Consider the following 115,343-nt stretch of genomic DNA (forward strand, 5'->3'; position numbering starts at 1 on the left):
CAGGCTGGCGGAACCTATCAACCTCGCCGATGCGCAAAAACATCCCAGCTTTAAATACATCCCTTCGGTAAAAGAAGAGCGCTTTCGTGCGTTCTTAGGCGTACCGATTATTCAGCGCCGTCAGCTGTTAGGTGTGCTGGTGGTCCAGCAGCGCGAATTGCGCCAGTACGATGAAAGTGAAGAGTCTTTCCTCGTCACGCTCGCCACGCAAATGGCGGCGATTCTTTCGCAGTCGCAGCTTAACGCGCTGTTCGGCCAATACCGGCAAACGCGCATCCGCGCATTGCCCGCCGCCCCTGGTGTGGCAATAGCCGAAGGCTGGCAGGATGCGACGCTGCCGCTGATGGAGCAGGTCTATCAGGCTTCAACGCTGGATCCGGTGCTTGAGCGCGAGCGACTCACCGGTGCGCTGGAAGAGGCGGCGAATGAATTCCGCCGCTACAGCAAACGCTTTACCGCTGGGGCGCAAAAAGAAACGGCGGCGATTTTTGATCTCTACTCACACTTGCTTTCCGATACTCGTCTGCGCCGTGAGCTGTTTGCGGAAGTGGATAACGGTTCGGTGGCCGAGTGGGCCGTTAAAACGATCATTGAAAAGTTTGCCGAACAGTTTGCCGCGCTGAGTGATAACTACCTCAAAGAGCGGGCCGGAGATTTACGCGCGCTGGGCCAGCGTCTACTGTTCCATCTTGACGACTCGATCCAGGGGCCGAATACCTGGCCGGAGCGCTTTGTGCTGGTGGCGGATGAGCTTTCCGCCACCACGCTGGCGGAACTTCCTCAGGACCGCTTAGTCGGTGTGGTTGTCCGGGACGGCGCGGCCAACTCTCATGCGGCTATTATGGTTCGTGCGCTGGGTATCCCTACCGTCATGGGGGCCGATATCCAGCCGTCGGTGTTACATCGCCGTACGCTGGTAGTAGACGGTTATCGCGGTGAACTGCTGGTCGATCCAGAACCGGTATTGATCCAGGAATACCAGCGTCTTATCAGTGAAGAAATTGAGCTGAGCCGCCTGGCGGAAGATGACGTCAACCAGCCAGCACAGTTGAAAAGCGGCGAGCGTGTGAAGGTGATGCTCAATGCGGGCCTCAGCCCGGAGCATGAAGAGAAGCTGGGGAGCCGGATCGATGGCATTGGCCTGTATCGCACCGAAATCCCGTTCATGCTGCAAAGCGGTTTTCCTTCGGAAGAAGAACAGGTTGCGCAGTATCAGGGCATGCTGCAAATGTTTAACGACAAGCCGGTGACCCTACGTACGCTGGATGTCGGCGCCGATAAACAACTGCCCTACATGCCGATCAGTGAAGAGAACCCGTGCCTTGGCTGGCGTGGGATCCGCATAACGCTCGATCAGCCGGAGATCTTTTTGATCCAGGTTCGGGCCATGCTGCGTGCCAACGCGGCAACCGGCAACCTGAGCATTTTGCTGCCGATGGTCACCAGCATTGATGAAGTGGACGAAGCGCGACGTTTGATTGAACGCGCCGGACGCGAAGTGGAAGAGATGATCGGCTACGCGATCCCAAAACCGCGCATTGGTATCATGCTGGAAGTTCCGTCGATGGTGTTTATGCTGCCGCATCTGATAAACCGGATAGACTTTATCTCGGTCGGAACCAACGATCTCACTCAGTACATTCTGGCTGTAGATCGTAACAATACGCGGGTGGCCAGCATTTATGACAGCCTGCATCCGGGTATGTTACGTGTGCTGGCGATGATTGCGCAGGAAGCCGAAAGAAGCGGTATCGATTTGCGATTGTGCGGTGAAATGGCGGGCGACCCGATGTGCGTGGCCATTCTGATCGGCCTGGGTTTTCGCCATTTGTCGATGAACGGTCGTTCCGTGGCTCGCGTTAAATATCTGCTGCGCCATATCGATTTTGATGAGGCGCAAACGCTGGCGCAACGCAGCCTGGAAGCACAGATGGCGACAGAAGTACGCCATCAGGTGGCGGCTTTTATGGAACGCCGTGGCATGGGGGGACTGATTCGCGGGGGATTGTGAATCGGGGGCTGGTAACAGTAGGTATACATATCTTTTAACTGTAATCGGCATCCGCTGCGATCCCCATGTGCTATCATTCGCACCTTTGGAGCGCCTGCATTATGCAGGCGCGCTTATCAATTGCTGTCTGACTTCAGCGAAATAACAAGAACTTGTGGTGACAGATGACCAGTAGCTATCTGCATTTTCCGGATTTCGATCCGGTCATTTTCTCAATCGGACCCGTCGCGCTTCACTGGTACGGCTTAATGTATTTGGTGGGGTTTATTTTTGCGATGTGGCTGGCGACGCGCCGTGCTAATCGTCCGGGCAGTGGCTGGACCAAAAATGAAGTAGAAAACCTACTGTATGCGGGCTTCCTCGGGGTTTTCCTTGGAGGGCGTATTGGTTACGTACTGTTCTATAACTTCCCGTTATTCCTCGATAACCCACTGTATCTGTTCCGCGTCTGGGACGGCGGGATGTCCTTCCACGGTGGGCTTATTGGTGTGATCCTGGTGATGATTATCTTCGCCAAACGCACCAAGCGTTCGTTCTTCCAGGTTTCTGATTTCATTGCCCCGCTGATTCCGTTTGGTCTGGGGGCAGGGCGTCTGGGCAACTTTATCAACGGTGAGCTGTGGGGACGCGTTGATCCGAATTTCAAGTACGCCATGCTGTTCCCGGGCTCCCGTACCGAAGACATTTTACTGCTGCAAACTAACCCGCAATGGCAGTCTATTTTTGATACCTACGGCTCGCTGCCGCGCCATGCCTCACAGCTTTATGAGATGGCGCTGGAAGGCGTTGTGTTGTTTATCATTCTTAATCTGTACATTCGTAAACCGCGCCCGATGGGTTCGGTATCCGGTCTGTTCCTGATTGGTTATGGCGCGTTTCGTATTATCGTTGAATTCTTCCGCCAGCCGGATGCGCAGTTTACCGGCACCTGGGTACAGTACATCAGCATGGGACAGATCCTCTCAATCCCGATGATTGTCGCAGGCATTATTATGATGGTTTGGGCGTACCGCCGCAGCCCACAGCAACACGTTTCCTGAGGAACCATGAAACAGTATTTAGAACTGATGCAAAAAGTGCTGGATGAAGGCACACAGAAAAACGACCGTACCGGAACCGGAACGCTTTCCATTTTTGGTCATCAGATGCGTTTTAATCTGCAGGAAGGGTTCCCGCTGGTTACGACTAAACGCTGCCATTTACGCTCGATCATTCATGAACTGCTATGGTTTTTGCAGGGCGACACCAACGTTGCCTACCTGCATGAAAACAACGTCTCAATCTGGGACGAATGGGCGGATGAAAACGGTAATCTGGGGCCGGTTTATGGCAAACAGTGGCGTGCGTGGCCTACGCCAGATGGTCGCCATATTGACCAGATCACCACGGTGTTAAACCAGCTCAAAAATGACCCGGACTCTCGCCGAATTATCGTTTCTGCATGGAACGTCGGTGAGCTGGATAAAATGGCGCTGGCGCCGTGCCACGCGTTCTTCCAGTTTTACGTGGCGGATGGCAAGCTCTCCTGCCAGCTGTATCAGCGTTCGTGCGATGTGTTCCTCGGTTTGCCGTTTAACATTGCCAGCTACGCCTTGCTGGTACACATGATGGCGCAGCAGTGCGATCTGGAAGTGGGTGATTTTGTCTGGACCGGTGGCGACACGCACCTGTACAGCAATCATATGGATCAAACGCATCTGCAGCTTAGCCGCGAACCGCGCGCGCTGCCGAAGCTGGTCATCAAACGTAAGCCTGAATCTATCTTTGACTATCGCTTCGAAGATTTCGAAATTGAAGGCTACGATCCGCATCCTGGTATTAAAGCGCCAGTGGCTATCTAACCGGCCTCATGCTGTCACAACCGACGCCCGTGTGCGTCGGTTTTTTTTGTCTCAAATCGCGTTCTTCGGCGTGGGTTCCTGAAATATTGCAACGACCTGCAACGCGACAAATATTCCTCGTAGCTCGCCGTAGAAACCGAATTTCCCGCTCGTTATTCATTTTCCTCACGCCATACTGGCGACATGAAAAAACAACACGGCTACACGCTTCTCGAAACCCTGATTGCGATGCTGATCGTCGCGGCGCTTGGCGCCTCGGGGCTGTATGGTTGGCAGCGCTGGCAGCAGCAACAGCGGCTATGGCAAACCGCCATTCAGGTGCGAGATTACCTGCTGCAACTGCGTGAAGATGCTAACTGGCGTAACCGCGATCACGTCATCAGCGTGATTCGGGATGGCACATCCTGGTGTTTTGTCAGCTCTGCTGCTGTGCAAACCACGTGTCTACCCGTTTCGCCCTTGGTTTTTACACCGCCCTGGGACGATGTCGAAATGGCAGAGATAACGCCTTCACTGGCCTTTTTTGGTCTGCGCAATACGGCATGGGCTGGACATATTCGCCTGAAAAATACGACAGGGGAATGGCGCGTGGTGGTGTCTGGCTGGGGGCGAATCAGGCTTTGCGAGAAAGATGAGGCCAGGTTATGTCAGTAAATGAACGGGGCTTTTCACTCCTGGAGGTGCTGATTGCTATGGCGATTAGCAGCGTTTTATTGCTTAGCTCAGCGCGATTTTTACCCGCGCTGCAGCGAGAGATCCTGCGCAACACGCGCCAGTTAGCGCTGGAAGATGAAATATGGCAGCGGGTATACACCGTGGCGAAGCATCTTCAGCGGGCAGGGTATTGCCGCGGAAACTGTGTCGGAGAAGGGCTGGTGATATCGGCTAAGGGTGACTGTGTCATTGCGCGCTGGGATGCCAATAGCAACGGCATTTGGGAGAGCAGTCCCGCGAAAGAGGCCGATACGATTGGATTTCGTTTACAGGACAAGGTACTGGAGACCCTGCGGGGAGCAACGGACTGCAATGGAAAAGGGTGGGAGAAAATGACCGATCCAGCCACGATACAGATTGAGGCATTTCAGGTCGAACGTCTGAATATCAGCGGATATTCCCCGCTCCTTACGCTGCGTTTGCGCGGAGTGAACAATGTCGAACCACAAAAGGTTATTGAAGCAGTCTACAGCGTGACAGGATTCAACCTGTGAACCGTGAGCGGGGCGTTTCATCTTTAGCGATGGTCTTGTTGCTATTAGTGCTCGGTAGCCTTCTGCTGCAAGGCGTTAGCAGGCAGGAGTCCCGTTTTGCTTCGCGAGTGGTCACGCAAAGTCAGGCTCTGCAGCGCCAGGCGGTGGTGCAATCCGCGATGGAATGGGGGCGTATGCAGCCCTGGCGCTTACAACTCGCCGCACAGTGTCGGCGTTATACCACGCAGGATGCCGCGGTTTGTCTGCGACTGCTTACTAATAATTTCGTGCTGCTTATAGTCCATTATGAAGGGGTATCGTTATGGCGGCAGGGGGCGATTATTGATGGCAATATCGAATACTCGGCGCACGGCTGGAGCGATTTTTGTCCGCTAAAGGAGCAGGCACTATGTCAGATTCCCTGAACAGACAGCGTGGCTTTAGCCTGCCGGAAGTGATGCTGGCAATGGTGCTGATGATCATGATTGTGACCGCGCTGTCAGGATACCAGCGGGCGCTGATGAACAGCTTTATCATCAGAAACCAGTATCAGCAACTCTGGCGTCACGCCTGGCTGCAAACCCAGCTGTATCAGTTTTCATCGCCTTTGAACTGGCAGGTTAACCGAATGCAGACAATGAGCGCGGGATGTGTCAGCATCAACGTTAAAATTTCTTCAGCCTTGGGCAGGCAGGGTCAGATGACGCGTCTGCATTGCCCGAATCGTCAGTAGTCAGGAGTCGCTATGTTAAGGGTCTACCACTCCAATCGTCTGGATGTGCTGGAAGCGTTAATGGAATTTATCGTTGAGCGCGAGCGGCTGGACGACCCCTTTGAACCTGAGATGATCCTGGTTCAAAGTACCGGTATGGCGCAGTGGCTACAAATGACCCTTGCACAGAAGTTTAGTATTGCCGCCAACATCGATTTTCCGCTGCCCGCGAGTTTTATCTGGGATATGTTTGTGCGCGTGCTGCCGGATATCCCGAAAGAGAGCGCGTTCAGCAAACAGAGCATGAGCTGGAAGTTGATGACGCTGTTGCCGCAATTGCTGGATGGCGATGACTTCGCATTGCTGCGCCACTATCTGACGGACGACACCGATAAACGTAAGCTGTTTCAGCTTTCCTCGCGCGCGGCTGACCTCTTCGACCAGTATTTAGTCTATCGACCTGAGTGGTTGACCCAGTGGGAAGCCGGGCGACTGGTTGAGGGACTCGGCGAATCTCAGGCCTGGCAGGCGCCGTTGTGGAAAGCGCTGGTGGAACACACCGAGGAATTGGGCCAGCCGCGCTGGCATCGCGCCAATTTATACCAACGATTTATTCAGACTCTGGAAAGTGCGTCCGAGTGCCCGCAGGGACTGCCTTCTCGCGTCTTTATTTGCGGCATTTCAGCGCTGCCGCCGGTTTATTTGCAGGCATTGCAGGCGCTGGGCAAGCACATTGATATTCATCTGCTGTTTACCAACCCTTGTCGCTACTACTGGGGAGATATAAAAGATCCCGCCTGGCTGGCGAAGCTGATGGCGCGTCAGCGTCGGCACAGCTTTGAAGAACGCCATCTGCCGCTGTTTCGCGATAGTCAGAAAGCCGAAGGGGTGTTTAACAGCGATGGTGAACAGGATGTGGGCAACCCGATGCTGGCCTCGTGGGGCAAACTGGGGCGCGATTACATTTATCTGCTTTCAGAACTGGAAAATAGTCAGGAGCTGGATGCGTTTGTCGATATAACACCTGACAATCTTTTGCATAATATTCAATCGGATATTCTGGAACTTGAAAGCCATGCCGTGGCGGGCGTTACGCTGGAAGAGTATTCGCGTAGCGACAATAAACGACGGCTTGAACTGAACGACACCAGCGTGACTTTCCATGTTTGTCATAGCCCACAGCGCGAGGTAGAAATTCTTCATGACCGCCTGCTGGCAATGCTGGAAGCGGATCCCACGCTGACGCCGCGCGATATTATTGTGATGGTGGCGGATATCGACAGCTACAGCCCATTTATTCAGTCGGTCTTTGGCAGCGCGCCAGCTGAGCGTTACTTACCATATGCGATTTCCGACCGTCGGGCGCGCCAGTCTCATCCCGTCTTACAGGCCTTTATTAGCCTGCTGTCGCTGCCGGATAGCCGTTTTGTCTCAGAGGATGTGCTGGCATTACTGGATGTGCCCGTGCTGGCGGCGCGTTTCAATATCAATGAAGAAGGGCTGCGCTATCTTCGTTTATGGGTCAATGAATCCGGGATTCGCTGGGGAATTGACGACGATAACGTGCGTGAACTGGAACTTCCGCCTACTGGTCAGCATACCTGGCAATTTGGTTTAACGCGCATGCTGCTCGGCTACGCGATGGAAAGCGCGCAGGGCGAGTGGCAATCGGTATTGCCATACGATGAGTCCAACGGTTTGATTGCCGAGTTGGTAGGGCATCTGGCCTCGTTGCTGATGCAGCTCAATCTCTGGCGTAGAGGGTTAGCGCAGGAGCGCCCGCTGGAAGAGTGGCTGCCCGTTTGTCGGGACATGCTTAATGATTTCTTCCTGCCGGATGCAGATACCGAAGCGGCGATGACGCTGATTGAACAGCAGTGGCAGGCCATTATCACTGAAGGTCTGGGGGCTGAGTATGGTGATGCCATACCGCTTTCTCTATTGCGTGATGAGCTGGCCCAGCGTCTTGACCAGGAGCGCATTAGCCAGCGCTTCCTGGCGGGGCCAGTTAACATTTGTACGCTGATGCCGATGCGCTCTATTCCTTTCAAGGTGGTGTGCCTGCTGGGTATGAACGATGGCGTTTATCCGCGTCAGCTTGCGCCGTTGGGCTTTGATTTGATGAGTCAAAAACCGATGAGGGGCGATCGCAGCCGTCGCGATGATGACCGCTACCTGTTTCTTGAAGCATTGATTTCAGCACAGCAAACGCTCTACATCAGCTACATTGGCCGCTCCATTCAGGACAACAGCGAGCGCTTCCCGTCGGTACTGGTGCAGGAACTGATGGACTACATCGGGCAAAGCCACTACCTGCCGGGCGATGAATCGTTGACCTGCGATCAAAGCGAAGCCCGGGTAAAAGCACACATTACCCGTTTGCATACCCGTATGCCCTTTGATGCACAAAACTATCTACCGGGCGAACAGCAAAGCTATGCCCGGGAATGGCTGCCTGCGGCGAGCCTGTCAGGAAAAGCGCACACGGATTTTGTCCAGACGCTTCCCTTTGAGATGCCTGAAGCGCTGACGCTGGAAACGCTGCAGCGATTTTGGGCTCATCCGGTAAGGGCTTTTTTCCAGATGCGTCTGAGGGTCAACTTCCGCTCTGAAGAAAGTGAGATCCCGGAAACGGAACCGTTCACTCTTGAAGGATTAACCCGCTATCAGCTTAATCAGCAATTGCTTAACACGCTGGTTGAAGAGAAGGATGCTGAACAACTGTTTCGCCGTTTTCGTGCGGCGGGCACGCTTCCCTATGGGCCATTTGGCGAAATTCTGTGGGATACGCAGCGTCAGGAGATGCAGTCGCTGGCTGAACGCATTATCGCCTGTCGTCAGCCCTGCCAGAGTATGGAAATCGATCTTAACTGTAACGGCGTGCAAATCACCGGTTGGCTGCCACAGGTGCAAGAGGACGGTTTGTTGCGCTGGCGCCCATCTTTGATAAGCATTGCGCAGGGTGTGCAACTTTGGCTGGAACATCTTGTCTATTGTGCCAGTGGCGGTACGGGAGAGAGCCGGTTGTTCCTGCGTAAAGACGGGGAATGGCGTTTTCCTCCACTGGATGCAGAGCAGGCACTGCTGTACCTGTCGCAGCTCATTGACGGGTATCGGGAAGGCATGTCGTCACCATTGCTGGTATTGCCCGAAAGCGGCGGCGCCTGGATAAAAACCTGTTATGACGCCGTAAATGATGCCATGTTAGATGACGATGCAACGTTGCAAAAAGCGCGCAGTAAGTTTCTGCAGGCCTATGAAGGCAACATGATGGTACGGGGTGAAGGTGATGATATCTGGTATCAGCGTCTTTGGCGTCAACTGGATGCGGCTACGCTGGAGACCATTGTTTTACAGTCTCAGCGTTACCTGTTACCGATTTTTCGCTTTAATCAGTCATGATGATTGTATAAAAATTGCGCAGTCCGATGGCTTCCACTATTATGCGCATTCTGTCACGGACTGATTCTTACAAAGAGAGGATGCTGGCTCGTTCAGCACATAGTCTTGCCCTGTTCAGACCACGTATTTATGCGTGCTTTGCTGTGAACAGGTGAATACGTTAATGATGAGGTTTGTGAATGCCCCGCAGCACCTGGTTCAGCGCATTACTGTTGTTCGTCGCCCTTTGGGTTCCCGTAAGTCAGGCAGATACCGGTTGGCAGCCTTTAGCTGAAACCATCCGTAAAAGCGATAAAGACACCCGCCAGTATCAGGCCGTGCGCCTTGATAACGGCATGGTCGTGTTGCTGGTATCCGATCCTCAGGCTGTGAAATCCCTTTCTGCACTGGTGGTTCCCGTGGGCTCGCTGGAAGATCCGGACGAGCATCAGGGGCTGGCGCATTATCTCGAACACATGTGTCTGATGGGCTCGAAAAAATACCCACAGCCGGACAGTCTGGCTGAATTCCTGAAAATGCACGGTGGCAGCCACAATGCCAGCACCGCGCCTTACCGTACGGCCTTCTATCTTGAAGTCGAAAACGACGCGTTGGTGGGGGCGGTGGATCGCCTGGCGGACGCTATTGCCGATCCGTTGCTGGATAAAAAATATGCCGATCGTGAGCGTAACGCGGTTAACTCCGAGCTGACGCTGGCGCGTACCCGAGACGGGATGCGTATGGCGCAGGTGAGTGCTGAGACCATCAACCCGGCGCACCCTGGTTCGCGTTTCTCCGGCGGAAATCTCGAGACATTAAGCGATAAACCGGGAAAACCGGTGGTGCAGGCATTACAAAAATTTCATGAAAAGTACTACTCCGCGAACCTGATGAAGGCGGTGATTTATAGCAATAAGCCGCTGCCAGAGCTGGCGCGGATAGCTGCTGACACCTTTGGACGCGTACCGAACAGAAATATCGCAAAGCCTGAAATTACCGTACCGGTAGTCACCGAGGCGCAAAAGGGCGTCATCATCCACTATGTTCCGGCAATGCCGCGTAAAGTACTGCGCGTCGAGTTTCGTATCGATAACAACAGCGCGCAGTTCCGCAGTAAAACCGATGAGCTGGTGACCTATCTAATTGGTAATCGTAGCCCTGGCACGTTGTCTGACTGGCTGCAAAAGCAGGGACTGGTTGAAGGTATTCGTGCGGATTCCGATCCGGTGGTCAATGGGAACAGCGGCGTGTTAGCCATTTCCGCGACGTTAACCGACAAAGGGCTGGCGAACCGCGAAGAAGTTGTTGCGGCAATTTTCAGTTATCTCAATCTGTTACGCGATAAAGGCGTCGATAAACGCTATTTTGACGAACTGGCGCACGTACTGGATCTCGATTTCCGTTATCCCTCCATCACCCGTGATATGGACTACGTGGAATGGCTGGCTGATACCATGATCCGCGTTCCTGTCGAACATACGCTGGATGCGGTGAATATTGCCGACCAGTACGATGTGAAAGCCGTTGAGCAACGCCTGGCAATGATGACGCCACAGAATGCGCGTATCTGGTATATCAGTGCGAAAGAACCGCATAATAAAACCGCTTATTTTGTCGATGCGCCTTACCAGGTGGATAAAATCAGCGACAAAACCTTTGCCGACTGGCAGCAAAAAGCGCAGGGCATTGCGCTGTCGTTACCGGAGTTGAACCCCTACATTCCGGATGATTTCACGCTGATTAAAACGGATAAAAAATACGCTCACCCGGAACTGATCGTTGATGAGCCGGATCTACGCGTGGTGTATGCGCCGAGCCAGTATTTTGCCAGTGAGCCGAAGGCTGACGTCAGCGTGATCCTGCGTAACCCGAAGGCCATGGACAGCGCTCGCAACCAGGTATTATTCGCACTTAACGATTACCTGGCGGGGATTGCGCTCGATCAGTTAAGCAACCAGGCGTCGGTAGGCGGAATTGGTTTCTCTACCAACGCTAACAACGGGTTGATGCTTAACGCCAACGGCTACACCCAACGTCTGCCGCAGCTTTTTCAGGCGCTGCTGAGCGGCTATTTCAGCTACACCTCAACGGATGAACAGCTGGAACAGGCGAAATCCTGGTATGCCCAGATGATGGATTCTGCAGAGAAGGGTAAAGCCTACGATCAGGCAATTATGCCAGTGCAAATGCTTTCTCAGGTGCCGTACTTCTCACGCGATGAGCGCCGTAAGCTATTGCCTTCCATCTCCCTGAAAGAGGTGATGGCGTACCGCGACGCCTTAAAAACCGGTGCGCGGCCTGAATTCCTGGTAATTGGTAATATGAGCGAAGCTCAGGCGACGACCATGGCGCGGGATATCCAACAACAGCTTGGCGCTAACGGGTCACAGTGGTGTCGCAATAAAGATGTGGTTGTGGACAAGAAGCAGTCCGTCATCTTTGAAAAAGCAGGCAGTAGCACGGACTCCGCGCTGGCGGCGGTATTTGTGCCAACCGGATACGATGAATACGCCAGTTCAGCCTACAGCGCCATGTTAGGGCAGATTGTTCAGCCGTGGTTCTACAATCAACTGCGTACTGAAGAGCAGTTAGGCTACGCTGTATTTGCTTTCCCGATGAGTATCGGCCGTCAGTGGGGAATGGGGTTCCTGCTGCAAAGCAATGATAAGCAGCCGTCTTATCTTTGGGAGCGTTATAAAGCGTTTTTCCCGACGGCGGAAGCGAAGCTGCGGGCGATGAAACCTGAAGAGTTTGCGCAAATTCAGCAGGCGATTATTGCGCAAATGCTGCAGGCGCCGCAAACGCTGGGGGAAGAAGCCTCACAGTTAAGCAAAGATTTTGATCGCGGCAATATGCGCTTCGATTCACGTGATAAAATAGTGGCTCAGATTAAACTGCTGACGCCGCAAAAACTTGCCGACTTCTTCCATCAGGCGGTGGTTGAGCCGCAAGGCATGGCGATACTGTCACAGGTTTCCGGCAGTCAGAACGGGAAAGCAGAATATGTGCACCCGGAAGGCTGGAAAGTGTGGCAGACCGTCAGCGCGTTGCAGCAAACCTTACCCCTGATGAGTGATAAGAATGAATGATGCCGCTGAGTCCCTTGATCCACTGCGCTTGCCCCTGACGGGCGAGCGCCTGATTGAAGCCTCTGCGGGCACCGGTAAAACCTTTACCATCGCCGCCCTGTATTTACGTTTACTGCTTGGACTGGGCGGCTCTGCCGCCTTTCCTCGTCCTCTGACCGTTGAAGAACTGCTCGTGGTCACCTTCACCGAGGCGGCCACCGAAGAGTTGCGTGGTCGAATTCGTAGCAACATTCATGAACTGCGAATTGCCTGCCTGCGTGAAACAACCGACAACCCGCTATATGCCCGTTTGTTAGATGAAATCGCCGATAAAAAACAGGCCGCTCAGTGGCTGCTATTGGCTGAAAGACAGATGGATGAAGCGGCGGTGTTTACCATCCACGGCTTTTGTCAGCGTATGCTCAGTCTCAACGCCTTTGAATCAGGCATGCTGTTCGAACAGCAACTGATAGAAGATGAATCGCTGCTGCGCTATCAGGCCTGTGCGGACTTCTGGCGTCGACACTGCTATCCACTACCCCGCGACATTGCGCAGGTGATTTTTGAAACGTGGAAAGGACCGCAGGCTCTGCTGAGAGACATCGATCGCTATCTGCAGGGGGAAGCGCCGGTCATCAAGGCTCCGCCGTCTGATGACGAAACGCTGGCTTCCCGACACGAACAAATTCTCGCGCGCATTAACCAGATCAAGCAGCAATGGCGTGATTCCGTTGATGAGCTGGATGGCCTGCTGGAAGCCTCCGGGATCGACCGGCGTAAATTTAACCGTGGTAACCAGGGTAAGTGGATCGAAAAGATCAGCGCATGGGCGCAAGAAGAAACCCAAAGTTATCAGCTTCCTGACGCGCTGGAGAAATTCTCACAGCGTTTTCTGGAAGAGCGCACTAAAGCGGGCGGAATAACCCCTCAGCACCCGCTGTTTGTCGCTATTGATGAACTGCTTAGCGAACCGTTAACTCTCCGCGATCTGGTGATCACCCGGGCGCTGGCGGAGATCCGTTCAGCGGTTGCCGAGGAGAAACGACGCCGCGGTGAGCTAGGCTTTGACGATATGCTCAGCCGTCTGGATGGGGCGTTGCGCAGTGAAAGCGGCGATGCGCTGGCGACGGCTATCCGTACCCGTTTTCCGGTCGCGATGATCGATGAATTTCAGGATACCGATCCGCAGCAGTACCGTATTTTTCGCCGGATCTGGCAGCATCAGCCGGATACCGCACTGCTGCTGATTGGCGACCCAAAACAGGCGATTTACGCGTTTCGCGGCGCGGATATCTTCACCTATATGAAGGCGCGCAGCGAGGTCAGCGCACACTATACGCTCGATACCAACTGGCGTTCGGCCCCCGGCATGGTCAATAGCGTAAATACGCTTTTTAGCCAGATGGATGACGCCTTTATGTTCCGCGAAATCCCCTTTAGCCCGGTAAAATTTGCAGAAAAAAACCAGTCGTTTCGGTTTGTTTTACACGGTGAGACACAGCCAGCCATGAGCATGTGGCTGATGGAAGGGGAAAGCTGCGGCGTAGGCGATTATCAGAACTACATGGCCCAGGTGTGCGCCACGCAAATTCGCGACTGGCTTAAGGCCGGGCAGTCTGGCGCTGCGCAACTGGTCAGTGGTAAAACATCCAGTCCGGTACGCGCGTCGGACATCAGCGTACTGGTTCGTAGCCGCCAGGAGGCGGCACTGGTCCGTGATGCGCTGACGCAGCTGGCAATTCCCTCCGTCTACCTTTCCAACCGTGACAGCGTATTTGAAACGCTGGAAGCGCGGGAGTTACTGTGGGTGCTGCAGGCGGTGATGACGCCGGAGCGTGAGAACACGCTGCGTAGCGCGCTGGCGACCTCAATGATGGGGCTGAATGCGCAGGATCTTGAAGCCTTAAATAACGACGAAAATGCCTGGGATGCGGTGGTCGAAGAGTTTGATGGCTATCGTCAGATCTGGCATAAACGCGGCGTGATGCCGATGCTGCGCGCGCTGATGACAACCCGCCAGATTGCGGAAAACCTGCTGGCGACGGCGGGGGGCGAACGCCGCCTGACCGATATTTTACATATCAGCGAACTGTTACAGGAAGCAGGCTCGCAGCTGGAAAGCGAGCATGCGCTGGTGCGCTGGCTGTCCCAGCATATTCTTGAACCCGACAGCAACGCGTCCAGCCAGCAGCTCAGGCTGGAAAGCGACAAGCATCTGGTCAAAATCGTCACTATCCATAAATCTAAAGGGCTGGAGTATCCGCTGGTCTGGCTGCCGTTTATCACGAATTTCCGCGTCCAGGATCAGGCTTTCTACCACGATCGCAGCTCTTTTGAAGCCGTGCTGGATCTCAGCGATGCCGAGGAGAGCGTTGAGCTGGCTGAAGCGGAGCGTCTGGCGGAAGACCTGCGTTTGCTCTATGTCGCGCTAACCCGTTCGGTATGGCACTGCAGCCTTGGCGTTGCGCCGTTGGTGCGACGTCGGGGCGATAAAAAAGGGGATACCGATGTACATCACAGCGCCCTTGGTCGCCTGTTGCAAAAAGGTGAGCCGATGGATGCCGCGGGTCTGCGTAGTGCGATTGAAGCACTGTGTAGCGACGATATTGCCTGCCAGACGCCTGCGCAGCCTGACGGTGAACGCTGGCAAGTTGCGCAGGCTGTTAGCTGCGAACTGAGTGCGAAAATACTGCAGCGTACGCCCGGCGATAGCTGGCGCGTGACCAGTTATTCCGGTCTGCAACAGCGTGGGCATGGAATCGCGCAGGATCTGATCCCGCGACTGGATATTGATGCCGCAGGCGTTGGTGAGGTTATTGAAGAGTCAGGGCTTACACCGCATCAGTTCCCGCGCGGCGCTTCGCCAGGTACATTCTTGCATAGCCTGTTTGAAGATCTCGACTTTACTCAACCGGTAGATCCGAGTTGGGTCGAGGAAAAACTGGCGTTGGGCGGTTATGACGCGCACTGGACGCCGGTTTTGACCGAATGGCTGGATGCCATTTTGCAGGCGCCTCTCAACGAGACGGGCGTAAGTTTGAGCCATCTTTCCGCGGGTGAAAAACAGGTGGAGATGGAGTTTTACCTGCCGATTTCGCAGCCGCTGATGGCCAGCCAACTTGATGCGTTAATTCGCCGATACGATCCGCTCTCCGCGGGGTGCCCTGCGTTGGAATTTATGCAGGTACGCGGCATGCTGAAAGGATTTATTGACCTGGTTTTCCGCCACCAGGGGCGTTATTACCTTCTCGATTACAAATCGAACTGGCTTGGGGAAGACAGCTCAGCGTATACGCAGCAGGCGATGGCCTCTGCCATGCAGGCGCATCGCTACGACCTGCAGTATCAACTTTATACCCTGGCGCTGCATCGCTACTTGCGCCATCGCATTGCTGATTATGATTATGAACGCCATTTTGGCGGTGTTATCTATCTCTTCTTGCGTGGCATTGACAGTGAAAATCCGCAACAGGGAATTTACGCGACCCGACCTGACGGGGAGTTAATCGCCTTGATGGACGAGATGTTTGTCGGTGCGCCACTGGAGGAGATGTCATGACAATCCAGAAACGATTACTGGAGGCTGTGGAGCAAAAACAGCTCCGGCCTCTGGATGCTCAGTTTGCGCTGGCGGTTGCCGGAAATGATAACCCTGCCGTTGCGCTGGCGGCGGCGTTGCTCAGTCGTGAAGCAGGAGAAGGGCACGTCTGCTTACCACTTTCGCGGTTATCCCTGAGCGAGGACGCCCATCCCCTTTTAAGCGCCTGGCTCGCTGAAGTAGGGGAGCCAGAAGACTGGACGGAATGTCTGCTGGCCTCCGGGGCGGTAAGCCGTGGTGAGCAACCCACGCCGCTGGTGCTGCACGGCGATCGCTTGTATCTGAACCGGATGTGGCATAACGAACGGGCGGTGGCTCGCTTTTTCAGTGAAGTTAACCACGCCATTGAGGTGGATGAACAACGGCTTACCCACACGCTGGCGGCGTTGTTTCCACCAGCGGAAGGTGTTAACTGGCAAAAAGTGGCCGCTGCGGTGGCGTTGACCCGTCGTATATCGGTGATCTCCGGCGGGCCGGGGACCGGAAAAACGACAACAGTTGCGAGGCTTCTGGCGGCGTTGATTCAGATGGCGGAGGGAGAACGCTGCCGTATTCGTCTGGCGGCTCCTACTGGAAAGGCGGCAGCGCGCCTGACTGCCTCGCTGGGCGCAGCGCTACGAGAACTGCCGTTAACCGAAGAGCAAAAGAAACGCATTCCCGATGACGCCAGTACGTTGCATCGATTATTAGGCGCTCAGCCAGGCAGTCAGCGCCTGCGCCATCATGCGGGAAACCCGCTGCATCTGGATGTGCTGGTGGTGGATGAAGCCTCGATGATTGATTTGCCGATGATGTCGCGCCTTATCGATGCGCTGCCGCCGCACGGGCGGGTGATTTTTCTTGGCGATCGTGACCAGCTCGCTTCCGTCGAAGCGGGGGCGGTGCTGGGGGATATCTGTGCTTTCGTCGGTGACGGGTTTACCCCGGAACGCGCCCGCCAGCTCAGTCGTCTGACCGGAAGCGCTATTCCGGCAGGTCCGGGAACTCAGGCCGCCGCTTTGCGCGACAGTTTGTGTCTGCTGCAAAAGAGTTACCGTTTCGGTAGCGATTCCGGAATCGGTCAGTTGGCTGCTGCGATTAATCGTGGTGACAAAGCCGCGCTAAAAACGGTCTTCCAGCAGGGGTTTAGCGACATCGAAAAACGCACGCTACATAGCAGCGAAGATTACGCCGCGATGTTGGATGAGGCGCTGGCGGGTTATGGGCACTATCTGGATTTACTGAGAGAGGGCGCTGAGCCGGATGCCGTCATTCAGGCCTTCAATGAGTATCAGCTGTTGTGTGCCCTGCGTGAAGGTCCGTTTGGCGTGGGTGGTTTGAATGAACGCCTTGAGCAAGTGATGGCGCAAAAACGTAAAATTCATCGTTCAACGCATAGCCGCTGGTATGAGGGAAGGCCGGTGATGATCGCGCGCAATGACAGTTCGCTGGGATTATTTAACGGTGATATCGGCATTGCCCTCGATCGTGGACAGGGCCTGAGGGTGTGGTTTGCGCTGCCGGACGGTTCTATCAAATCAGTCCAGCCCAGTCGCTTACCTGAACATGAAACCACCTGGGCGATGACCGTGCACAAATCGCAGGGATCTGAGTTTGACCATGCGGCGTTGATTTTACCCAGCCAGCATTCACCCGTGGTTACCCGCGAGCTGGTCTATACCGCCGTTACCCGCGCGCGCCGGCGTCTGTCACTGTATGCCGATGAGCGGATATTAAGTAACGCCATTGCCACCCGCACCGAACGTCGCAGCGGATTGTCGGCGTTGTTTAATCAATAAAATTCGTTGCCGGATAAGGCATTTATACCGCATCCGGCAACGACCACTACCCCAAATCCGCCATCAGCACCTTTGACCGCCGCTGATAGTTGTACATCTCTTTCTTGCTTTCCGGCAGCAGGTCGATATCCACCGGCGTGAAACCACGTTCCTGGAACCAGTGAATGCTGCGCGTGGTCAGCACGAACAGTTTGCTCAGTCCCATTTGCCGGGCCTGCGCGGCGATCCGCTCCAGCAATACTTCCCCGCGCGATGAGCTACGGTAGTCCGGATGCACCGCCACGCACGCCATTTCGCCAATTCTCTCCTCCGGGAAAGGGTACAGAGCGGCGCAGGCGATGGTCAGGTTATCGCGCTGAATAATCGTGAATTTGTCGATCTCCATTTCCAGTTGTTCGCGGGAGCGACGTACCAGAATGCCTTGCTGCTCCAGCGGGCGGATCAGCTCCAGAATCCCGCCGATATCGTTAATGGTAGCGCGGCGGATCTGCTCGGCGCTTTCCATTACGATCTGCGTACCAATCCCGTCACGGGAGAACAGTTCCTGCAGCAATGCGCCATCTTCCTGATAGCTGATCAGATGGCAGCGCCGTACCCCACTGCGACAGGCTTTCACTGCCCCGCGCAGGAAGCGCACTGTGCCGGAGCTGTAATCGCCTTTCTCTTCCTGCAACTCAACGCGCGCCTGGGCTTCGTTAGGAAACAGCTCGGAAATAATATCGCCATCATCGTTGGTGACGCCCTGAGAGGAGCAAAAGCCGATCATTTTCTCTGCCTTCAGTTTGATAGCCAACTGCGTGGCGACCTCTTCTGAAGTCAGGTTAAAGCTCTCTCCGGTGACGGAAACGGCGACCGGGCCCATCAGCACAATCGCGCCACTGTCTAACTGCCGGTGAATGGCATCTTCATCAATACGACGAATACGTCCGCTATGGCAGTAATCCACGCCGTCATCAACGCCCAGCGGCTGGGAGATAATAAAATTACCGCTGACCACATTGATGTGCGCCCCCTGCAATGGCGTATTATTCAGGCTCATTGACAGGCGGGCGGTAATATCAAGCTGAAGTAACCCTGCCGCCTGTTTGACCAGCTCCAGGGTTTTAGCGTCGGTAACGCGCGTATTCTTGTGGTACACCGGTTCATGATGATGCGCCGCAAGATTGGCATCAATCTGCGGTCGTGCGCCATAGACCACGACAAGGCGGATGCCGAGACTATGAAGAAGGCCAATGTCATTGACGATACTGGAAAAGTTTTCATGCTCGATGGCTTCGCCGCCCAGCATAATGACAAACGTCTTTCCCCGATGGGTATTGATATAGGGAACAGAATGGCGGAATCCCTGTACCAGTTCGGTTCTACGCTCCTTCACCACGGCACACCCTCATTGCATGATTATTCGTAATTTGTGTATTTTTATTCTGTTTTGGCGCTGTGCGCAAGCGTAATTTTTACCCATGCCGAAGATTTTTCTCAGTAATGCCGTGAATATAAAAAGAATGTTTACCCTTTTATAGATGACAGATTATGCGTCATTCGCTAAAGTTTCCGGTCAATTCAGACGTTTTACGTATTACCTCAATAAAGATTTCTTTTTGCTCGGGAGAAGCATGTCGGGATCCAATTCAGCAATCAGTCGCCGCCGTTTACTGAAAGGTGCGGGTGCTATGTGGCTTTTGAGCGTCAGCCAGGTTGGTCTGGCTGCCATGAGTCAGGTCGTTGCCGTACGTGTCTGGCCAGCGTCCAGCTACACCCGCGTCACGGTAGAATCTAACCGTCTGCTGAAATACAAACAGTTTGCCCTGAGTAATCCTGAGCGTGTGGTTGTGGATATTGAAGGCGTTAATTTGAACTCGGTGCTCAAGGGCATGGGTGCGCAGATCCGTCCTGACGATCCGTATATTAAATCGGCGCGCGTCGGGCAGTTTGACCCACAGACCGTGCGGATGGTGTTCGAGCTGAAACAGAATGTGAAGCCGCAACTTTTTGCGCTGGCTCCGGTGGCCGGCTTTAAAGAACGTCTGGTGATGGATCTCTATCCCGCGAATGCCCAGGATGTTCAGGATCCGCTGCTGGCGTTGCTGGAAGAATACAACAAGGGCGATCTGGACAAACAGGTGCCGCCTGCGCAAAGTGGCCCGCAGCCGGGTAAAGCGGGGCGCGATCGTCCCATTGTCATTATGCTCGACCCAGGGCATGGCGGAGAGGACTCCGGTGCGGTGGGGAAATACAAGACGCGTGAAAAAGATGTGGTGCTGCAGATTGCCCGACGCCTGCGAGCCCTCATAGAGAAAGAGGGCAACATGAAGGTCTTTATGACGCGAAATGAAGATATCTTCATTCCGCTTAAAGTCCGCGTGGCGAAAGCGCAGAAGCAGCGTGCAGACCTGTTTGTCTCTATTCACGCCGATGCATTTACCAGTCGACAGCCCAGAGGTTCGTCGGTGTTTGCGCTCTCGACCAAAGGGGCGACCAGCACCGCCGCGAAATATCTGGCGCAAACTCAGAACGCCTCGGATTTGATTGGCGGCGTCAGCAAGAGCGGCGATCGCTACGTCGACCATACCATGTTTGATATGGTGCAATCGCTGACCATTGCCGACAGCCTGAAGTTTGGTAAAGCGGTATTGAATAAGCTCGGTAAAGTCAACAATCTGCATAAGAACCAGGTTGAACAAGCCGGGTTTGCGGTACTAAAAGCGCCGGATATTCCGTCTATTCTGGTGGAAACCGCATTTATCAGTAACGTTGAGGAAGAGCGCAAGCTCAAAACTGCGACCTTCCAGCAGGAAGTGGCAGAGTCGATTCTGGCGGGGATCAAAGCCTACTTTGCCGATGGCGCGACGCTGGCGAGAAGGGGATAACAAAAAAGCGCTGAAAAGCGCTTTTTTTATGGACCGCAGATACAAAAAAACACCCTTTAGGGTGTTTATAATGTTGGTTGCGGGGGCCGGATTTGAACCGACGACCTTCGGGTTATGAGCCCGACGAGCTACCAGGCTGCTCCACCCCGCGTCACCGTACTGCTTTATATTTTATCAAATTTGATTGGTTGCGGGGGCCGGATTTGAACCGACGACCTTCGGGTTATGAGCCCGACGAGCTACCAGGCTGCTCCACCCCGCGTCACCGTACTGCTTTTATTTCATCAAATTTTAATTGGTTGCGGGGGCCAGATTTGAACTGACGACCTTCGGGTTATGAGCCCGACGAGCTACCAAGCTGCTCCACCCCGCGTCCGTGGATGCGCACTATACTCTGCTCGCATTTTCATGCAACCCTTTTTTCACCTTGATCACGTTTTTAAGGTGAAAATGAACAAAAACAACGCATTCTGGATTGTTTTTTGCTCAAAATTTGCGTTCGGGTATGTATACGCATTTCATTAGGTTCGGGGGTTTGTTATCTTCGTCTCGCATTCAGGCAACATAAGACGAGAACAATGAAAGGACGTTGGGCAAAATATCTTCTTGCGGGAGCAGTCGTCGCGATGCTCGCCGCGTGTTCCTCAAAACCCACCGATCGTGGGCAGCAGTATAAAGACGGGAAATTTACCCAGCCTTTCTCACTGGTGAACCAGCCTGATGCGGTTGGCGCACCAATCAATGCCGGTGATTTCGCCGAGCAGGTTAATCAAATTCGCAGCGCTTCGCCACGTTTGTACGGCAACCAGAGCAACGTTTACAACGCTATCCAGCAGTGGTTACGTGCGGGCGGTGATACGCGCAGTATGCGCCAGTTTGGTATTGATGCCTGGCAAATGGAAGGGGCGGACAACTACGGTAACGTCCAGTTTACCGGTTACTACACACCGGTTATTCAGGCGCGCCATACGCGCCAGGGCGAGTTTCAGTATCCTATCTATCGCATGCCGCCAAAACGTGGCCGCTTACCAAGCCGTGCCGAGATTTACGCGGGTGCGCTGAGCGACAACTACATTCTGGCATACAGCAACTCCCTGATGGATAACTTCATTATGGATGTGCAGGGCAGTGGTTACATCGATTTTGGTGATGGCAGTCCGCTTAACTTCTTTAGCTATTCCGGGAAAAACGGCCACGCCTATCGCAGCATCGGTAAAGTGCTTATCGACCGTGGCGAAGTGAAAAAAGAAGATATGTCGATGCAGGCTATTCGCCATTGGGGTGAAACGCACAGCGAAGCCGAAGTGCGCGAGCTGTTGGAGCAGAACCCATCGTTTGTCTTCTTTAAACCGCAATCTTTTGCACCGGTCAAAGGGGCCAGCGCGGTACCGTTGATTGGCCGCGCGTCTGTGGCTTCTGACCGCAGTATCATTCCGGCGGGCACAACATTGCTGGCGGAAGTCCCGTTACTGGACAATAACGGCAAGTTTACCGGCCAGTACGAACTGCGCCTGATGGTGGCGTTAGATGTGGGTGGCGCTATTAAAGGGCAACACTTCGATATCTATCAGGGCATTGGTGCTGACGCCGGACACCGTGCGGGGTGGTATAATCACTACGGTCGCGTGTGGGTACTGAAAACAGCGCCGGGTACGGGTAACGTGTTCAGCGGTTAATAGCCGGATGGCGCTCGATATTAATGAATTTGAGGTGTTATGTCTGTGGTTATCAGTGATGCCTGGCGCCAGCGTTTTGGCGGTACGGCGCGTCTGTATGGCGAAAATGCGCTGCAGTTGTTTGCCCAATCGCACGTTTGCGTGGTCGGGATTGGCGGGGTAGGGTCGTGGGCGGCGGAAGCGCTGGCGCGTACCGGTATTGGCGCCATCACGCTCATCGATATGGATGATGTGTGCGTCACCAATACTAACCGCCAGATCCATGCTCTGCGCGATAACGTCGGCCTGGCAAAAGCTGAAGTGATGGCTGAACGTATCCGTCAGATTAACCCGGAGTGCCGGGTGAACGTGGTCGATGATTTTGTCACGCCGGATAATGTTGCTGAGTATATGAGTGCGGGTTATTCGTATGTCATTGATGCGATTGATAGCGTGCGCCCAAAAGCGGCACTGATCGCCTGGTGTCGGCGTAACAAAATTCCGCTGGTGACCACCGGTGGTGCGGGAGGGCAGATCGACCCGACGCAGATACAGGTCGTTGATTTGGCAAAAACTATCCAGGATCCGCTGGCAGCCAAGCTACGCGAGCGGCTGAAAAGCGATTTTGGCGTGGTGAAAAACAGCAAAGGCAAGCTGGGCGTGGACTGTGTGTTCTCGACCGAAGCGCTGGTTTACCCGCAGGCAGATGGCTCGGTATGTGCGATGAAGGCGACGGCGGAAGGGCCGAAGCGAATGGATTGCGCATCCGGTTTTGGCGCGGCCACTATGGTGACCGCCACCTTTGGCTTTGTTGCCGTCTCACATGCGCTGAAGAAGATGATGGCGAAAGCGGCGCGCCAGAGTTGAGTGTGTTGTGCCGGATAAGGCGCGTTCGCGTCGCCATCCGGCAACCATCAAACCTGTCGGGCAGCCTCAAGAATCGCCTCGTTCAGAGCATGCAGCCCCTGGGTACGCGAGGCGCTGAGCTGCGCGCGTAAACCTAGCTCGTCAAATAATGCCATAGGCGAATGCGCCAGTAACTCGGCTGCAGTTTTACCTTCGACCGCCGTGAGTAATACCGCCAACAGCCCGCGTACAATGCGACCTTCGCTGTCGCCGAAGAAATGCAGAGTACCATTCTCATGAAGGGTATGCCCCAGCCAAACGCGGTTTTCGCAGCCCGCAATCTCTTTGGCCTGTGCCTTTAGCGAATCCGGAAGCGCTGGCAACTGCTTACCCAGCAGAATCAGCTGGCGATATTTATCTTCCCACTGGGTGAGCGGGGTAAAGGTATTGCGTAACGTCTCTTCCGTTACGGTTGTGCCAAACGGGTGTCCGGCGAACAGAGGGCTTGTCATTAATCCACCAATATTTCCAGCGCGCGGTCAACGGCTGCGACCAACGCATCTACATCACTTTGCGTATTATAAGGTGCAAATGAGGCGCGTAGCGTCCCGGATACGCCCAGTTCTGCCAGCAGCGGTTGCGCACAGTGTTGTCCTGCACGCAGTGCAATGCCATATTCGGCCAGCAGTGTCACCATGTCGCTGTGATGAACGCCTGCGAAATCAAAGGCTAACAGACTTGAGTCCTGGCAGCGGAAGGAGCGAAAGCCGGGGCGTTTCGCCAGCGCATCTTCTGCCAACGTCGCCAGACCCCGGCTCCAGTTTTCGGCCTGCACCACGTCAACGTCCGCCAGCCATTCGAGCGCCGCGCTTAGTCCGATAACGCCAGCAACGTTAGGCGTACCGGCCTCCAGCTTCCATGGAGCAGCCTGGGTGGTGAAACCGTCAAAACTGACTTCGCTAATCATTTTACCCCCACCGAGCCAGGGAGACATGGCATCCAGCAGTTCCGGTTTACCGTACAGCACGCCAATGCCGGTGGGGCCATACAGCTTGTGGCCCGAGAACGCATAGAAATCAATGTCTAATTGCTGTACGTCGGCGGGGAAATGGACAATCCCCTGGGCACCATCCACCATCACCACCATTCCAGCCGCATGGGCGAGCGTAATGGCGCGGGCCAAATCCGGGCAACCGCCGGTAACGTTCGACATCTGCCCAAGCGCCAGAATGCGGCTGCGTGGAGTGATGAGTTGCGCGAGGCTTTCAACGTCTGGCAATAAATGGGCGTTAAGCGGCAGCCTGACGACCTTCGCCCCCGTTTGCTCCGCCACCATCAGCCAGGGCACGAGGTTGGCATGGTGTTCTGCTGCGCTAACGATAATCTCATCACCCGGTTGTAAGCGCGGTCGCGCATAGCTTTGGGCAACCATGTTGATCGCTTCCGTCGTACCGCGGGTCCAGACGATTGTTTTATCATCCGGCGCATTAATCAGGCTTGCGACTTTTTCCCGCGCGGCTTCATAGCGTGCGGTCAGGCGCTGTGCTTCGGCAAACTGGCTGCGATGGACGTTCCCGGCGCTCAGGCTATAAAACTGATGGGTGGCCTCAATCACTGCCTGCGGCTTCAGTGCTGTAGCAGCGCTGTCGAGATAGACGCCAGCATCGTTGAGTGCGGGAAATTGCGCGCGAAACTGCGCGGGGTTAAAAGCGTTCATGGTATTCCTCAGTTCAGTAAACCGATCGTGGCGCAAAAAGGGCGCTGATACAAGGGGTGTGCAAACCATCGGAATACTCTGGATATCCTGGCAAAGTCCACGCAGTGTCTTATGCTATATACCGTTAGGCGAGCAATTTAGCCTGTTACGGAGTGTGTTTTTAATAGCATAAATCGCTTTAAGGAGAAAAAGATGAAAAAGACTGCCGCAATTATCTCTGCTTGTATGCTGACTTTTGCCCTGAGCGCCTGTTCTGGTTCGAATTACGTGATGCACACCAATGATGGTCGATCAATCGTATCTGATGGTAAGCCACAGACCGATAATGAAACGGGGATGATTTCGTATAAAGACGCTAACGGCAACAAACAGCAGATTAACCGTACCGATGTGAAAGAGATGGTAGAACTGGATAACTAACCGGTCGTCCATCGACAAAGAGTCGGACAAAAAAAAGCACCGCAATTTGGCGGTGCTACATTAATCACTATGGACAGACAGGGTAAATGTACAGGAAGTGAAAAAGGGTAGCTTTGCTACCATGGTCTGAATCGCAGACCAATTGCAAACACAACAACACAACATCACAACCGTAAGCCAAAAGCCCACCAGAACACGCATTCCGATAAAACTTTTCGTTCCGGCTTCAGGAAGTGCCGCCACTATAGGTATTTGCTGGTAGAACCTCAACGGACAATTTATAATGGCTCAGATAAAAAAAACTAATAGGTTACAACCTGTTGGTTAATTGTTAAATTCATTTAACATCAAAGCCTAAAAGTCATGTCAAAACGATTACCACCCCTAAATGCGTTGCGTGTTTTTGATGCTGCAGCGCGTCATTTGAGCTTTACTCGCGCAGCAGAAGAGCTTTTTGTGACGCAGGCCGCAGTAAGTCATCAAATCAAGTCACTTGAGGATTTCCTGGGGCTGAAGCTGTTTCGTCGACGCAATCGATCTTTGCTGTTAACGGAAGAAGGCCAAAGCTACTTTCTCGACATCAAAGAGATTTTTTCGCAATTAACCGACGCGACGCGTAAACTTCAGGCACGCAGTGCAAAAGGTGCGCTCACCGTGAGTTTATTGCCCAGTTTTGCAATCCAATGGATGGTTCCCAGACTCTCTAGCTTTAACTCAGCTTATCCGGGAATCGATGTCAGGATCCAGGCGGTGGACCGTCAGGAAGACAAACTGGCTGACGATGTTGATGTGGCGATTTTCTATGGACGCGGCAACTGGCCGGGTCTGCGCGTTGAAAAATTGTACGCAGAATATTTATTGCCGGTCTGCTCGCCGCTATTACTCACCGGTGATAAACCGCTAAAGACGCCCGAAGATCTGGCGAAACACACATTATTGCACGATGCGTCGCGCCGTGACTGGCAAGCCTATACGCGCCAGCTTGGCCTGAATCATATCAACGTACAGCAGGGACCCATCTTCAGCCATAGCGCCATGGTGCTCCAGGCTGCTATCCATGGACAGGGAATTGCGTTGGCTAATAACGTCATGGCGCAATCCGAAATAGAAGCCGGACGTCTGGTCTGTCCGTTTAATGATGTTCTGGTCAGCAAAAACGCATTTTATCTGGTTTGTCATGACAGTCAGGCAGAACTGGGTAAAATAGCCGCCTTCCGTCAGTGGATTCTGGCGAAAGCGGCCACGGAACAAGAAAAATTCCGCTTTCGTTATGAACAATAATTTACGTAGGGTATTCACATGACCAGCCGTTTTATGCTGATTTTTGCCGCCGTAAGTGGCTTTATCTTTGTGGCGTTGGGCGCCTTTGGGGCACATGTTCTGAGTAAAACCCTCGGTGTCGTTGAGATGGGGTGGATCCAGACTGGCCTCGAGTATCAGGCGTTCCATACGCTGGCTATATTTGGCCTGGCCGTCGCCATGCAGCGGCGCATTAGCATTTGGTTTTACTGGAGTAGCGTGTTTTTGGCATTAGGAACGGTGCTGTTTAGCGGCAGCCTGTATTGCCTCGCGCTCTCGCATTTACGCCTGTGGGCGTTTGTTACCCCCGTCGGCGGTTTCAGCTTCCTTGTGGGCTGGGCGCTGATGTTAGTGGGCGCTATTCGATTGAAACGTAAGGGCGTTAGCCATGAATAAGGTTGTATTGTTGTGTCGCCCAGGTTTTGAAAAAGAGTGCGCCGCAGAAATTACGGATAAAGCAGGACGCCGGGAAATCTTCGGTTTTGCCCGCGTGAAAGACAATGCGGGTTACGTCATCTTCGAATGCTATCAGCAGGACGATGCCGAAAAGTTAGTGAAAGAGTTGCCGTTTAGCTCGCTGATTTTTGCCCGTCAAATGTTTGTGGTGGGCGAACTGCTGCAATATTTACCGCCGGAAGACCGCATTACGCCGATTGTCGGCATGTTGCAGGGCGTGGTGGAGAAAGGCGGCGATCTGCGCGTTGAAGTTGCTGATACCAATGAAAGCAAAGAGTTGGTTAAATTTTGCCGTAAGTTTACCGTACCGCTGCGCGCGGCGCTGCGGGAAGCGGGTGTGCTGGCAAAGTATGAAACGCCAAAACGTCCGGTGGTTCATGTGTTCTTTATCGCACCAGGCTGTTGCTATACCGGCTATTCCTGGCCTGACAATAACTCCCCGTTCTACATGGGCATTCCGCGTCTGAAGTTCCCGGCCGATGCGCCGAGCCGTTCAACACTGAAGCTGGAAGAAGCGCTGCACGTGTTTATTCCTGCCGATGAGTGGGATGAACGTCTGGCTAACGGAATGTATGCGGTGGATTTAGGGGCATGCCCGGGCGGTTGGACCTATCAACTGGTTAAACGCAACATGTGGGTTTACTCCGTGGATAATGGTCCGATGGCGCAAAGTCTGATGGATACCGGACAAGTTACCTGGCTGCGCGAAGACGGATTTAAGTACCGGCCAAATCGCAATAACATTTCGTGGATGGTTTGCGACATGGTGGAAAAGCCCGCGAAGGTTGCCGCCCTGATGGCGCAATGGCTGGTCAACGGCTGGTGTCGTGAGACTATCTTCAACCTCAAGCTGCCGATGAAAAAACGCTACGAAGAGGTGTCGCAAAACCTGGCTTATATTCAGGCACAGCTTGACGAGCATGGTGTAAATGCCCAGATTCAGGCGCGTCAGCTGTATCATGACCGTGAAGAAGTCACCGTGCACGTCCGTCGCCTGTGGGCTGCTATTGGTGGTCGTCGCGACGAGCGATAAGGTAAAATTGCAGGCCGGATGAAGGCGTAAATGCCTTATCCGGCCTGCATTGTTTCAATCAGCGGCGTATCTGAAATAATATGCGTCACATCATCCAGATGCCCAATCCGGGCCTCTCCCGAACGATTAAATTTACTTTTATCGATCAGCAATAATGACTGCGCTGCGCGCTTAAGCAGAATGGACTTGAAGTCGGCATTGGTCGCGTTAGAGTCCCAGAGTGCGCCGTCGCTGTCGATCCCTACGCAGGAAAAAATAAACAGATCGATCTCGAGTGGTTTGAGCTGCGAGATGAGCGAGGGGTTAACATAGCAACCGTATTTACGCTCAAGGCGACCGCCGGAGCTGATGAGCTGAAGGTGTTCGCGTTTAGCCAATTCCTGGCAAATGGGCTGGCTGTTGGTAAAGACGTGAATGTTGATGTCCGGTAACTGTCGCGCCAGGTACCAGCACGTTGAGCTGGCGTCCAGGGCTATCACCATACCTTCTTCGATCCATGCCAGCGCTTCGCGGGCAATATTCGCTTTGTGGGCATAGTGGCTTTTGAGTCGCATATGAAACGGGTCGCCGCTGTCCTGATTTTGCCGATGAATCACTTTGGCCCGCCCGTGATTGCGCAGCACTTTTCCCTGGGCTTGTAGCTCGCTGAGATCGCGGCGGATGGTCTCTTTGCTGACCTTAAGTTGCAAAGCAAGGGTTTCGGTTGTCAGATTTTTGTGGTTGGTAAGCAGATCTACGATCGCCTGCTGGCGCGCCGCTTTCATGTTCTGATCCTCATCTTATGATGAATGCCCGTAGCTGACGGGCATTCAGACCAGAGATTACGGGGTTACTCCTTTTTTTAATAGAATATTCCCGTACTTTGCCCGCTCTCCTGTGATAACGATCGCAAACGCCTGTTGCGCGCGTTCATAGAAGGCATAGCGGTCAATACGTGTGATGTCCGGGCAGGGGGTTTGCAGTGAAAGCGCCTGACGATAGCGGGCCTCGACGTCAGGATCGAGGGCATCGCCTTCAACAGCCGCCATCATCACCAGCGGTGGGGCATAGCTGTCCAGTTCAAAGAGCGGAATAATCGCCTGTAGCAGGTCGCTGACCAATAGACCGTCGGCGCGGATAACCTGCGGTCCCATGCTGTGGGCCGGGAAGTGGGCATCGGAAAATATAATCTCATCGCCGTGGCCCATTTCAGCCAGTACCTTCAGCAGGTCGGGCGAAATTAAGGGAGATATTGTTTTGAGCATGTTACTCGACTCCTGTTAGTTCGGATTCGGTTTGCGGATAGAAGTAACGGTACTGGTAGCGTACCTGCCCGCGTGCCTGTTCCGGTGAGGCAAATTCCCCAATGCCTGACCACGCAAACATTGCGGCACCTGCCACGGTGGTTTCGGCGTCATCCAGCACTTTGACAGGTATCCCGAGAACATTCGCTTTGATCTGATTCCACAACGCGTTGCGGCTTCCCCCACCAACCAATAGCAGTTCTGTGGCCTGGAAATGACCGATTTTTTCCAGCGTATGGAGGTTTCGCTGCAGCTGTTCTGTCAGTCCTTCCAGCGCGGCGCGATAAAAGTGCCCACGGGTGGTATTGAGCGTAACCCCTTGCCAGCCCGCATTCTGACAGGCCAGCAGGTCGCAGTGCATCTTCACACCTTCGGCGCCTGCCGGGATGGCCCTGGCTTCGTCAATCAGCATCTGCCAGGGGGTGTCGGCAGTCCACAGCAGCTTACGCACCCACTCGAGTACACCGGAAGCCAGCCACTGCATGCCGGGGTTATTCAGTCCAGCCTGGCTATCCAGCTCACAAGTGGAACCCGCATATTGGCTGAGCTGGGAGGTATCCACTTGGGCACTGCGCACCATCAGAATTTCCCATGTGCCGGAAGAGAGCACCGGTTCATCTGGCTGGGCTCCAGCGCCAAATAGCGCAAACTGCGTGTCGTGTCCGGCAGAGATGACCGGAATTCCCGCCGTAAGCCCGAGCAGGCTGGCAGCCTCTGGTTGCAAAGCCCCAATCTGTTCGCCTGCTTCAACCAGGCGCGGGAACAGACGGCGCGGTATGCCCGTAGCTTGCAAAATGTCATGACTAAAATTGCGCTGCCGGATGTCCAGCAGCTGGCTGGTGCCCGCCATGGTGATATCTGTAGTGAACTCGCCGGTTAAACGGTGGTTGATAAGCGACGAGATAAACAACCAGGCGTGCGCCTGCTCCAGAAATTGCGGATGGTTTTCTTTCAGCCACACCAGTTTATACAGCGTGTTGAAGCTAAATGCGCCGACGCCGGAAATTTCCTGCAATTGCTGCGGTGATATGTAGCGGTGAATATTCTCCATCACCGCTGCGGTGCGTGGGCATTTCCAGCTAATCACCGGATACAGCTGCTTGCCGTTCTTATCAACCAGCGCGCCGTCTACGCCAAAAGTGGTGACGGCGATCCCGCGGACATGGCAGGCGGCCAGTTGCGTGCAGAGGCGCTGACAGCAATCGGCGAAGCGTTGCAGAATGGCCTCCAGCGACCATTGATGCCAGGTACTGTTTTCTGTTGCGATGTCACTGGCGTTCGGGGTTGCTGCGCGGGCGACAATCTTTCCCTGTCGGTCAACGGCGATAGCCCGCACGTTGGTCGCGCCACAGTCGAGAACCAGGATAACGTCTTGTTTCATAATAGCTCCCCAAACGTAGCCGGATGGCGCAGCGCTTACCCGGCCTACAAAATTCACCGCGCAGGCCCGGTAATCTTGCGCCACCGGGCCGGAGTCACATTAACGCTTATACAGCGGGCCGTAGTTCTGGCAGGCGCGATAATCCTGGCCTTCCATATCCATACCATGGGCTGCCCAGGCTGAAGGGCGGTAAATTTTTTCGTCTTCCACGTTGTGCATACAAACCGGGATACGCAGCATGGCGGCGAGCGTAATAAAGTCCGCGCCCACGTGACCAATCGTCAGTACGCCGTGGTTTGCGCCCCAGTTAGCCATGACGGAATAGACATCGCTGAACGGGCCTTTACCGGTTAAGCGCGGGGCGAACCAGGTGGTTGGCCAGGTGGAGTTGGTGCGCGCATCAAGCTGGGCGTGCATCTCTTTCGGCAATTCCACGCTCCAGCCTTCCGCGATTTGCAGCACCGGGCCCAAGCCTTTGATGATGTTGATGCGGGTCATGGTGAACGGCACGCCGCCCTCAGTCAGGAAGCGAGAAGAATAGCCGCCGCCGCGGAAGTATTCGTGAATAGCCGGACACCATTCGGTAGCCGCAAGGCAATCATCCGCCTCTTTCTGTGAGATCTCCCAGTGCGGCTTCATGGTCGGTTTCCCTTCGCCGTCGCGCTGTTTGCAGGAGCCATCCAGCGCTGCCGAGCCGGAGTTAATCAGGTGAATAATACCGTGCTCAGCAAGGCCGGTCAGCGGTTTACCCGTGACGCGTTCAACCGCCTCTGGCGACCAGTAGGTGCGCACATCGGCAAAGACCTGCGCTGTGCCGGTGAGTTGATGACCAAACAGCATCGCCACGCCGTTCAGGCTGTCGTTTTCGGTGGCGACAACGAACGGTTCGCGAATGCCGTTCCAGTCAAAGGAGCTGTTGAGCAGTGCTTCGGCGGTATCGCCATTCGAGTATTGATCGGTCCAGTGACGCTGGCCCTGGAAGCCTGCGGCAATCGCGTTGTACCCCAGCGACTCTTCAACCCGACCTTTGTCTGCCAGTTTCTGGTTACCCTGCATCATGTCGCGAATGCACATGGCCATCAACAGGCTCTCTTTCAGCACCACACGGCTCTGCTCTGCGTTACGTTTATATTGCTGTGCGTTCTGATCTTCACCGTAGCGGAAGTTTTTATCCGCCCATGCCAGCGCCATTTCCAGCTCAGCTTCGTCATAGATTTTTTGGTCGATGCGACGACGCAGTTCGGTCATATCAACGGGTTGAACCTTCATTCCCAGCCAGGACTCAAAGAAGTTATGATCGACAATCGAGCCAGCAATGCCCATTGAAACGCCGCCTACGGACAGGTAGCTTTTGCCTTTCATACTGGCAACCGCCAGGCCCGCACGGGCAAAGCGCAGCAATTTTTCTTCAACATCGGCAGGGATCGTGGTATCGCCGGCATCCTGTACGTCATGGCCGTAAATAGAGAAGGCGGGAAGTCCTTTTTGATTATGCGCAGCCAATGCTGCGGCCAGATAAACTGCGCCGGGACGTTCTGTTCCGTTAAAGCCCCAGATAGCTTTCGGGCGCATCGGATCCATGTCGATGGTTTCGCTACCGTAGCACCAGCATGGGGTAACAGTAATCGTCACGCCTACGTTCAGGCTGCTGAATTTTTCTTCACAGGCGGCAGATTCAGCCATCCCGGCAATGCAAGTGTCGGCAATCACACATTCAATTTGTGCACCACAGGCGTGACGAAGTTTCTCTGTGATCAGCGCAGCAGTGGCTTTTGCCATATTCATGGTTTGCTCTTCGAGCGATTCACGAACACCCATACGGCGCCCATCAATCACCGGACGAATTCCAATTTTCGGTAAGCTATTTTTGTTCATTCGAGGTTCCTCATCTCACTTTATGCCGTGCTGCAAAAGCGGATGTTGAACACCACCGTCGCAGTTGGCTGAATAACCCATTTTTGCTAACTCGAGTTAGCTTAGGTATTAGAGAGTTTTTTGCACAACTTTTTTGTTGTGGAACTGTGAGAGGCTTCACGAGAAGTGGTTAAAATTCGATCTGCGTCAAATAAACCAGGACGGGTATTTTCAATAAATCCTTTTTAAATTAATTGGTTGTAATAAATTGTCTGTTCAGCGTCACAGTTTTAAACCAAATGATTTGGCTATTTTGAGTAGCTAAAATAGCTTTAAAAGGCACTTCGCTAACTCGAGTTAGCATAATTGATAAAACGCATATGAACTTATAGGTAGTATTCGCATTAACGGTGACGATGGCTTCCTGGCAACGTTTTGCGCCTGATTCACTGATTGCAGTTTCTGTATATTGAGGAAAGCAGCAATGTCTGAAACATTTTTACAGATGAGTCATATTACGAAACGTTTTCCCGGCGTATTAGCGTTGAGTAATGTGGATTTTGCTTTACGCAAAGGAGAGGTTCATGCGCTGCTGGGTGAGAATGGCGCAGGAAAGTCTACGTTGATGAAGATTTTATCCGGTGTTTATCAGCCTGATGAAGGGGATATTATTTTTGAGGGACAACCTGTTACTTTTGCGAATCCGTTGAGTGCACAAAGCGCAGGTATCACCATCATTCACCAGGAGTTTAACCTTTTCCCTGAACTCACGGTGGAAGAAAATATATTTATTGGCAGGGAGTTTTGCAAAAATAATCGCTGGCGTCTGGATGAAAAACAACAGCGACAGGCAGCTATCGATATTTTGCAAAAATTAAACCTGAATATCTCTCCAGAAACGCTGGTGGCCGATCTGACCGTCGCGCAACAACAAATGGTTGAGATTGCTAAAGCGATATCGGTGAATGCCAAGATTCTTATTATGGATGAACCGACGGCAGCGCTGACCGAAACGGAAATTGACAGCTTATTTCAGGTAACTCGTTTGCTGAAAGAACAGGGAACGGGCATTGTTTATATCTCGCACAGATTAGAGGAACTGGCGCTGATCGCCGATCGCGCGACGGTGATGCGGGATGGTCAGTTTATTGCCACTGTGGATTATGATGCGGTTAAAATTAGCGATCTGATTGCCATGATGGTTGGGCGCGATCTTGGCAATATCTATCCTCGCCGCGAACCTTTGGCTCAACGCAAACCGGTGTTGGAAGTAAGCGGTCTGACGCGCAATGGCGTATTAAACAATATTGATTTCACTCTGTATCAGGGCGAAATTTTGGGCTTCGCCGGTCTGATGGGGGCAGGACGTACTGAGCTGGCGCGGGCGATTTTTGGTGCGGATCCCATTGATGGCGGAACCCTCAAGCTGAACGGTAACGTGACGGTAATTAAAGATATTCCTGATGCTATCAAACAGGGTATCAGCTATTTAACCGAGGACAGGAAAAAAGAGGGGCTGGCATTAGGACTGTCCGTTGAGCGCAATATTATGTTGGGCAATTATCCTGAGTATTCCGATCGTTATGGCAACGTGGACAGCAAACGTTGTCAGAAAACCAGCGAAGAACAGGTGAAAGCCCTACGCATTAAAACACCACATTTAGAACAGGCTGCTCTGAATTTAAGTGGTGGTAATCAGCAGAAAATTATTATTGCCAGATGGGTGTGTAAAGACACCGATATTCTCATCTTTGATGAACCCACTCGCGGTATTGATGTGGGTGCCAAACTTGAGATTTATGAATTAATGAATCGACTGGTGGCAAAAGGGAAGTCAATTATCATGATCTCCTCTGAATTACCGGAAGTGCTGGGTATGTGCGATCGCATTTTAGTGATGCGTAATGGACGTATTACCGGGGAGTTAGCTTCTGATGACGCCACACAAGAAAAAATCATGCAATATGCGACGTTAGAGGACTAATTTATGACTATCTCTGTAACCTCTTCAGACAGCAATAATAAGAAAATAAAAATTAACAAAGAACTTTTAATGCGCCTTGCGCCGCTTTTGAGTCTGATTATTTTAGTAATATTTTTTAGCTTTGGTTCGCCATTTTTCTTTAACACTGAAAACATCATGACAATCGCTCTGCAAACTTCAGTGATTGGCATTATGGCGATTGGCGTTACCTTCGTCATTATCACGTCAGGAATCGACCTTTCTCTTGGCTCGGTGGTGGCCTTTTCGGGTGTTGCGGTAGGCATCAGCGCCACGCTGGGATTGCCTCTGCCCGTATGTATTCTGGCCGGGGTGCTGGCCGGTGGATTATGCGGCTATATCAATGGTCTGCTGGTCACCAAAATGACTATCCCGCCTTTTATCGCCACGCTGGGCCTGATGATGTCCGTCAGAGGCATCAATATGGTGATGACAGATGGTCGTGCGATTTATTTCGCTGATTACCCCACCTTCAAAATGCTGGCCCAGGGACGTCTGTTCGATGTGTTGCCTTATCCCGTTTTTTACCTGGTGGTGGTGGCGCTAATCGCCGCCTACATCCTGAAGAAAACGGTGATTGGTCGCTATGTTTACGCTGTGGGTAGCAATGAGGTGGCCGCACACCTTTCCGGTATTAAAGTTCAACGCGTCAAAATTTTCGTCTACGCCTTTTGTGGTCTGCTGACCGGGATCGCCGGGGTTATTCTGGCCTCACGTTTGAACTCTGGTCAGCCAACGGTTGGCGTGGGTTATGAACTGGAAGCCATCGCGGCGGTTGTTATTGGCGGTACGAGCCTGATGGGAGGAATTGGCACCATCGGCGGGACTATCATCGGCGCATTCATTATGAGCGTGTTGAAAAACGGTCTGAACCTGATGGGGGTTTCCCAGTTCTGGCAAATGGTGGCCATGGGCGTGGTGGTCATTGCTGCGGTTTATCTCGATACATTACGCAAAAAAATTCGTTGATTTACGCTCCCGGAAGTCACGGGGCATCATAACCCTGACGTTTAGGGTGACTCACTCAGAACGGAGTAAAACAATGAGAACCAGGAATTTTGTCTATGCGTTATCCCTGCTGGCCTGTATGACATCCAGCGTATTGGCTAAAGATATGAACCTTCCGGTGGTCAGTAAAGGTTTCCAGCATGAATTCTGGCAAACCGTAAAAATGGGGACGGAAGCGGCAGCAAAAGAGTCGGGTGATAAAACCAGCTATGTTGGCCCGGCGGATGAAACTCAGATTGCCGAGCAGATTCAGCTAGTTGAAAACGCGATGGCGCAAAAACCCAATGGACTATTGCTGGCAGCGTTAGATGCCAATGCGCTGGCGCCATTAGTTGAGACTGCAAATTCACGCGGCATTAAAGTTGTGACGTTTGACTCCGGCGTGAATTCCGATATCCCAGTGAGCTTTGTCGCCACGAATAACCGTAAAGCCGGTGCTGAAGCGGCGGATGCACTGGCAGCGGAAGTGGGCAGCAAAGGTAAAGTGGGCATTATTGCGCACGTAGCGGGGACCTCCTCAGCGATTGAGCGTTCGGAAGGGTTTATTGCCCGCATGAAGGAGAAATACCCGGAAATCCAGGTGCTCCCGGTCCAGTACAGCGATGGCGATCCGCAAAAAGCGATGGATAAAACCATCGATATGATCCAGGCCAACCCTGATATTGCAGGGATTTATGGCACCAATGAAGGCTCAACGCTGGGCGTAGCAAACGCCATTGATAGTCAAAACCTGAAAGGCAAAGTGAAAGTGATTGGTTTTGATAGCACCGAGGCAATCATTGCTTTCCTGAAGTCTGGGGTCATTCAGGGCTTTGTCGTGCAGGACGCTTATCAGATTGGCTACCAGGGTATCAAGACACTAAATGCAGCGGTATCGGGTCAGTCTGTACCGAAAGAAATTGATATTCCGGTTAAATTCGTTAATGCGAAGAACATTGACACCCCGGAAATTGACAAGCTGTTACACCCATTCGGTAAAAAATAACACCGTTGGGGCGAAGTGCTCGCCCCATCATTCGCCAGCGTCAGGGAGTTACTATGGGCAGTGGATATTTCCTCGGTGTGGATGTCGGTTCCGCCAGCGTCAGGGCTGGTGTCTTTGATGCCAGTGGCAAACGGCTGGCTTTTGCGACACACGCCATCTCGCAGTTTCGACCCGGTCCTGAGCGGGTTGAGCAGTCATCTGCAGAAATCTGGCAGCAGGTTTGCCATGCAGTGAAGGAGGCGGTGTCGTCATCCGGGGTTCGCATTGAGGAGATCCGCGCATTGGGATTTGATGCCACCTGTTCATTGGTGGCACTGGATGAACAGGGGCGGGGTCTGGCAGTTTCGCCAGGCGAGCCATCAGACCATAACATCATCATGTGGATGGATCATCGTGCGGCGCAGGAGACGCAACGTATAAACGCCACGCAGGATCCGGCTCTGCGCTACGTTGGCGGTGAAGTCAGCGTCGAAATGGAGCTTCCTAAAGTACTGTGGCTGAAAAACCATTTTCCAGCCACCTGGCAGAGTGCGTATCGCTTCTACGATCTGGCGGACTTTCTGGTCTCTAAAGCTACCGCCTGTGATGTTGCTGGTCTGTGCACGCTGACGTGTAAATGGAACTATCTGGCACATGAACAACGCTTTAGCCACTCCCTGCTTGACGCTGTTGAGCTAACGGATTTGTTGGGAAAAATCCCGTCGCGGATCCTGCCGCCAGGCGCTGCCGTTGGAACGCTTAGCACCGATGCGGCCCAGGCGCTGGGGCTGACGACTGCAGTGGTCGTCGCCAGCGGAATGATTGATGCCCATGCGGGCGGAGTAGCGCTTGCCGGTGTTGAGCCTGAGGGGACGTTGGCGTTGATCAGCGGAACGTCAAATTGCCATATGCTGTGCAGCGAGCAGGAAATTCATACACCAGGTGTATGGGGGCCGTACTGGTCAGCCATGCTGCCAGGCTACTGGCTGACAGAAGGGGGGCAAAGTGCTGCTGGGGCGTTAGTCGACTGGACGCTTCAGGAGTCAGGAGCCAGCGCGGCGCTATTTCACAAGGCTGAGGCGCGGGGTTGCCATCCCATCGTTTTAGTTAATGAATGGGTTGCCGCACTTGAGGCGCAGGAGTCAGAGCCAGGTCGTTATTTGCATGTGTTGGCCGATCATCACGGTAATCGTTCACCGCGCGCGCGACCCGATGCCCGGGGGAGTGTTTGCGGTTTGACTCTTGAGCGAGGCGAGATGCAGGTTGCTCGTCTGTACCTGGCGACATTACAGGCGATCGCCTGCGGTACGCGACATATTATGGAAGTGATGCGCGAAAACGGTCACACCATTTCCCGACTGACGCTGTGCGGCGGCGCAACGCATAACCCACTGTGGTTGCGAGAATATGCCGATGCCACCGGATGCGATATTCATCTGATGCAGGAAGAGGATGCGGTGACGTTAGGGGCGGCCATCACTGGCGCGGTTGCCTGCGGCGCGTGGGAAAATATTCCATCTGCATGCCAGGCGATGGTTCGATCAGGCGAGGTGATTAAGACTAACCCGGCACGGCGGAACTTCTATGACCGCAAATATCAGGCTTATCTGATGATGTGGGATCAGCAGCAGGCGATTAACCAACTTATGCAGTAAGACAAAAGTTTAAAATACTTTTATGATTGTAGATTGACGTTTTTGGATGTGAACTGGGGCATATAAATGGCTAAAACAGTAGAACAGATAGCCAGCGATCTGAATTTATCGGTTACGACCGTACGACTGGTGCTGAACGGGAAAGCAGAGCAATATCGAATCAGTGTCAAAACCCAAACGCGTATTAATGAATATGTCGAGCGCTATGGTTACGTCATTAACCATTCAGCACGCAGCCTGAAATTGAATAAAACGGATACGTTGGGATTGATTGTGCCCAATATTTCCAACGTGTTTTTTGCCACACTCGCAGAAAAACTTGAGCAACGCTGTCGTCGTTCCGGTTATCAGCTAACGATTAGCTGTACCTATGACGATGTTGATTACGAAAATAAACTGACCAAAGCGTTAATAGCTCGCAATGTCGATGGCCTTTTTATTGTTCCCTCAACATTAGAGAATCAGCAGCACCATTTACGTCAGGTTAGAAAACCGATGGTGTTACTTGACCGTGATTTTAAGTATACCGATAACGCTCTGGTAGAAAGCCATAACATTTTGGGCGGCGAAAAGTTGACGCAAAGTTTGTTTGACGCTGGAAAGTCGCCGATCTGGTTTTTGGTGGGAGATACGGGATTACCCAGCATCGGCGACCGTTTGCAAGGTTATCTTAATGCATTGAACAATAATGGTATTTTGCATAGCGATTGGGTGCGCGAAGGGCCGGATAACACGCCCGAGGGTGGTTATCGACTGATGGATGAGTTGATCGGCGAACAGGGCTGCCCACAGGCATTTATCGCCTCATCATTACCCGTACTGGAGGGGGCCATTAACGCTATTCGTAATCGTTTTGGCACAATTCCACCTGAAATTAATATTGGGACATTCGATGAACACCCAATGCTGGGATTCCTCGCCAATAATGTCTGGTCAATGCAGCAGGATGAAAATGTTTGGGCGGAAAAAGCGTTCGATATGATGATGAGTGCTATTGATGACCAGCCAATTAAAGAAACTGTAAAAGTTGAGATGAAACTTATTAAGCGCGTAAGACAACCTTAATACGCCGCTATAAATAAATCGGCCTACTGAACCTGAATATATACGTTCAGTGGCTGCCTGTATCTGAAACCTGACCCGTCTTACTCTGCGGCTGCATTTTTCGCAATAAAGACGAGGGGAAACTGTACCCGGAGAATCATTATGGAAAGAATGCGTTTGTCACGAGAAATCATTGAAACCTGCCTTGAAATGACCAGCCTTGGATTGAATCAGGGGACGGCGGGAAATGTGAGTGCGCGTTATGAAAATGGGATGCTGATCACGCCCAGCGGTATTCCTTATGAAAGACTTACTGAAAATATGATCGTGTATGTAGATAACGACGGGAAATATGATAAAGGACAATTACCCTCCAGTGAATGGCGTTTTCACCTGGCGGCATACCAGACGCGTCCCGATGCCAATGCGGTTGTCCATAACCATGCCGTACATTGCACGGCCGTTTCTATTCTTAATCGCCCTATCCCGGCAATTCACTACATGATTGCGGCGGCTGGGGGGAACTCTATTCCGTGTGCGCCTTATGCGACGTTTGGTACACGAGAGCTGTCAGAGCATGTGAGCGTCGCCCTGAAAAACCGTAAGGCAACGCTTTTACAGCACCATGGGTTGATTGCTTGTGAAGCGAATTTGGAAAAAGCACTGTGGTTGGCGCATGAAGTGGAAGTTCTGGCCCGCCTTTATCTGAGCACGCTGGCGATTGTTGACCCGGTGCCGGTGCTGGATGACGAGGAGATCGCCATTGTGCTGGAGAAATTCAAATCTTACGGATTACGCATTGAAGAGTAATTTCGCATAGCGAAAAGGAGAAATACGATGGCGAACAGAATGATTCTGAACGAAACGGCATGGTTTGGCCGGGGAGCTGTTGGTGCATTAACCGATGAAGTCATCCGTCGTGGTTATCGCAAAGCGTTGATTGTGACTGATAAAAATCTGGTGCAGTGCGGCGTTGTCGATAAGGTGACTTCCCGAATGGATGCTGCTGGTCTGGCATGGGAAATCTATTCAGGCGTTATTCCTAACCCAACCATTGCGGTGGTGCAGGAAGGGTTGGGTGTCTTTCAGCAAAGCGGCGCAGACTATCTGATCGCCATCGGCGGAGGCTCCCCTCAGGATACCTGTAAAGCGATTGGCATTATCAATAATAACCCTGAGTTTGCGGATGTACGCAGCCTTGAAGGGTTATCGCCAACGCGCAACCCGAGCGTGCCGGTTATGGCTATCCCCACCACCGCGGGAACGGCAGCGGAAGTGACCATTAACTACGTGATCACTGACGAAGAAAATCGGCGTAAGTTTGTTTGTGTCGACCCCCATGACATCCCACAGGTAGCGTTCATCGATGCAGACATGATGGACGGCATGCCAGCGGCGCTAAAAGCCGCCACCGGAGTGGATGCCCTGACCCATGCTATTGAGGGGTACATTACGCGGGCGGCGTGGGCGCTTACCGATGCGCTGCACATTAAAGCCATTGAAATGATAGCTGGGGCATTACGTGGTTCCGTTGCGGGCGATACCCAGGCCGGGGAAGCGATGGCGCTGGGCCAGTACGTGGCCGGGATGGGCTTTTCCAACGTTGGTCTGGGATTAGTGCATGGAATGGCACACCCGTTAGGCGCGTTTTATAACACGCCGCACGGCGTAGCAAATGCCATTTTGCTGCCGCACGTGATGCGCTATAACGCCGAATTCACCGGGGAAAAATTTCGCGATATCGCCCGGGTGATGGGAGTTAAGGTTGAAGAACTGACGCTGGCAGAGGCACGTAAAGCGGCAGTAGATGCCGTCTTCGCCCTTAACCGCGATGTAGGGATCCCACTGCATTTACGCGATGTTGGCGTACGTAAAGAGGATATTCCTGCGCTGGCACAGGCGGCATTTGACGATGTTTGTACCGGGGGAAATCCCCGTGAAGCGAATCTTGGGGATATCGTTGAGCTGTACCACACCGCCTGGTAATTTTTCAGCGTGACGGCGTGAAAGCCTTATCCGGCCTACCGGGGTGTTCGACGTGTAGGCCAGATAAGCACAGCGCCATTTGGCAACAGACCTATCGCACCAACCGTAATTGCTGCAGGTTTCCGTCGATATGTAAGTCCGTTTGCAGCCGTGCGATATCGCGACACAGAAACGCCATCTCCTGGTGCTTCTCTAGTTTCTTGCGCCACTTGTCCGGTACTTCATCAAGATGCGCGTAAATGCCTTCCAGATGTTGAAACTGTACGAGCAGCTGCGTGGCGCTTTTGGGACCAATACCTGCAACCCCCGGTACTTTCGAACTGCTGATCCCGGCCAGTCCCCAGTAATCAGGCAACTGCTGCGGCAGCACGCCAAACTCTTTCTCAATAAACGGTGCATCCAGCCAGCGCTTCTGGAAGTAGTCACGAATACGCAGCGTCGGGGAGAGCAACTGACAATAGCCTTTATCGGTTGAGACGATGGTAGCCTGATGTCCCGCCTGGCTCACTTTAACCGCCAGGGTTGCGGCTAAATCATCGGCTTCATTCCCGCTGGAGACCCAACAGCAGACGCCGCGCTGTTCAAAAGCGGCGCGTAAGGCGGGCATTTCCTGGTGCAATTCATCAGGCATCGGGGGGCGACCTGCTTTGTAGTCAGGCAACCGTTGGTGACGCCAGCCGCTGTTGCGCGCTTCATCATCGAATACCGCCACGGCGTGCGTAGGCTGACTGTGCACAATCAACTGATCGAGCGCGTGCTGGCACGTCTCTACGCAGGGTGAGCCCTGTACGGCGTGAATGCGGCGGATAAGGTTCAGTGCATCGACAATGAGCAGGTGGACGGCCACGGTGTTCTCCCTAACAAATAAGTTTGTAGGGTAACATTCACGGCGAGGGGAGGCGAGTGTTGCGAAATAGCGTTATCCGTAGACCGGATGGCGGCGAGCGCCTCATCCGGCCTACAGATCCTGAAACGTGGTGGGACTTAATCGCAGGTGACAATCTTCATCGCCAGACCGCCGCGAGATGTTTCACGGTATTTGGCGTTCATGTCTTTACCGGTTTCGTACATGGTCTCGATGACTTTATCAAGGCACACGCGCGGTTCGCTGGTACGGCGCAGCGCCATACGTGCGGCGTTCACTGCTTTAACCGAAGCAATGGCGTTACGCTCAATGCACGGTACCTGCACCTGGCCGGCAACCGGATCGCAGGTCAGACCCAGGTTATGTTCCATACCGATTTCCGCCGCGATGCACACCTGCATTGGGCTACCGCCCAGCAGTTCAGCCAGACCGGCCGCAGCCATGGAGCAGGCAACTCCGACTTCACCCTGACAGCCCACTTCGGCGCCAGAGATAGAGGCGTTCATCTTGTACAGTGAACCAATGGCGCTCGCGACCAGCATGTAGCGTGCCAGCGAGTTAGCGTTCACTTCGCGGATAAACTTGTCGTAGTACGCCAGCACGGCAGGAACAATCCCGCATGCGCCATTAGTTGGCGCCGTAACCACGCGTCCACCGGCAGCGTTTTCTTCGTTCACGGCCAGCGCGAACATGTTGATCCAGTCAACAACCGCCATCGGATCAGTGGTGGTTTTGTCGCTGCTGACCAGCATACGACGCAGCGCCGCCGCGCGACGTGGAACGCGCAGTTTGCCCGGCAATACACCTTCGGTGGTGATGCCGCGCTCAATCCCGCTGCGCATGACGTCCCAGACGTTGGCGAAGTGTTGTTCCAGCTCTTCTTTGCTGTGCAGCGCCAGTTCGTTTTGCATCATCAGACCGGAAAGCGACAGGCCGGTTTCCTGGCAATGACGTTGCAAATCAGCCGCAGATTTATACGGATACGGCACGTTTACCGGAGAGTTGTTCGGTAAACCAAAATGTTCTTCATCAACGATGAACCCACCGCCAATGGAATAGTAAGTCTGGCTATAAATGGCCTTTTCGCCCGCCAGTGCGGTAATACGCATCCCGTTTTCGTGCAGAGACAGATTGTCCGCATGGAAATTCATGCACTTGTCGACCGGGAACTCGACCTCATGTTGACCGTCTGCCAGCAGCAAACGTCCATGAGTATTCACATCCTGGATAAAGGCCGGGATGGCATCAATGTCTACGGTATCCGGCAGATTACCCGCCAGGCCCATAATAATCGCGATGTCGGTATGGTGACCTTTCCCCGTCAGAGACAAAGAGCCATAGACATCAACCACTACGCGGGTTACGTCAGTGAGAATTCCGCGTGCAATCAGGTCATCCGTGAATTGTTTGCCTGCTTTCATCGGGCCAACAGTGTGGGAGCTGGAAGGGCCAATGCCGATTTTGAAAATATCGAATACGCTAATCATGAGGCGTCCATTGTGTATCGAGGTGCGCCGCCCCGAGGAGCGGCGCAGGGGAATTAACTGAACAGAGAGTAGAAAATAGCGGAGTTAGCGATCAGGCCCATAATCACAACGAAGACGTTGCTGATATGGCCGCTGTATTTACGCATTGCCGGTACTTTCTGAATTGCATACATCGGCATCAGGAACAGAATCATCGCGATGATTGGGCCACCCAGGGTTTCAATCATACCGAGGATACTTGGGTTCAGCGTCGCCACAATCCAGGTGGTTACCAGCATGAACAGCGCAGTGATTTTGTTCAGTTTGTTGATTTCGATGGTTTTGCCTTTGCCGCGCAGAGACTTAATCACCATACCGTTGAAACCTTCACGTGCGCCCAGGTAGTGGCCAAGGAAGGATTTGGTGATAGCGATAATCGCGATAATCGGTGCCATCCAGGCAATGATCGGCGCGTTAAAGTGGTTTGCCAGGTAAGACAGGATAGAGATGTTCTGCTCTTTCGCTGCGGCCAGATCCGCTGGGGTCAGGCTAAATACGCAGCTGAAGACGAAGAACATAACGGTCAGCACCATCATGATGTGAGCGAATGCCAGAATCTTAGAGCATTTCTTCTCAGCTTCATCACCGTATTCTTCACGCTTCGCCACGGCGAAGGAGGAGATGATTGGTGAGTGGTTGAAGGAGAACACCATTACCGGAATTGCCAGCCACAGGGTCAACAGCAGTCCGTTGCCGGTGGTTGCTGCAGAGTCAAAGGACAGGGTTTCCAGAACGGCACCGCTCCACTGAGGGATCAGGTACAGCGCCAGCAGCATCAGGGCGGCAACAAACGGGAATACCAGGATGCTCATCGCCTTCACGATCATCTGCTCACCGAAACGCACGATGGTCATCATGCCGACAATCAGGATCAGAGACAGGATTGCGCGCGGCGGCGGCGTAATTGCCAACTGGTGGGTCAGGAAGCTTTCGACGGTGTTGGTGATTGCTACGCTGTAGACCAACAGAATTGGGTAGATAGCGAAGAAGTAGAGCAGGGTAATCAGTTTACCTGCGCCTACACCAAAGTGCTCTTCTACAACTTCAGTAATGTCTTCACCCGGATTTTTACCGGACAGCACGAAGCGAGTCAGGCCGCGGTGTGCAAAGAAGGTCATTGGGAAAGCGAGGATCGCCATGATGATCAGCGGAATCATACCGCCTACGCCTGCGTTAATCGGCAGGAACAATACACCCGCGCCAATCGCCGTGCCGTAAAGGCCCAGCATCCACATGGTATCTGTCTTGCGCCATGCGCTGCGGGTCTGGCCCGTAACGATAGTGCTGGTTTGAGTGTTTTCCATCTATTTCTCCTGGAGGAAGCTTAAAAAGTCGGGTTTGGGGTCAATCCAATGAGAAAATACCCGACTGTAAATCGAAATTCGTTGAGCGATTTTTTATATAATTTTTCGCCGTAATAATTTGCGGGCGGAAAGATACATTTTAGTAATGAATGTATCAGTGATCGCGATCCCAAATGCAATAATCCACCTTTTATGTGGATAAATTTGGACCATTAATCTGTTAAAAAATAGTCAAAGCGAATTTACGGGCGCGAAGGCTAACATTAACGACATATATCATGAAAGCGAAGGCGCGAAGATACGAGCGTTACGCTGTAAAAACTGTTGTTTTTAGAGGATTTTGGCGACTAATAATAATTTCCTAAGATAAATCACGGTTGGGTTTTAAAGGTAATCGTTTGCGTAGCGCGCTATTTTTAATGAAACATCATCGGTATTTATATGATTGTCTGAGCTATGTGACTGGTATCACTAAAAAAAGCCGGGAGGCTGATGCGCCAAACCCGGCTTTGATATGGACAAAACTGTCACCGCGATAGCGTCTGCTGGCGGCTGTTGGAGGTTAGGCGCAAATCTCGTAGCAAGGGATATACGCGGAGCCTGGTAACTTCATACGATGCTGTGCAACAAAGCCCTGCAGGAGATCATCCATGCGGCGCATCATTTCGCGGTCACCGTGGATTTTGTACGGGCCAAACTCTTCGATGGCGCGGATCCCGACTTCCTTCACGTTACCGGCTACAATCCCCGAGAACGCACGGCGCAGGTCTGCCGCCAGTACTTCCACGGGTTGATCCGGGTACAGCTTCAGGTTAGCCATGTTTTCATGGGACGGCTCGAATGGCATCTGTAAATCAGGCGCAATACGAATAGACCAGTTAAAGCTGTAGGCATCACCGGTGTCACGGCGGTTCTCTTTCACCAGCGGCATCGCTTTTTTCATCAGACGAGCCACTTCTGCTGCATCGTCTATGATAATGCGATAGTGGCGACGCGCATCTTCCCCCAGTGTGTGCACGATAAATTCGTCCAGCACGCGGAAGTAATCGGCGCTCTCTTTTGGTCCAGTCAGGATCAGCGGTAAAACCTGATCTTTGTTGGCCGGGTTCATCAGGATCCCCAGCAGATACAGCAGCTCTTCTGCTGTCCCTACGCCGCCTGGGAAGATGATTATACCGTGGGCGATACGCACGAACGCTTCCAGACGTTTTTCAATGTCCGGCATGATGATCAGTTCGTTAACCAGCGGGTTAGGCGGCTCAGCGGCAATGATTGACGGTTCGGTCATACCGATAAAGCGGCTGTCTTTGTATCGTTGCTGGGCGTGACCGACCGCAGCGCCTTTCATTGGCGCTTCCATCGCCCCCGGACCACAGCCGGTACAGATGTTCAGTTCGCGCAGGCCCAACTGGGTACCAACGCGACGGGCGTACAGGTACTCGTTTTCGTTGATTGAGTGACCCCCCCAGCAGACGACCATGTTCGGCGCTTCACCCACGTGTAGCGCCCGGGCATTGCGCAGGATCGAGAATACCAGGTTGGTAATATGCACCGAGCTTTCGAGATCCAGATGCTGAAAGCGACCGGCGTTATGGATCTGGCCATTGACGAACAGAATGTCGCGCAGCACAGCAAACAGGTTGGCCTGCAGTGCGCGAATAATGCGTCCATCAACAAACGCATCTTCAGGCGGGTTGATCAGTTCCAGCTTTACGCCCCGTTCGCGGCGCAGCACGTTAATGTCGAAACTTTCAAAGCGTGACAGCAGCTCTTTGCTGTTGTCGGTCAAACTGCCGGAGTTCAGAACGGCAAGCGAACAGTTACGAAACAGTTGATACAGGTCGCTGCTGGCCGTGCGTTTAAGCATATCGACTTCCAGCTGCGACAACATGTCCATTGAGCCAAGCGGGCTAATATGTGTAATCAAGTAAACTCCTTATGGGACGCAACACGTCATTCCCTGTTGATTACAATAGCCCTGGCTTATGACCTTTCACAACCTTGCGCGCGGAATCCGGCACGCAAAATTGAGAAAAAAGATTACTGACGTACCAGACGCCCCGTTGCTGGGGTGAAATCGGTGTTGGTACGCCATGGGTTAATGTCCAGGCCGCCACGTCGCGTGTAGCGCGCGTAAACGCTCAGTTTCTCCGGTTGGCAGAAGCGCAGAATGTCATTGAAAATGCGTTCCACGCACTGCTCGTGAAACTCATTATGGTGACGGAAGGAGACCAGATAACGCAGCAGCTTCTCGCGATCGATTTTCCGTCCGCGATACTGAATCTGTATGGAGCCCCAGTCCGGCTGGTGGGTGATCAAGCAGTTAGACTTCAGCAGATGGCTGACCAGCGTCTCTTCCACCGCTTTTTCACCGCCAACGGCATTTTCCAGATACTCTGTGCTGAACTGGTAGTTATCGATGACGATATCCTGATTGTCGATACAGGTGCCGTTAAAGTGGGCTATCGGTTGTCCTTCCAGTTCGTCAAGACGGTACAGCGCTACGCTGACATCACCCTGAGCACAAGCGCGCAGATCGTTTTCCAGCGTCTGGCGTACCGCATCCCAGGAATCAAAACGCGTCTGGTTAAAACTGTTCAGGTAAAGCTTAAAGCTTTTCGATTCGATCAGATTTACGCTGGTGTAATCCAGTTCTACATGACCGACCGCTACCTGCGGTAAACCGTTGGCATTCAGCCATGACAGTTCATATAGCGTCCAGATATCGGCACCGTGAAAAGGCAGATTATCGGCCTGTAAATCCAGCGGGTCGCGGTTCAGGCTGCGTGGAACGCCCTGCAGCAGGCTGGCATCGTAATTGTCACGGTAATCTGTTGATTTACCGAGAGTCAGGCCGTCAAGCGCCTGATGATTTTCATAAGAGGACATGTTTCACCGTCATAAACCAGATACACTATGCGACAAGTGTATCCTGGCTTTTGTGAAGAGAGAAATCAGTGGACGAATTGACAGCGCAGGCGTTGACAGCCTTTACGACACGTTATTGCGACGCATGGTACGAAAAAAACAACAGTTGGCCCCTCAGCGAAGAGCTGTATGGCGTACCTTCTCCGTGCATCATTTCTTCCACAGACGATGCGGTATTCTGGCAACCTCAGCCTTTTGTCGGCGAAAAAAACCTCAATGCGGTTGAACGCGCCTTTGATATCGTGATACAACCAGCCGTTCACGCTTTTTACACCACCCAGTTTGCCGGGGACATGCACGCGCAGTTTGCGGATGAAAAGCTAACGCTGCTGCAAACCTGGAGCGAAGACGACTTCAGGCGCGTTCAGGAAAACCTGATTGGTCACCTGGTTACGCAAAAGCGCCTCAAGCTGTCGCCTACGCTTTTTATTGCCACCCAGGACAATGAGCTTGATGTCATTTCGGTGTGCAATCTCTCCGGTGAAGTGTGCAAAGAAACGCTGGGAACCCGTAAACGAACGGTGCTGGCGGACTCACTTGCGGAATTTCTCACTCAGCTTAAGCCAGTTCTGTAATCCAGATTGCCCTGAACCTTGTGAGAGATCTCTTACAAACCCTGTAGGACATTGCCAGGTAATAGGTAAAGACTTAATGAACGGATAAAATAATTATTCCTTATTATTCATAAAGTTAATGTTTTATTGTCAACTTTCATACGAAAATAATCTTAAGGGAGTGTCTGTAAGCATCTTGTAAGACAAGGCGAAACAGGCGATTCTATATCTGTCGACAAGGAGTCGCACAAGGAAGAGAACATCAGGATGATGGCTCTTCGGCAGGACACACCAGGACGGTGTTACAAGGACAGGCTTCAGGATGAAGCAAAGCGGAAAGCGCTGGATGCGTTAAGGGACACCTCTAGGATGGAGAATGAGAGCCGGTCAGGATGTTCGGCGGGTCAGGATGGCCAGGACACTTCAGGATGAAGTTTTCACATCGGGGTGATGTGAGCAGGATGCACAAGTTCAGGATGAACAAGGTCGCAAGACCACAGGAAAAGTTGTCACGGATGAGCAGGGAGCACTAAAAGTAGCTGGAACGCTGCGAAACGAACCGGGAGCACTGTTTTTACAGTGCTCCCTTTTTTTATTTCCCTTCACTAGTGCTATTCTTCGCGCCAGATTTTTCATCATTGAGGTTAATTTCATGACGACTCATGACCGTGTGCGCCAGCAGTTACACGCGCTTGAAGCGCTACTGCGTGAACATAATCACTGGCGGTTGGATGAGCCTGCAGAGCATTTTTTTACCAGCACGCAGCCTTTTTGTATGGATACCATGGAGCCGGTTGAGTGGCTGCAATGGGTATTGATTCCCCGCATGCATACGCTGATTGATAACGCTCAGCCGCTTCCGCAGGCTTTTGCCGTCGCACCGTATTACGAAATGGCGTTGGCAGCCGATCACCCGCAACGCGAAATTCTCCTGACGGCATTGCAGGAATTGGATGCACTGTTTACAAGTGATAACGCCTGATGCTGGAGATTCTGTATCAGGACGAATGGCTGGTCGCAGTTAATAAACCTTCGGGCTGGTTGGTTCACCGCAGTTGGCTCGACCGGGATGAGAAAGTGGTGGTGATGCAAACGGTACGCGACCAGATTGGTCAGCACGTTTTTACCGCCCACCGACTCGACAGACCGACTTCCGGAGTACTGCTGATGGGACTGTCCAGCGAAGCCGGGCGGCTGCTGTCCCAGCAATTTGAACATCATCAAATTCAGAAACGCTATCATGCGATTGTGCGTGGTTGGCTGATGGATGATGCCGTGCTGGATTACCCGCTGGTCGAAGAACTGGATAAGATCGCCGATAAATTTGCCCGTGATGATAAAGGCCCGCAGCCTGCTGTCACCCATTATCGCGGTTTGGCGACGGTTGAGATGCCGGTAGCGACCGGGCGTTATCCGACGACCCGTTACGGATTGGTGGAACTGGATCCTAAAACCGGTCGAAAACACCAGCTCAGACGCCATCTGGCGCACTTACGCCATCCAATTATCGGCGACAGTAAGCACGGTGATTTGCGGCAAAACCGCAGCGCCGCTGAGCATTTTAGCTGTCAGCGTTTGATGCTTCATGCCAGCCAGCTTACGCTGACTCATCCTTTTACCGGCGAATCGCTGGTTATTCGCGCCGGGCTGGATGATGTCTGGATGCAGGCGCTATCACAGTTTGGCTGGCGTGGACTTCTCCCTGAGAATGAAAGGGTTGAGTTCAGCGGGCTGTCAGGTCAGGATGAGCAGATAGATTCTTAAGTCCCAGGAGATTACGGTTATGGCGGAAATTGGAATTTTTGTCGGCACGATGTACGGAAACGCGTTGCTGGTTGCCGAAGAGGCCGAAGCTATTTTGACGGCGCAGGGTCATAAAGCCACGGTGTTCGAAGATCCCGAGCTCAGCGACTGGCAGGCATATCAGGAAAAATATGTGCTGGTGGTGACCTCAACGACCGGGCAGGGCGATCTGCCGGATAGCATCGTGCCGCTGTTTCAGGGGATCAAAGATAATCTCGGTTTCCAGCCAAATCTGCATTACGGGGTAATTGCGCTGGGTGACAGTAGCTATGTTAATTTCTGCAATGGCGGCAAGCAGTTCGATGCACTGTTGCAGGAACAAAGCGCCCAACGTGTAGGGGAAATGCTGCTGATTGACGCCAGCGAGCATCCTGAACCGGAAAGCGAATCCAATCCCTGGGTAGAAAACTGGGGAACCTTGCTTAAATAACCTTTCGCCCGGCAGCGCTTTGTTTGCACGGGCCTGTTACTCTCTTTTGGATCGTAGGCCGGGTAAGGCGTTGCTACCCGGCAACAAATCGCCCACCAAACGCCAATTTCGTGAAGCATCTTCCATTCCCTTAGGCTTATGCCATAAACAACCTCATTCACCTCCCACAATGTTGTGTTTTTGCACGGTGAGGGTAAGAGGCACTCCTTCATATACTTTTCCCGTCAGTTCCCGAAAAGGCAGCGAGTCAGAATAAAACGGCCCTGAGCTGTACCAAAACTGCCACACACTAACCTCTCATTCTGATCACCCTACAGGTGCTGTACAGAATGAACTGGCGAAAGCCAAGATTCAGGAGTGCAACAATGAGTTCATTAAGTCAGGCGGCGAGCAGCGCGGAAAAACGCACTAACGCTCGCTACTGGATAGTGGTGATGCTGTTTATCGTCACATCCTTCAACTACGGCGATCGCGCCACCTTATCCATCGCCGGCTCGGAGATGGCCAAAGATATTGGTCTGGATGCGGTAGGGATGGGGTATGTATTCTCCGCTTTTTCATGGGCCTATGTTATCGGTCAGATCCCCGGCGGCTGGCTGCTCGACCGCTTCGGTTCAAAACGTGTTTACTTCTGGTCCATTTTTATCTGGTCGATGTTTACCCTGCTGCAGGGCTTCGTCGATATCTTCAGCGGCTTCGGCATTATCGTTGCGCTGTTTACCCTGCGCTTCCTCGTGGGGTTAGCCGAAGCGCCATCCTTCCCTGGCAACAGTCGTATTGTGGCGGCGTGGTTCCCGGCGCAGGAAAGGGGCACGGCGGTCGCTATTTTTAACTCGGCGCAGTACTTTGCCACCGTGATCTTCGCGCCAATCATGGGCTGGTTGACCCACGAAGTGGGCTGGTCGCATGTGTTCTTCTTTATGGGCGGTCTCGGGATTGTTATCAGCTTTATCTGGCTGAAGGTGATTCATGAACCGAACCAGCATCCGGGCGTAAACCAAAAAGAGCTGGACTACATTGCCGAAGGCGGAGCGCTGATCAATATGGATCAGGCGGCAGCCAAAGCCAAAGTGCCGTTCAGCGTGAAGTGGGGGCAGATCAAGCAACTGCTGGGCTCACGGATGATGATCGGTATTTATATCGGCCAATACTGCATAAACGCGCTGACCTATTTCTTTATCACTTGGTTCCCGGTTTATCTGGTACAGGCACGCGGTATGTCGATTTTGAAAGCTGGTTTTGTTGCCTCGGTCCCAGCCATTTGCGGATTTGCAGGCGGCGTGCTCGGCGGCATTATTTCCGACTGGCTGATGCGCCGTACCGGTTCGCTGAATATCGCCCGTAAAACGCCAATCGTACTGGGTATGCTGTTGTCGATGGTGATGGTGTTCTGTAACTACGTCAACGTGGAGTGGATGATCATCGGCTTTATGGCGCTGGCCTTCTTCGGCAAAGGTATCGGTGCGTTGGGATGGGCGGTGATGGCCGATACTGCGCCAAAAGAGATCAGCGGTTTGAGCGGCGGTCTGTTCAATATGTTTGGCAACATCTCCGGTATCGTTACGCCAATTGCTATCGGCTACATCGTAGGTACCACTGGCTCGTTTAACGGTGCGTTGATTTACGTCGGGGTGCATGCGCTGATTGCTGTAGTGAGCTATCTGGTGCTGGTAGGTGATATTAAACGTATCGAACTGAAACCTGTCGCAGGGCAATGATGATGACAACACAATCGAGTCCCATTATTACCGATATGAAGGTCATCCCGGTGGCCGGTCATGACAGCATGCTACTCAATATTGGCGGGGCGCATAACGCATACTTTACCCGCAATATCGTCGTGCTCACCGATAACGCCGGAAATACCGGCGTCGGTGAAGCGCCGGGCGGTGAAGTGATTTATCAGACGCTGGTGGACGCGATTCCACAAGTGTTGGGTCAGGAAGTCGCGCGCCTGAATAAGGTAGTTCAGCAGGTGCATAAAGGCAACCAGGCCGCTGATTTTGACACCTTTGGCAAAGGTGCCTGGACCTTTGAACTGCGGGTTAATGCGGTGGCCGCGCTGGAAGCCGCACTGCTCGACCTGCTGGGCAAGGCGCTGAACGTGCCGGTCTGCGAACTGTTAGGGCCAGGCAAGCAGCGCGATGCGGTCACCGTGCTCGGCTATCTGTTCTACGTGGGAGATCGCAGTAAAACCGATCTGCCGTATCTGGATAGCACGCCGGGTAACCATGAGTGGTATCACCTGCGTCACCAACAGGCGATGAACAGTGAGGCGGTGGTACGTCTGGCTCAGGCTTCGCAGGATCGCTACGGCTTTAAAGATTTCAAACTCAAAGGCGGTGTGCTGCCTGGCGAGCAGGAAATCGACACCGCTCGCGCGTTGAAACAATGCTTCCCGGATGCGCGTATTACGGTTGACCCTAACGGTGCCTGGCTGCTGGATGAAGCTATCTCCTTGTGTAAAGGGCTGAACGATGTTCTGACCTACGCCGAAGATCCGTGCGGCGCAGAACAGGGTTTTTCCGGCCGCGAAGTGATGGCCGAGTTTCGCCGTGCAACCGGTCTGCCGGTAGCAACGAATATGATAGCCACCAACTGGCGTGAGATGGGCCATGCGGTGATGCTCAACTCGGTAGATATTCCACTGGCCGATCCGCACTTCTGGACCCTTTCCGGCGCGGTGCGCGTGGCACAGTTATGCGATGACTGGGGACTGACCTGGGGCTGCCACTCTAACAATCATTTTGATATTTCCCTGGCGATGTTCACCCACGTCGGTGCCGCTGCGCCGGGCAACCCGACGGCGATCGACACCCACTGGATCTGGCAGGAGGGCGATTGCCGCCTGACCAAAAATCCGCTGGAGATTAAACACGGAAAAATTGCGGTACCCGACGCGCCCGGCCTGGGCGTGGAACTGGACTGGGATCAGGTACAGAAAGCGCATGAAGCCTATAAAGCGCTGCCCGGCGGCGCGCGTAATGACGCAGGCCCGATGCAGTATCTGATCCCTGGATGGACTTTTGACCGTAAACGTCCCGTTTTCGGCCGCCACTAATTTTGAATAAGGACTTAATTATGAGCGCACAATTTACTACCCCAGTCGTAACCGCGATGCAGGTGATCCCGGTTGCGGGCCATGACAGCATGCTGATGAATCTGAGCGGCGCACATGCTCCGTTCTTCACGCGTAATATTGTGATTATCAAAGATAACTCCGGTCATACCGGCGTGGGTGAGATTCCCGGCGGCGAAAAAATTCGTCAGACCCTGGAAGATGCCATTCCGCTGGTGGTGGGCAAAACGTTAGGTGAATACAAAAACGTACTGAATGCGGTCCGCAATACCTTTGCCGAGCGTGATGCCGGTGGCCGTGGTTTGCAGACCTTCGATTTACGTACCACTATTCATGTGGTTACCGGGATCGAAGCGGCCATGTTGGATCTGCTGGGTCAGCATCTGGGCGTTAACGTCGCATCTCTGCTGGGCGACGGTCAGCAGCGTAGCGAAGTTGAAATGCTGGGTTACCTGTTCTTCGTCGGTAACCGTAACGCGACGCCGCTGCCGTATCAGAGCCAGCCGGATGAGAAATGCGACTGGTATCGCCTGCGTCATGAAGAGGCGATGACCCCGGATGCAGTGGTGCGCCTGGCGGAAGCCGCATATGAGAAATATGGTTTCAACGATTTCAAACTGAAAGGCGGGGTGTTGGCCGGGGAAGAAGAAGCGGAATCTATTGTGGCGCTGGCGAAACGCTTTCCACAGGCACGCGTCACGCTCGATCCCAATGGTGCGTGGTCGCTGAATGAAGCGATTAAAATTGGTAAGTACCTGAAAGGATCACTGGCTTATGCGGAAGATCCGTGCGGTGCCGAGCAGGGGTTCTCAGGCCGTGAAGTCATGGCGGAATTCCGTCGTGCTACCGGTTTGCCGACCGCCACCAACATGATCGCCACTGACTGGCGTCAGATGGGACATACGCTGTCGTTGCAGTCCGTGGATATCCCGCTGGCGGATCCGCACTTCTGGACTATGCAGGGTTCTGTCCGCGTTGCGCAGATGTGCCATGAGTTTGGGCTGACCTGGGGCTCGCACTCTAACAACCACTTTGATATTTCGCTGGCGATGTTTACTCATGTAGCGGCGGCGGCGCCGGGCAAAATTACCGCTATCGATACCCACTGGATCTGGCAGGAAGGCAATCAACGCCTGACTAAAGAGCCGTTTGAAATCAAAGGTGGCATGGTGCAGGTACCGGCGAAGCCGGGTCTGGGCGTGGAGCTGGATATGGATCAGGTTATGAAAGCTCACGAGCTGTATCAGCAACATGGACTGGGAGCGCGCGATGATGCCATGGGAATGCAGTATCTGATCCCGAACTGGACGTTTGATAATAAGCGTCCGTGCATGGTACGCTAAGCGAACTGGGACCGCTCCCACAAAGGGGCGGTTTTTCTCCTGGTGTATGCTTAACACAGTCAACATGCGTAAGGATGCTTTATGAAAATAGTAATCGCACCGGATTCCTATAAGGAAAGTTTGAGTGCGCTTGAAGTGGCAACGGCTATTGAGCTGGGATTTCGTGAGATCTGGCCTGAGGCGAATTACGTGAAGATCCCGGTCGCGGATGGCGGTGAGGGAACGGTCGAAGCGATGGTTGCCGCAACGCAAGGCCACCTTGTGCATGTTGATGTTACCGGCCCTCTGGGTAAAACGATTCAGGCATTTTATGGTTTATCCGGGGATGAGCGTTCGGCGTTTATCGAAATGGCGGCCGCCAGCGGACTGGAGCAGGTTCCCGCAGGTTTACGCGATCCGCTGAAAACGACCTCCTGGGGAACCGGGGAGCTAATCCGTCATGCGCTGGACGCGGGCGTTGAACATATCATTATCGGCATTGGCGGCAGCGCCACCAATGATGGCGGTGCCGGGATGGTGCAAGCGCTGGGAGCAAAATTACTGGATGCGCAAAATAACGATATTGCTCATGGCGGGACTGGCCTTGAATCACTCGCCCGGATTGATATTTCTCAGCTAGACCCGCGTCTTGCCGCGTGCCGTATTGAAGTGGCCTGCGATGTGACTAATCCGTTGACCGGTGAAGAGGGGGCCTCTGCGGTCTTCGGTCCGCAAAAGGGGGCGACGCCGGAGATGATTCTTCGTCTTGATCGGGCGCTCACGCATTATGCGCAACTCATTGCCCGCGATCTGGACGTCAACGTGCTGGAACTGGCGGGTGGTGGCGCGGCTGGTGGTATGGGGGCGGCACTGTATGCGTTTTGCGGTGCGCAGTTACGCTGCGGTATTGAGGTCGTGACGGATGCGTTACACCTCGACGACTGCGTTGCGGATGCGGATTTAGTGGTCACGGGTGAAGGACGTATCGACAGCCAGACCATTCACGGTAAGGTTCCGGTTGGCGTGGCGAAGGTGGCAAAGCGTTACAACAAACCGGTTATCGGCATTGCTGGCAGCCTGACGGCTGATGTCGGTGTTGTACATGAGCATGGGCTGGATGCGGTTTTTAGCGTTATCTATACCGTTTGCACACTGGATGAGGCGCTGAAGAACGCGAGTGAGAACGTGCGAATGACGGCGCGAAACGTGGCCGCGACCCTGAAAGCGGGTCAGCAATTACGTTGAATGATGTGGCATGAAAGCCGGATAAGACGCGTGAGCGTCGTCATCCGGCAATCAGATCTTTACCCTAACAACTTCTTCGCTTCGCGCGCAACGTTATCCATTTCATCCAGAAGCTCTAAAAACTCAGGCTCCAGCTCTTCTTCTTTGCTCCCGCTACGTAATTGCTGCTCAATCAGCTGACACAGGTTTTTCATGCGGGGAACGCCGCTATAACCGCAACTGCCATGCAGTTTATGGATCATATCCACCAGTCCTTCAGGGTTTTCACCTACCAGCTGTTCTTCAATTTTGTTACGCACTTCGGGCAGAAAATCGAGCAGCATTTGCAGCATATCCCGCGCCAGATCGTTTTTACCGGCGGCTTGCCTTAACGCCAGTTGCCAGTCGAGTGTGGTATTCGGATTGACGACCGGTTCAACAGCGAGCGCCCTCAGCGATGTGCTCGCGCCGGGTTTGTAGCGTAACAGCAGATTATGCAGCTTATCTTCTTCGATAGGCTTCGCCAGGTAATCGTTCATCCCGGCGCTGAGCAGCTTCTCTTTTTGCCCGGCCATGGCATGCGCGGTGACCGCAATGACCGGCGTCTGTTGTTGATGAGGAAGCTGGTGGATCAGTTCGCAGGCGCGAATACCGTCCATGTCTGGCATCTGAATATCCATCAGGATGAGATCAAACTGCATCTGTTTGGCGCGATCCACTGCCTGATGTCCGCTGTCGCAGAGCACGACGTGCTGCACTTTATCTTCCAGCAGTGCGCCAATCAGCTTGAGGTTCGCTGGGTTGTCGTCCACCGCCATGACGGTCATCGCAATTTTGCTCTCGTCTAACAGTAGCGGAGCCGCGCTGTGGTTCAGTTGACAATACTCTGTCAACGCTGGCAGTAAGCGGGTTGAGGTTAGAGGTTTCAACAGGCACGCCGCCGCGCCGCCCTGCTTTAATTTCTCAGCGTTGATCTGCGCATGGCAAGGCAGAGCCAGTAACAAAAAGTCGGTCATCGCCGCTGCGCTTGCCAGCCGCTCATGCTGCATGGTGAGCGGTTCGCGTAAAGTGACCGGTATGCCAAGCAGCAGAATATCGTAGTGATCCTTCGGCAGCCCGGAGAATGAAGGGCTGTAAATCACCTCCAGCGGCGTTTCACTCAAGATATCTAACGTGCATTGCGCGGCTGTGGCGTTAGGTTCAACGTAGGCCAGCCGCTTTCCGGCCAGACAGTGCGTGGTTGAGCGATCCACGAGAACGTTAGGGTTGAGATCGAGGCTGATATGGAACCAGAACGTGGAGCCCCGGTTCGGCTGGCTGTGGAAGGAGATATCCCCGCCCATTTCATTGACCAGCTTTTGCGTAATGACCAGGCCCAGTCCGGTCCCGCCGTGGCGGCGGGAAATACTGGCATCGGCCTGGCGGAAGGCCTGGAACAGGCGTGACTGATCGCGCTCAGGGATGCCAATTCCGGTATCGCGGATTTGCACTTCAATTTGCACTTTCGTGTTACTGAGGGCGCGTTTCTCGACCAGAATGTCGATATTGCCGCCTTCGGTAAATTTGATGGCATTGCCAACCAGATTAGTGATTACCTGCTGTAAGCGCAGCGGGTCCCCGATGACGTTGTCCGGCACGTCATTCTTAATATTTAGCGTCAGCTCAAGCCCTTTATCATGGGATGAGTGCGCTAACAGCGTGACGACGTCATCCAGCGTGCTACGTAGCGGGAATGGGATGCTTTCCAGAATCAGTTTGCCCGCCTCAAGTTTGGAGAAGTCGAGCACATCATTGATGATGGCCAACAGATTGTTGGCCGAGCGTTCAATCGTATTCAGGTGATCGCGCTGCGTCGTGTTGAGCTCGGTTTTAAGCGTCAGGCGGGTGAAGCCAATCACGCCATTCAGCGGCGTACGCAGCTCATGCGACATGTTAGCCAGAAACTCAGACTTAATACGCGCCGCTTCCTGGGCGCGTTTCTTCGCCAGATCCAGTTCGACGTTCTGGATTTCCATCTGCTCCAACGTTTCGCGCAGGTCAGAGGTGGCCTGGTCGATGTTGTGCTGCATCTCTTCATGGTAGGCCGCAAGTGACATCGCCATCGAGTTGATGCCATTTTTGAGCATATCCAGCTCGCCCAACATGAAACCTTCGACGCGGCTGTCGAGCTGTCCTCTACGTATTCGGTCAACGGTATTTACCATATTGCGAATCGGGCCAGTCACGTCGCGCATCAGACGCCAGCCAAAAATTAACGCAATACCGATACAAAACAACATCATTACGCTGGAGATAAAGATCTCTTTATACTGCTGCAATCTTACTGACTTAAGGTCCAGTTCAAGCGCCACATACCCCAGCATATTTTCCGTATTTTTGGCGTCGCTGACGGCAGATTCATCCGGCGAATAGCTTTCCGATATAATTGGCGTTCGCAGGATCATGATATCCCCGAGCCGGGTGACGCTCAGCTTTCGGGGAAATGGTGAACCGGTTGCCAGCTGCATTTCAGACGGATCGAGATGAAAATTGGATGTGACAAACAGCCGATTATTCTCGTCATAGACAGAAATTGCCCGCACGATATCGGAATGGCGACGATGCAGCACGCTGATAAGTTGGCCGATGGATTCTCTGTTTTGCAGATTCATGCCATATTCGCTGGAGACCGCGAGTGGCTCAATGATGCTGGCGCCAGCATCTTCCAGTTGACGCTGCAAGTCGTTATAGCGATGCACAACAAAAAAGATACTGAGCAGCAAACCAATCAGGACGGTCGGGGCCAGGATCAGAATCATCATGCGTGCGCGCAGGCTGTAGTTGGTCATGGAGTTCCGTTATGGGACAATTAGGGTCACACTGTTAAATAGAGAAATATCTCGTCGATGGCGCAATTCTACTCTGCAAAACGACGCGTGACGACGCGTCAGATCATAACCGTTACCGTCAATGACCTTGATCCTTTCGGCCAGGGCGTTGCTCGCCATAACGGAAAGGCGTTGTTTATACCGGAATTGCTACCTCAGGAAAGCGCCGAGGTGGTGATTACCGAAGATAAAAAACAGTTCGCCCGCGCGCAAGTAAAACGACGTTTAAACGACAGTCCGCAGCGTGAAGTGCCACGTTGCCCGCATTTTGGCGTGTGCGGCGGCTGCCAGCAGCAGCATGCCAGCATCTCGTTGCAGCAGCGTAGCAAAAGCGCGGCGTTGTCGCGTTTAATGAAATGTGAAGTGTCGGATGTTATAGCTGATACCCCGTGGGGCTATCGTCGTCGCGCCAGGTTGAGCCTGAACTATCGGCCAAAAGAACAAAAATTGCAGATGGGGTTTCGCAAATCCGCATCCAGCGACATTATCGATGTTAAACAATGCCCTATTTTGGTGCCCCAGCTTGAAGCGCTCTTGCCCCACATCCGGGCGTGTCTGGAAAGTCTGCAAGGGTTACGCCATCTTGGTCATGTCGAGCTGGTGCAGGCGGGGAGCGGAACCCTGATGATTTTGCGCCACACGGCGCCATTAAGTGTTCAGGATAAGGAAAAACTGGAATGCTTTTCGCATTCTCAGGGGCTGTCTTTGTTTCTGGCCCCGCAAAGCGAGATACTGGAATCAATATCAGAAGAGTCGCCCTGGTATGACTCAATTGGACTACGGTTAACCTTCAGCCCGCGTGATTTTATTCAGGTCAATGAAGGGGTAAACCAACAAATGGTGGCCCGTGCGCTCGAATGGCTGGATGTGCAACCTGAAGATCGCGTTCTCGATCTGTTCTGTGGAATGGGTAATTTTACCCTGCCGTTGGCAACCCGGGCTGCAAACGTGGTGGGGGTGGAAGGGGTACCGGCGCTGGTGGAAAAAGGCCGGGAAAACGCGCTGAATAACGGATTACACAATGTGACATTCTTTCATGAAAACCTTGAGGAAGATGTTACCCGGCAGCCGTGGGCGAAAAACGGATTCGACAAAGTATTGCTCGATCCTGCGCGTGCGGGGGCTGCAGGTGTGATGCAACATATTATAAAATTAGAACCTATACGCGTTGTTTATGTATCCTGTAACCCGGCAACGCTGGCTCGTGACAGCGACGCTTTGCTCAACGCGGGATATGCCATACGGCGACTGGCGATGCTTGATATGTTCCCGCACACTGGACACCTGGAATCAATGGTCCTGTTTGAGCGTATGTAATAAATTTTGTACCCATTGGATTTCGGGTGGTAATGCAGCGTGAAAGACAATGGGTATGGCTTGTCGACTTCGATAGGCCAGGCCCCTTAAGGAGAGGACAATGGTTGCGGTAAGAAGTGCACATATAAATAAAGCTGGTGAGTTTGATCCAAAGAAATGGATCGCGAGTCTGGGGATCTCCAGCCAGCAGTCGTGTGAACGCTTAGCCGAAACCTGGGCGTACTGCCAGCAGCAGACACAGGGGCATCCGGATGCGGATCTGCTGCTGTGGCGTGGCGTGGAGATGGTAGAAATACTCTCCATGTTGAGCATGGATATCGACACGCTGCGCGCAGCAATGTTGTTCCCTCTGGCAGATGCCAACGTGGTCAGTGAAGACATCCTGCGCGAGAGCGTGGGCAAATCCATTGTTCATCTTATCCACGGCGTGCGGGATATGGCGGCAATACGCCAGCTTAAGGCCACTCATACCGATTCAGTCTCATCCGAACAGGTCGATAACGTTCGCCGCATGCTGCTGGCTATGGTGGACGATTTCCGCTGTGTGGTCATCAAGCTGGCGGAGCGGATTGCACATCTGCGTGAAGTGAAGGACGCACCGGAAGATGAACGCGTTCTGGCGGCAAAAGAGTGCACCAATATCTACGCGCCGCTGGCCAACCGTTTGGGTATCGGGCAATTAAAATGGGAACTGGAAGATTACTGCTTCCGTTACCTGCACCCGGCTGAATACAAACGTATTGCCAAGCTGCTGCACGAACGTCGCATCGATCGCGAGCATTACATTGATGAGTTCGTCGGTCATTTGCGCTCAGAGATGAATACGGAAGGCGTCAAAGCCGAAGTGTACGGACGTCCGAAACACATCTACAGCATCTGGCGCAAAATGCAGAAAAAGCAGCTGGCCTTCGATGAACTTTTCGACGTGCGCGCGGTGCGTATCGTGGCGGAGCGTTTACAGGACTGCTATGCCGCGCTCGGGATAGTGCATACTCACTATCGCCATCTGCCGGATGAGTTCGATGACTATGTCGCTAACCCGAAACCCAACGGCTATCAGTCAATTCATACGGTTGTGCTGGGACCGGGCGGCAAAACCATTGAAATTCAGATCCGTACGAAACAGATGCATGAAGATGCCGAACTGGGCGTTGCGGCACACTGGAAGTACAAAGAGGGCACTGCTTCCGGCGTGGCGCGTTCTGGTCATGAAGATCGTATTGCATGGCTGCGTAAGCTGATCGCCTGGCAGGAAGAGATGGCGGACTCTGGCGAAATGCTGGATGAAGTCCGTAGCCAGGTCTTTGATGACCGAGTGTACGTCTTTACGCCAAAAGGCGACGTTGTGGACTTACCTGCGGGCTCCACACCGCTCGATTTTGCTTATCATATTCACAGTGATGTGGGGCATCGTTGCATTGGCGCGAAAATTGGCGGACGCATCGTACCGTTTACCTACCAGCTGCAGATGGGCGATCAAATTGAAATTATCACCCAGAAACAGCCCAACCCAAGCCGCGACTGGCTGAACCCTAACCTCGGCTATGTCACCACCAGTCGGGGGCGTTCGAAGATCCACGCCTGGTTCCGTAAACAGGACCGCGACAAAAACATCCTTGCTGGCCGCCAGATCCTCGACGATGAGCTGGCGCATTTAGGCATTAGCCTGAAAGAAGCGGAAAAGCACCTGCTGCCGCGCTACAGCTTCAATGAGCTGGATGAGCTGCTGGCGGCGATTGGTGGGGGGGACATTCGCCTCAACCAGATGGTGAACTTCCTGCAGGCGCAGTTTAATAAGCCAAGCGCAGCCGAACAGGATGCCGCTGCGCTGAAACAGCTTCAGCAGAAAACGCAGGCGCCGCAGAGTCGCCGTAAAGACGATGGTCGCGTGGTGGTGGAAGGGGTGGGTAACCTGATGCACCACATTGCGCGCTGCTGCCAGCCGATTCCAGGCGATGAAATTGTCGGGTTTATCACTCAGGGCCGCGGTATTTCCGTGCACCGGGCGGATTGCGAACAGTTGACCGAGCTGCGCTCCCATGCGCCGGAACGTATTGTTGATGCGGTTTGGGGCGAAAGCTACTCGGCAGGATATTCGCTGGTGGTTCGCGTCCAGGCTAACGATCGCAGCGGCTTATTACGTGATATCACCACGATTCTTGCCAACGAGAAGGTGAACGTGCTGGGGGTTGCCAGCCGGAGTGATACCAAACAGCAGCTGGCTACCATCGATATGACCATCGAAATCTATAACCTGCAGGTGCTCGGGCGCGTGCTTGGCAAGCTGAACCAGGTGCCGGATGTGATCGACGCACGTCGTCTGCACGGTAATTAATTATTTTATAGGCCAGATAAGTTTGCATGCCTGGTGAGGCGCGTTAGCGTTGCCATCAGGCATTGCCATGTTGCCGGATATCGGCTGTCGTCTTATCTGGCCTCGCGTATTGAAATTTCAGGATATTCCAATGAATCAAATCGACCGACTGCTCGGTATTATGCAGCGCCTGCGCGACCCGGAAAACGGTTGTCCCTGGGACAAAGAGCAGACATTCGCCACTATTGCCCCTTATACCCTCGAAGAAACCTATGAAGTGCTGGACGCAATTGCGCGGGAAGACTTCGACGACCTGCGTGGAGAGCTGGGTGACTTGCTGTTCCAGGTGGTGTTTTACGCCCAGATGGCGCAGGAAGAAGGACGTTTCGATTTCAATGATATTTGCGCCGCCATCAGCGATAAGCTTGAGCGTCGCCACCCACATGTTTTTGCTGATGTTTCTGCCAGTAACAGCACTGAGGTGTTGACCCGCTGGGAGCAAATCAAAAGCGAAGAACGCGCCCAGAAGGCGCAGCATTCCGCGCTCGACGATATTCCCCGTAGTTTACCGGCGTTAATGCGCGCCCAAAAAATCCAGAAACGCTGCTCTAATGTTGGCTTCGACTGGAAAACATTAGGACCGGTTGTCGACAAGGTTTACGAAGAGATCGATGAAGTCATGTTTGAGGCGAAGCAGGCTGTTGTCGACCAGGCTAAACTGGAGGAGGAAATGGGCGACCTGCTGTTTGCGACGGTCAATATGGCTCGGCATTTAGGTACTAAAGCAGAGACCGCATTGCAAAAAGCGAACGAGAAATTTGAGCGCCGTTTTCGTGAGGTTGAGCGAATTGTAGCGGCCCGGGGTCTGGAAATGACTGGTGTTGATCTGGAAACTATGGAAGAAGTCTGGCAACAGGTAAAACGGCAGGAAATTGATCTCTAAGGGATTTCGTCGGTCAAGGGCGATTTGTGTGATTTTTTAAATAACAAGCGCTTGATTTACGTCAAAAACATTTACCCCAAAGGGGCTATTTTCTCACTCCCGATGTTTATGTGAGCCTGGTGAAGAGGAGGAATAATGAAAGTTTGTGGCGCTCGTCATGTTCGGGTATACTACTTTCCCGTCTTGGTAATTCCATCGTTTCACCCTAACTTCTCAGGTCCAGCATGACAACGAACTATATTTTTGTGACCGGCGGGGTCGTATCCTCTCTGGGTAAAGGCATTGCCGCAGCCTCCCTGGCAGCCATTCTTGAGGCTCGTGGCCTCAACGTGACCATGATGAAACTGGATCCGTATATCAACGTCGATCCAGGTACTATGAGTCCAATCCAACACGGGGAAGTGTTCGTTACTGAAGACGGCGCTGAAACCGACCTGGACCTGGGTCACTATGAGCGTTTCATTCGTACCAAAATGACTCGCCGCAATAACTTCACTACCGGTCGAATTTACTCCGATGTCCTGCGCAAAGAGCGCCGTGGCGACTATCTGGGTGCAACCGTACAGGTTATCCCGCACATCACCAACGCGATTAAAGAGCGTGTCCTTGCCGGTGGCGAAGGTCATGACGTCGTTCTGGTTGAAATCGGCGGTACGGTCGGTGATATCGAATCCCTGCCATTCCTGGAAGCGATTCGCCAATTAGCGGTAGATATCGGTCGTGAACACGCGCTGTTCATGCACCTGACTCTGGTTCCTTACCTGGCCGCTGCCGGTGAAGTCAAAACTAAACCGACTCAGCACTCGGTAAAAGAGTTGCTGTCTATTGGTATCCAGCCTGACATTCTGATCTGTCGTTCCGATCGCGCGGTTCCGGCCAACGAACGTGCAAAAATTGCATTGTTCTGTAACGTGCCAGAAAAAGCCGTTATTTCAATGAAAGATGTCGATTCCATCTATAAAATTCCAGGCCTGTTGAAATCCCAGGGCCTTGACGATTATATTTGTAAACGATTCAGCTTGAACTGTCCGGAAGCTAATCTGTCAGAATGGGAACAGGTTATCTACGAAGAAGCGAATCCGGCAGGCGAAGTGACTATCGGTATGGTCGGCAAGTATATTGAACTGCCGGATGCCTATAAGTCAGTTATCGAAGCATTGAAGCACGGTGGTCTGAAGAATCGTGTCACCGTCAACATTAAGCTGATCGATTCGCAAGATGTCGAAACGCGCGGCGTTGAGATCCTGAAAGGTCTTGATGCAATCCTGATCCCTGGCGGCTTCGGCTACCGTGGTGTTGAAGGTAAGATCGCGACAGCGCGCTTTGCGCGTGAAAACAATGTTCCTTATCTGGGTATTTGCCTGGGTATGCAGGTTGCGTTGATTGAGTTTGCACGTAACGTAGTGGGTATGGATAACGCCAACTCCACGGAATTTGTGCCAGACTGTAAGTACCCGGTGGTGGCCCTGATTACCGAATGGCGCGATGAAGACGGCAACGTTGAAGTCCGTACCGAGAAGAGCGATCTGGGCGGCACAATGCGCCTTGGCGCCCAGCAGTGTCAGTTGAGCGACGATAGCCTGGTTCGTCAGCTGTACGGCGCGCCGACAATTGTTGAACGCCATCGCCACCGTTACGAAGTCAACAATATGCTGTTGAAACAGATTGAAGCTGCGGGTCTGCGTATTGCAGGCCGTTCCGGTGATGATCAGTTGGTCGAGATCATTGAGGTACCGAATCATCCGTGGTTCGTGGCCTGTCAGTTCCACCCGGAATTTACTTCCACGCCACGTGATGGGCACCCGCTGTTTGCCGGCTTTGTGAAAGCCGCCAGTGAACATCAGAAGCGTCAGGCGAAGTAAGAAGTAAAAAAGTTAGAACGGCAATGCACCCATCCGGGTGCATTGTTTGTCTGGAGTTTTAGTTTAACTTGTACTGAGGAAAATCTAATGTCCAAAATCGTTAAAATCATCGGTCGTGAAATCATCGACTCCCGTGGTAACCCGACTGTTGAAGCCGAAGTACACCTGGAAGGTGGTTTCGTTGGTATGGCAGCAGCTCCGTCAGGTGCTTCTACTGGTTCCCGCGAAGCACTGGAACTGCGCGACGGCGACAAATCCCGTTTCATGGGTAAAGGCGTACTGAAAGCTGTTGCAGCTGTTAACGGCCCAATTGCTCAGGCTCTGCTGGGTAAAGATGCTAAAGATCAGGCTGGCATCGACAAGATCATGATCGATCTGGACGGTACTGAAAACAAATCCAACTTCGGTGCAAACGCCATCCTGGCTGTGTCCCTGGCGAACGCCAAAGCAGCAGCTGCTGCTAAAGGCCTGCCGCTGTATGCACACATCGCTGAACTGAACGGTACTCCGGGCAAATACTCCATGCCGGTTCCGATGATGAACATCATCAACGGTGGTGAGCACGCTGACAACAACGTTGACATCCAGGAGTTCATGATTCAGCCGGTTGGCGCTAAAACCCTGAAAGAAGCCGTACGTATGGGTTCTGAAGTGTTCCATAACCTGGCTAAAGTTCTGAAAGCTAAAGGTATGAACACTGCAGTGGGTGACGAAGGCGGCTACGCGCCGAACCTGGGTTCCAACGCTGAAGCTCTGGCTGTAATCGCTGAAGCGGTTAAAGCAGCTGGCTACGAGCTGGGCAAAGACATCACCCTGGCGATGGACTGTGCAGCTTCTGAATTCTACAAAGACGGTAAATACGTTCTGGCTGGCGAAGGCAACAAAGCATTCACCTCCGAAGAATTCACTCACTTCCTGGAAGAACTGACCAAACAGTACCCGATCGTGTCCATCGAAGATGGTCTGGACGAGTCTGACTGGGACGGTTTCGCATACCAGACTAAAGTTCTGGGCGACAAAATCCAGCTGGTTGGTGACGATCTGTTCGTAACCAACACCAAGATCCTGAAAGAAGGCATCGAAAAAGGCATCGTTAACTCCATCCTGATCAAATTCAACCAGATCGGTTCTCTGACCGAAACTCTGGCTGCGATCAAAATGGCGAAAGACGCTGGCTACACCGCTGTCATCTCTCACCGTTCTGGCGAAACTGAAGACGCTACCATCGCTGACCTGGCTGTTGGTACCGCTGCAGGCCAGATCAAAACCGGTTCTATGAGCCGTTCTGATCGCGTTGCTAAGTACAACCAGCTGATTCGTATCGAAGAAGCTCTGGGTGAACAAGCACCGTACAACGGTCGTAAAGAGATCAAAGGTCAGGCGTAATCCTGTTCTTTAACTCTTAACGTAAAAACCCGCTGCGGCGGGTTTTTTTATGCCGCTAAACTAAAGCAGTAGCGGTAAGGTCGCACTGGCGGTTTTCTGGCTCACATCACTGTACTTTTCATCCAGAGCAATCAGTGACGTGGTGAGCAGTTCTACCAACAGCATCACTCCCACCTTGGCGTTTAGCGCACCAGCACTCAACGGACCTTCTGGTTTGGCTGCGACCAGTTGAATATCACTCAGCGAAGCCAACGGACTGCGCGGCGTATTACTCAACGCCAGTACGCGCGCGCCTTGCTTACGCGCCAGTTTAACGACATGCAGCAGATCGCGCGTGGAGCCTGAGCTGGAAATCGCCACCACGAGCGTGTCTTTGCTTAGCGTTGTGGCGTTCATGGCTGCGCGATGCATATCGCTGAACATTTGTGCGGGTTTGCCCAAGCGCAGGAGTTTGTAATGTAAATACTCCCCCAGAATGGCGCTGGCCGCTACGCCATAAATCTGTACCGACTGCGCCTGATGCAGCGCAAGAGCGGCTGCTTCAAGTAATGCTCTGTCGAGTAATTTTGCGGTGTCCTGCAGTGCTTGCACGGATTCATTGACCACATTGTCAATTTCATCCCCGCTGTGCTCTACCGGCTGTTCTTGCTGGAGATCGAGTGCCAGCGCCATTTTGAACTCGTTATAGCCCTTACACCCCAGCGTACGGCACAGCCGTGTGACGCTAGCTTCGCTGGTGTCGCTTTCACGCGCCAGTTCGGTAATCGTCAGGTAGACAACTTTTGCCGGATCGCTTAGCACAAACTCTCCCAGCTTCTGTTGTGTTCGGCTATATCCATCAACGCTCTGGCGCAATCTCAGCAGCAGGTTTTCATTTTCTGACATGCAAAATCCTTAATGCGTTTCTCTGCTGATAGTGTGGCGGAAAGCAGGGGAGAGATGCCAGTCATTTTAAAAAAGTATGATCGGCTTCCTGGTTTTTGATGATGATTTTCATTTATAAAAATAATTATGGTAAAAATTTTCATCACTAGTCGGGGAGATGAAAAAATGATGCAAATGTTTAGCGGCGCCTCATCGGGTGCATGGTTTGAAAAAGCGCAGCGCTTCGGCAAATCCTTCATGCTGCCGATTGCGGTATTGCCCGCCGCGGGACTGTTGTTAGGGATTGGCGGCGCACTGTCGAATCCAAACACATTGACGGCTTATCCGTTTTTGGATGTCGACTGGTTGCAGGCAATCTTCACAATCATGACCAGCGCCGGTTCTATTGTGTTTGCCAATCTTTCGGTGTTGTTCGCAGTGGGTGTCGCTGTAGGACTGGCGAAAACGGATAAAGGTACCGCCGGGCTGGCGGCATTGCTGGCATTTTTGGTGATGAATGCCACTATCAATGCCTTATTGACCCTCAACGGGACACTGGCGCACGAGAACCCGGGTGCCGTTGGCCAGGGGATGACGCTGGGTATTCAGACGCTGGAAACGGGCGTGTTTGGTGGGGTGGTTATTGGTCTTGTCACCTGCGCGCTGCATAGCCGTTTCAATAAAGTCTCACTACCTCAGTTCCTTGGTTTCTTCAGCGGTTCGCGCTTTGTACCGATTATTAGCTCCCTTGCCGCGATTGTCGTGGGGGCTGTCATGACAGTGGTTTGGCCGCATTTCCAGAAACTCATTTTTGGGCTGGGTGGTCTGGTGGATGCGACGGGTTATCTGGGGACACTGTTGTACGGCTTCATCCTGCGTATGCTTGGCCCACTGGGTTTACACCATATCTTTTATTTGCCGTTCTGGACGACGGCGCTTGGCGGTAGCGAAATCGTCAACGGCCAGTTGGTTGAAGGTACGCAGCGGATTTTCTTTGCCCAACTTGCCGATCCGAATACGCAGCAGTTCTATGCGGGCACCTCGCGCTTTATGTCCGGGCGATTCATTACCATGATGTTTGGCCTGCTTGGCGCATGCCTGGCGATGTACCACACTGCCAAGCCGGAGAACAGAAAGCTTGTCGCCGGCCTGCTGTTGTCGGCAGCCCTGACCTCTTTCCTGACGGGGATCACTGAGCCTATCGAGTTCTCCTTCCTCTTTGTGGCTCCCGTGTTATATGTCATTCACGCCTTCTTCGATGGCCTGGCGTTTATGATGGCTCATATTTTACATATCACTATTGGGCAAACTTTTTCGGGTGGGCTTATCGATTCCCTCCTCTTCGGCGTCTTACAAGGGGAAGCTAAAACCAACTGGATGTACGTTCCCATGGTGGGGATACCGTGGTTCTTCCTTTACTACTTTACCTTCCGCTATTTGATTAACCGCTTTGGCTGGCTGACACCTGGGCGTGAAAACGTAACCCCAATTGAATCCGGTCTGCCTCAAAGTGAACGCGCAGCGGCAGTCATCTCTGGGCTGGGAGGCAAAGAGAATCTGGAAGAGGTGGACTGTTGCGCCACACGCTTACGCGTGACGGTGAAAGAGAGCAGCAAGGTAGATGAAGCGGCGCTGAAAGCGACCGGAGCACGTGGCGTTATTATTCGCGGTAAAGGTGTTCAGGTGATTTATGGCCCGCATGTCACCATCATTAAAAACGAAGTCGAAGAGATCTTATCGTAATGAAAACTGTACTGGATTGCCTGAAAGGTAAATTAATCGTCTCCTGTCAGGCGCTGGAAAATGAGCCTCTGCACAGTCCATTTATTATGTCGCGTATGGCGTTGGCGGCAGCACAGGGCGGTGCGGTAGGTATCCGTGCGAACAGTGTGGTGGATATTCGCGCTATCAAAGAGATCGTCTCACTGCCGGTGATTGGGATTATCAAGCGCGATTATCCGGGTAGTGATGTGTTTATCACGGCCACCCTGCAGGAAGTGGATGAGTTGATGACCGTTGAGCCGGAAATTATTGCTCTGGACGCGACAGCGCGCCCGCGCCCTGGTGGGCAAACGCTGGAAGAACTGGTCGCACAAGTCCGCGCTCGCTACCCGTCCGTACTGCTGATGGCGGATATCGCCACTGTAGACGAGGCGGTGACCGCCGAGCGTCTGGGGTTTGACTGCGTGGGCACTACGCTCTACGGCTATACCGCTGACACTGTCGGGCATGTGCTGGCGGAAAACGACTGCGGTTTTTTACGTGAGGTGTTGGCTGCGGTCAGCATACCGGTCGTGGCGGAAGGAAACGTCGATACCCCGGAACGTGCTGCACGTTGCCTGGCATTAGGTGCCCATACCGTGGTGGTTGGAGGGGCTATCACGCGTCCGCAGCAGATTACGGCACGCTTTGCCGCGGCGATCGCCGCGTAAAGCATCGATGGGGCATGATACTTTGGCGGGGATCTGCGATAATTATCGTTTATCCCCATATTGAGAGCGCTATGCAGTACCCGATTAACGAGATGTTCCAGACCCTGCAAGGTGAGGGTTACTTTACCGGCGTCCCCGCCATTTTTATTCGTTTACAGGGATGCCCGGTTGGCTGTGCCTGGTGCGATACCAAACACACCTGGGATAAGCTTGAGGATCGGGAAGTCTCCCTGTACAGCATCCTGGCTAAGACCAAAGAGAGCGATAAATGGGGCGCGGCGAGCAGCGAGGATCTGCTGGCGGTCATTTTGCGTCAGGGCTATACCGCCCGTCACGTGGTGATAACCGGTGGCGAGCCCTGCATTCACGACCTGATGCCGCTGACAGACCTGCTGGAAAAGAACGGCTTTAGCTGCCAGATTGAAACCAGCGGTACCCACGAAGTGCGCTGTACGCCGAATACCTGGGTGACCGTATCGCCGAAAGTGAATATGCGCGGCGGCTATGATGTGCTGTCGCAGGCGCTGGAGCGTGCGAATGAAATCAAACATCCGGTTGGTCGCGTTCGCGATATTGAAGCGCTGGATGAACTGCTGGCTACGTTGAGCGACGACAAACCGCGTATCATCGCCTTACAGCCAATCAGCCAGAAAGAAGATGCCACTCGTTTGTGTATTGATACCTGTATCGCGCGGAACTGGCGTCTGTCGATGCAGACCCATAAGTATCTGAATATTGCCTGATGATAATGGGTTTATCGGCCTGCATTGAGTGCTACATGCAGGCCGGACAACCTTATGCGTTAGACCAGCTCTGAATCGAATTAACGTTATCCAGGCCGCCATGCAACACTTCATACGACTTTTTCAGGATCACATCGGTGTGCTGGGTTAAATCGCGGAAAATCCCTTTGTTCAGCGCGTCATAGCGTCTGGCGTTGTTTTCTATTGGTGTGAATACATCTTTCACCCGCACCATTTTTTCTATCGCAGTCTCATAGTTCGGATAGAGACCAAGCCCTACCGCCGTGTTAATTGCCGCGCCCAGGCTGGCGCAACCGTTAATGGCATTCCGTCTTGCGGGAAGATTGAACACGTCGGCAAAGATTTGCATGAATAGATCGCTGTTTGAACCGCCGCCCGTAATGATCACTTGTTTAGCGAAGTGATTCATTTCGTTACACATATTGTCGTAATTGTTTTTCAGCGTCAGCGCAACGCTCTCCAGAATAGAGCGGTAAATCCAGGCGTAGTCCATGCTGGAGTCAAAGCCAATCATGATCCCACGTTTGAACGGTTCCCACGGGTTGGTCAGCCAGTCCAGGACGGTCATCAGGCCATTACAACCGGGTGGTACGCTGGCCGCTTTCTTATTCAGCAAATCTTCCGGCGACAGATCCTGTGCTTTCGCATCCTGGATTAGTGATTCCCCCAACATATCCCGCAGCCAACTGACCGTCCACATTCCTTTGCGAATGCCATAGCCTTCGTAGAGTAGCGTTTGCGGAATCGAAGACATAATTGGCCAATAAGCGACGGGATCTTTGGGTAGCGCTTTGCCGTTCATCATCAGGGCGATATAGGTGCCTAATGAGATCACCGCGGTTTCGTCGTCCAGCAATCCTGCGCCCAGGGCCTCTACCGGTTTGTCGCTGGTGGTGCAAACCACCGGTAATCCGGCAGGGAAGCTGGTCGCCTTCGCGGCAGCGTCGGTCAAGTGCCCGATCACGGTTCCCGGCATCTGCACCTCGAACAGCATCCTGCGCGGGATATTGAATTTCTTCACCACCTCCGGGTCGTCGCTCCATGTCCAGGTTTTGTAATCCACCGGCCACTGACCAAAGTAGTTGGCGATATTGTCTTTAAATTCACCGGTTAAGCGATGTGACAAATAACCTGAAAATGAGGTGACGTAAGCCACATCAGGATTGGCGTGCTCATAGGGGCGGGTGACGCGCGCGTCCTGCCAGCTGATCAATGGCGCAGCGGGCGTGCCGTCTGCTTTGAGCAATGCGCGACAGCAGCGAATGGAGCCCAGACCAATCCCGACAATGTCTTTTGGATCTCCCGCGAACTGGCTCATTAAGTCTTTGCCAGCAAAACACAGTGAAGCCCATAAATCGTCGTCCGGATGCTCTGCCGTATCGGCGTCGGGAGTAAACATCGGTTGCAGGAGACCTTTTCCTTCACACACCACGTTACCTTCCAGATCGTACATCACAACCTTGGTACTTTGACTTCCGCCATCAATTCCAATGATGTATTTCTTTGACATTGTCATTCTCCTTTAATTTTCCATCTTCACTCGCCGGAGGTTTCTGCGGCCAGTGAGGTTATCTTTTCCGGTGCGGCGTTGTTGGTGCGAATTTTGCGAAACAATAAGAACGTGAAGAGGATGACCATGCACAGCGCCGCCAGTCCCATCAGCCACATATTGCGATAGGCTTGTGCCGCCGGGAGCGTATCCTGCCAGTGGCCGACAATCGGATAGACGAACACGTCGGGCAGAAAACCGATCACCGAGCAGATCCCTACGGTGGTTCCCATGATGTAAGAAGGGGTTCTGGCCTCGCCGGGACAGGCCCAGTAAAGCCCGCGCGAGGCGTAGCAGGTGAAGCCCAGCAGCAGAATCAGGCCGATCCCCATAACCACGGACTGCGGATTTGAGTTCGTCACCAGCAGGGCAATCAGCGCAGCGGCGCCGACAATTGAAAGCAGTTGCACCACGCGCGTTGGCGACTTAATTTTGCTGTAGGTGGTGATGATGCCGCCCAGTGGCCCACAGATAGCCCGGAAGATCTTGTTGATGACGATCCCCATGTAGCTCGCCGCGACCAGCGACATGCCGTACATTTCAGTCAGATAGTTGGTGGAGTAGCTGAGAATGGCGTAGATCGTAAAGACGCCAAAAATAACCATGCTGCAATACCAGGTGGTGCTGATACGCAGCACGGCGATGATATCTTTGAGCTGAAACGCCTGCTTATCCTCTTTCGCACCGTGGCTGCGGCTGTTGCCATCGTTCACGAAGAACCAGCACAAAATTCCCAACAGGATGTAAACCACGCTATAAATCAGGATCACGGCCTTCAGGCTGTTGCTGTCGTCCGGTGCGAAGCGAGAAAAGACCCACATGGTAAATACCGCCAGCGACATGACGCCGACGCCGCGCAGGCCTTCCATCCAGCCCATGATTTTCCCTTGTTCACTGTGATCCCCCAGCAGCGAGGCGGCTTTAATTGATACCGACCACAGCATCAGGATTGTCGTGATGGCAAAGGCGACCTGAATACAGAGCATGACCCACAGCGGTGGATAGGTCATCATCAGCAGACCGAGCAAGCCGGTAATTATCATGGCTGAGGTGATCATTTTGCGATGGGAGAATTTATCGGCAATAACGCCGCTGGGCGCATACAGAATAATAGCGGCAACGCCAAAGGTACTCATTATTAATCCAATTTCGGTATTGCTAAACCCCATGAATTTTGCCATGGGAATTTGATAGATATAACGTAAATAGGCTAAATCAAAACTAACGCCACCACTGAAACTAATAATGGCGAGTGTTATCCAACGGCGATATGAGGATTGTTGCATATCGGGCTCTCATTTTATGCAGACAAAAAAAAGAGAAAAGTAAACCGCCCTTTCAGGTGGATTACTTTTCTCAGGTCTCTAGTAATTGCGCTTAGAAATAACATGGAAGTGTGGGTTATAGTGTGAGAATAATCACGCTTCTTGTTTTTAGTCATCAATACAAAATGAACAAAACATCTGTGATTTTGATCACGTTAGATATTTTCTCGTTATGCTAAAAATTCATTCCAGTTACCAGAGATAATGAGAAAGGTGACTTCCCTCTAGCGGGGGAAGTTGCCTTTCTTTTTTTTTGCCTAAAGGAATTTGGAGCCAGCTATGTCAATCGAATCTCTCAATGCATTCTCAATGAATTTTTTCTCCCTGAAAGGGAAAACGGCGATCGTAACGGGTGGCAACAGTGGTCTGGGTCAGGCTTTTGCGATGGCGCTGGCGAAAGCCGGGGCGAATCTGTTTATCCCAAGTTTTGTAAAAGATAACGGTGAAACGAAGGAAATCATTGAGAAACAGGGTGTTGAAGTTGAATTCATGCAGGTGGATATCACCGAGAAAGGTGCCCCGCAGAAGATTATTGCCGCCTGCTGCGAGCGTTTTGGCACCGTTGATATTCTGGTGAACAATGCCGGAATTTGTAAGCTGAATAAGGTACTGGACTTTGGTCGTGCGGACTGGGATCCGATGATTGACGTCAACCTGACGGCGGCGTTTGAACTGAGCTACGAAGCGGCAAAAATTATGATTCCGCAAAACAGCGGTAAAATTATAAATATCTGTTCTTTGTTCTCTTATCTTGGCGGACAGTGGTCTCCGGCTTATTCAGCGACAAAACATGCGCTTGCCGGTTTTACCAAGGCGTATTGCGATGAATTGGGGCAATATAATATTCAGGTTAACGGTATCGCACCGGGATATTATGCAACGGATATTACGCTGGCTACGCGCAGCAATCCGGAAACGAATCAGCGCGTATTGGATCATATCCCAGCTAATCGTTGGGGCGATACCCAGGATTTAATGGGGGCTGCGATATTCCTTGCCAGTCAGGCTTCTAATTATGTTAACGGTCATTTACTGGTCGTCGATGGCGGTTATTTAGTTCGCTAATATCTACCTATAGTTTCTGTATTATTAATTGTTCTGCTAATTATCAGGAAGGAATAGCTATGCCTTTATCTCGCGAAGCGATTGTTGACCAGTTAAAAGAAATTGTTGGGTCCGAACGCGTAATTACCGATGAAACGGTATTAAAGAAAAACAGTATTGACCGCTTTCGTAAATATGCCGACATTCACGGTATTTATACACTACCCATTCCGGCGGCAGTGGTAAAACTCGTTTCGACAGAGCAGGTTTCCCGCGTTCTGGCGTTTATGAATCAGCATAAAATCAATGGAGTTCCGCGTACCGGCGCATCCGCGACGGAAGGGGGGCTGGAAACGGTGGTTAAAGACTCCGTGGTGCTGGACGGGGCAGGGATGAACCAGATCCTGAGCATTGATATTGAAAACATGCAGGCGACCGCTCAATGCGGCGTGCCGCTTGAGATTCTGGAAAATGCATTGCGCGAAAAAGGATATACCACCGGGCACTCGCCGCAGTCTAAGCCGCTGGCGCAGATGGGCGGCCTGGTTGCAACCCGCAGCATCGGGCAATTCTCCACTCTTTACGGTGCCATTGAAGATATGGTCGTGGGGCTGGAGGCGGTGCTGCCGGACGGCACGGTAACCCGCATCAAGAACGTGCCACGCCGGGCTGCCGGGCCGGACATTCGCCACATCATCATTGGGAACGAAGGCGCGCTGTGCTATATCACTGAAGTGACGGTGAAAATCTTCAAGTTCACGCCGGAAAATAACCTTTTTTACGGCTACATTCTGGACGATATGAAAATCGGTTTCGATATCCTGCGTGAAGTGATGGTGGAAGGCTACCGTCCTTCGATTGCACGCCTGTATGACGCCGAGGATGGCACCCAGCACTTTACTCATTTTGCTGACGGGAAATGCGTGTTGATCTTCATGGCTGAGGGCAATCCGCGAATGGCGCAAGCCACTGGCGAGGGCATTGCGGAGATCGTCGCGCGTTATCCACAGTGTAAGCGTGTGGACAGCAAGCTGATTGAGAACTGGTTTAACCATCTGAACTGGGGCCCGGAAAAAGTGGCTGCCGAACGCGTACAGATCCTGAAAACCGGCAATATGGGCTTTACGACGGAAGTTTCCGGCAGCTGGAGCTACATCCATCAAATTTACGAAAACGTGATCCATCGTATTCGTACTGAATTCCCACACGCGGATGACATCACCATGCTGGGCGGTCACTCTTCCCATAGTTATATCAACGGTACCAACATGTACTTTGTGTATGACTACAACGTGGTGGACTGCAAGCCGGAAGAGGAGATTGATAAGTACCACAACCCGCTTAACAAGATTATTTGCGAAGAGACGATCCGTCTTGGCGGCTCAATGGTGCATCACCACGGCATCGGCAAGCATCGTGTTCACTGGAGCAAGCTGGAACATGGCAGCGCGTGGCCGCTGCTGGAAGGTCTGAAACGTCAGTTTGATCCAAACGGCATTATGAACACGGGAACGATCTACCCGATTGAGAAATAAACATCAGCTGGCTTCCTGATCGGGAAGCCACAATTTTACCGGACAGGGGTAGAAATGAACACTTCACCGGTGCGAATGGACGATTTACCGCTTAACGGTTTTCACTGTCGTATTGCCGCCTTGACCTTTGGTGCTCACCTTACCGACGGCTATGTTCTTGGCGTTGTCGGCTATGCCATTATTCAGTTAACACCTGCCATGCAGCTCACGCCGTTTATGACCGGGATGATTGGCGGCTCGGCGCTGCTCGGGTTGTTTCTCGGTAGTCTGGTGTTGGGCTGGATTTCAGACCACATTGGTCGACAGAAGATCTTCACTTTCAGCTTTGTGCTGATCACCATCGCCTCTTTTTTACAGCTTTTCGCCACCTCGCCGGAACAGCTTATTGGTTTACGTATTCTGATTGGGATTGGGCTGGGAGGCGATTATTCCGTGGGGCACACCCTGCTGGCCGAATTTTCACCACGACGACATCGGGGAGTGTTACTGGGGGCTTTTAGCGTGGTATGGACCATCGGCTATGTGCTGGCAAGCCTGGCGGGACACCACTTTATTACCGAAAGCCCGGATGCCTGGCGCTGGCTGCTGGCGTCGGCGGCGCTGCCCGCACTATTGATTACCCTGCTTCGCTGGGGGACGCCGGAATCGCCTCGTTGGCTGCTGCGCCAGGGGCGTTTCGCGGAAGCCCACGCTATTGTTCACCGCTATCTTGGGCCGCACGTATTGCTCGGCGACGAGGTTTCTGCGGCGTCCGGAAAGCACATCAAAACGCTCTTTTCCCCTCTCTACTGGCGGCGAACCGCGTTTAACAGCGTGTTTTTTGTTTGTCTGGTGATCCCCTGGTTTGTTATCTACACCTGGCTGCCTACCATTGCCGGGACCCTCGGCCTGGAGGATGCGCTCACCGCCAGCCTGCTGCTGAATGCGTTGTTAATCGTTGGCGCACTGCTGGGGCTGGTATTAACACATCTGCTGGCGCACCGTCGGTTTCTGCTTGGGAGTTTTTTTCTGTTGGCTGCCACGCTGGTGGTGATGGCTTTTCTGCCGTCCGGTAGCTCGTTAACTTTGCTGCTTTTTGTCCTGTTCAGCACCACAATTTCTGCGGTCAGTAATCTGGTAGGGATCCTGCCTGCTGAAAGCTTCCCGACGGATATCCGCTCGCTGGGCGTGGGTTTTGCGACGTCGATGAGCAGACTTGGCGCGGCAATCAGCACCGGCCTGCTGCCCTGGACGCTGGCGCAATGTGGGATGCAGGTCACGTTGCTGCTGCTGGCTGGCGTGCTCCTCATTGGATTTGTGGTGACCTGGCTATGGGCACCGGAAACGAAGGCATTGCCGCTGGTGGCGGCCGGAAGCGTGGAGAAAATACAGGGAGGAGCAAATGAACATTCTGTTCGCGTTTAAGGCCGAACCAGACTCCGGTATGTTGGCGGAAAAAGACTGGCTGGCGGCGACGGAAGATACCCGTGGCCCGGACACCGCGCTGCTGCGCTGTTCTCCTGGTGCCGATGAGCAGGCGGCTGCGGCATTACTGCTGGCGCAACGTCGTGAAGGTTGTGATATGACGTTAACCGCGCTAAGCATTAGCGATGAGCGTGCTATTCATTGGTTGCGCTATTTTGCCGCGCTGGGTTTTGATAAGCCGGTGTTGCTGGAAACGACGGCGGATCTGCGCTTTGCGCCGGAATTCATTGCCCGGCAAATAACTGACTGGCAGCGTCATCACGGCGCGGATTTGATTATCACTGGCTGTCAGAGTAGCGAAGGGCAGAACGGGCAAACGCCATTTTTGATGGCTGAAATGTTGGCCTGGCCCTGCTTTACCCAGGTGGAGCGTTTTACGCTGACGCCGCCTTTTGTTGTTGTCGAACAGCGAACGACAACCGGGTTACGCCGCTGCCGGGTGCGGCTTCCGGCAGTAATTGCCGTCAGGCAATGTGGTGAAGTTGCGCTTCCCGTCCCCGGAATGCGTCAGCGTCTGGCGGCGGCAAAAGCGGCAATTTTACGTCAGCCAGCGTCCAGTGATGAAACTCCGAACGTGCAATGTCAGAAGCTGGCGCGACCGGCGCAGCGGCGCAGCGCCACGCTTATCGACGGCGCGACGGCGCAGGAAAAAGCGCGGATATTGTGGAATGATTATTTGCGCCAGAGGATGCAGCCATGAAGATCGTTGTGATTACGGAATCGGGTGAATGCGCTGCACTGGCAGGCTGGATTGCAGAAAACGCGCTTAATGCAGCAGAACTGGAACGCTGGACTCTCGACCCGATGCCGGACGTGGCGGAGCAGGTGCTGGACGCGCTGGCGGCGCAGTGGTTGCTGACGCCAGCCGACATCCTGATTTTTCCGGCGGGTGCGCTGGGGGATGAGCTTGCGACGCGGCTGGCCTGGCGTCTGCATGGCGGCAGCGTTTGCCAGGTGCAGACGCTGGATGCGCAACAGGGGCTGGTGACGAAATCCCACTGGGGGAATGCGCTGACGGCCCGGCTACAAATCACCGCGCGTCCCTTGTGCCTTTCACTGGCGCGACAACCGGAAACGAGCGCGTCGGGCAACGTGCTGCCAGCGATGGTGGAGCGCCGAATTGCCCCCACGACACCTCCGGGCTGGCTGGATTGCGTAGAAAGCATCGACCGTGTTACAGCTCATCCTTTGTTGCAGGCCGGGCGTGTGCTGGTGGTAGGGCAGGGAAGAAGTGACGCCGATGCCGAAAAAATTACCGCTCTTGGTAAGGAGTTTGGTGCCGAAGTGGGATACAGCCGTGCACGGGTGATGAATGGCGGCTTTGATGCTGAGCGCGTGATTGGCATCTCAGGTCATCTGCTTGCGCCGGATGTCTGCATTGTGGCGGGAGCGTCCGGCGCGGCGGCGCTAATGGCCGGGGTTCGTCAGAGCCGGTTTGTGGTGGCGATAAACAGTGACGCCAGAGCGCCGGTCTTTTCACAGGCGGATGTCGGGATTGTGGATGACTGGCTGCCGGTGCTGGAGGCGTTGGCAGCCATCGCAGAAAATTAATTCAGGGGCAGGCCGGATCAGGTGTTTACACCGCTATCCGGCACCTCGGGTTAATGCAGCTTTTTCGCTAACGTCCAGACGTCGGTGTTGGTAGTTGAAAGTGCTGCTACACCAGCTTTCATCGCATTGCGGGCGTCCTCTTCATCGCAAACCAGACCACCGGCAATCAACGGCTGGCGTATTTTTTCCGTCACCCACCCCAGCACTTTCGGCATGCATCCCGGCAGGATTTCAATACAGTCCGGGTTTGACTGTGCGACCTGCTTATCAATGTTGTGAAAAGAGATAGAGTCGACGATAAACAGGCGATGAATACAGAAAAAGCCCTCCGCCCGCGCGGCTTTCAGCATCGACGCTTTGGTACTGATGATGCCGTCGGCCTCGGTGACCAGCTTCAGAAACTGGATCACCACCTCTTTATTGGACGCGCCCTCCAGCAGGTCAACGTGGATAAATGCGTATTTACCGGCATTTTTAATTTTCTTTACGATATGGCTGATGGTGCAGATATTGCCATACAAAACAGAGATGAACTGGCATTCGGAATCAATGGCTAATTGCAGACTGGCGTTGTCTTTCACCGCGGCAATGACCGGATTCTGGCGGAGCAGGTGTAACAGGGGCATAAATTATCCTATTAAATTATCCAAATCGGTAAGTGATGCCAAAGCCGGACGCGGGGTAGCGCCACTGTTGCAGCGTTTTTTCATCACACAGCAGTCGACAGGTGCCGCACTCCAGGCAGCCGCGAAAGTTGACCCGTAGCTCACCTTCCGCCGTAAGAGAAAACAGTCCGGCGGGGCAGGATGCGATCAACCGTTCTGCCGTTTTGCTGTCAATAACGGTCGCAGGAACGATATGTGAAATGTCGGCGGGACGCCAGACGTTACGGGCTACAGACATCGTAAGCTCCTGATGATATCGCCTGCCAGATGACGCAGGCCGTGACGACGAAACTGACGCCAGACAATCTGGCGCAGCGGGGCTACCGGGCGGTCGCCCTGATGCCAGATTTCACGGGAAATAGCCTCCATCAACATGGGCCATTGGCGATACCATCCGGGGCGCTGGAGCAACGCCGGAACATCCCGGTAACGTTGCAGAACGTCCCACAGCAGGCTGTGCTGGATGTCGTGGTGATAAGCCGGAAACAGATTTTGCGGCTCGCGTTTCCGGCAGGCGTTAATCAATGTTTGCGCCGCAGCCTGAGCACCAATGAGCGCCATATCCATGCCGCGAACGGAGAAACCAGTATTCACACAACTGCGCAGCGCATCACCCACCAGCAGCCAGCCGTCTCCGGCGTACTGTACGGGCAGGCTGTGCAGGCCGCCTTCTGGTACCAGATGTGCGCCATATTCCAGCGTTTCGCTGCCTCTGAGCAGCGGATGTAACGCCGGATGCGTCTTGAGCCGCTCCAGCAGTTCAGCCGCCGGGACATCGCTCTGTGCCAAAGAGGAGAGCGGACAAACCACGCCCAGAGAGAGCGTATCTTGATTGGTATAGAGAAACGCGCCGCCGGGAAGCTCGCCACAAATATTGCCACTAAACAGCATTGCCGCGCCTTCGTCATTGGATAAGCGGAAACGTTCCTCAAGTAACGATTTATCCAGCGCCAAAGTCTCTTTAATGCCTAATGCCATTGCGGTTGTCGAGGGACGCGGCAGGAATCCGTAGCGCTCGGCCAGCACGCTGTTTGCCCCTTCCGCCAGTACCACATAACGGGCGCGCAGCGTCTCGTTATCGGCAATGACGCCGCAGGCTCTGCCCTCTTCGATATGGAGCGCCTCAACTGTCACACCGCTGATAAACTGTACGCCTTCGGCCTCGGCCTGGGCGACAAACCACGGGTCGAAGCGGGCGCGCAGCAGGCTCCATGAGTCTCCCTCCGGTTGCAGGCTGGAGTACGTCGTTGCGCCATCGCGAGTCAACAGCGAGAGATTTTCCTGGGTAATTCGGCGTTCAAGTGGGGCTGAATGTTGGAAGTGGGGAAGAAGTTCACCGAGCGCGTGAGTATACAGACGCCCGCCTGAAAGGTTTTTACTGCCGGGAAGCTCGCCGCGTTCAATAAGCAAAACTGACAGTCCTGCTCGCACGCAGCGTAAAGCACAAGCGGTGCCCGCTATCCCTGCACCGATAATAATAATATCGAAATCGTCAGACATGTTGTGCTCCAGATATCCAGAGCACATAACCCTAACAGAGTGTTAGTTAAGTAAAATTGACCGTTGCCACAGACGATACAATCATTCCCCGCGATACACGCAGCCTGCTGTGCAGGTCTCTTTCACCATTACGGCACTCAGCAGAGGGACAACCGGTTTAACCTGATCCCAAATCCATTTGGCCAGTACTTCACTGGTTGGGTTTTCTAAGCCAGGAATATCGTTCAGATAGTAGTGATCGAGTCTGTTGTAAGTTGGCTTAAACGCGGCTTTTAACTCAGAAAAATCCATGATCCAACCGGTATGCGGATCGACTTCACCGGTAATTTCAAGACGCACCATAAATGAGTGACCATGCAGGCGGCCACACTTATGCCCTTCCGGTACATGCGGCAGGCGGTGAGCGGCTTCGAAGGTGAAATCTTTAAACAAGGTGGTGGACATTTTTTACTCTCAAGAATGCGAAAAACCGCCGTAGGGTACCGTAAAGAGCGAATTTTATCATTAGTTAAAAGGGCGCTGAGTATCAGAACGACCTATTCATGATGGTAATATTTAATAATTATTGATATATCATATGGTTATCCAATCTGTTTTGCTGTTAATAACTATAACTAAAACAGGTTAGTTCATTTGGTTATTTGTTATTTCTATCCCTTCTTTAATTGTTACTATCCCCGCCGTTAACCTTATCTTCAGTTTGGGTTTTATTGCTGAAATCCGCTTTGCTTACTGGAACATGACAACGCATGACGACACAGGCCCCACCTTCCGCTCTGCTACCGCTAAACCCGGAGCAACTGGCACGCCTTCAGGCGGCCACGACCGATTTCACTCCCGCACAGCTTGCGTGGGTTTCTGGCTATTTTTGGGGCGTGCTGAATCAGCAGCCAGGCAGCAATGCGGCGACTCCTGCGCCTGCTGCTGAAATGCCTGGCATTACGCTTATCTCCGCCTCGCAAACCGGTAATGCGCGTCGTGTGGCGGAAGCCCTGCGCGATGATCTGATCGCTGCAAAGCTCAACGTCACTCTCACCAATGCTGGCGACTATAAATTCAAACAAATCGCCAATGAGAAATTGCTGATCGTAGTGGCGTCGACGCAAGGGGAAGGTGAACCGGCGGAAGAAGCCGTAGCGTTGCATAAATTCCTGTTCTCGAAAAAAGCGCCGAAGCTTGATAACACCGCTTTTGCCGTGTTTGGTCTTGGTGACACTTCTTACGAGTTTTTCTGTCAGTCAGGAAAAGACTTCGATGCAAAACTGGCTGAGCTGGGCGGTGAACGCTTGCTTGACCGCGTGGATGCCGACGTCGAATACCAGGGCGCGGCAGCCGAATGGCGTGCCCGTCTGGTTGATGTCCTGAAAGCGCGTGCCCCTGCGGCATCGTCTGTGCAAGTTGCTGCGAGCGGTGCGGTAAACGAAGTACACACCAGCCCGTACACCAAAGAAGCGCCACTGACGGCGTCGCTTGCGGTGAATCAGAAAATCACTGGTCGCGACTCGGAAAAAGATGTGCGCCATATTGAAATCGATCTCGGCGATTCCGGCCTGCGCTACCAGCCGGGCGATGCCTTAGGAGTCTGGTATCAGAACGATCCTGAGCTGGTCAAAGAGCTGGTTGAATTGCTGTGGCTGAAAGGAGATGAGCCGGTCACGGTTGACGGCAAAACCCTGTCGCTCACCGAAGCGCTGCAGTGGCATTTCGAGCTGACGGTTAACACCGGCAATATCGTCGAGAACTACGCCACTTTAACCCGTAGCGACTCTCTGCTGCCGCTGGTGGGCGACAAAGCGCAATTGCAGCATTACGCCGCAACCACGCCAATCGTCGATATGGTGCGTTTCTCCCCAGCGCAACTGGACGCCCAAACGTTGGTTGATCTTCTGCGCCCGCTGACGCCGCGTTTGTATTCTATTGCCTCTTCCCAGGCGGAAGTGGAAAGCGAAGTGCACGTCACCGTGGGCGTGGTGCGTTATGACATTGAAGGTCGTGCCCGTGCTGGTGGCGCGTCCAGTTTCCTCGCCGATCGCGTGGAAGAAGAGGGCGAAGTGCGCGTGTTCATCGAACACAACGATAACTTCCGCCTGCCGGCTAACCCGCACACACCGGTGATTATGATTGGACCAGGCACGGGGATTGCGCCGTTCCGTGCATTTATGCAGCAGCGTGCGGCTGACGGAGCCGAAGGCAAAAACTGGCTGTTTTTTGGCAATCCACACTTTACCGAAGATTTCCTGTACCAGGTGGAATGGCAGCGTTACGTCAAAGAGGGCGTACTGAGCCGCATCGATCTCGCCTGGTCGCGCGATCAAAAAGAAAAAGTCTACGTACAAGATAAACTGCGCCAACAAGGTGCGGAACTGTGGCGCTGGATAAACGACGGTGCCCACATTTATGTCTGCGGCGACGCCAGTCGCATGGCGAAAGACGTTGAGCAGGCTTTGTTGGAAGTGATTGCCGAATTCGGTTCTATGGATATCGAAGCGGCGGATGAATTTTTAAGTGAGCTGCGCATTGAGCGCCGTTATCAGCGAGATGTCTACTAATGAGCGAAAAATACCCAGGACCATTGGTGGTCGAAGGCAAGCTGTCCGACGCTGAGCGTATGAAGCTGGAAAGCAACTATCTGCGCGGTACGATTGCCGAAGATTTAAACGACGGCCTGACCGGCGGCTTCAAAGGCGATAACTTCCTGCTGATCCGTTTTCACGGTATGTACCAGCAGGATGACCGCGATATCCGCGCCGAACGAGCCGAGCAAAAGCTGGAGCCGCGTCACGCGATGCTGCTGCGCTGCCGTCTGCCGGGGGGGGTGATCACCACCAAACAGTGGCAGGCGATCGACACGTTCGCCCATGACAACACGATTTACGGTAGCATTCGTCTGACCAACCGTCAGACCTTCCAGTTTCACGGCATTCTGAAGAAGAACGTTAAGCCGGTACACCAGATGCTGCATTCGGTCGGGCTGGACGCGCTGGCGACCGCCAACGACATGAACCGTAACGTTCTGTGTACCTCTAACCCGTACGAGTCCGAGCTGCACGCCCAAGCCTATGAATGGGCGAAGAAGATCTCCGAACATCTGCTGCCGCGTACTCGCGCCTATGCAGAAATTTGGCTGGATCAGGAGAAGGTTGCGACCACCGACGAAGAGCCGATCCTCGGTCAAACCTATCTGCCGCGTAAGTTTAAAACCACGGTCGTAATCCCGCCGCAGAACGACATCGATCTGCACGCCAACGACATGAACTTCGTGGCGATTGCCGAAAACGGCAAGCTGGTGGGCTTTAACCTGCTGGTCGGCGGTGGTTTGTCGATTGAGCACGGCAATAAGAAAACCTACGCCCGCACCGCGAGCGAGTTCGGCTATCTGCCGCTGGAGCACACCCTGGCTATAGCAGAAGCTGTGGTGACAACGCAGCGCGACTGGGGTAACCGTACCGATCGTAAAAACGCCAAAACTAAATACACGCTTGAACGCGTTGGTATCGACACGTTCAAAGAAGAAGTGGAGCGTCGCGCGGGCATCAAATTTGAGCCGATCCGCCCGTACGAGTTCACCGGTCGCGGCGATCGTATTGGATGGGTAAAAGGGATCGACAATAACTGGCACCTGACGCTGTTTATTGAAAACGGCCGTATCCTGGATTATCCGGGCCGTCCGCTGAAAACCGGCCTGCTGGAGATCGCGAAGATCCACAAAGGGGATTTCCGCATCACCGCCAACCAGAACCTGATCATTGCTGGTGTGCCGGAAAGCCAAAAAGCGAAGATCGAGAAGCTGGCGCGCGATCACGGATTGATGAATGCGGTGAAGCCGCAGCGTGAAAACTCGATGGCCTGCGTGTCGTTCCCGACCTGTCCGCTGGCGATGGCGGAGGCCGAACGTTTCCTGCCATCGTTCACTGATAAAGTGGAAGCTATTCTCGAAAAACACGGTATTCCTGACGAGCATATCGTGATGCGCGTTACAGGTTGCCCGAACGGCTGCGGCCGCGCGATGCTGGCGGAATTGGGCCTGGTGGGTAAAGCGCCGGGGCGCTACAACGTACACCTTGGCGGTAACCGCATGGGCACGCGCATTCCGCGTATGTATCGCGAAAATATTACGGAATCGGAAATTCTCGACTCCGTTGACGAACTGGTTGGGCGCTGGGCGAAAGAGCGCGAAGCGGGTGAAGGCTTCGGTGATTTTACGGTGCGTGCGGGCATCATTCGCCCAGTGCTCGATCCCGCGCGGGATTTCTGGGAATAACCACGAGAGGTAATTATGTCCGTACTCGATCTAAACGCCCTTAATGACCTGCCAAAAGTCGACCGCATTCTGGCGCTGGCGGAAACCAACGCACAGCTCGAAAAGCTGGACGCCGAAGGGCGGGTGGCGTGGGCGCTGGAAAACCTGCCTGGTGAATATGTACTGTCATCAAGCTTTGGTATCCAGGCGGCAGTAAGCCTGCACCTGGTGAATCAGGTTCACCCGGATATCCCGGTGATCCTCACCGATACCGGCTATTTGTTCCCGGAAACCTACCAGTTTATTGATGAGTTAACGGACAAGCTCAAGCTTAATCTGCAAGTCTACCGGGCGAAGGAGAGCGCGGCCTGGCAGGAAGCGCGCTACGGCAAACTGTGGGAGCAGGGCGTTGAAGGCATTGAGAAATACAATGAGATCAACAAAGTCGAGCCGATGAACCGCGCGCTTAAAGAACTCAATACGCAAACCTGGTTTGCCGGTCTGCGCCGCGAACAGTCGGGCAGCCGGGCGCATTTGCCGGTGCTGGCTATCCAGCGCGGCGTGTTTAAAGTGCTGCCGATCATCGACTGGGACAACCGTACCGTTTACCAGTATCTGCAAAAGCACGGCCTGAAATACCATCCACTGTGGGATCAGGGCTATCTGTCAGTTGGTGATACCCATACCACCCGCAAATGGGAGCCGGGTATGGCGGAAGAAGAGACGCGGTTCTTCGGATTGAAGCGCGAGTGCGGATTGCACGAAGGGTGATAAATAGCGGACACCAAATCAATAATTCTACTCCCGGCGTTGCCGGGATTTTTTTATATTTTAGCCAAGTTTGTTATTAATTATATTAAAATTCAATGTAAGTTAGAATATACATTATATTATCTAATTAATTGAATTGTAAGATATATTGAGCCGTGTCACGAATTGTTTTCTATAAATACGTAATGATACGAAGACAATTCCTGATTAGCTGGATACGCGGTGTCGATATATTTTTATTGGGGAAAAAGCCGGCAAGTTGAAAAAGATGGTGGCGACGATTACCACCTGCTGTGCTGGCATTCACTGGACGTAGCGGCAGTAGGCTACTGGATGGTGAAAAATAATCTCTACGGGCTTGCTGTTTATTTTCAGAGATTGGGAATAACGAATGTTGAGCAAGCCGCACAATTTTTTGCCTGGTTATTGTGTTGGCATGATATTGGTAAGTTTGCCAGTTCATTTCAACGGCTGTATAGCCATCCCAACCTGCCCGTTCCTTCCGAACGGCGAAAAAACTATGAATCAATCCACCACACGACGCTGGGACACTGGTTATGGAACAGTTGGTTAAGCGAGTTCCCTGAACTATTGCCGGGCTCTCCACTTTCTTCCCGCAAGTTGAAGCGGGTTATCGGTATGTGGATATCGGTGACGACAGGCCATCATGGGCGCCCGCCGCAGGGGATTCGCGAGCTGGATAATTTTCTGCCGCAGGACAAAGACGCGGCCCGGGAATTTTTAACGCGTATTAAATCGCTGTTTCCGCTGATTGATATTCCGCTATTCTGGGATGAAGACGAAGGTATTGTGTTGTTCCAGCACCTCTCATGGCCGATTTCTGCTGCGGTAGTTCTGGCGGACTGGTGTGGTTCGTCCTGCCGTTTTTTCCCTCGCATCGCCTGTTCGATGCCCATCGAAAAATACTGGCCGCTAGCGCTGGATAAAGCGAAGGCCGCGCTTGCTACGATACCGCCTCCTTCTGCGGTTGCTCCTTTCTCCGGTATTCAAACGCTTTTCCCCTTTATTCAGCAGCCCACGCCTTTACAGCAAAAGGTACTTGAGCTGGATATTGATAAAGACTCGCCGCAACTATTCATTCTGGAAGACGTAACGGGCGCAGGTAAAACCGAGGCCGCGTTAATTCTCACTCATCGATTGATGGCGGCAGGAAAAGCGCAGGGGTTGTATTTTGGATTGCCGACGATGGCAACCGCGAATGCCATGTTTGATCGCCTGTCGGAGAGCTGGCTTTCGCTGTACAGGTCGGGTTCTTGCCCCAGTCTGGTGCTGGCGCACAGTGCGCGTGGTTTAATGGACAAATTTAATCAATCAATTTGGTCGACTGAGTCGTCAGGTTCGGAGGAGCTGGATGATAAGCAGCCCTTAAGCCAGGGCTGCGCCGCCTGGTTTGCCGACAGTAATAAGAAAGCGCTGCTGGCTGAAGTGGGCGTCGGCACGCTCGATCAGGCCATGATGGCGGTGATGCCGTTTAAGCATAACAACCTGCGGTTGCTGGGCCTTAGCGACAAAATTCTGCTGGCCGATGAGATCCACGCTTACGACGCCTATATGTCGCGGATTCTGGAAAGTCTGATTGAGCATCAGGCCCGCAGCGGCAACAGTACGATCCTGCTTTCTGCCACGCTCTCACAACAGCAGCGCGATCGGCTGGTGGCCGCATTCGCGCGCGGGGCAGGAAGCCGAGCTGAAGCGCCTTTATTGAGTTATGACGATTATCCCTGGTTGACTCAGGTTATAGGGCAGGAGGTGGTTTCTCAGCATGTGGCGACGCGCAAAGAAGTTGAGCGCAGTGTTAATGTCGGTTGGCTCTATAGCGAGGAATCCTGCATCGCGCGTATTGAACGAGCGGTAAGCAAAGGCAAATGCATCGCGTGGATACGCAATTCGGTGGATGATGCCATTCGGATTTATCGCCAGTTACTCGCCAGAGGCCGTGTTCAGGCCGAACATCTCTCATTATTTCATAGCCGATTTGCTTTTTATGACCGGCAGCGGATTGAGACGCAGACATTGTCGCTATTTGGTAAAGGGGAGAGTACGCAACGTGCCGGTAAAGTTCTTATCGCCACTCAGGTGATTGAGCAGAGTCTCGACATCGATATGGACGAGATGATCTCTGATTTAGCGCCAGTGGATCTCCTGATCCAGCGAGCGGGACGGTTACAGCGCCATATCCGCTATCGCAACGGCAGAGTGAAAGGTAGTGGTCAGGATGAACGCGATGCGCCGGAACTGGTGATCCTCGCACCAGAGTGGGATGGCGCCCCGCAAGAAGATTGGTTTTCCGCTGCCATGCGTAACAGCGCCTATGTCTATCCCGATCATGGCCGCCTATGGCTGACACAGCGCGTGCTGCGGGAGCAGGGAGCCATTCGGATGCCGCAATCTGCCCGGTTGTTGATTGAGTCGGTATACGGTGAAAATGTGGTAATGCCTGACGGTTTTGCGAAAACAGAGAATGCGCAGGAAGGAAAATATTATTGCGATCGGGCGTTTGCCGCGCAGATGTTGCTGAACTTTGCACCGGGATACAGCCCTGAAAGTAGCGACTTCCTTCCGGAGAAGTTGTCGACTCGTCTGGCGGAAGAGTCCATCACGCTATGGCTGGCGAAAAGGGTTGATGGCAACGTCACCCCTTATGCCTCTGGTGCTCATCCCTGGGAGATGAGCGTGCTGCGAGTGCGCCAGAGCTGGTGGGAAAAGCATAAAGATGAGTTTGAACGGCTGGAGGGAGAGGTGCTGCAGAAATGGTGTGTGGAGCAACATCAGAATATGGAGTTTGCCGTGGTGATTGTTGTGTCGGAGGATGCAAACAGCGGCTATACGGCGAGTGAAGGATTGATTGGTAAAGTTGATTACCTCTCCATAAGAAGATATGCCCCGAAGCCCAATCACGTTTCTCAGCTTGATAGCGTTCTTTCAGGGATTGGTTGTTTCAATAGTAAATAAGAAATCTGTCATGGAAGAAAAATCAAACCGATGCAAACGGTTATTCTGTCGGTTGAAGATTCAGTTAGGTAATAAGCTGTCAGCAAGCTTTCAACTGTCAGTTCATTAACACTCCAGGGAACATTAGCGCTATGGATGGCGCATCGTAAGGAAAAGGTATGTTTCCAATAAATTTACTGACAACGCCCTGGCTTCCCGTGCGCTTTAATGACGGCTCCCTGGGCAAGTTGGCCCCCGCCAATCTGGCGGATGAAAACGTGGTGGATATCGCCGCAACGCGAGCTGATTTACAGGGGGCGGCCTGGCAATTTCTGCTGGGATTGCTGCAATGCAGCATTGCGCCAAAAAATAGCGCCCGCTGGGACGATATTTGGGTGGAGGGATTAACGGAAGAAACGATTCGTGAGGCGCTGACCCCCTTAGAGCATGCCTTTCAGTTCGGTGCTGAATCGCCCTCTTTTATGCAGGATTTTGAACCGTTAACCGGCGAAAAAGTTTCTATAGCTTCGCTGTTGCCGGAAACACCCGGGGCGCAAACCACCAAATTTAATAAAGACCATTTTATCAAACGAGGCGTCACAGAACGCTTTTGCCCGCATTGCGCGGCGTTGGCGCTATTTTCACTGCAACTCAACGCGCCATCCGGCGGCAAAGGCTATCGTACCGGTCTGCGCGGTGGTGGGCCGATGACCACGCTTATCGAGTTACAGGAATATCAGGGTACCCGGCAAACGCCGCTGTGGCGCAAGTTGTGGCTTAACGTGATGCCGCAGGACGCCGCAGAACTTCCTCTGCCAGATTTATATGATGCGTCGATTTTCCCGTGGCTAGCCACGACGCGCACCAGCGAGCCGCCAGCGAATAGGGTGACGACGCCGGAGCTGGTTAATAAGCTCCAGGCGTACTGGGGCATGCCGCGCCGTATCCGTCTGGATTTTGCCACCACGCAGTCTGGTTTCTGTGATATGTGCGGCGCTGACAGCGACGAGTTGCTCAGCGCGATGACCGTCAAAAACTACGGTGTTAACTATGAAGGCTGGCGACACCCGCTGACGCCGTATCGTCTGCCGATAAAAGAGTGCGATGGGTTCTTTTCCGTGAAACCACAGCCTGGCGGGCTTATCTGGCGGGACTGGCTGGGGTTAAGCCAGGACAACCAGACGGACACGAATAAAGAATATCCGGCGCTGGTGGTCAAAGTGTTTAACGCTCGCAGCCTGAAGGACATAAAGGCGGGTTTGTGGGGCTTTGGGGCTGATTTCGACAATATGAAAATACGCTGCTGGTATGAACATCACTTCCCGATACTTATGACGGATAATTTGATCCCTCATTTGCGTAAAGCCATGCAAACGGCTACCCGACTCCTCAGCCTATTACGTAACGCCCTAAAAGACGCCTGGTTCGCCGATGCCAAAGGCGCGCGCGGCGACTTCAGTTTTATTGATATTGATTTCTGGAATCTGACGCAGGGACGTTTTTTGACCCTGATTCACGATCTTGAAAATGGCCAGGAGCCGGGTGACAGGCTGAATAAATGGCAAAGGGAGCTGTGGCTATTTACTCGCCGTTACTTTGACGATCGTGTCTTTACCAACCCCTATGAAGATAACGACCTGAAGCGCAGCATGATGGCACGCAAAAAATATTTTACGACATCGGCGGAAAAGCAAAGCGCAAAAACCGTCAGGGACAAAAAGCAGGAGGCTGCTGAATGAGTATTGTGAAAGAAGATCACAAAGCCAGGCTGCGCAAATGGCATGAGGAGTTGCAGGAGAAGCGCGGCGCGCGTGCCAGTCTGCGGCGCAGCATAACGGTAAACGATGCCTGTCTGTCTGAAGGATTTCGCTCCCTGCTGATGCAGACCCATACGCTGTGGAAAATTGAAGGACAGGAGTGGCGGGTTACCGCGCTGGCGCTGGTTGCTGCACTGGGCGCAAATGTGAAAACGATTGATGAACGCCTGTGTTTTGCCGCGCAGCTTGGACAGATGACGGGCAATAACCCGGTCATGTCGGAGAAGCGGTTTGCGATATTGTCTGCGGTAAAAACGCCGGATGAACTGCTGCGTCAGCTGCGACGTGCGGTGAAGCTGTTAAAAGGCTCTGTAAACCTGATTTCGCTGGCGGAAGATATTTTCCGCTGGTGTCAGGAAAACGACGATTTGCAAAACCATCATCGCCGTCAGCAGCGACCCACCGAATTTATCCATATCCGCTGGGCGCTGGAATACTATCAGGCTGGCGAAACCGATAACGAAGAAAATTAATAGGGACTCCAAATGACAACGTTTATTCAGCTCCATTTACTGACCGCTTATCCTGCTGCCAATCTGAACCGTGACGATACCGGTGCGCCGAAAACGGTAGTGCTTGGCGGAGCAACACGTTTGCGTATTTCTTCCCAGAGTCTGAAACGAGCATGGCGCACTTCTGAATTGTTTGAGCAGGCGCTGGCCGGGAATATTGGTATTCGCAGTGGGCGTATTGCGCGTGAGGCGGTTAATATCTTGATAGAAAAAGGTATTGATCCGAAAAAAGCGGTTGAATGGGTAGAGGGTATCGCAAACTGCTTTGGCAAAGTAAAAGCAGATAAGAAAGCGAAAGATGTCCTGACCAACGCCGAAACCGAGCAACTGGTGCACATTAGCCCGGCAGAGTTTGATGCGGTAATTACCCTGGCTCATCGTCTGGCAGAAGAAAAACGTGCGCCAAAAGAGGAAGAGCTGGCGCTGCTACGTAAAGATCGCATGGCCGTCGATATCGCGATGTTTGGCCGCATGCTGGCCAATAAACCGGAGTTCAATATAGAAGCAGCCTGCCAGGTTGCGCATGCCTTCGGCGTCAGCGAAACGATTGTCGAAGACGATTTCTTTACTGCCGTCGACGATTTACGCGCTTCTTCAGATGATGCGGGCGCAGGTCACTTGGGAGAAACCGGTTTTGGCTCGGCACTGTTTTATACCTATATCTGCATTGACAAAGATCTGTTGGTGAAAAATCTCCACGGTAATGAAGAGCTGGCTAATAAAACGTTGCGGGCCTTTACCGAAGCGGCGCTGAAAGTCTCGCCAACCGGCAAACAAAACAGCTTTGCCAGTCGCGCTTATGCCTCTTGGGCGTTGGCGGAAACGGGAACCGATCAGCCTCGTTCCCTGGCTGCGGCATTTTATAATCCGATCAACGGCACCAACCAACTGGATGTGGCGGTAAAACGCATTACCGAGCTGCGTGAAAATATGAAGAAAGTCTATGGTGAGCAAACCAAATCAACCCACTTTGATGTTATGCAGCAACAGGGAAGCATGAAAGACGTCCTGGACTTTATCTGCGAGTAAGGGGCGGCTATGAGCCAATATCTGGTTTTTCAGCTTCATGGGCCAATGGCTTCCTGGGGCGTCGATGCGCCCGGCGAAGTTCGCCATAGTCACGAGCTTCCCTCTCGTTCGGCGTTACTGGGGCTGCTCGCGGCAGCGCTCGGCATTTGTCGTGATGAAGAGGAGCGGTTAAACGATTTCAATCAGCATTATGCTTTTCTGTTGTGTGCCAGCCAGGAACCCCGCTGGGCACGAGATTATCACACAGTCCAGATGCCAAGAGAGGTGCGTAAAGCGCGCTATTTTAGCCGCCGGGAAGAGCTGCGCGATCCTGAGTTGCTCAGTGCGCTGATTTCCCGGCGAGACTATTATACCGATGCCTGGTGGATGGTTGGCGTTGCAATGACGCCGGACGCGCCTTATTCGCTGAAGCAGATCCGGGAAGGATTGCAACATCCGGTATTTCCTCTGTATTTGGGGCGAAAAAGCTATCCGCTGGGGTTGCCGCTCGCGCCGGTACTGCTGGAAGGAAGCGCGCCGGATGTCTTACGTGAGGCATATCGTCAGTATGAGAGTAAATTCAAAGCGCTGAAACTTCCTCTGGCGAAATTACAGAATGAATGCTGGTGGGAAGGGGATCACGACGGCTTAACCGCGAATAAAATTTTGCGCCGTCGTGACAGGCCGTTGAGTCGCCAACAATGGTTGTTTGGCGAACGTTCCGTGAATCAAGGGCCATGGCTCAGCAAGGAGGAACAGTGTACCTCTCAAGAATAACGTTACATACCAGCCAGCTTTCGCCTTCACAACTGCTGCATCTGGTGGATCGTGGCGAATACGTTATGCATCAGTGGCTGTGGGATCTTTTTCCTGGTGGAAAGGATCGGCAATTCCTTTATCGTCGTGAGGAGTTACAGGGTGCTTTTCGCTTTTTTGTTTTGTCACAGGAACGGCCAGCAGAAAGCGCGATTTTCGACGTGCAGTGCCGCTCGTTCAGCCCTGCGTTAAGCGTTGGTCAGACGTTGCGATTTAACCTGCGTGCTAATCCGACAATTTGCAAAGCAGGTAAACGTCATGATTTGCTGATGGAAGCAAAGCGCCAGGTCAAAGCGCAGATGGGTAGTCAGGACATCTGGCTCTGTCAGCAGCAGGCGGCGCTGGCGTGGCTGTCTCGCCAGGGGGAGCAACATGGATTCTCATTGTGTGAGAGTAATGTTGATGCCTATCGGCAGCAGCAGATACGGCGCGAGAAAGCCCGCCAGATGATTCAGTTCAGCAGCGTGGATTATAGCGGCGTGCTGGTGGTCAACGATCCTGAACGATTCCTGCAACGTCTGGCGGTGGGATTCGGTAAAAGCCGGGCGTTTGGCTGCGGCATGATGATGATCAAACCGGGAGATGGTGAGTGACGTTTGTCCCGCTAAGCCCGATTCCCTTAAAAGATCGTACCTCAATGATCTTCCTCCAGTATGGTCAGGTTGACGTACTGGATGGCGCGTTTGTCTTGATCGATAAAAGCGGTATTCGCACGCATATTCCGGTGGGGTCGGTAGCCTGCATTATGCTGGAGCCGGGAACGCGAGTCTCTCATGCCGCAGTGCGACTGGCATCAATAGTCGGGACATTGCTGGTGTGGGTTGGGGAAGCGGGTGTGCGCGTTTACGCTTCCGGCCAGCCCGGAGGGGCACGGGCTGACAAGCTGCTCTATCAGGCCAAATTAGCGCTGGATGATGATTTGCGGCTGAAAGTCGTGCGAAAAATGTATGAATTGCGTTTTCGCGAGCCGCCCCCAGCGCGTCGTTCAGTTGAACAGTTACGCGGTATTGAGGGGGCCCGTGTGCGGCAGACCTATGCCCTGCTGGCAAAACAATACGGCGTAAAATGGAATGGTCGCAACTATGATCCTAAAGACTGGGAAAAAGGCGATGTAGTCAATCGATGTATTAGCGCGGCGACGTCGTGTCTTTATGGGATTTCAGAAGCGGCTATCCTGGCGGCTGGCTATGCACCTGCCATTGGTTTCATTCACAGTGGTAAACCGCTTTCTTTTGTTTATGACATTGCCGATATCATTAAATTCGACTCTGTCGTGCCGAAGGCATTTGAAATTGCTGCCCGCCATCCTGTAGAGCCAGATAGAGAGGTGAGATTGGCCTGTCGCGATATATTTCGTAGTTCTAAGCTGACGAGCAAACTGATACCTCTGATTGAGGAAGTCCTTGACGCTGGCGAAATAGACCCTCCGCAGCCTGCGCCAGATATGCTGCCGCCTGCAATACCGGAACCGGAATTGTTTGGAGATGGTGGTCATAGGGGGCGTGGTGGATGAGTATGGTTGTCGTTGTAACGGAAAACGTTCCGCCGCGTCTGCGAGGGCGTCTCGCCGTCTGGCTGCTGGAAATTCGTGCGGGTGTTTACGTTGGTGATACCTCTAAGCGAATTCGGGAAATGATTTGGCACCAAATCATACAGTTGGGCGGAGCGGGAAACGTTGTGATGGCCTGGGCGACAAACACGGAGTCAGGTTTTGAGTTTCAAACCTGGGGAGAAAATCGCCGTATTCCGGTAGATTTGGATGGACTTAGACTAGTGTCTTTTCTTCCTTTTGATAATCAATAGGTTGAGTGTTCTTTAATAAAACGGAATTGTTGTTCCCAAGTTGGTAGATTGTTACTTGATGAAAATTGCAATAGAAAACAGTTATATATATTTAGTGTGTTCCCCGCGCCAGCGGGGATAAACCTTTCATTCCATCCTCCGATATTAACCACGTGCGGTGTTCCCCGCGCCAGCGGGGATAAACCGGCTTTCACCTAAATTTGCTGTTCAGGTTTCAAGTGTTCCCCGCGCCAGCGGGGATAAACCGCGGGCAATTTGCGTTTCAGGGAACTGGCTCTTGTGTTCCCCGCGCCAGCGGGGATAAACCGTCTGCTCTCTCCATCGCCGTCATTGAGGCGACGTGTTCCCCGCGCCAGCGGGGATAAACCGACAGAGGGAGGCCGCTGTCGGGTGCGGTTCGTGTGTTCCCCGCGCCAGCGGGGATAAACCGCTGGCCAATCTGGAAAAATTGCGCGATGCCGTGTGTTCCCCGCGCCAGCGGGGATAAACCGCTGAGGTCTGCGCTCGCTGATGAGGTGGAAGAGTGTTCCCCGCGCCAGCGGGGATAAACCGATATTCAGAAACTCGGTGAGCGTCTTGGTTTGGTGTTCCCCGCGCCAGCGGGGATAAACCGCCTGTCATTCGTTTTGATGGAAATATGCTTCAGTGTTCCCCGCGCCAGCGGGGATAAACCGCAAACCGACGAAAAAATCACGCATACCGTCATGTGTTCCCCGCGCCAGCGGGGATAAACCGTGCATCTGGAAGCTGGCAAAGTAGTTACAAAGGTGTTCCCCGCGCCAGCGGGGATAAACCGACGAGCATACGGAGGTGGTTTGGGTACATGAAGTGTTCCCCGCGCCAGCGGGGATAAACCGGCGTAACCCCAGCTTCTCTAGCATCTGCTGAGGTGTTCCCCGCGCCAGCGGGGATAAACCGACCGCTGGCACTGGCTGGAGGCTCGCCATTGGGGTGTTCCCCGCGCCAGCGGGGATAAACCGCCATCAACCCTGATTTCAATACGCACGACGATGTGTTCCCCGCGCCAGCGGGGATAAACCGTAAAGTACCAATAGTACATATTTAAGATAAAAGTGTTCCCCGCGCCAGCGGGGATAAACCGATTACCAAAGGCAGCCTGAACGGGTTTCGCGTGTGTTCCCCGCGCCAGCGGGGATAAACCGAAACCAGACCCGGCGTTGGATAAGCCTCTGCCGTGTTCCCCGCGCCAGCGGGGATAAACCGACAGCCAGATCAGTGGCGTCTTTATGATCTCGGTGTTCCCCGCGCCAGCGGGGATAAACCGCGAACAATTTGAACATAACGAGAACCCCGCCAGTGTTCCCCGCGCCAGCGGGGATAAACCGGCGGCGCAGCGGCTGCGGCCATCACGCCACGCGTGTTCCCCGCGCCAGCGGGGATAAACCGCCGGGTAAAACCATAGGAAAAATCGGGTATGCGTGTTCCCCGCGCCAGCGGGGATAAACCGTTTCGTGGAATTGAGATATAGCGACTGACCGAGTGTTCCCCGCGCCAGCGGGGATAAACCGAACGAGGGGGCAATTGAGCCGGACGTTGACGGGTGTTCCCCGCGCCAGCGGGGATAAACCGATATTGAGGACTCGATATCGATTGCGATGATGGTGTTCCCCGCGCCAGCGGGGATAAACCGTTGCCCGACCAGGCTTTCACTGACGTGCTCAAGTGTTCCCCGCGCCAGCGGGGATAAACCGGCATACGGCAGGATTTACGAAATTACTATCAAGTGTTCCCCGCGCCAGCGGGGATAAACCGGGTATTCTTTGTCTGAGTAACTGCCTTTTCTAAGTGTTCCCCGCGCCAGCGGGGATAAACCGATCCTAAACAACAGCTCGCCTATTTGGCCGTAGTGTTCCCCGCGCCAGCGGGGATAAACCGATATCGCCGCAGCACTCACGCAGTTTGCCACCGTGTTCCCCGCGCCAGCGGGGATAAACCGCAGGGATAGTCAGCAGCGTTCGCGGTCCCGGCGTGTTCCCCGCGCCAGCGGGGATAAACCGGTTTGAATAGTGCATTCATTATTTGCGGGAACGTGTTCCCCGCGCCAGCGGGGATAAACCGAGCGGGGTCGGAGTTACTTTTTGTTTTCGCGTGTGTTCCCCGCGCCAGCGGGGATAAACCGATCGAATATAGACAGTAAGCTAAATTATGCAAGTGTGTTCCCCGCGCCAGCGGGGATAAACCGGTGCGCGGCCCCATTTAGCAGGGCGTTTTGCGGTGTTCCCCGCGCCAGCGGGGATAAACCGCGCATAGCCGAGCTGGAGGCGCGGACGGTGAAGTGTTCCCCGCGCCAGCGGGGATAAACCGTCTCTGGCCGCGTTTAAATACTCAGTCGAGAAGTGTTCCCCGCGCCAGCGGGGATAATCCACTTTGAAAGCAGAAATATTATGGGGCTGGATGGGTTACGAGGATTTTCCCGCTTTTGCCAGTTCTTTTACCAGCGGGAGCATAATGCGTACCACGTCGCGGCTACGGTGCTCTATCCTGCCCGGTAAGGCTTTATCGATATGCTGCTGGTTATCCAGTCGCACATCGTGCCAGCTGTTGCCTGCCGGGAACGAGGCGCTTTTGGCGCGCTGTTGATAGCCATCTTTCTTGCCCAGACTCCAGTTGGTTGCTTCAACGGAGAGCACGGCAATGCCTGCGTTGTCGAAGACCTCTGCGTCGTTACAACATCCAGTACCTTTCGGATAGTTTTTGTTCAGTCCCGGATTGGTGCTGGCTACGATACCGCGGCTGTGCGCGATGGCCAGTGCCCGGTCGCGCGTCAATTTTCGCACCGCTTCCGGGGTTTTCTTACCGCTATTGAAATAGAGCTTATCGCCGACGATCAGGTTATCGAGGTTGATAACCAGCAGCGTATTTTTCTTCTCGGCGGCGCTCATTCGCTTCAGGATGTTCTCCGCGCCCAGTTTGCCTTCTTCCTCGCCGCTGGTGGCGATAAATCGAATGCCGTACTGCGTCGGCACGTCTTTGAGTTTTTCCGCCAGTTCCAGCATCACGCCAAGTCCTGCGGCGTTGTCATCAATACCTTGCAGGGTCAATCCACCCAGATTGGCATCGGAATCGGCGTCGCTCTGCGCGGCGTAGGTGTCGAGGTGCGCCATGATAATAATCTGCTGTGGCGCTTTACCCTCATGTGCGGCAATAACGGTACTTCCCGTGACGTTATGCCAGTTTTTACGGTTATTTTTGGCGGTATAAACATAACGGCTATTAAATGTTCGAATATCACTGCTGTAGCCCATCTGCTGAAATTGCTGACGAATATAATCAGCAGACAACATTTCTGCCGGAGAGCCCGTTACGCGGCCTGGGAAAAACGTTGCGATATATCGAGCCTGGGTATTTGCGATATCTCCAGGTTTGGAAGATGTTGCCTGTGCGGGAAGGATAAAGCACGCGCCGAGCGCCAGGATTGCAAGAAGGGGGCGCGTTGCGGAAAACATAATGAGTCCTTAAATACCAAGCAGAAATTTTTAGCCGCTAGTATGAAACCGTGATCGAGGTAAAACAATTTCATTTGCTCCTAAATGCCCTAAATTCGGTAGCTTAAGCACTTTTTGATATTTGCTTTTCCGGATCGTTATTCCTTTGAGGAACTACTCATTCCAATTCGTAATTTCATTCGCCCTCTTGCCCTCCCTATAGTCAGGTTATCTGAGCATCGTTAGCAAAATAACGGCATTACATAGGAACGGTTATGGATCAAAAACGACTTACCCACCTGCGGCAACTGGAAGCGGAAAGCATCCATATTATTCGTGAGGTGGCCGCCGAGTTTTCGAATCCGGTGATGATGTATTCCATCGGCAAAGATTCCAGCGTAATGCTGCATCTGGCGCGTAAAGCATTTTATCCTGGCACGTTGCCGTTCCCTCTGCTGCACGTTGATACTGGCTGGAAATTCAGCGAGATGTACGAGTTTCGTGACCGCACGGCGAAAGCCTACGGTTGTGAACTGCTGGTGCATAAAAACCCGGAAGGGGTGGCGATGGGCATCAACCCGTTTGTTCACGGTAGCGCCAAGCATACCGATATTATGAAAACCGAAGGGTTGAAGCAGGCGTTGAACAAATACGGTTTCGACGCCGCGTTTGGTGGCGCTCGTCGTGACGAAGAGAAATCGCGTGCCAAGGAGCGCATTTATTCTTTCCGCGATCGTTTTCATCGCTGGGACCCTAAAAATCAGCGTCCGGAACTGTGGCATAACTACAACGGACAGATTAACAAAGGCGAAAGCATTCGCGTATTCCCGCTCTCCAACTGGACTGAACAGGATATCTGGCAGTACATCTGGCTGGAAAATATCGACATCGTGCCGCTGTACCTGGCGGCGGAGCGTCCGGTGCTGGAACGCGACGGCATGCTGATGATGATTGATGACGACAGAATCGATCTGCAACCGGGTGAAGTGATTAAAAAACGCATGGTGCGTTTCCGTACGCTCGGCTGCTGGCCGTTAACAGGCGCGGTGGAGTCGAATGCGCAGACGCTGCCGGAAATCATCGAAGAGATGCTGGTCTCAACCACCAGTGAACGTCAGGGCCGCGTGATTGACCGCGACCAGGCGGGCTCCATGGAGCTGAAGAAACGTCAGGGGTATTTCTAAGGAGCCGCCATGAACACGACACTTGCACAACAAATTGCTAATGAAGGCGGCGTTGAAGCCTGGATGGTCGCCCAGCAACACAAAAGCCTGCTGCGTTTTTTAACCTGCGGTAGCGTGGATGACGGGAAAAGCACCCTGATTGGTCGCCTGCTGCACGACACGCGTCAGATTTATGAAGACCAGCTTTCATCGCTGCACAACGACAGTAAACGCCACGGTACTCAGGGCGAAAAGCTCGATCTGGCGTTATTGGTTGACGGCTTGCAAGCCGAGCGCGAGCAGGGCATCACCATCGACGTGGCTTACCGTTATTTCTCTACCGAGAAGCGTAAATTTATTATTGCGGATACTCCCGGCCATGAGCAGTACACTCGCAACATGGCGACCGGTGCGTCGACCTGCGACCTGGCGATCCTGCTGATCGATGCGCGTAAAGGCGTGCTGGATCAGACCCGTCGTCACAGCTTTATCTCCACGCTACTTGGGATCAAACACCTGGTGGTGGCGATCAACAAAATGGATCTGGTGAACTTTAGCGAAGAGACATTTAACCGCATTCGCGAAGACTATCTTACTTTTGCTGAACAGTTGCCGGGCAACCTGGATATCCGGTTTGTGCCGCTCTCTGCGCTGGAAGGCGACAACGTGGCTTCACAAAGCGCCAGCATGTCGTGGTACAGCGGTCCGACGCTACTGGAAGTACTGGAAACCGTTGAGATCCAACGCATAGTTGATACTCAGCCGATGCGCTTCCCGGTGCAGTATGTGAACCGACCGAATCTGGATTTTCGTGGTTATGCCGGGACGCTGGCCTCCGGTAGTGTGAAGGTAGGGCAACGCGTCAAAGTGCTGCCATCCGGCGTTGAGTCGAGCGTGGCGCGAATCGTAACCTTTGATGGCGATTTACAGGAAGCGCATGCGGGTGAAGCGATCACCCTGGTATTGAAAGATGAGATCGATATCAGCCGGGGTGACCTGCTGCTTGATGCCGGTGAAGCGTTACCTGCGGTACAAAGCGCTGCCGTTGATGTGGTGTGGATGGCGGAACAACCGTTGTCGCCTGGACAGAGCTACGACATCAAAGTCGCCGGTAAGAAGACCCGCGCACGCGTTGATAACGTGCAGTACCAGATTGATATTAATAACCTGACCCAACGTGATGTTGAAGCGTTGCCGCTAAACGGCATTGGTCTGGTTAATCTGACCTTTGATGAGCCGCTGGTGCTGGATACCTATCAGCAGAACCCGGTTACGGGCGGGCTGATTATCATTGACCGCCTGACCAACGTTACCGTCGGCGCGGGGCTGGTACGTGAGCCAATCGTCCAGGAGCACACCGCGGCTTCTCAGTTCAGCGCGTTTGAGCTGGAGCTTAATGCGTTGGTGCGTCGCCATTTCCCGCACTGGGGCGCGCGCGATCTGCTGGGAGGAAAATAATGGCGCTGCATGACGAAAACGTCGTCTGGCATGCCCATCCTGTTACACCGCAACAGCGGGAACAACGCCACGGTCATCGTGGTGTTGTGCTGTGGTTTACCGGGCTGTCTGGTTCCGGTAAATCTACGGTAGCAGGGGCGCTGGAAGAGGCGTTGCACAAGCTGGGAGTGAGTACCTATTTGTTGGATGGCGATAACGTGCGCCACGGCCTGTGCAGCGATCTTGGGTTTAGCGATGCCGATCGTAAGGAGAATATTCGTCGGGTTGGCGAGGTGGCTAACCTGATGGTGGATGCGGGTCTTGTGGTGTTGACCGCCTTTATCTCTCCACATCGCGCCGAACGCAAAATGGTCCGTGAACGCGTTGGTGAAGGGCGTTTTATTGAGGTTTTTGTCGACACGCCGCTGGCAACGTGCGAATTACGCGATCCAAAAGGGCTGTATAAAAAAGCGCGGGCGGGTGAGTTGCGCAATTTCACCGGAATTGATTCGGTATACGAAGCGCCTGAATCGCCAGAGATTCACCTTGATGGTGAACAATTGGTAACAAATTTGGTACCCCAATTATTAGACCTGCTGAGGCAGGAAGATATTATCAGATCCTGAGACACCCGAGCTTGTATGCCCGGTCAGTCACGGTCACAGGATTAGATATGCGTAACAGCCATAACATTACTATTACAGAGTCAGATACCTTCGCCGCCGACGATGAAACCACCTGGTCACTACCGGGTGCCGTGGTCGGTTTTATCGCGTGGCTGTTGGCGCTGGGGATTCCGTTTCTGATTTATGGCCCTAACACACTCTTTTTCTTCATTTATACCTGGCCCTTTTTCCTCGCATTGCTGCCCGTGGCGATTGTCGCGGGTATTGCGCTGCACTCCCTATTGAAGGGGCTGTTGCTGCTGAGCATTACCTGCACCCTACTGGTGGTTGGGGCGATGTTTGGCGCGCTATTTCTGTGGTTGTTGGGTTAGGCAAACGCCTTTTTTTAACAATCGCTGATGTTGTTCACTCTCTGGTCATAATTCAAACCGTAACCAACAATGAGATTATGTTCTCCTTACACGGGGTATACGTAACAACGGGCAAATGTGGTACATTTGCCCGCGTTGTCGCGGCATTCCCGACCGTTGATGTAAAGTTGTCTGCGGAAGTTATGGGATGTTAATGCCGTTTTTCAGGGGGCAGGATGGGTAAACTAACGCTGCTGTTGCTGGCTTTATTGGTCTGGCTGCAGTATTCGCTGTGGTTCGGTAAGAACGGCATACATGACTATAGTCGCGTCAACGATGATGTTGCTGCGCAGCAAGCTACGAACGCGAAACTAAAAGCACGTAACGATCAGCTCTTTGCCGAAATTGACGATCTCAATGGCGGACAAGAGGCTATTGAGGAGCGCGCGCGCAACGAACTCAGCATGACTAAGCCGGGCGAAACCTTTTATCGTCTGGTGCCTGACGCGTCTAAACGCGCTCAGACTGCAGGGCAAAATAATCGATAAACCGTCCAGGGATTTAACATGGCAGCCACTTTATTGGACGTTTGCGCCGTGGTGCCGGCTGCCGGGTTTGGCCGCCGAATGCAAACAGAGTGTCCTAAGCAGTACCTCTCTATTGGCAATAAAACCATTCTTGAACACTCGGTTGATGCGCTGCTGGCTCATCCCCGGGTGACGCGAGTCGTTATCGCTATCAGCCCAGGCGACAGCCGCTTTGCCCAACTTCCACTCGCCGCGCATCCGCAAATTACCGTAGTGGATGGCGGCAACGAGCGTGCCGATTCTGTCCTTGCTGGTTTGCAAGCCGCAGGTGAGGCCAGTTGGGTACTGGTGCATGACGCCGCGCGTCCGTGTCTGCACCAGGATGATTTAGCCCGTTTGCTGGCAATCAGTGAGACCAGCCGCACCGGCGGGATCCTGGCGGCACCAGTACGCGACACGATGAAGCGCGCGGAGCCGGGCCGAACAGACATTGCCCATACGGTCGATCGCACCGATTTATGGCACGCGCTGACGCCGCAGTTTTTCCCTCGCGAGCTGTTGCACGACTGCCTGACCCGTGCGCTCCACGAAGGCGCAACCATTACGGATGAGGCCTCGGCGCTGGAATATTGCGGCTTACACCCTCAGCTCGTTGAAGGACGGGCTGATAATATTAAAGTAACGCGTCCAGAGGATTTGGCGTTGGCCGAATTTTATCTGACCCGGACTACCCACCAGGAGAAGACATAATGCGAATTGGACACGGTTTCGACGTACACGCTTTTGGCGGAGAAGGCCCAATTATCATTGGTGGTGTGCGCATCCCGTATGAAAAAGGATTGCTGGCGCATTCTGATGGCGATGTGGCGTTACACGCGCTAACCGATGCTCTGCTGGGCGCGGCTGCGCTGGGGGATATCGGTAAACTCTTCCCTGACACCGACCCGACCTTTAAAGGTGCCGATAGTCGTGAATTATTGCGTGAAGCCTGGCGGCGTATTCAGGCCAAAGGCTATACGCTTGGTAATGTGGATGTGACAATTATTGCTCAGGCGCCGAAGATGCTGCCGCACATTCCGCAAATGCGCGTGTTTATTGCCGAAGATCTCGGCTGCCATATGGATGATGTTAACGTGAAAGCGACCACCACGGAAAAACTCGGTTTTACCGGACGTGGGGAAGGGATTGCCTGTGAAGCGGTGGCGTTACTCATTAAGGCACCGAAATGACTGTGTTTGACGATCTGACGTATCTCCATGGCAAACCACTGGGCCATGGCGTCCTGAAAGCGAATCCGGAAGACTTTGTTGTCGTCGAAGATTTAGGCTTCGAACCGGATGGCGAAGGCGAGCATGTTTTGGTGCGCATCCTGAAAAACGGTTGTAACACCCGTTTTGTGGCTGACGCGCTGGCGAAATTCCTGAAAATTCACGCGCGTGAAGTGAGCTTTGCCGGGCAGAAAGATAAGCATGCGGTCACGGAACAGTGGCTGTGCGCGCGCGTACCGGGCAATGCAATGCCTGATCTAAGCAAATTTGAGCTCGAAGGCTGTAAAGTTCTGGAGTACGCGCGCCACAAGCGTAAGCTGCGTTTAGGGGCGCTGAAAGGCAACGAATTTACGCTGGTGTTGCGTGAAGTGAGCGAGCGAAATGACGTTGAAGCGCGTTTGCAGGCGATTAGCGAACGCGGCGTACCGAACTATTTTGGCGCTCAGCGTTTTGGTATCGGCGGTAGCAACCTGCAAGGGGCGCTGCGCTGGGCACAAAGCGATGCGCCGGTGCGCGATCGCAATAAACGCAGTTTTTGGTTGTCGGCGGCCCGTAGCGCGTTGTTTAATCAGATAGTCAGTGAACGCTTGAAAAAAACAGACTTTAATCAAGTTGTTGACGGCGATGCGCTACAATTATCCGGACGCGGAAGCTGGTTTGTCGCCACACAGGAAGAACACACTGAATTACAGCGTCGCGTCGATGAGAAAGAATTAATGATCACAGCGGCATTACCGGGCAGCGGTGAGTGGGGAACTCAGCGCGACGCGCTGGCGTTTGAAAAAGCCGCTGTTGCTGATGAAACCGCGCTGCAGTCTCTGTTATTGCGCGAGAAAGTCGACGCGTCGCGTCGCGCTATGTTGCTGTATCCACAACAATTAAGCTGGAACTGGTGGGATGACGTAACCGTCGAGTTACGCTTCTGGCTACCGGCAGGTAGCTTCGCCACCAGTGTTGTAAGGGAACTTATTAACACAATGGGTGATTATGCGTATATTGCTGAGTAACGATGATGGGGTCCACGCACCCGGTATACAAACGCTGGCGAAAGCGCTGCGTGAGTTTGCTGACGTACAGGTGGTTGCCCCGGATCGTAACCGCAGTGGCGCGTCTAACTCGCTGACGCTGGAATCTTCACTTCGCACCTTTACCTATGATAACGGCGATATTTCCGTACAAATGGGTACGCCCACCGACTGCGTCTATCTGGGCGTGAACGCATTAATGCGTCCGCGTCCGGACATTGTCGTTTCTGGTATTAATGCGGGTCCTAATCTGGGTGATGATGTTATCTATTCCGGTACCGTTGCGGCGGCAATGGAAGGTCGTCATCTGGGGTTCCCGGCGCTGGCTGTCTCACTTGATGGCCATAAACACTACGATACTGCTGCCGCAGTAACCTGTCGTATCTTACGGGCGCTGAGTCGTGAACCGCTGCGCACCGGTCGCATTTTGAATATCAACGTGCCGGATTTACCGCTGGATCAGATTAAAGGTATTCGCGTCACGCGCTGCGGCAGTCGCCATCCGGCGGATCAGGTTATTCCACAGCAGGACCCACGCGGTAATACGCTGTACTGGATCGGGCCACCGGGCGAAAAGTGCGACGCCGGGCCGGATACGGATTTTGCCGCCGTCGATGAAGGCTATGTTTCCATCACGCCGCTGCATGTCGATTTAACCGCATACGGCGCGCATGAAGTGGTTTCTGACTGGTTAGACAGCGTGGGAGTCGACACGCAATGGTAAGCAGACGCGTACACACTCTTCTTGAACAATTACGTGCGCAGGGCATCAGAGATGAGCTTGTCCTCGATGCGCTCGCCGCCGTGCCGCGTGAAAAATTCATTGATGAGGCGTTTGAACATAAGGCCTGGGACAATATTGCCCTGCCGATTGGTCAGGGGCAGACGATTTCGCAGCCTTATATGGTTGCGCGAATGACCGAACTGCTTGAGCTAACGCCGCAGTCTCGGGTGCTGGAAATTGGTACTGGCTCTGGCTACCAGACGGCGATTCTGGCGCACCTGGTGCATCATGTGTGCTCCGTTGAGCGCATTAAAGGTTTGCAATGGCAGGCGCGTCGCCGCCTGAAGCAGCTTGATTTACATAATGTTTCGACCCGTCATGGTGATGGATGGCAAGGCTGGCAGGCGCGAGCCCCGTTTGACGCTATCATTGTAACGGCAGCGCCGCCCGAGATCCCAACCGCATTGATGATGCAACTGGATGAGGGCGGCATTCTCGTCTTACCCGTGGGCGATGAGCACCAGTTTCTGAAGCGGGTGCGTCGTCGGGGAGGCGAATTTATTATCGATACCGTGGAGGCCGTACGTTTCGTTCCCTTAGTGAAAGGGGAGCTTGCGTAGATAGCGCTGCTGAATACCTGGAGTTTTCCTGGTTATTCTCGAAAGAGTAAGCGTATTGTGACGGGGCCTTGCACGGTGATTACGTCACTGGTTTTAACCAATTTTCCTGGGGGATAAATGAGCGCGGGAAGCCACAAATTTACCGTTCGCCGCATTGCGGCATTGTCACTGGTTTCACTATGGCTGGCAGGTTGTTCAAACACCTCGAATCCACCAGCGCCGGTCAGCTCGGTTAACGGTAGTGCATCAACGAACACCAGTTCTGGCATGCTGATTACGCCTCCACCCAAAATGGGCTCGACGTCGACAGTACAGCAGACGCCACAGATCCAGTCGGTGCAGCAACCAACCACACAGCCAACGCAAATCCAGCCTGTTGCTCAACAGCCTGTGCAGATGGAAAACGGTCGTATTGTATACAATCGTAAGTATGGGAATATTCCGAAAGGTAGCTACACGGGCGGCAGTACCTATACTGTTAAGAAAGGCGATACCCTTTTCTATATTGCCTGGATAACCGGGAACGATTTCCGTGACCTCGCACAACGCAATAACGTTCCGGCCCCGTATGGCCTGAATGTCGGTCAAACTCTGCAAGTGGGCAACGCGTCTGGTGCACCGATTACCGGTGGCAATGCCATCACCCAGGCGGATGCAGCACAGCAAGGAGTTGTGACCAACCCTGCACAAAATTCCACCGTTGCTGTTGCTTCGAAACCAACAATTACGTATTCTGAGGATTCAGGTGAACAAAGTGCTAACAAAATGTTGCCGAACAACAAGCCTGCTGGGACTGTGGTCACAGCGCCTGTAACGGCTCCAGCAGTTAGCACAACCGAATCAACTGCAAGCTCAACGTCGACTAGCTCGCCAATCTCTACCTGGCGCTGGCCGACTGACGGCAAAGTGATCGAAAACTTTGCGGCTACCGAAGGTGGCAATAAAGGGATCGACATTGCAGGCAGCAAAGGACAGGCTATTGTCGCGACCGCAGATGGACGCGTCGTCTATGCCGGTAATGCGCTGCGTGGTTACGGTAATCTTATTATCATCAAACATAACGATGATTACCTGAGCGCCTACGCCCATAACGATACAATGCTGGTCCGGGAACAACAAGAAATCAAGGCGGGGCAGAAAATAGCTACCATGGGTAGCACCGGAACCAGTTCAACACGCTTGCATTTTGAAATTCGTTACAAGGGGAAATCCGTAAACCCGCTGCGCTATTTACCGCAGCGATAATTAGGCGGAACCAGGCTTTCACGTGCTAGTTCCGTTAGGGATCACGGGTAGGAGCCACCTTTATGAGTCAGAATACGCTGAAAGTTCATGATTTAAATGAAGATGCGGAATTTGATGAGAACGGAGTAGAGGCTTTTGATGAAAAAGCCTTGAGTGAAGAGGAACCCAGTGATAACGACCTGGCTGAAGAAGAGCTGTTATCGCAGGGGGCCACACAGCGTGTGTTGGACGCGACTCAGCTTTACCTTGGTGAGATTGGTTATTCACCACTGTTAACAGCCGAAGAAGAAGTTTATTTTGCGCGTCGCGCACTGCGTGGAGATGTCGCATCTCGCCGTCGCATGATTGAAAGTAACCTGCGTCTGGTGGTGAAAATTGCTCGTCGTTATGGCAATCGTGGTCTGGCATTGCTGGACCTGATTGAAGAGGGCAATTTAGGGCTTATCCGTGCCGTCGAGAAGTTTGACCCGGAACGTGGGTTCCGCTTCTCAACATACGCAACCTGGTGGATCCGCCAGACGATCGAACGGGCGATTATGAACCAAACCCGTACGATCCGACTGCCGATTCACATTGTAAAAGAGCTGAACGTCTATCTGCGTACCGCGCGTGAGTTGTCGCATAAACTGGACCACGAACCGAGTGCAGAAGAGATTGCTGAACAACTGGATAAACCGGTTGATGACGTCAGCCGTATGCTCCGACTCAACGAGCGTATTACCTCGGTAGACACCCCGCTGGGTGGCGATTCCGAAAAAGCGTTGCTGGATATTCTGGCCGATGAAAAGGAAAACGGTCCGGAAGACACCACGCAAGACGATGATATGAAACAGAGCATCGTCAAATGGCTGTTCGAACTGAACGCCAAGCAGCGTGAAGTGCTGGCACGTCGTTTTGGTCTGCTGGGGTACGAAGCTGCGACACTGGAAGATGTGGGCCGTGAAATTGGTCTCACTCGTGAACGTGTTCGCCAGATTCAGGTTGAAGGTCTGCGTCGTCTGCGTGAAATTCTGCAGACTCAGGGACTGAATATCGAAGCGCTTTTCCGCGAGTAAGCACAAGTTCTATCAAGAAAGGCCAGTCTCATTGAGACTGGCCTTTTTCTTTAGGGCTAACGCTATCGGGCTCTTTTTACTACACCAGACTTTTCAACCGGTAGATCCACTCCAGCGCCTGGCGAGGCGTTAGCGAATCCGGGTCGAGGTTTTCCAGCGCATCAACGGCGGGTGACGTTTCTTCCGGTACTGACAGCAGCGACATCTGCGTGCCGTCGACCTGGGTTGCGGCAACATTTGGCGCGATGCTTTCCAGTTCGCGCAGTTTTTGCCGCGCGCGTTTGATCACCTCTTTCGGTACGCCAGCCAGGGCAGCGACTGCCAGACCATAGCTCTTGCTCGCCGCGCCATCCTGCACGCTGTGCATGAAGGCGATGGTATCGCCGTGCTCTAACGCATCCAGATGCACATTAGCGACGCCCTCCATCTTCTCCGGTAACTGCGTCAGTTCGAAGTAGTGGGTCGCAAATAAAGTTAATGCTTTGATTTTATTCGCCAGATTTTCTGCGCATGCCCATGCCAGCGACAGGCCGTCGTAGGTGGAGGTGCCGCGTCCAATCTCATCCATCAGCACCAGACTGTTCTCGGTGGCGTTATGCAGAATGTTGGCGGTTTCGGTCATTTCTACCATGAAGGTGGAACGACCCGATGCCAGATCATCCGCCGCGCCCACGCGGGTAAAGATACGATCGATAGGCCCGATCTCGACTTTCTGTGCCGGAACGTAGCTGCCGATATAGGCCAGTAGCGCAATCAACGCAGTCTGGCGCATATAGGTACTTTTACCCCCCATGTTTGGGCCGGTGATGATCAGCATCCGTCGCTGAGGCGAGAGGTTAAGCGGGTTGGCGATAAACGGCTCGGTCAGCACCTGTTCAACCACCGGATGGCGTCCCTCGGTAATACGAATACCGGGTTTATCGGTGAAGATCGGACAGGTGTAATTCAGGGTATAAGCACGCTCCGCGAGGTTGACCAGCACGTCCAACTCCGCCAGCGCGCTGGCGCTCTGTTGCAAATCAGCCAGGTGTGGCAGCAGCATGTCGAACAGTTCGTCATACAGCTGTTTTTCCAGCGCCAGCGCTTTGCCTTTTGAGGTCAGAACTTTGTCTTCGTACTCTTTCAGTTCCGGAATAATGTAGCGTTCGGCGTTTTTCAATGTCTGGCGGCGTACGTAGTTAATTGGCGCCAGATGACTTTGCCCACGGCTGATCTGAATGTAGTAGCCGTGCACGGCGTTAAATCCTACTTTCAGCGTGTCCAGACCGGTGCGTTCGCGTTCGCGGATTTCCAGTCTGTCGAGGTAGTCCGTGGCGCCATCAGCCAGCGCTCGCCACTCATCAAGCTCTTCATTGTAGCCTGGGGCAATGACGCCGCCGTCACGTACGAGCACTGGCGGAGCTTCCACGACGGCACGTTCCAACAGTTCACGCAGCTCAGTAAACTCACCCATTTTCTCGCGCAGCATCTGCACAGGGGCACTGTCTACGTTTTCCAGTTGTGCGCGCAGTTCGGGTAATTGCTGGAAGGCATGACGCATACGGGCCAGATCGCGCGGGCGCGCAGTACGCAGGGCCAGACGCGCCAGAATACGTTCCAGATCGCCTACCTGACGCAGCACGGGTTGTAATTCGCTGGTGGTATCCTGCAGCGCGCCGATGGTCTGTTGGCGCTCGATGAGGATTTTGGTGTCGCGGACCGGCATATGCAGCCAGCGCTTGAGCATACGGCTACCCATCGGTGTCACGGTGCAGTCGAGTACTGAAGCCAGCGTGTTTTCCACCCCGCCCGCCAGGTTCTGGGTGATTTCCAGATTGCGGCGTGTGGCGGCGTCCATGATGATGCTGTCCTGCTGACGCTCCATGGTGATGGAACGAATATGCGGCAGCGAGGTGCGTTGGGTATCTTTTACGTATTGCAGCAGACAGCCGGCAGCGCATAATCCGCGTGGGGCGTTTTCCACGCCAAAGCCAATCAGATCCCGCGTGCCGAACTGCAGATTTAACTGCTGACGGGCGGTATCAATTTCAAATTCCCACAGCGGACGACGACGCAGGCCGCGACGTCCCTCTATCAGCGAGGTTTCGGCAAAATCCTCGGCATACAGCAATTCAGCGGGGTTGGTGCGCTGCAATTCCGCGGCCATGGTTTCGCGGTCAGCGGGTTCACTGACACGAAAACGCCCGGAGCTGATATCCAGCGTAGCGTAGCCGTACCCTTTACTGTCTTGCCAGATGGCGGCCAGCAGGTTGTCCTGGCGTTCCTGCAACAACGCTTCATCACTGATGGTGCCTGGCGTGACAATACGTACCACTTTGCGCTCAACCGGGCCTTTGCTGGTTGCCGGATCGCCAATCTGTTCACAAATAGCAACGGACTCACCCTGATTGACCAGCTTGGCGAGGTAGTTTTCTACCGCATGATGAGGAATGCCTGCCATCGGGATTGGCTCGCCCGCAGATGCGCCGCGTTTGGTCAGGGAGATATCAAGCAGCTGAGACGCGCGTTTCGCATCGTCATAAAACAGTTCGTAAAAGTCGCCCATGCGGTAAAACAGCAGTATTTCCGGGTGCTGAGCCTTCAGCTTGAGATACTGCTGCATCATCGGCGTGTGGTTCGTGAAGTCCGTATCAAGTGACTCTTTCATATCGTTTTTGCTCTTTTTAATCTTTTGGGTACCTGGGTCGTCTCATGCGAGCCCCTGGAAACTCACATAAACCCACAAATTTGTCATTCGAAAGCCGCCTGAAGGGCAGTAACGACGAGCTTTGGCTCGGTCAGAATGGCCTATCTTATCACCGACAACGACTGAGATTCATCCGTAGGTTTTACCGCCAGAACGCTTATTGATTATTCATTTTCCGGCAACGCATAATTCTGGCAGTACAGATAGGGGATCCCCTCTTTGGTAATCAAATACGTCTCTCTATTCAGCGCAAAAAAATCGACGTTGGATACGCTGGTGTTGGTCAGGAAGAAGTCGGGGAGGAGTTCCTGAATGAGACTGGCGGGTGCTGTTTCGCGATTGGAGATTTGGATTTTCTGCGAAATCCAAACCGGGCTTGAGCCGTAGCTGGATTGCGTAAAAAGTACCATGCGTTGCACGGTCTGCTCATTATTTTCGGCATCTTTGATAATGCCATCAATATTCACAATACCTTTGCTGCCGCCGGTTTTGATATCAATGATCCCTCGGAATGAGCTTGTATTGCGTACAATCTCGATGGCAGACCGACAGGTCAGATTATGTAACTGACCATTGTTTTTACTGTACCGGTAGACGGCGGTAACAATTAGCGCAGCAAAACAAAGCAACAGGATAATACCTGTCTGGATGCGGGGCGTTCGGGAATAAAAATTCATTAGCTATCATACCGTGGGTAGGTAATGACTCCAACTTACTGATAGTGTTTTATGTTCAGATAATGCCCGATGACTTTGTCATGCAGCTCCACCGATTTTGAGAACGACAGTGACTTCCTGCCCAGCCTTGCCAGATGCTGCCTCAGATTCAGGTTATGCCGCTCAATGCGCTGCGTATATCGCTTGCTGATAACGTGCAGTTCTCCCTTCAGGCGTGATTCATAAAGCGGCCAGCCATCCGTCATCCATACCACGACCTCAAAGGCCGACAGCAGGCCAAGAAGACGCTCCAGCGTGGCCAACGTGCGTTCACCGAATACGTGCGCCACAACCGTCCTCCGTATCCTGTCATACGCGTAAAACAACCAGCGCTGGCGTGATTTAGCGCCGACGTAACCCCACTGTTCGTCCATTTCCGCGCAAACAATGACGTCACTGCCCGGTTGTATGCGTGAGTTTACCGACTGCGGCCTGAGTTTTTTAAGTGTCGTAAAATCGTGTTGAGGCCAACGCCCATAATGCGTGCACTGGCGCGACATCCGACGCCATTCATGGCCATATCAATAATTTTCTGGTGTGTACCGGGCTGAGAGGCGGTGTAAGTGAACTGTAGCTGCCATGTTTTACGGCAGTGAGAGCAGAGATAGCGCTGATGTCCGGCAGTGCTTTTACCGTTACGCACCACGCCTTCAGTAGCTGAACAGGAGGGACAGCTGATAGAAACAGAAGCCACTGGAGCACCTCAAAAACACCATCATACACTAAATCAGTAAGTTGGCACCATTACCCCGTGGGTAATAAACCGACTGACAGGCGTTTTCCTGCCTGTTTTTCATCGGTGAGCGACATACAAGCACGGATAATTTTTTGGATTCAGGGTAGGTGGTGATATAGATAAATTTATGGCTCTGACACAGCCCAGGATTTTTGTTGATAAATGCCGTATGTCGGGAGAAGTTACTGGCATCATTATTAAAATAGTACTGACAGTCAGTGGGGGCGTTGTCTGCGGTGATATAGCCGGAGAAATAGTTATCACTGGTTTGCCACGGATACATTATAAGCACACAAATTATCAGGGTAATAGCAAGTATTACCATTTCAGCAGTGGTGATCAAAGGTTGGCGCGCTGTGTCATCTGACAGTTCTTCGATGGCGACATCCGGCACTAAGGGTTCTGCTGTAAAAGATACGCTCTCCTCCGGAGTTTCAATCACCTGAATATTGAACTCTTCCTGGATGATCAGCCCTTTGCGGGGGATCGTGGTGATAAGCGGTTGCTCCAGTTCCAGCTGCAGCAAACTTTTGCGCAAAGAGAGAATGCTTTGATAAAAGGCGTTGAAGCTCACCTGGCGGTGATTTTTACCCCAGCCGAATTCCAGTAGTTCGTTTTGGGAAACCACTTGCCCACGATGTTGAATAAGTAATAAAAGACATAATGACGCCGAGTGTTTGAGTTTTATCCGCTGATTGGGTTGATCTATCCGCGCCAGCGATTGTGTAGCTGGCGTAAATATTATTATTTTTTCAATCAGATAACTGACATTGCCAGTCTCAGACATGATGTTTCTACTCTTGCTGGTGCGCCAGGCGGTTGGCGAGTCATGATACCACTTAGCCCATAAAGACCACCAGTATGGACCCGACCCTGCAGCGAGAACCGCGAAGTGTTTCAATTTCGTATCATAATATAACAACAAGGATAACTTTTTAATGAAAATAAACCATATATAAATCAATGCATTGTGTCTTTTTGGCTACGTTGCAAAGAACAGAAAGATGAAATAACAACGACAAAGATGATTGCCATTAATTCTTTATGGACAGCGTCATATACTGCCTGGCGCCACCACGCGAAAACAGCATGAGTCTGAACGCGTCAACGGCACCAGGGAATGCCGGTGGTAGATGTAGATGGGAATAAATGTCAGCTTGTTGGTGAGCTGACATTTATTTTTCGTGTTGAGTAAAAATCCACCCTCGTTTTGACAAAGCCATAATTTGCGGTAGAGAGTCCCATGTTCCAGAAAGATATTGAAAATGCTGTAGTGCTTGTTGGTGATGAAATGAAAAAGTCAGATAATGCCTGGCTGTCCTTACGCAAAAAACGCCAGCGTATTGATCTGAAGAGTGATGGAAATATCTTGTTTCTGGAGAAAGGGGCCGTCTCTGTTCATCGTGTGGAAAATGATTTGGTGATGGTATGTAATGGCTCAATAGTAATGTCCGCCTGTGGCTCAATTCAGATGTCCGCGCTATGGTAAGCTTCACTGGTCCGTTTAAACTACCGGGAGGCATATCATGAGCGCAGAAAGCTCAGGAGTGTTTACTTTGAAAGAGATCAACCGGATCAAGATTATACAGGACGTCATTGAACGTCGCATCACAACGCGCCGTGCGGCCGAGCACCTCGGTATCAGCGACAGGCAATGCCGCAGACTTCTTGCCCGTTACCGTGAAGGCGGACCGCTTGGTATGGCCAGCAGACGATGTGGCATGCGTGGTAACCGCCAGTTGCCACCCGGGCTCGCAGATCAGGCTCTGGAACTGATCAAGACGCGTTATGCTGATTTCGGTCCGACTCTGGCGCGTGAAAAGCTCGAAGAACTCCACGGACTGTTTCTTGGCAAAGAAACTGTCCGGCGCATCATGGTGCGGGCTGGCTTATGGGTTCCCCGTAAACAACGTGCCGCAAGGATCCCTCAACCACGGTACCGGCGTCCGTGTACTGGTGAGCTGATACAAATAGATGGCTGTGATCACGACTGGTTTGAAGGCCGTGGCCCGGCCTGCACCGCGCTGGTCTATGTTGATGATGCAACCAGCAAACTGATGGAACTGTTGTTTGTTAAATCGGAGTCCACGTTTTCTTACTTCGAAGCCACGCGGCGCTATATCGATAAGCATGGTAAACCGCTGGCACTGTACAGCGATAAAGCCGGTGTTTTTCGTGTTAACAATAAACACGCCACAGGCGGAGACGGGCATACTCAGTTTGGGCGAGCCATGCATGAACTGAACATCCAGACTATCTGTGCAGAAACCAGTCCCGCCAAAGGGCGTGTAGAACGAGCTCACCTCACTTTACAGGATCGTCTGGTCAAAGAGCTGC

96 protein-coding genes, 3 tRNA genes, 1 pseudogene and 1 CRISPR repeat array (2 of these 101 cut by a window edge) are annotated in these 115,343 nt (G+C 53.2%); of the genes and pseudogenes, 71 read left to right on the top strand and 29 right to left on the bottom strand.

The window, feature by feature from the left end; all coding sequences use genetic code 11:
* The 11 genes from ptsP to recD form a co-directional block, all read left to right on the top strand.
* A protein-coding gene (ptsP, locus tag HV037_RS05365; RefSeq protein WP_016157379.1) for a phosphoenolpyruvate--protein phosphotransferase crosses the window boundary here: on the top strand, nt 1–2,011 show its 3' portion. Its footprint begins 236 nt before the window's first position; only the last 2,011 of its 2,247 coding nucleotides appear in the window; the start codon falls outside the window, past its left edge; the stop codon is at nt 2,009–2,011.
* A gap of 164 nt (nt 2,012–2,175) precedes the next feature.
* On the top strand, nt 2,176–3,051 hold the full coding sequence (gene lgt, locus HV037_RS05370) for a prolipoprotein diacylglyceryl transferase (protein WP_003825606.1): 876 nt from the start codon (nt 2,176–2,178) through the stop codon (nt 3,049–3,051).
* A 6-nt stretch (nt 3,052–3,057) separates the two neighbouring features.
* A complete protein-coding gene (gene thyA / locus HV037_RS05375; protein ID WP_003033990.1) occupies nt 3,058–3,852 on the top strand; it encodes a thymidylate synthase in 795 nt (264 codons plus the stop codon).
* Between the two features lie 183 nt (nt 3,853–4,035).
* Complete coding sequence (locus tag HV037_RS05380) at nt 4,036–4,506, top strand: prepilin peptidase-dependent protein (protein WP_016157377.1); 471 nt, start codon at nt 4,036–4,038, stop codon at nt 4,504–4,506.
* On the top strand, nt 4,497–5,060 hold the full coding sequence (locus tag HV037_RS05385; RefSeq protein ID WP_016157376.1) for a prepilin peptidase-dependent protein: 564 nt from the start codon (nt 4,497–4,499) through the stop codon (nt 5,058–5,060). The genes HV037_RS05380 and HV037_RS05385 overlap by 10 nt, the downstream gene beginning before the upstream one ends.
* Entirely contained in the window at nt 5,057–5,464 is a 408-nt protein-coding gene (locus tag HV037_RS05390; RefSeq protein WP_016157375.1) for a DUF2509 family protein, read from the top strand. The genes HV037_RS05385 and HV037_RS05390 overlap by 4 nt, the downstream gene beginning before the upstream one ends.
* Nucleotides 5,449–5,772 (top strand): prepilin-type N-terminal cleavage/methylation domain-containing protein, encoded by a 324-nt coding sequence (locus HV037_RS05395; protein WP_103284178.1) that lies wholly within the window; start codon nt 5,449–5,451, stop codon nt 5,770–5,772. The genes HV037_RS05390 and HV037_RS05395 overlap by 16 nt, the downstream gene beginning before the upstream one ends.
* 12 nt (nt 5,773–5,784) lie before the next feature.
* Nucleotides 5,785–9,153: an exodeoxyribonuclease V subunit gamma gene (gene recC, locus HV037_RS05400; protein WP_103284177.1), complete on the top strand. Its 3,369-nt coding sequence runs from the start codon at nt 5,785–5,787 to the stop codon at nt 9,151–9,153.
* Between the two features lie 179 nt (nt 9,154–9,332).
* The gene (gene ptrA, locus HV037_RS05405) at nt 9,333–12,221 is read left to right on the top strand and encodes a pitrilysin (RefSeq protein ID WP_103284176.1); all 2,889 of its coding nucleotides are present in this window, start codon (nt 9,333–9,335) and stop codon (nt 12,219–12,221) included.
* The gene (recB, locus tag HV037_RS05410) at nt 12,214–15,759 is read left to right on the top strand and encodes an exodeoxyribonuclease V subunit beta (RefSeq protein WP_103284175.1); all 3,546 of its coding nucleotides are present in this window, start codon (nt 12,214–12,216) and stop codon (nt 15,757–15,759) included. The genes ptrA and recB overlap by 8 nt, the downstream gene beginning before the upstream one ends.
* Nucleotides 15,756–17,576 carry an exodeoxyribonuclease V subunit alpha gene (gene recD, locus HV037_RS05415; RefSeq protein WP_103284174.1) on the top strand — a complete coding sequence of 607 codons (1,821 nt, stop codon included), beginning with the start codon at nt 15,756–15,758 and terminating at the stop codon, nt 17,574–17,576. The genes recB and recD overlap by 4 nt, the downstream gene beginning before the upstream one ends.
* A gap of 46 nt (nt 17,577–17,622) precedes the next feature.
* Here recD and argA read toward each other — a convergent pair whose 3' ends face one another.
* Complete coding sequence (argA, locus tag HV037_RS05420; RefSeq protein ID WP_008785703.1) at nt 17,623–18,954, bottom strand: amino-acid N-acetyltransferase; 1,332 nt, start codon at nt 18,952–18,954, stop codon at nt 17,623–17,625.
* A 235-nt stretch (nt 18,955–19,189) separates the two neighbouring features.
* Between argA and amiC the strand changes: the two genes are divergently transcribed.
* Nucleotides 19,190–20,443 carry an N-acetylmuramoyl-L-alanine amidase AmiC gene (gene amiC / locus HV037_RS05425; protein WP_016154266.1) on the top strand — a complete coding sequence of 418 codons (1,254 nt, stop codon included), beginning with the start codon at nt 19,190–19,192 and terminating at the stop codon, nt 20,441–20,443.
* A gap of 74 nt (nt 20,444–20,517) precedes the next feature.
* Here the strand turns inward: amiC and HV037_RS05430 are convergent.
* The 3 genes from HV037_RS05430 to HV037_RS05440 form a co-directional block, all read right to left on the bottom strand.
* Nucleotides 20,518–20,594, bottom strand: a tRNA-Met gene (locus HV037_RS05430).
* Nucleotides 20,595–20,628: 34 nt separating this feature from the next.
* A tRNA-Met gene (locus HV037_RS05435) sits at nt 20,629–20,705 on the bottom strand.
* A 34-nt stretch (nt 20,706–20,739) separates the two neighbouring features.
* A tRNA-Met gene (locus tag HV037_RS05440) sits at nt 20,740–20,816 on the bottom strand.
* 205 nt (nt 20,817–21,021) lie between these two features.
* On the opposite strand from HV037_RS05440, the gene mltA reads away from it, so the two are divergent.
* Both mltA and tcdA read left to right on the top strand, forming a co-directional pair.
* The gene (gene mltA / locus HV037_RS05445; protein WP_019077597.1) at nt 21,022–22,119 is read left to right on the top strand and encodes a murein transglycosylase A; all 1,098 of its coding nucleotides are present in this window, start codon (nt 21,022–21,024) and stop codon (nt 22,117–22,119) included.
* Between the two features lie 39 nt (nt 22,120–22,158).
* A complete protein-coding gene (gene tcdA / locus HV037_RS05450) occupies nt 22,159–22,965 on the top strand; it encodes a tRNA cyclic N6-threonylcarbamoyladenosine(37) synthase TcdA (protein WP_019077596.1) in 807 nt (268 codons plus the stop codon).
* Nucleotides 22,966–23,012: 47 nt separating this feature from the next.
* Here tcdA and csdE read toward each other — a convergent pair whose 3' ends face one another.
* Both csdE and csdA read right to left on the bottom strand, forming a co-directional pair.
* Nucleotides 23,013–23,456, bottom strand: coding sequence for a cysteine desulfurase sulfur acceptor subunit CsdE (gene csdE, locus HV037_RS05455; RefSeq protein WP_016154263.1), 444 nt, complete (start codon nt 23,454–23,456; stop codon nt 23,013–23,015).
* Nucleotides 23,456–24,661, bottom strand: coding sequence for a cysteine desulfurase CsdA (csdA, locus tag HV037_RS05460; protein ID WP_016157368.1), 1,206 nt, complete (start codon nt 24,659–24,661; stop codon nt 23,456–23,458). Before csdA ends, csdE begins: the two co-directional genes overlap by 1 nt.
* 192 nt (nt 24,662–24,853) lie before the next feature.
* Between csdA and HV037_RS05465 the strand changes: the two genes are divergently transcribed.
* The 4 genes from HV037_RS05465 (at nt 24,854) to rlmM (ending at nt 27,869) form a co-directional block, all read left to right on the top strand.
* On the top strand, nt 24,854–25,081 hold the full coding sequence (locus tag HV037_RS05465; RefSeq protein WP_016154261.1) for a YgdI/YgdR family lipoprotein: 228 nt from the start codon (nt 24,854–24,856) through the stop codon (nt 25,079–25,081).
* Nucleotides 25,082–25,444: 363 nt separating this feature from the next.
* Complete coding sequence (gene gcvA, locus HV037_RS05470; RefSeq protein WP_016154260.1) at nt 25,445–26,362, top strand: glycine cleavage system transcriptional regulator GcvA; 918 nt, start codon at nt 25,445–25,447, stop codon at nt 26,360–26,362.
* 18 nt (nt 26,363–26,380) lie between these two features.
* On the top strand, nt 26,381–26,776 hold the full coding sequence (locus tag HV037_RS05475) for a DUF423 domain-containing protein (protein WP_003034037.1): 396 nt from the start codon (nt 26,381–26,383) through the stop codon (nt 26,774–26,776).
* Entirely contained in the window at nt 26,769–27,869 is a 1,101-nt protein-coding gene (gene rlmM / locus HV037_RS05480) for a 23S rRNA (cytidine(2498)-2'-O)-methyltransferase RlmM (RefSeq protein WP_016157367.1), read from the top strand. The genes HV037_RS05475 and rlmM overlap by 8 nt, the downstream gene beginning before the upstream one ends.
* A gap of 35 nt (nt 27,870–27,904) precedes the next feature.
* Here rlmM and fucR read toward each other — a convergent pair whose 3' ends face one another.
* The 4 genes from fucR to fucI all read right to left on the bottom strand — a co-directional run bounded on the left by fucR (nt 27,905) and on the right by fucI (nt 32,408).
* Nucleotides 27,905–28,633, bottom strand: coding sequence for an L-fucose operon activator (fucR, locus tag HV037_RS05485; protein ID WP_016157366.1), 729 nt, complete (start codon nt 28,631–28,633; stop codon nt 27,905–27,907).
* A 57-nt stretch (nt 28,634–28,690) separates the two neighbouring features.
* Nucleotides 28,691–29,113, bottom strand: coding sequence for an L-fucose mutarotase (gene fucU, locus HV037_RS05490; protein ID WP_019077593.1), 423 nt, complete (start codon nt 29,111–29,113; stop codon nt 28,691–28,693).
* Between the two features lies 1 nt (nt 29,114).
* Nucleotides 29,115–30,533, bottom strand: a complete 1,419-nt coding sequence (gene fucK, locus HV037_RS05495) for an L-fuculokinase (protein ID WP_016157364.1) — start codon at nt 30,531–30,533, stop codon at nt 29,115–29,117.
* A gap of 99 nt (nt 30,534–30,632) precedes the next feature.
* A complete protein-coding gene (gene fucI, locus HV037_RS05500; RefSeq protein ID WP_016157363.1) occupies nt 30,633–32,408 on the bottom strand; it encodes an L-fucose isomerase in 1,776 nt (591 codons plus the stop codon).
* A 463-nt stretch (nt 32,409–32,871) separates the two neighbouring features.
* Between fucI and HV037_RS05505 the strand changes: the two genes are divergently transcribed.
* The 7 genes from HV037_RS05505 (at nt 32,872) to fucO (ending at nt 41,046) form a co-directional block, all read left to right on the top strand.
* Nucleotides 32,872–34,371, top strand: coding sequence for a sugar ABC transporter ATP-binding protein (locus tag HV037_RS05505; protein WP_046276142.1), 1,500 nt, complete (start codon nt 32,872–32,874; stop codon nt 34,369–34,371).
* A 3-nt stretch (nt 34,372–34,374) separates the two neighbouring features.
* On the top strand, nt 34,375–35,358 hold the full coding sequence (locus tag HV037_RS05510) for an ABC transporter permease (protein ID WP_003034055.1): 984 nt from the start codon (nt 34,375–34,377) through the stop codon (nt 35,356–35,358).
* A gap of 73 nt (nt 35,359–35,431) precedes the next feature.
* Entirely contained in the window at nt 35,432–36,382 is a 951-nt protein-coding gene (locus HV037_RS05515) for an ABC transporter substrate-binding protein (protein WP_016157361.1), read from the top strand.
* Nucleotides 36,383–36,435: 53 nt separating this feature from the next.
* Entirely contained in the window at nt 36,436–38,016 is a 1,581-nt protein-coding gene (locus HV037_RS05520; RefSeq protein WP_103284173.1) for an FGGY-family carbohydrate kinase, read from the top strand.
* Between the two features lie 66 nt (nt 38,017–38,082).
* Nucleotides 38,083–39,081, top strand: a complete 999-nt coding sequence (locus HV037_RS05525) for a LacI family DNA-binding transcriptional regulator (protein ID WP_016154251.1) — start codon at nt 38,083–38,085, stop codon at nt 39,079–39,081.
* A gap of 141 nt (nt 39,082–39,222) precedes the next feature.
* A complete protein-coding gene (gene fucA / locus HV037_RS05530; RefSeq protein ID WP_003034062.1) occupies nt 39,223–39,870 on the top strand; it encodes an L-fuculose-phosphate aldolase in 648 nt (215 codons plus the stop codon).
* Between the two features lie 27 nt (nt 39,871–39,897).
* Entirely contained in the window at nt 39,898–41,046 is a 1,149-nt protein-coding gene (gene fucO / locus HV037_RS05535) for a lactaldehyde reductase (protein WP_046276144.1), read from the top strand.
* A 91-nt stretch (nt 41,047–41,137) separates the two neighbouring features.
* Here the strand turns inward: fucO and xni are convergent, their stop codons facing one another.
* From xni to queF, 5 genes are all read right to left on the bottom strand, one after another.
* The gene (xni, locus tag HV037_RS05540) at nt 41,138–41,893 is read right to left on the bottom strand and encodes a flap endonuclease Xni (RefSeq protein WP_049040359.1); all 756 of its coding nucleotides are present in this window, start codon (nt 41,891–41,893) and stop codon (nt 41,138–41,140) included.
* A gap of 137 nt (nt 41,894–42,030) precedes the next feature.
* Entirely contained in the window at nt 42,031–43,398 is a 1,368-nt protein-coding gene (locus HV037_RS05545) for an L-serine ammonia-lyase (RefSeq protein ID WP_016154248.1), read from the bottom strand.
* A 53-nt stretch (nt 43,399–43,451) separates the two neighbouring features.
* A complete protein-coding gene (locus tag HV037_RS05550) occupies nt 43,452–44,741 on the bottom strand; it encodes an HAAAP family serine/threonine permease (protein ID WP_103284172.1) in 1,290 nt (429 codons plus the stop codon).
* Between the two features lie 562 nt (nt 44,742–45,303).
* Complete coding sequence (ppnN, locus tag HV037_RS05555; RefSeq protein ID WP_003840366.1) at nt 45,304–46,668, bottom strand: nucleotide 5'-monophosphate nucleosidase PpnN; 1,365 nt, start codon at nt 46,666–46,668, stop codon at nt 45,304–45,306.
* 113 nt (nt 46,669–46,781) lie between these two features.
* Entirely contained in the window at nt 46,782–47,630 is an 849-nt protein-coding gene (gene queF, locus HV037_RS05560; protein WP_016154246.1) for an NADPH-dependent 7-cyano-7-deazaguanine reductase QueF, read from the bottom strand.
* A 68-nt stretch (nt 47,631–47,698) separates the two neighbouring features.
* Between queF and syd the strand changes: the two genes are divergently transcribed.
* The 8 genes from syd to HV037_RS05600 all read left to right on the top strand — a co-directional run bounded on the left by syd (nt 47,699) and on the right by HV037_RS05600 (nt 56,102).
* Complete coding sequence (syd, locus tag HV037_RS05565) at nt 47,699–48,244, top strand: SecY-interacting protein (protein ID WP_016157357.1); 546 nt, start codon at nt 47,699–47,701, stop codon at nt 48,242–48,244.
* Nucleotides 48,245–48,875: 631 nt separating this feature from the next.
* The gene (locus HV037_RS05570) at nt 48,876–49,205 is read left to right on the top strand and encodes a YqcC family protein (RefSeq protein WP_103284171.1); all 330 of its coding nucleotides are present in this window, start codon (nt 48,876–48,878) and stop codon (nt 49,203–49,205) included.
* Nucleotides 49,205–49,987 carry a tRNA pseudouridine(65) synthase TruC gene (truC, locus tag HV037_RS05575; protein WP_103284170.1) on the top strand — a complete coding sequence of 261 codons (783 nt, stop codon included), beginning with the start codon at nt 49,205–49,207 and terminating at the stop codon, nt 49,985–49,987. The genes HV037_RS05570 and truC overlap by 1 nt, the downstream gene beginning before the upstream one ends.
* Before the next feature lie 19 nt (nt 49,988–50,006).
* Nucleotides 50,007–50,456 (top strand): flavodoxin, encoded by a 450-nt coding sequence (locus tag HV037_RS05580; RefSeq protein WP_016154242.1) that lies wholly within the window; start codon nt 50,007–50,009, stop codon nt 50,454–50,456.
* A gap of 365 nt (nt 50,457–50,821) precedes the next feature.
* The gene (gene gudP / locus HV037_RS05585) at nt 50,822–52,174 is read left to right on the top strand and encodes a galactarate/glucarate/glycerate transporter GudP (protein ID WP_016154241.1); all 1,353 of its coding nucleotides are present in this window, start codon (nt 50,822–50,824) and stop codon (nt 52,172–52,174) included.
* Nucleotides 52,175–52,176: 2 nt separating this feature from the next.
* Nucleotides 52,177–53,517, top strand: a complete 1,341-nt coding sequence (locus HV037_RS05590; RefSeq protein ID WP_029139643.1) for an enolase C-terminal domain-like protein — start codon at nt 52,177–52,179, stop codon at nt 53,515–53,517.
* 20 nt (nt 53,518–53,537) lie between these two features.
* The gene (gene gudD / locus HV037_RS05595; RefSeq protein WP_103284169.1) at nt 53,538–54,878 is read left to right on the top strand and encodes a glucarate dehydratase; all 1,341 of its coding nucleotides are present in this window, start codon (nt 53,538–53,540) and stop codon (nt 54,876–54,878) included.
* Nucleotides 54,879–54,959: 81 nt separating this feature from the next.
* Nucleotides 54,960–56,102, top strand: a complete 1,143-nt coding sequence (locus HV037_RS05600) for a glycerate kinase (RefSeq protein WP_016154238.1) — start codon at nt 54,960–54,962, stop codon at nt 56,100–56,102.
* A gap of 59 nt (nt 56,103–56,161) precedes the next feature.
* Here the strand turns inward: HV037_RS05600 and barA are convergent, their stop codons facing one another.
* Nucleotides 56,162–58,909 carry a two-component sensor histidine kinase BarA gene (gene barA / locus HV037_RS05605; protein WP_016154237.1) on the bottom strand — a complete coding sequence of 916 codons (2,748 nt, stop codon included), beginning with the start codon at nt 58,907–58,909 and terminating at the stop codon, nt 56,162–56,164.
* Between the two features lie 57 nt (nt 58,910–58,966).
* Between barA and rlmD the strand changes: the two genes are divergently transcribed.
* The 5 genes from rlmD to eno all read left to right on the top strand — a co-directional run bounded on the left by rlmD (nt 58,967) and on the right by eno (nt 66,770).
* Nucleotides 58,967–60,265 carry a 23S rRNA (uracil(1939)-C(5))-methyltransferase RlmD gene (rlmD, locus tag HV037_RS05610; RefSeq protein ID WP_103284168.1) on the top strand — a complete coding sequence of 433 codons (1,299 nt, stop codon included), beginning with the start codon at nt 58,967–58,969 and terminating at the stop codon, nt 60,263–60,265.
* A 100-nt stretch (nt 60,266–60,365) separates the two neighbouring features.
* Nucleotides 60,366–62,600, top strand: a complete 2,235-nt coding sequence (relA, locus tag HV037_RS05615; protein WP_103284167.1) for a GTP diphosphokinase — start codon at nt 60,366–60,368, stop codon at nt 62,598–62,600.
* Between the two features lie 130 nt (nt 62,601–62,730).
* Entirely contained in the window at nt 62,731–63,522 is a 792-nt protein-coding gene (gene mazG / locus HV037_RS05620) for a nucleoside triphosphate pyrophosphohydrolase (protein ID WP_016154234.1), read from the top strand.
* A gap of 224 nt (nt 63,523–63,746) precedes the next feature.
* Entirely contained in the window at nt 63,747–65,384 is a 1,638-nt protein-coding gene (pyrG, locus tag HV037_RS05625; RefSeq protein ID WP_016154233.1) for a CTP synthase (glutamine hydrolyzing), read from the top strand.
* Nucleotides 65,385–65,471: 87 nt separating this feature from the next.
* Complete coding sequence (gene eno / locus HV037_RS05630) at nt 65,472–66,770, top strand: phosphopyruvate hydratase (RefSeq protein WP_003034129.1); 1,299 nt, start codon at nt 65,472–65,474, stop codon at nt 66,768–66,770.
* A 60-nt stretch (nt 66,771–66,830) separates the two neighbouring features.
* Here the strand turns inward: eno and HV037_RS05635 are convergent, their stop codons facing one another.
* Nucleotides 66,831–67,655 carry a MurR/RpiR family transcriptional regulator gene (locus HV037_RS05635; protein ID WP_049040365.1) on the bottom strand — a complete coding sequence of 275 codons (825 nt, stop codon included), beginning with the start codon at nt 67,653–67,655 and terminating at the stop codon, nt 66,831–66,833.
* A 165-nt stretch (nt 67,656–67,820) separates the two neighbouring features.
* Between HV037_RS05635 and HV037_RS05640 the strand changes: the two genes are divergently transcribed.
* From HV037_RS05640 to queE, 3 genes are all read left to right on the top strand, one after another.
* The gene (locus HV037_RS05640) at nt 67,821–69,377 is read left to right on the top strand and encodes a maltose/glucose-specific PTS transporter subunit IIC (protein ID WP_103284166.1); all 1,557 of its coding nucleotides are present in this window, start codon (nt 67,821–67,823) and stop codon (nt 69,375–69,377) included.
* Nucleotides 69,377–70,066: an N-acetylmannosamine-6-phosphate 2-epimerase gene (locus HV037_RS05645; RefSeq protein WP_016154230.1), complete on the top strand. Its 690-nt coding sequence runs from the start codon at nt 69,377–69,379 to the stop codon at nt 70,064–70,066. Before HV037_RS05640 ends, HV037_RS05645 begins: the two co-directional genes overlap by 1 nt.
* Before the next feature lie 71 nt (nt 70,067–70,137).
* Nucleotides 70,138–70,809 (top strand): 7-carboxy-7-deazaguanine synthase QueE, encoded by a 672-nt coding sequence (queE, locus tag HV037_RS05650; RefSeq protein WP_043017395.1) that lies wholly within the window; start codon nt 70,138–70,140, stop codon nt 70,807–70,809.
* 52 nt (nt 70,810–70,861) lie between these two features.
* Here queE and HV037_RS05655 read toward each other — a convergent pair whose 3' ends face one another.
* Nucleotides 70,862–72,340: an FGGY-family carbohydrate kinase gene (locus tag HV037_RS05655; protein WP_103284165.1), complete on the bottom strand. Its 1,479-nt coding sequence runs from the start codon at nt 72,338–72,340 to the stop codon at nt 70,862–70,864.
* 26 nt (nt 72,341–72,366) lie between these two features.
* Complete coding sequence (locus HV037_RS05660) at nt 72,367–73,665, bottom strand: MFS transporter (RefSeq protein WP_103284164.1); 1,299 nt, start codon at nt 73,663–73,665, stop codon at nt 72,367–72,369.
* A 318-nt stretch (nt 73,666–73,983) separates the two neighbouring features.
* Between HV037_RS05660 and HV037_RS05665 the strand changes: the two genes are divergently transcribed.
* From HV037_RS05665 to HV037_RS05685, 5 genes and pseudogenes are all read left to right on the top strand, one after another.
* Entirely contained in the window at nt 73,984–74,769 is a 786-nt protein-coding gene (locus HV037_RS05665) for an SDR family oxidoreductase (protein WP_016154226.1), read from the top strand.
* 59 nt (nt 74,770–74,828) lie between these two features.
* On the top strand, nt 74,829–76,283 hold the full coding sequence (locus HV037_RS05670) for an FAD-binding oxidoreductase (RefSeq protein WP_103284163.1): 1,455 nt from the start codon (nt 74,829–74,831) through the stop codon (nt 76,281–76,283).
* 45 nt (nt 76,284–76,328) lie between these two features.
* A pseudogene (locus HV037_RS05675) lies at nt 76,329–77,687 on the top strand (MFS transporter); the annotation flags it as partial.
* Nucleotides 77,665–78,447, top strand: coding sequence for an electron transfer flavoprotein subunit beta/FixA family protein (locus HV037_RS05680; RefSeq protein WP_016157340.1), 783 nt, complete (start codon nt 77,665–77,667; stop codon nt 78,445–78,447). The pseudogene HV037_RS05675 and the gene HV037_RS05680, both read left to right, overlap by 23 nt.
* Nucleotides 78,444–79,298: an electron transfer flavoprotein subunit alpha/FixB family protein gene (locus tag HV037_RS05685; protein ID WP_103284161.1), complete on the top strand. Its 855-nt coding sequence runs from the start codon at nt 78,444–78,446 to the stop codon at nt 79,296–79,298. The genes HV037_RS05680 and HV037_RS05685 overlap by 4 nt, the downstream gene beginning before the upstream one ends.
* Nucleotides 79,299–79,348: 50 nt before the next feature.
* On the opposite strand, the gene HV037_RS05690 is transcribed toward HV037_RS05685, so the two are convergent.
* From HV037_RS05690 to queD, 4 genes are all read right to left on the bottom strand, one after another.
* Nucleotides 79,349–79,924: a glycerol-3-phosphate responsive antiterminator gene (locus tag HV037_RS05690; RefSeq protein WP_016157338.1), complete on the bottom strand. Its 576-nt coding sequence runs from the start codon at nt 79,922–79,924 to the stop codon at nt 79,349–79,351.
* A 16-nt stretch (nt 79,925–79,940) separates the two neighbouring features.
* Nucleotides 79,941–80,201: a ferredoxin family protein gene (locus HV037_RS05695; protein WP_103284160.1), complete on the bottom strand. Its 261-nt coding sequence runs from the start codon at nt 80,199–80,201 to the stop codon at nt 79,941–79,943.
* Nucleotides 80,192–81,463, bottom strand: coding sequence for an FAD-dependent oxidoreductase (locus tag HV037_RS05700; protein ID WP_016157337.1), 1,272 nt, complete (start codon nt 81,461–81,463; stop codon nt 80,192–80,194). The genes HV037_RS05695 and HV037_RS05700 overlap by 10 nt, the downstream gene beginning before the upstream one ends.
* Before the next feature lie 81 nt (nt 81,464–81,544).
* A complete protein-coding gene (queD, locus tag HV037_RS05705; RefSeq protein ID WP_016154218.1) occupies nt 81,545–81,907 on the bottom strand; it encodes a 6-carboxytetrahydropterin synthase QueD in 363 nt (120 codons plus the stop codon).
* 305 nt (nt 81,908–82,212) lie between these two features.
* Here queD and cysJ point away from each other — a divergent pair, with 305 nt between their 5' ends.
* The 11 genes from cysJ (at nt 82,213) to cas2e (ending at nt 95,382) form a co-directional block, all read left to right on the top strand.
* On the top strand, nt 82,213–84,012 hold the full coding sequence (cysJ, locus tag HV037_RS05710; RefSeq protein WP_103284159.1) for an NADPH-dependent assimilatory sulfite reductase flavoprotein subunit: 1,800 nt from the start codon (nt 82,213–82,215) through the stop codon (nt 84,010–84,012).
* The gene (gene cysI, locus HV037_RS05715) at nt 84,012–85,724 is read left to right on the top strand and encodes an assimilatory sulfite reductase (NADPH) hemoprotein subunit (RefSeq protein ID WP_094169457.1); all 1,713 of its coding nucleotides are present in this window, start codon (nt 84,012–84,014) and stop codon (nt 85,722–85,724) included. Before cysJ ends, cysI begins: the two co-directional genes overlap by 1 nt.
* Before the next feature lie 15 nt (nt 85,725–85,739).
* Entirely contained in the window at nt 85,740–86,474 is a 735-nt protein-coding gene (gene cysH, locus HV037_RS05720; RefSeq protein WP_103284158.1) for a phosphoadenosine phosphosulfate reductase, read from the top strand.
* Nucleotides 86,475–86,696: 222 nt separating this feature from the next.
* Nucleotides 86,697–89,447: a CRISPR-associated helicase/endonuclease Cas3 gene (locus HV037_RS05725; RefSeq protein ID WP_103284157.1), complete on the top strand. Its 2,751-nt coding sequence runs from the start codon at nt 86,697–86,699 to the stop codon at nt 89,445–89,447.
* A gap of 158 nt (nt 89,448–89,605) precedes the next feature.
* Nucleotides 89,606–91,165, top strand: a complete 1,560-nt coding sequence (casA, locus tag HV037_RS05730; RefSeq protein ID WP_103284156.1) for a type I-E CRISPR-associated protein Cse1/CasA — start codon at nt 89,606–89,608, stop codon at nt 91,163–91,165.
* Nucleotides 91,162–91,716 (top strand): type I-E CRISPR-associated protein Cse2/CasB, encoded by a 555-nt coding sequence (gene casB / locus HV037_RS05735; RefSeq protein ID WP_075847520.1) that lies wholly within the window; start codon nt 91,162–91,164, stop codon nt 91,714–91,716. The genes casA and casB overlap by 4 nt, the downstream gene beginning before the upstream one ends.
* Nucleotides 91,717–91,728: 12 nt before the next feature.
* Nucleotides 91,729–92,784, top strand: coding sequence for a type I-E CRISPR-associated protein Cas7/Cse4/CasC (gene cas7e / locus HV037_RS05740; RefSeq protein WP_103284155.1), 1,056 nt, complete (start codon nt 91,729–91,731; stop codon nt 92,782–92,784).
* Between the two features lie 9 nt (nt 92,785–92,793).
* Nucleotides 92,794–93,540, top strand: coding sequence for a type I-E CRISPR-associated protein Cas5/CasD (gene cas5e / locus HV037_RS05745; RefSeq protein ID WP_075847524.1), 747 nt, complete (start codon nt 92,794–92,796; stop codon nt 93,538–93,540).
* A complete protein-coding gene (gene cas6e / locus HV037_RS05750) occupies nt 93,522–94,172 on the top strand; it encodes a type I-E CRISPR-associated protein Cas6/Cse3/CasE (protein WP_049282614.1) in 651 nt (216 codons plus the stop codon). The genes cas5e and cas6e overlap by 19 nt, the downstream gene beginning before the upstream one ends.
* On the top strand, nt 94,169–95,092 hold the full coding sequence (gene cas1e / locus HV037_RS05755) for a type I-E CRISPR-associated endonuclease Cas1e (RefSeq protein ID WP_019077561.1): 924 nt from the start codon (nt 94,169–94,171) through the stop codon (nt 95,090–95,092). Before cas6e ends, cas1e begins: the two co-directional genes overlap by 4 nt.
* Nucleotides 95,089–95,382, top strand: a complete 294-nt coding sequence (cas2e, locus tag HV037_RS05760) for a type I-E CRISPR-associated endoribonuclease Cas2e (protein ID WP_019077560.1) — start codon at nt 95,089–95,091, stop codon at nt 95,380–95,382. Before cas1e ends, cas2e begins: the two co-directional genes overlap by 4 nt.
* 96 nt (nt 95,383–95,478) lie before the next feature.
* A CRISPR array of direct repeats spans nt 95,479–97,768; the repeat unit is 29 nt; unit sequence GTGTTCCCCGCGCCAGCGGGGATAAACCG.
* A gap of 34 nt (nt 97,769–97,802) precedes the next feature.
* On the opposite strand, the gene HV037_RS05765 is transcribed toward cas2e, so the two are convergent.
* The gene (locus tag HV037_RS05765; protein WP_049282616.1) at nt 97,803–98,849 is read right to left on the bottom strand and encodes an aminopeptidase; all 1,047 of its coding nucleotides are present in this window, start codon (nt 98,847–98,849) and stop codon (nt 97,803–97,805) included.
* 254 nt (nt 98,850–99,103) lie between these two features.
* Between HV037_RS05765 and cysD the strand changes: the two genes are divergently transcribed.
* From cysD to HV037_RS05815, 10 genes are all read left to right on the top strand, one after another.
* Nucleotides 99,104–100,012, top strand: a complete 909-nt coding sequence (gene cysD / locus HV037_RS05770; protein WP_003034152.1) for a sulfate adenylyltransferase subunit CysD — start codon at nt 99,104–99,106, stop codon at nt 100,010–100,012.
* A gap of 9 nt (nt 100,013–100,021) precedes the next feature.
* On the top strand, nt 100,022–101,449 hold the full coding sequence (cysN, locus tag HV037_RS05775; RefSeq protein ID WP_016154213.1) for a sulfate adenylyltransferase subunit CysN: 1,428 nt from the start codon (nt 100,022–100,024) through the stop codon (nt 101,447–101,449).
* Entirely contained in the window at nt 101,449–102,054 is a 606-nt protein-coding gene (cysC, locus tag HV037_RS05780) for an adenylyl-sulfate kinase (RefSeq protein WP_019077557.1), read from the top strand. The genes cysN and cysC overlap by 1 nt, the downstream gene beginning before the upstream one ends.
* 47 nt (nt 102,055–102,101) lie before the next feature.
* Nucleotides 102,102–102,425 carry a DUF3561 family protein gene (locus HV037_RS05785; protein WP_016154211.1) on the top strand — a complete coding sequence of 108 codons (324 nt, stop codon included), beginning with the start codon at nt 102,102–102,104 and terminating at the stop codon, nt 102,423–102,425.
* A 215-nt stretch (nt 102,426–102,640) separates the two neighbouring features.
* Nucleotides 102,641–102,952 carry a cell division protein FtsB gene (gene ftsB, locus HV037_RS05790; protein WP_003034163.1) on the top strand — a complete coding sequence of 104 codons (312 nt, stop codon included), beginning with the start codon at nt 102,641–102,643 and terminating at the stop codon, nt 102,950–102,952.
* A gap of 18 nt (nt 102,953–102,970) precedes the next feature.
* Nucleotides 102,971–103,681: a 2-C-methyl-D-erythritol 4-phosphate cytidylyltransferase gene (gene ispD, locus HV037_RS05795; protein WP_016154210.1), complete on the top strand. Its 711-nt coding sequence runs from the start codon at nt 102,971–102,973 to the stop codon at nt 103,679–103,681.
* On the top strand, nt 103,681–104,160 hold the full coding sequence (ispF, locus tag HV037_RS05800; RefSeq protein WP_016154209.1) for a 2-C-methyl-D-erythritol 2,4-cyclodiphosphate synthase: 480 nt from the start codon (nt 103,681–103,683) through the stop codon (nt 104,158–104,160). Before ispD ends, ispF begins: the two co-directional genes overlap by 1 nt.
* Entirely contained in the window at nt 104,157–105,206 is a 1,050-nt protein-coding gene (gene truD / locus HV037_RS05805) for a tRNA pseudouridine(13) synthase TruD (RefSeq protein ID WP_016154208.1), read from the top strand. Before ispF ends, truD begins: the two co-directional genes overlap by 4 nt.
* Complete coding sequence (gene surE / locus HV037_RS05810) at nt 105,187–105,948, top strand: 5'/3'-nucleotidase SurE (protein WP_019077556.1); 762 nt, start codon at nt 105,187–105,189, stop codon at nt 105,946–105,948. Before truD ends, surE begins: the two co-directional genes overlap by 20 nt.
* The gene (locus HV037_RS05815) at nt 105,942–106,568 is read left to right on the top strand and encodes a protein-L-isoaspartate(D-aspartate) O-methyltransferase (protein ID WP_003034172.1); all 627 of its coding nucleotides are present in this window, start codon (nt 105,942–105,944) and stop codon (nt 106,566–106,568) included. Before surE ends, HV037_RS05815 begins: the two co-directional genes overlap by 7 nt.
* Before the next feature lie 32 nt (nt 106,569–106,600).
* Here the strand turns inward: HV037_RS05815 and HV037_RS24520 are convergent, their stop codons facing one another.
* Nucleotides 106,601–106,828 (bottom strand): hypothetical protein, encoded by a 228-nt coding sequence (locus tag HV037_RS24520; protein WP_223870215.1) that lies wholly within the window; start codon nt 106,826–106,828, stop codon nt 106,601–106,603.
* On the opposite strand from HV037_RS24520, the gene nlpD reads away from it, so the two are divergent.
* Complete coding sequence (gene nlpD, locus HV037_RS05820; protein ID WP_230330220.1) at nt 106,731–107,813, top strand: murein hydrolase activator NlpD; 1,083 nt, start codon at nt 106,731–106,733, stop codon at nt 107,811–107,813. The two genes, HV037_RS24520 and nlpD, sit on opposite strands and share 98 nt — an antisense overlap.
* A gap of 62 nt (nt 107,814–107,875) precedes the next feature.
* Nucleotides 107,876–108,868, top strand: a complete 993-nt coding sequence (gene rpoS / locus HV037_RS05825) for an RNA polymerase sigma factor RpoS (RefSeq protein ID WP_000081498.1) — start codon at nt 107,876–107,878, stop codon at nt 108,866–108,868.
* Nucleotides 108,869–108,947: 79 nt separating this feature from the next.
* Here the strand turns inward: rpoS and mutS are convergent, their stop codons facing one another.
* The 4 genes from mutS to HV037_RS05850 all read right to left on the bottom strand — a co-directional run bounded on the left by mutS (nt 108,948) and on the right by HV037_RS05850 (nt 113,907).
* Nucleotides 108,948–111,515, bottom strand: a complete 2,568-nt coding sequence (gene mutS / locus HV037_RS05830; protein ID WP_016154205.1) for a DNA mismatch repair protein MutS — start codon at nt 111,513–111,515, stop codon at nt 108,948–108,950.
* 203 nt (nt 111,516–111,718) lie between these two features.
* A complete protein-coding gene (locus HV037_RS05840; protein WP_016154204.1) occupies nt 111,719–112,231 on the bottom strand; it encodes a hypothetical protein in 513 nt (170 codons plus the stop codon).
* A 35-nt stretch (nt 112,232–112,266) separates the two neighbouring features.
* Nucleotides 112,267–112,964, bottom strand: a protein-coding gene (locus HV037_RS05845; protein ID WP_223274117.1) for an IS1 family transposase whose coding sequence is annotated in 2 segments (ribosomal slippage) — nt 112,267–112,715 and nt 112,715–112,964 — 699 coding nt in all. Because the reading frame shifts where the segments join, the coding sequence is not laid out codon by codon here.
* A 28-nt stretch (nt 112,965–112,992) separates the two neighbouring features.
* On the bottom strand, nt 112,993–113,907 hold the full coding sequence (locus HV037_RS05850) for a winged helix-turn-helix domain-containing protein (RefSeq protein ID WP_249414961.1): 915 nt from the start codon (nt 113,905–113,907) through the stop codon (nt 112,993–112,995).
* A gap of 342 nt (nt 113,908–114,249) precedes the next feature.
* Here HV037_RS05850 and HV037_RS05855 point away from each other — a divergent pair, with 342 nt between their 5' ends.
* Together HV037_RS05855 and HV037_RS05860 are read left to right on the top strand one after the other, a co-directional pair.
* A complete protein-coding gene (locus HV037_RS05855; protein WP_249414962.1) occupies nt 114,250–114,495 on the top strand; it encodes a hypothetical protein in 246 nt (81 codons plus the stop codon).
* Nucleotides 114,496–114,532: 37 nt separating this feature from the next.
* A protein-coding gene (locus tag HV037_RS05860; RefSeq protein ID WP_001567368.1) for an ISNCY-like element ISKpn21 family transposase crosses the window boundary here: on the top strand, nt 114,533–115,343 show its 5' portion. Its footprint extends 593 nt past the window's final position; the window shows 811 of its 1,404 coding nt (coding positions 1–811); it begins with the start codon at nt 114,533–114,535; its stop codon lies off the right edge, out of view.

Source organism: Citrobacter sp. RHBSTW-00017 (assembly GCF_013797615.1).
GTDB classification, from domain to species: domain Bacteria; phylum Pseudomonadota; class Gammaproteobacteria; order Enterobacterales; family Enterobacteriaceae; genus Citrobacter; species Citrobacter braakii.

What these genes read in the sequence shown, in the direction of transcription:
- lgt (WP_003825606.1), top strand. Translation starts at nt 2,176, where the DNA reads ATGACCAGTAGCTATCTGCATTTTCCGGATTTCGATCCGGTCATTTTC.
- thyA (WP_003033990.1), top strand. Translation starts at nt 3,058, where the DNA reads ATGAAACAGTATTTAGAACTGATGCAAAAAGTGCTGGATGAAGGCACA.
- HV037_RS05380 (WP_016157377.1), top strand. Translation starts at nt 4,036, where the DNA reads ATGAAAAAACAACACGGCTACACGCTTCTCGAAACCCTGATTGCGATG.
- HV037_RS05385 (WP_016157376.1), top strand. Translation starts at nt 4,497, where the DNA reads ATGTCAGTAAATGAACGGGGCTTTTCACTCCTGGAGGTGCTGATTGCT.
- HV037_RS05395 (WP_103284178.1), top strand. Translation starts at nt 5,449, where the DNA reads ATGTCAGATTCCCTGAACAGACAGCGTGGCTTTAGCCTGCCGGAAGTG.
- recC (WP_103284177.1), top strand. Translation starts at nt 5,785, where the DNA reads ATGTTAAGGGTCTACCACTCCAATCGTCTGGATGTGCTGGAAGCGTTA.
- ptrA (WP_103284176.1), top strand. Translation starts at nt 9,333, where the DNA reads ATGCCCCGCAGCACCTGGTTCAGCGCATTACTGTTGTTCGTCGCCCTT.
- recB (WP_103284175.1), top strand. Translation starts at nt 12,214, where the DNA reads ATGAATGATGCCGCTGAGTCCCTTGATCCACTGCGCTTGCCCCTGACG.
- recD (WP_103284174.1), top strand. Translation starts at nt 15,756, where the DNA reads ATGACAATCCAGAAACGATTACTGGAGGCTGTGGAGCAAAAACAGCTC.
- amiC (WP_016154266.1), top strand. Translation starts at nt 19,190, where the DNA reads ATGTCGGGATCCAATTCAGCAATCAGTCGCCGCCGTTTACTGAAAGGT.
- mltA (WP_019077597.1), top strand. Translation starts at nt 21,022, where the DNA reads ATGAAAGGACGTTGGGCAAAATATCTTCTTGCGGGAGCAGTCGTCGCG.
- tcdA (WP_019077596.1), top strand. Translation starts at nt 22,159, where the DNA reads ATGTCTGTGGTTATCAGTGATGCCTGGCGCCAGCGTTTTGGCGGTACG.
- csdE (WP_016154263.1), bottom strand. Translation starts at nt 23,456, where the DNA reads ATGACAAGCCCTCTGTTCGCCGGACACCCGTTTGGCACAACCGTAACG.
- csdA (WP_016157368.1), bottom strand. Translation starts at nt 24,661, where the DNA reads ATGAACGCTTTTAACCCCGCGCAGTTTCGCGCGCAATTTCCCGCACTC.
- HV037_RS05465 (WP_016154261.1), top strand. Translation starts at nt 24,854, where the DNA reads ATGAAAAAGACTGCCGCAATTATCTCTGCTTGTATGCTGACTTTTGCC.
- gcvA (WP_016154260.1), top strand. Translation starts at nt 25,445, where the DNA reads ATGTCAAAACGATTACCACCCCTAAATGCGTTGCGTGTTTTTGATGCT.
- HV037_RS05475 (WP_003034037.1), top strand. Translation starts at nt 26,381, where the DNA reads ATGACCAGCCGTTTTATGCTGATTTTTGCCGCCGTAAGTGGCTTTATC.
- rlmM (WP_016157367.1), top strand. Translation starts at nt 26,769, where the DNA reads ATGAATAAGGTTGTATTGTTGTGTCGCCCAGGTTTTGAAAAAGAGTGC.
- fucR (WP_016157366.1), bottom strand. Translation starts at nt 28,633, where the DNA reads ATGAAAGCGGCGCGCCAGCAGGCGATCGTAGATCTGCTTACCAACCAC.
- fucU (WP_019077593.1), bottom strand. Translation starts at nt 29,113, where the DNA reads ATGCTCAAAACAATATCTCCCTTAATTTCGCCCGACCTGCTGAAGGTA.
- fucK (WP_016157364.1), bottom strand. Translation starts at nt 30,533, where the DNA reads ATGAAACAAGACGTTATCCTGGTTCTCGACTGTGGCGCGACCAACGTG.
- fucI (WP_016157363.1), bottom strand. Translation starts at nt 32,408, where the DNA reads ATGAACAAAAATAGCTTACCGAAAATTGGAATTCGTCCGGTGATTGAT.
- HV037_RS05505 (WP_046276142.1), top strand. Translation starts at nt 32,872, where the DNA reads ATGTCTGAAACATTTTTACAGATGAGTCATATTACGAAACGTTTTCCC.
- HV037_RS05510 (WP_003034055.1), top strand. Translation starts at nt 34,375, where the DNA reads ATGACTATCTCTGTAACCTCTTCAGACAGCAATAATAAGAAAATAAAA.
- HV037_RS05515 (WP_016157361.1), top strand. Translation starts at nt 35,432, where the DNA reads ATGAGAACCAGGAATTTTGTCTATGCGTTATCCCTGCTGGCCTGTATG.
- HV037_RS05520 (WP_103284173.1), top strand. Translation starts at nt 36,436, where the DNA reads ATGGGCAGTGGATATTTCCTCGGTGTGGATGTCGGTTCCGCCAGCGTC.
- HV037_RS05525 (WP_016154251.1), top strand. Translation starts at nt 38,083, where the DNA reads ATGGCTAAAACAGTAGAACAGATAGCCAGCGATCTGAATTTATCGGTT.
- fucA (WP_003034062.1), top strand. Translation starts at nt 39,223, where the DNA reads ATGGAAAGAATGCGTTTGTCACGAGAAATCATTGAAACCTGCCTTGAA.
- fucO (WP_046276144.1), top strand. Translation starts at nt 39,898, where the DNA reads ATGGCGAACAGAATGATTCTGAACGAAACGGCATGGTTTGGCCGGGGA.
- HV037_RS05545 (WP_016154248.1), bottom strand. Translation starts at nt 43,398, where the DNA reads ATGATTAGCGTATTCGATATTTTCAAAATCGGCATTGGCCCTTCCAGC.
- HV037_RS05550 (WP_103284172.1), bottom strand. Translation starts at nt 44,741, where the DNA reads ATGGAAAACACTCAAACCAGCACTATCGTTACGGGCCAGACCCGCAGC.
- queF (WP_016154246.1), bottom strand. Translation starts at nt 47,630, where the DNA reads ATGTCCTCTTATGAAAATCATCAGGCGCTTGACGGCCTGACTCTCGGT.
- HV037_RS05570 (WP_103284171.1), top strand. Translation starts at nt 48,876, where the DNA reads ATGACGACTCATGACCGTGTGCGCCAGCAGTTACACGCGCTTGAAGCG.
- truC (WP_103284170.1), top strand. Translation starts at nt 49,205, where the DNA reads ATGCTGGAGATTCTGTATCAGGACGAATGGCTGGTCGCAGTTAATAAA.
- HV037_RS05580 (WP_016154242.1), top strand. Translation starts at nt 50,007, where the DNA reads ATGGCGGAAATTGGAATTTTTGTCGGCACGATGTACGGAAACGCGTTG.
- gudP (WP_016154241.1), top strand. Translation starts at nt 50,822, where the DNA reads ATGAGTTCATTAAGTCAGGCGGCGAGCAGCGCGGAAAAACGCACTAAC.
- HV037_RS05590 (WP_029139643.1), top strand. Translation starts at nt 52,177, where the DNA reads ATGACAACACAATCGAGTCCCATTATTACCGATATGAAGGTCATCCCG.
- gudD (WP_103284169.1), top strand. Translation starts at nt 53,538, where the DNA reads ATGAGCGCACAATTTACTACCCCAGTCGTAACCGCGATGCAGGTGATC.
- HV037_RS05600 (WP_016154238.1), top strand. Translation starts at nt 54,960, where the DNA reads ATGAAAATAGTAATCGCACCGGATTCCTATAAGGAAAGTTTGAGTGCG.
- barA (WP_016154237.1), bottom strand. Translation starts at nt 58,909, where the DNA reads ATGACCAACTACAGCCTGCGCGCACGCATGATGATTCTGATCCTGGCC.
- rlmD (WP_103284168.1), top strand. Translation starts at nt 58,967, where the DNA reads ATGGCGCAATTCTACTCTGCAAAACGACGCGTGACGACGCGTCAGATC.
- relA (WP_103284167.1), top strand. Translation starts at nt 60,366, where the DNA reads ATGGTTGCGGTAAGAAGTGCACATATAAATAAAGCTGGTGAGTTTGAT.
- mazG (WP_016154234.1), top strand. Translation starts at nt 62,731, where the DNA reads ATGAATCAAATCGACCGACTGCTCGGTATTATGCAGCGCCTGCGCGAC.
- pyrG (WP_016154233.1), top strand. Translation starts at nt 63,747, where the DNA reads ATGACAACGAACTATATTTTTGTGACCGGCGGGGTCGTATCCTCTCTG.
- eno (WP_003034129.1), top strand. Translation starts at nt 65,472, where the DNA reads ATGTCCAAAATCGTTAAAATCATCGGTCGTGAAATCATCGACTCCCGT.
- HV037_RS05635 (WP_049040365.1), bottom strand. Translation starts at nt 67,655, where the DNA reads ATGTCAGAAAATGAAAACCTGCTGCTGAGATTGCGCCAGAGCGTTGAT.
- HV037_RS05640 (WP_103284166.1), top strand. Translation starts at nt 67,821, where the DNA reads ATGATGCAAATGTTTAGCGGCGCCTCATCGGGTGCATGGTTTGAAAAA.
- HV037_RS05645 (WP_016154230.1), top strand. Translation starts at nt 69,377, where the DNA reads ATGAAAACTGTACTGGATTGCCTGAAAGGTAAATTAATCGTCTCCTGT.
- queE (WP_043017395.1), top strand. Translation starts at nt 70,138, where the DNA reads ATGCAGTACCCGATTAACGAGATGTTCCAGACCCTGCAAGGTGAGGGT.
- HV037_RS05655 (WP_103284165.1), bottom strand. Translation starts at nt 72,340, where the DNA reads ATGTCAAAGAAATACATCATTGGAATTGATGGCGGAAGTCAAAGTACC.
- HV037_RS05660 (WP_103284164.1), bottom strand. Translation starts at nt 73,665, where the DNA reads ATGCAACAATCCTCATATCGCCGTTGGATAACACTCGCCATTATTAGT.
- HV037_RS05665 (WP_016154226.1), top strand. Translation starts at nt 73,984, where the DNA reads ATGTCAATCGAATCTCTCAATGCATTCTCAATGAATTTTTTCTCCCTG.
- HV037_RS05670 (WP_103284163.1), top strand. Translation starts at nt 74,829, where the DNA reads ATGCCTTTATCTCGCGAAGCGATTGTTGACCAGTTAAAAGAAATTGTT.
- HV037_RS05680 (WP_016157340.1), top strand. Translation starts at nt 77,665, where the DNA reads ATGAACATTCTGTTCGCGTTTAAGGCCGAACCAGACTCCGGTATGTTG.
- HV037_RS05685 (WP_103284161.1), top strand. Translation starts at nt 78,444, where the DNA reads ATGAAGATCGTTGTGATTACGGAATCGGGTGAATGCGCTGCACTGGCA.
- HV037_RS05690 (WP_016157338.1), bottom strand. Translation starts at nt 79,924, where the DNA reads ATGCCCCTGTTACACCTGCTCCGCCAGAATCCGGTCATTGCCGCGGTG.
- HV037_RS05695 (WP_103284160.1), bottom strand. Translation starts at nt 80,201, where the DNA reads ATGTCTGTAGCCCGTAACGTCTGGCGTCCCGCCGACATTTCACATATC.
- HV037_RS05700 (WP_016157337.1), bottom strand. Translation starts at nt 81,463, where the DNA reads ATGTCTGACGATTTCGATATTATTATTATCGGTGCAGGGATAGCGGGC.
- queD (WP_016154218.1), bottom strand. Translation starts at nt 81,907, where the DNA reads ATGTCCACCACCTTGTTTAAAGATTTCACCTTCGAAGCCGCTCACCGC.
- cysJ (WP_103284159.1), top strand. Translation starts at nt 82,213, where the DNA reads ATGACGACACAGGCCCCACCTTCCGCTCTGCTACCGCTAAACCCGGAG.
- cysI (WP_094169457.1), top strand. Translation starts at nt 84,012, where the DNA reads ATGAGCGAAAAATACCCAGGACCATTGGTGGTCGAAGGCAAGCTGTCC.
- cysH (WP_103284158.1), top strand. Translation starts at nt 85,740, where the DNA reads ATGTCCGTACTCGATCTAAACGCCCTTAATGACCTGCCAAAAGTCGAC.
- casA (WP_103284156.1), top strand. Translation starts at nt 89,606, where the DNA reads ATGTTTCCAATAAATTTACTGACAACGCCCTGGCTTCCCGTGCGCTTT.
- casB (WP_075847520.1), top strand. Translation starts at nt 91,162, where the DNA reads ATGAGTATTGTGAAAGAAGATCACAAAGCCAGGCTGCGCAAATGGCAT.
- cas7e (WP_103284155.1), top strand. Translation starts at nt 91,729, where the DNA reads ATGACAACGTTTATTCAGCTCCATTTACTGACCGCTTATCCTGCTGCC.
- cas5e (WP_075847524.1), top strand. Translation starts at nt 92,794, where the DNA reads ATGAGCCAATATCTGGTTTTTCAGCTTCATGGGCCAATGGCTTCCTGG.
- cas2e (WP_019077560.1), top strand. Translation starts at nt 95,089, where the DNA reads ATGAGTATGGTTGTCGTTGTAACGGAAAACGTTCCGCCGCGTCTGCGA.
- HV037_RS05765 (WP_049282616.1), bottom strand. Translation starts at nt 98,849, where the DNA reads ATGTTTTCCGCAACGCGCCCCCTTCTTGCAATCCTGGCGCTCGGCGCG.
- cysD (WP_003034152.1), top strand. Translation starts at nt 99,104, where the DNA reads ATGGATCAAAAACGACTTACCCACCTGCGGCAACTGGAAGCGGAAAGC.
- cysN (WP_016154213.1), top strand. Translation starts at nt 100,022, where the DNA reads ATGAACACGACACTTGCACAACAAATTGCTAATGAAGGCGGCGTTGAA.
- cysC (WP_019077557.1), top strand. Translation starts at nt 101,449, where the DNA reads ATGGCGCTGCATGACGAAAACGTCGTCTGGCATGCCCATCCTGTTACA.
- HV037_RS05785 (WP_016154211.1), top strand. Translation starts at nt 102,102, where the DNA reads ATGCGTAACAGCCATAACATTACTATTACAGAGTCAGATACCTTCGCC.
- ftsB (WP_003034163.1), top strand. Translation starts at nt 102,641, where the DNA reads ATGGGTAAACTAACGCTGCTGTTGCTGGCTTTATTGGTCTGGCTGCAG.
- ispD (WP_016154210.1), top strand. Translation starts at nt 102,971, where the DNA reads ATGGCAGCCACTTTATTGGACGTTTGCGCCGTGGTGCCGGCTGCCGGG.
- ispF (WP_016154209.1), top strand. Translation starts at nt 103,681, where the DNA reads ATGCGAATTGGACACGGTTTCGACGTACACGCTTTTGGCGGAGAAGGC.
- truD (WP_016154208.1), top strand. Translation starts at nt 104,157, where the DNA reads ATGACTGTGTTTGACGATCTGACGTATCTCCATGGCAAACCACTGGGC.
- surE (WP_019077556.1), top strand. Translation starts at nt 105,187, where the DNA reads ATGCGTATATTGCTGAGTAACGATGATGGGGTCCACGCACCCGGTATA.
- HV037_RS05815 (WP_003034172.1), top strand. Translation starts at nt 105,942, where the DNA reads ATGGTAAGCAGACGCGTACACACTCTTCTTGAACAATTACGTGCGCAG.
- rpoS (WP_000081498.1), top strand. Translation starts at nt 107,876, where the DNA reads ATGAGTCAGAATACGCTGAAAGTTCATGATTTAAATGAAGATGCGGAA.
- mutS (WP_016154205.1), bottom strand. Translation starts at nt 111,515, where the DNA reads ATGAAAGAGTCACTTGATACGGACTTCACGAACCACACGCCGATGATG.
- HV037_RS05840 (WP_016154204.1), bottom strand. Translation starts at nt 112,231, where the DNA reads ATGAATTTTTATTCCCGAACGCCCCGCATCCAGACAGGTATTATCCTG.
- HV037_RS05855 (WP_249414962.1), top strand. Translation starts at nt 114,250, where the DNA reads ATGTTCCAGAAAGATATTGAAAATGCTGTAGTGCTTGTTGGTGATGAA.